We start from the raw sequence: 109,877 nt of genomic DNA, 5'->3' as shown, positions 1-109,877 counted from the left end.
ACAAATTGCGGAAGGCCGTCGGTGAGATGATCGAATGGAACGGCTCGGGGACCAATGTTTCGGAAGGCTTGTCATGGGGGATGCGGGTGCTCTCGCCGGAACCGCCTTACAGCGACGGCGCGCCGTTCAGGGCGTCAGGCACGACCAAAACGGTGCTGCTGCTCACCGACGGCGAGAATGTTGTCTATGGCGCGAAGGATACGCCACAGAAGTCGGACTATGGCTCCTACGGATTCCTGGCCTCGGGTCGGTTTGGATCCAGCGACCAGACCGCGGCTGCGCGCAATGTCGACGATTGGACAACCAATGTATGCAACACATTGAAGAAGCAGGACGTGCAGATCTTCACAGTGCTGCTGCAGGCCGACACCGCAGCCAACCGCAAGCTCTACGAGGCCTGCGCATCGTCGCCGTCGGATTATTACCCGACCAACGACGTCAGTCAGCTCGAAAGCGTCTTCCTGAAAATCGGAAGCTCGATTTCGCAGCTGCACTTGACGAACTGAACGACGTCGGCCGCTCTCCCGCCGCCGCTGCTCAACTCGTGTGTGCAGCCACTTTGCCCGTGGTTTCGGGGAAGAAATCGGGCGCCGCATGGCGCTTGCCGAACATCATGTCGTATTGCAGCAGACGGAAGTCGCGGATTGCCGGATCGATCTCTTTCTGACGCGACCAATCGGGGGTGGCGTCGCCCCCCGGTGCCAAAAGCAAATTGCGGTCGATAACGCGGTAGCGCTCTCGCAACTGTCCGAGGAAGCCGGTGTAATAGGGATGGCTGATGCCGGCTGTCTTCAGGATATGGTAGGGCAGGAAGGACGGGCTGACGGCGCCCAGATCCTCGGTCGGGCCGCTGCGATTCGACCAGACGATCAGCGGCGTCTGGTGGTGCAGCAGCATCTGGTCGGCCGCCTCCTTGCGCGGCGCAACATTGTCCTTCAGGAAGCCGGTCTCGACGTAGACCGGCCCAAGCGGCGGCAGATGGTCGCCGAAGAACGCGATGACGGTCGGCCGCTCGCGTTTCTTCGCCCATTCGATCAGCCGCTCGAGGCCGCGGTCCGCGTCGGAAGAGCCTTCGGCATAGCTCAACAGCGATTCACGCGCCCATTGGCTGATCGGCGCCTGCACCTTGTGGGTCGGATTGTTATAGCGATACGGCTCATACGGCCCGTGGTTCTGCAGGCTGACGGCGAAAAAGAACACCGGCTCGGCGCTGGTATCGGCTTCGTGGATGATCTCGTCGGTCATCGCAGCGTCCGACGCGAGCGGTCCGCGCTTCTGCATGGGCGGCAACGTCTCCTCGGACTTGAAGTCGTTGAAGCCGAAATCGGCATAGACGGCCCCCCGGTTCCAGAACCAGTTAGTGCCGGGATGGATGGCGCGCGCCCGGTAGCCCTGACTTTTCAGGAAGGTCGCCAGCGAGGGAGTCGGTGTCCGCACATATTGCTGGTAGGGAATGCTGCCCGCCGGCAGGAAGGCGTTGGAAAAGCCGGTCAGGGCCTCGAACTCGATGTTGGCCGTCATGCCGCCGAACTCGGGCGAGAACATGTAACCCGTGCGCAGTGCCCGCACATTGGGGATAGGGTCGGGTGTGATGGTGACGCCGGGTAGCTTGGTCGGATCCCAGAAGGATTCGCTCATGACGACGATGATGTCGGGCTTCTCGGCAGGTACCGAGGCGGTCACCTGCGGTTTGCCGATCGCTTCGATCGCCTTGTCGGAATAGCCGGGCGGCGCCGAGACATGCGCCATCGGAACGTTAAGCGCGAAGGCGAGCGCAAAACCGTTCGAGGCATAGTTTTCCTTCTGGTCCCACATGATCGGGATGATCTGCAGCCGGTCGCGCGTCCACGAGAAAGTGGCATAGTCCATGATGGAAACGAAGAAGGCGATCAGCGGTACTGTCAGCGTCAGCCGGGCAAGGCGGCCCTTGTGGCTGAGCGCCGGAACGCGGCGGCGCCATAGCCGCCAGCCATAGACGAGCAGCGACAGCCCGCCGACGATGCCGATCGCCAGGGCAATGGCGGTTCCCGGGCGATCGCGTACCAGAAGCGGCATCAGTGCCACGATCTGCCGGGAATAAAGGAAATCGGTCGGATAGAGCGGATCGCCGAGATACAGCGACTTCTGGTGGCCGACGAACGCCAGCGACAATGTCAGCGGCGCGACGATCATCAGGCTCTGATGACTGCGGCCGAGCACGGCGTCGAGGCCGATGAGGATCAGCGCAAAAATGATGATCGTGGTCCAGCCGGGTTTGAAAGGCTGCAGAAAGAAATCAATGGTGCCGGCAAAGTTGCCGCGCACGATCAGTTCGATGGCAAACACAAGGATGGCCGCAGCCAGCAAGCTGATAAGGCCATAGCGGATGACAGGCCATTTGCGCGCCGGCAGATAGCCGGTCGACGGATCGCCTTCAAGAAACTGGGGCGCCGCCTCGGCTGCGCTCTGCTTGGTCTTTGCCACTTCAATAGTTCCCCGGCCCGCAACAAAAGCGTCACTCGATTGTCATCGAACTGTCACGCAAAGCCTAGCGCCTGTGGCGGAAATAAGAAGAGCCAGCAAACAAATCGTGAGCGGTTTTCATCATGAGTGATCGCCAAAAAGCCTGCCGAAACAGGCACTCGGCCGATATTACGCGATCAAGGTTGGACTTGACTTGGCCGCACGCCTTGCGTCACAGGCAACGTGAACCAGCAGCTGGGAGCCGCCGATGGCCATCGCATTCACCTTTCCGGGGCAGGGCAGCCAGGCTGTCGGCATGGGCAAGGACCTCGCCGATACCTTTGTGGAATCGCGGCGGATCTTCGAGGAAGTTGACGACGCGCTCGGCGAAAACCTATCGAAGCTGATCTGGGAAGGCCCGGAAGAGACGCTGACGCTGACCGCCAACGCCCAGCCGGCGCTGATGGCGGTGTCGCTTGCCGCAATCCGGGCGCTGGAGGCGCGCGGCTTCTCCCTGAACGGCAAGGTCACCTATGTCGCCGGCCACTCGCTCGGCGAATATTCGGCACTTGCGGCCGCAGGTTTCGTTTCGGTCGCCGACGCCGCCCGGCTGTTGCGCATCCGCGGCAATGCCATGCAGGCGGCTGTGCCGGCCGGCGAGGGCGCCATGGCGGCGATCATCGGGCTGGAACAGGCCGACGTCGAAGCCGCTTGCGCAGAGGCCGCCCAGGGCGCCGCCAAAGATCCCGCACAAGCCTTGGTTTGCCAGATCGCCAATGACAATGGCGGCGGCCAGCTGGTGATCTCCGGCGCCAGGCCAGCGGTCGAACTGGCGGCGAGGCTATGCACGGAGAAGGGCGCCAAGCGGGCGCTGATGCTGCAGGTCTCGGCGCCCTTCCATTCGGCATTGATGAAGCCTGCGGCCGAGATCATGCGGGAGGCGCTGGCCGCCGTGACGAAGAGTGCGCCGGTCGTGCCGCTGGTCTCCAATGTTACGGTGACCCCGACGAGCGATCCCGACGAGATCGCCCGCCGACTCGTCGAACAGGTGATCGGGCGCGTGCGCTGGCGCGAAACGGTGGAGTGGTTCGGCAGCAACGGCGTTGTGACGCTTTACGAAGTGGGCGCCGGCAAGGTGCTGTCGGGGCTGGCCCGCCGCATCAACCGCGACATTGCCACCAGCAGCATCGGATCGGCGGCGGAGGTCGAGACGGCACTTGCCGCCTTGGGTGACCACGTAGCTTGAATTCATCAGTGCTTGCCGCTACATGAATACATGTATCGCAACAAGGTGCGGCATGCCCACATCGATCCGCCTTTCTCCTGAAGTCGAGCAGCGCCTGGATTTTCTCGCGGCCAAGACTGGTCGCAGCAAGGCCTACTATCTGCGCGAGCTCATTGAACGTGGTCTGGAGGACTTGGAGGATTACTACCTGGCTGCCGAAGTCGTTGAGCGGATCAGGCGTGGTGAAGAAGACGTCATGAGAGCCGAGGACTTCTGGCGTGGCCTGGACGCTTGAATACGCCCACTCGGCGCGAAAATTTGTCGAAAAACTGGATCCGCAGACACGTCACCGTATCCGTGATTTTATTGAAAACCGCATTGCCGTTCTCGACAACCCGCGTGAACTCGGCAAACCGCTGAAGGGCCCGCTCGCAACCTTTTGGAGATATCGCGTCGGGGAATATCGCATCATTTGCGATGTGCAGGATAACCGGCTCGTCATTCTGGTGGTAACCATAGGCCACCGCGGCAACGTTTACAGATAGCCGAACTCACCGGCCCGTATGATTGGCCAGTACGATTTGGGAAGAGGATAAAGCATGTTCGAATTGACCGGCCGCAAGGCGCTCGTCACCGGCGCATCGGGAGGTATCGGCGAGGCGATCGCCCGCGTGCTGCACGGCCAGGGCGCCATCGTCGGCCTGCATGGCACACGTATCGAGAAATTGGAGGCGCTGGCCGCCGAACTGGGCGACCGGGTCAAGCTTTTCCCGGCCAATCTTTCCAACCGCGACGACGTCAAGGCGCTCGGCCAGAAGGCGGAAGCTGACCTCGAAGGCGTCGACATCCTCGTCAACAATGCCGGCATCACCAAGGACGGGTTGTTCGTGCGCATGGCTGACGCCGACTGGGATAGCGTGCTCGAGGTCAACCTGACCGCCGTGTTCCGGCTGACCCGCGAGCTTACCCATCCGATGATGCGGCGCCGCCATGGCCGCATCATCAACATCACTTCAGTGGTTGGCGTCATGGGTAATCCCGGCCAGACCAACTATTGCGCCTCCAAAGCCGGTATGATCGGCTTTTCCAAATCGCTGGCGCAGGAGATCGCCACCCGCAATATCACCGTCAACTGCGTCGCCCCGGGCTTCATCGAATCGGCGATGACCGCCAAGCTCAACGACAAGCAGAAAGAGGCGATCATGGCGGCGATCCCGACCCGGCGCATGGGCACGGGCGCCGAAGTCGCCTCAGCCGTCGCCTACCTCGCTTCCAACGAGGCAGCCTACGTCACCGGCCAGACCATTCATGTGAATGGCGGCATGGCAATGATCTAACACTTGGGAAAACGCTTCATTCCGTCTTGGATGCACGGGATTTTTCGTGTAATGCCGCCCGCAACCCGGCGGTTCGGGCAAAAACCGGTCCTGTTCCGCTGCGTTTCCGGCAGGACCATCTTTCAGCTTGATTAGCGGCATTCTGCCCGCTAACGAAGACAGACAACCAAAAGACGAGGATGCCCAAATGAGTGACACCGCAGAGCGCGTCAAGAAGATCGTCATCGAGCACCTTGGCGTCGATGCCGACAAGGTGACGGAGCAGGCGAGCTTCATCGATGATCTGGGCGCGGACAGCCTCGACACGGTCGAACTTGTCATGGCGTTCGAAGAAGAGTTCGGTGTCGAAATCCCGGACGACGCCGCCGAGACCATCCTGACTGTTGGCGATGCGGTGAAATACATCGACAAGGCCTCCGCCTGACGCTATTTGCAGTCATCACCGGGGAGGACCTGCGATGAGGCGTGTCGTCGTCACGGGCCTTGGGCTGCTTTCGCCGTTCGGCATGGGCTTCGAGCACAGCTGGAAGGAGCTTCTGACCGGCCGCAGCGCAGCCAAGCGCATCACCGAATTCGAGGTGGAAGATCTTGCCTGCAAGGTCGCCCACGTCATTCCGCGCGGTGACGGCTCCAATGCCACTTTCAATCCTGAAGCCGTTCTCGAGCCGAAGGAACTGCGCAAGATCGGCGACTTCATTCTGTACGGGATCGCGGCCGCCGACGAGGCACTCAAGGATTCCGGCTGGCAGCCGAAGACGCATGAGGAACAGTGCGCCACCGGCGTGCTGATCGGTTCGGGCATCGGCGGCATCGAAGGCATCGCCGAGAATGCGATGATCCTCAAGGAACGCGGTCCGCGCCGCATCAGCCCATTCTTCATCCCTGGCCAGATCATCAACCTCGTCTCCGGTCAGGTCTCGATCCGGCATGGGCTGAAAGGCCCCAACCATGCCGTCGTCACCGCTTGCTCGACCGGTGCGCACGCCATCGGCGATGCCGCCCGGCTGATCATCTGGGGCGATGCCGACGTTATGGTCGCAGGCGGCGCCGAAGCGCCGGTGACGAGACTGTCGGTCGCCGGGTTCGCCGCTTGCCGCGCGCTCTCCACCGAGCGCAACGATGCGCCACAAACGGCCTCACGCCCCTATGATCGCGATCGCGACGGCTTCGTCATGGGCGAGGGCGCCGGTGTTGTCGTGCTCGAGGAGCTCGAACACGCCAAGGCCCGCGGCGCCAAGATCTATGCCGAGGTCACCGGCTACGGTCTGACCGGCGACGCCTATCACATCACCGCGCCTGCCGAGGACGGCGACGGCGCTTTCCGTTGCATGACCGCGGCGCTGAACCGGGCGAAGCTGACGCCGGCCGATGTCGACTACATCAACGCGCACGGCACCTCGACCATGGCCGATACGATCGAACTCGGCGCCGTCGAGCGGCTGGTCGGCAACGCCGCCTCGAAGATATCGATGTCGTCGACCAAATCGTCGATTGGCCACCTGCTGGGCGCGGCTGGTGCTGCCGAGGCGATCTTTTCGATCCTCGCCATTCGCGACAACATCGCGCCGCCGACCATCAATCTTGACAATCCGGAGCGCGAACCGGCGATCGACCTGGTGCCGCACAAGCCGCGGGCCCGGCAGATAGACGTGGCGCTGTCCAACTCCTTCGGCTTCGGTGGCACCAACGCCTCGCTCGTCTTCCAGCGCTACAATGGCTGACCGCTCTGCCGGTTTCCGTCTGCCGTCAATTTTGCCATATTCGCCCCTACTCTGCCCGAGGGGATTCGTCGCAAGATCAAATGGTAGGGCGCTATGAACACAAATCCGGCCGATAACGGGGAATTCGGGCAACGGCCAGCAACGCCCACGCCCGGCCCGATCGTGCCGAAGACGGCCAGCGAGGCGTTGCGGCCCGAGGCCGGCACGCCGCCGCCGAAGCGCTCGCGTGCCTCGCGCAGCCAGTTCGTCGTGTTCATGAACTTCGTCATCTCTTCGGTGATGCTGATGGTGCTGGCGGCAGGCGTTGCGCTGTATTTCGGCAAGCAGGAGTTCAACGAGCCCGGCCCGTCGGCCAATGGCGACACTTTCCTGGTCAAGCCGAATAGCGGCGTCCAGGAGATCGCCGACCAGCTTGAGCGGCGAGGGCTGATCAGCGACGCCCGCATTTTCCGCCTTGGCGTGCGCGCCTTCGGCAATGATTCCGCCCTGAAGGCCGGCGAATACGAGATCAAGCCGCAGGCGTCGATGCACGATATCATGGAACTGCTGAAGAGCGGCAAGTCGGTGATGTATTCGCTGACCATCCCCGAGGGGCTGACGGTCGAGCAGGCGCTGCAACGGATCGCCGAGCAGGACGCGCTGACCGGCGATATGCCGTCGACCACTCCACCTGAGGGCAGCCTCGCCACCGACACGCTGCGTTTCACCCGCGGCGCAACACGCCAGCAGATGGTCGACAAGCTTCTGGCCGACCAGAAGAAGCTGGTCGACGAGGTCTGGCAACGCCGAGCGCCGGATCTGCCGATCGCCAACGTTGAGGATTTTGTCACCCTGGCCTCTATCGTCGAGAAGGAGACCGGCAAGGGCGATGAACGCTCGCGCGTAGCCGCCGTCTTCCTCAACCGGCTGGCCAAGGGTATGCGGCTGCAGTCGGACCCGACCATCATCTACGGCCTGTTCGGCGGCAAGGGCAAACCCATCGACCGCCCGATCTATCAGTCGGACATCCAGAAGCCGACGCCCTACAACACCTATCTGATCAACGGGTTACCGCCGACGCCGATCGCCAATCCCGGCCGTGCGGCGCTGGAGGCTGTCGCCAATCCGTCGAAGACCAGCGATCTCTACTTCGTCGCCGACGGCAGCGGCGGGCACGTCTTTGCCTCGACGCTCGATGAGCATAACGAGAATGTCGCTCGCTACCGGGCACTGCTGAAAAAGCAGGCGCAGGACGCCGCCAAGGCCGGAGCAACCAATACCGGAGCCGACACGCCGGCGGGAGCCATCGTTGACGATGCAGGCCCCACCGCCGCCCAGTAGGGCCGGACGCCATCAGTTTGGCCCTGTGCATATCCGGGTGGATGTGCAAGGGCTGCCATGGCATTGAAATTCACATGGTCCTGTCCGGAGAAAATCGCTCCGGCTTGAGGGGCATTCGGCAAAGGGACGCACGGCTACATGAACTTGCAGAGCATGACCGGTTTTGCGCGCAGTGTCGCCGAACACGACGGCACTTCGATTGCCTGGGAAGCCAAGTCCGTCAACGGCAAAAGCGTCGAGGTCAGGCTGCGGCTGCCGCAAGGTTTCGACCGGTTGGAGCCGGCCGTCCGGCAGACGGTGCAGAAGCGTTTTGCGCGCGGCAATTTCCAGATGACGCTGACCATTGGCCGCGCCGCCGGCGCGCAAGCGCAACCCGTGGTCAACGAGGCTTTCCTGAAGGATCTGGCGGGCTTGGCCAAGCGGCTGCAGGAGCAGTTCGGAGTAGCCCCTGCGGCGGCCGACGGCCTGCTTGCGCTGCGCGGCGTCCTCGACATTCCCGAAACCATCGAAACCGAAGAGGCGCGCAGTGCGCTCGATACCGCAATACTGTCGGCGCTGGAAGCAGCACTGAACGGGCTGCACCAGGCGCGCCAGGGCGAAGGTGCGGCACTTCGTTCCCTGCTGTCCGGCCATATCGATGCCATCGAGGCGCTGACGCTGCGGGCCGAGGCCGATCCATCACGCGAACCGGCCACGATCCGCGAAAGGCTCGCCGAGCAGATCCGCCTGTTGATGGACGCGTCTGCCAACCTGGACGCCAGCCGGCTGCATATGGAAGCGGCGTTCCTGGCCACCAAGGCCGACATACGCGAGGAGATCGACCGGCTGAAGACACATGTGGCGTCAGGCCGGGCGCTGCTCGGCGGCGGCGGCGCCATCGGCCGCAAGCTCGATTTCCTGGCACAGGAATTCAACCGCGAATCGAATACGCTGTGTTCCAAGTCGAATGCTGCCGCGGTCACCGCCATCGGGCTGGAACTGAAGGCGGTCGTCGACCAGTTTCGCGAACAGGTCCAGAATCTGGAATGATCCCGATGCCAAGCCACATGACTGCCAAGCCCCATGACCGCTAGGGATGTGGGTTCCCGCATTCGGCGCCGCGGGCTGATGCTGGTCTTGTCGTCGCCGTCAGGCGCCGGCAAGTCGACGATTGCGCGCAATCTGCTGGAGAGCGATTCCAGCCTGGAATTGTCGGTCTCGGTCACCACGCGGCCACGCCGCGGCAGCGAGATCGAGGGCGTCCATTACCACTTCCGTACCATGCGCGAGTTCGAGCGGCTGCGCGATTCCGATGCGCTGCTCGAATGGGCGGAGGTGCACGGCAATTGCTACGCGACGCCGCGCGAGCCGGCTGAACAGGCGCTGGCCGAAGGCCGCGACATGCTGTTCGACATCGACTGGCAAGGCGCTCAGCAGCTCAAGGAGAAGATGCGCGCCGACATCGTCTCGATATTCATCCTGCCGCCATCGATGAAGGAATTGAAGGCGCGGCTGAAGCGTCGCGCCGAGGACCAGGAAGCAGTGATCGAGACGCGGCTCAAGAACGCCCGCAACGAGATCGAGCACTGGAAGGAATATGATTTCGTCATCGTCAACGACGATCTCGACCGCGCTTTCGCCGAGGTGCGCGGCATCGTCACCGCCGAACGGCTCAGACGCGATCGCCGGCCCGGCCTGTTCGATTTCGTCTCGGGGCTGCTCGACGAGAAGACGGATTGATCAACGCGCTATCCCCTCGACCAGGATCAGATTGCGGCTGAGCGCGGCGTCGCGCAGCTCCAATGCAGCGGCGTATTCGGCCGAGCGATACCAGCGCCGCGCCGTGTCCATGTCGGGGAATTCGACGATGATCAGCGGCCCGGGAGACCAGTCGCCTTCCAACATTTCCACCTTGCCACCGCGTACCAGATAGCGCCCGCCGTGCTGGGCGATGGGGGCAGCCGCGCGGATGCGATAAGCTTCGATCGCCTCTGCGTCGCGGATCGTGACGTCGGAAATGACATAGGCGGCCATTGCTTGTCTCCGGGCAGGTTTGTCCGGCTATCTATGCCGTGAGAGCGGAAATTCCACGCAGACGCGTCCCGACATCACACCGCGTTGGTCAGGCGAACGAACTCCTCGACGCTCAGCGTCTCGGCGCGCCTGGTCGGATCGATGCCGGCACGGGCAAGCAGCGCCTCGCCGCCGAGGCTTTTCACGCTCTGCCGCAGCATTTTCCGGCGCTGGCCAAACGCCGCTTCGGTGACGCGGCTGAGCCGTTTCACCTCTGCCGGCAAGGGGCTGGCGCGCGGCACCAGATGCACGACCGAGGACGTCACCTTGGGTGGCGGCGTGAACGCCTGCGGCGGCACGTCGAAGGCAATCCTCGCCTCCGTCCGCCAGCCTGCCAGCACGCCGAGCCGACCATAGGCATCGCTGCCGGGGCTGGCTGCAATGCGTTCGGCGACCTCGCGCTGGAACATCAGTGTCATCGATGTGTAGAAGGGCGGCCACTCGGTAACGGTCAGCCAGCGGATCAGCAATTCGGTGCCGATATTGTAGGGCAAGTTGGCAACGATTTTCGCCGGCCCGCCGCCTCCCGGCACTCCTTTTGCAAGCGCTGCAAAATCAGCTTTCAGCGCATCGCCGGCTACGATCTCTAGCCGGCCCGGATAGTGGTTCGCGATCTCGGCCAAGGCCGCCAGGCAGCGCTCATCGCGCTCGATGGCGACGACCCGCCGGGCGCCGTTGAGGAGCAGGGCCCGGGTCAGCCCGCCCGGACCGGGACCGACCTCGATAACCGTAACGTCGCTCAGGTCGCCGGCGGTTCGCGCAATCTTGCTTGTCAGGTTAAGGTCGAGCAGAAAATTCTGGCCCAGCGCCTTTTTCGCCTGCAGCCCATGGCGCTCGATCACCTCGCGCAGTGGCGGCAGGCCGTCTATGCTCATCGGGCTGGGCTCATCAGGCGGGCTCATCGGGTTAAGGCCATCGAATATGGCTGATTGGGCTCAGGGCCTACGGCCTTTTCCCGGTATCGGCAAGAACGCGAGCGAGTTTCAGCGCTGCAATCAGGCTGCCGGCACGGGCGATGCCCTTGCCGGCGATGTCGAAGGCGGTGCCGTGGTCGGGCGAGGTGCGGACGAAGGGCAGGCCGAGTGTGACGTTGACCGCCTCGTCAAACGCCAGCGCCTTGGCCGGGATCAGCGCCTGGTCGTGATACATACAGAGCGCCACGTCGTAGCCGGCGCGGGCGCGAGCATGAAACAGCGTGTCGGCCGGCAACGGCCCGAAGGCGTCGATCCCTTCCTGCCTCAGCCGGTCGACCGCCGGGCGCACGATCCGCTCGTCTTCGGTGCCCATGGTGCCGCCTTCGCCGGCATGCGGGTTGAGGCCGGCAATGGCGAGCCGCGGCTTGGCAATTCCGAAGCGGTTCGCAAGGTCGGCGGCGGTGATGCGGCCGGTGGCGACGATAAGGTCCGTGGTCAGCGCTTTCGGCACCTCGGCCAGCGCGATGTGGATGGTGACCGGCACGGTGCGCAGGTCCGGTCCGGCAAGCAGCATCACCGGTATCACTTCGGTGCCGGTGTGAAGCGATGCCAGATGCGCCAGATATTCGGTGTGGCCGGGAAAGCGAAAGCCGGCGTCGTAGAGCGGCTTCTTGGCAATGGGGCAGGTGACGACTGCGGCGGCGCGGCCGGCCAGGCAGTCGGCAACTGCGCGGTCGATCGCCTCGATGATGCCGGCGGCGTTGGCTGGATCCGGGCGGCCGGGACTGTCGACGAAACGGGCAGCAAGCGCCACCACCGGCAGCGCGCGCGAAAACACCCCCGGCGCTAACGCCGGCGTCGTCTCGGCAATCGCGATATCGGTGCCGAGCCTGTGCGCTCGCGCGGCAATCAGTGCCGGATCGGCAAGGAGATAAAATGACGGAACGCCAGCGCTTTCGCGGGCCTGCCAAGCAGCGATGGCGATGTCCGGCCCCACGCCGGACGGATCGCCGACGCTCAACGCCAGCGGAAGCTCTGCGTCAGCCACGGCGCGTCGACTTCAGCGCTCGATTATGCGGGCTTTCTTCCGCAACTCCTCGACATATTTCTTCGAGAGTTCGTCGGCGTTCTTGTCGCTCGAACCTTCACTCTGGAACACCATCTGCGCGGCTTTGTCGTCTGACACTTCGCGCGACGAGCAGATGCCGATGAATTCGACACCGCGGTCGGTTTCGCGCGTCGTGGTGGCGCCGCCGACCTTTGTAGCCTTTATCTGCTCGGCCCAGTCCGCCGGCAATTGCGGCGCCAGCACCCGGCCGAGATCGCGAACGGTGACATCGATCAGGCCCTTGGCGAATTCGCGCGTGGTGTTGCAGCCGTTGAAGCGGGCGCGCATAGCGTCGGCTTCGCGTTTGCGCTTGGCCAGCGTCGCGCTGCGCTCGGCCGCCGGCACCACGAAGATGACCTGCTGCAGCATGTACTCTGTGGCGCTCGGTTTGCTGCCGCCTTTTTCGAGCATGCGCTTGACGAGGTCCTGCTCGCTCATGGCGCCGCCGCCGTCGCTAGAACGGTGACGCGCGGTCAGCGCCTGGTTCCAGGCCATCTGCGCCCGGATAAAGTCCTTGAAATGCTCCTTGGTGACGCCGGATTGCGCCATCGCGCCGTCAAGCTGCTTGAGCGGCATCTTGTTGCTGGTGGCGAAACGCTGATAAGCGGCATCGACCTGCTCGTCGCTGATGCGGATGCCGAGCCGCCGGGCTTCGGCCAGGCGCAGCGTCTGGTCGATCATTTCCTGGCCGGCATCGCCCTTTCTGTGCTGCAGGCGCAGGAAAGCGGCCCGATGCTGGATGTCGCCGGTGGTGATCGGTATATTGTTGACGACGTATTTGATCTCGGTGGCGAAAACTGGCCGCGTTACCGCGGTGGTCGAGAACGCCACCAGCAGCGCGAACCCTGCCGAAAAGAGGTATTTCCTCATCGAAAGCATCCCAATTCCATCCCGATTCGGCCCAACCTATCCCAGTTCAGGCCGTCAAAATTCGTGCCTGCTCTATGCGGCGAAACAATGTCGTCCGCCAGCCGCCCCGTTGCCGACCGCTGCCCGTTATTGAATGGTGTCGATGGAGCGTTGCGACGAACCGAAATCGCCGAGCGTGCGGAACGACAGGTTGAAGCCGACGTTCTGCGATACTTCCTTGGTGTTCAGGTCACGTCTTTCCGAAAACGTCATCAAATAGGTAAAGCACGAATCACTATAGGCAAAGCCGACCCCGTCCTTGACCAGAACGCTCTGCTCCAGATCATATGTGCCGGTGCCAAAGACGCGCCAATTCTCGGCAAGATGTGTCGAGGCGCCGAGCGTAACCTCATGGCGATCGGTCGAGAAGCCATAGAGCGGCTGCGCCTGGATGAAGGCGTATTTGGCGCTCAGCGATACCGGCAGGCCTGAAAAGGCGGCCTTTACCTCAGCGCGGCGGATCTCGAAACTTTGCTCGTCGAAACGGCCGCTGACCGAGCCGGAAAACCCGCTGGGGCTATTGAAGCCGACAAGGCCGACATAGTCGGAGGTTGCAGTTTCAAGACCCGAATAGGCGCCGACATTGACCAGGTCCGGCGTGCCGAACGAGTTCTGGCCGCCGAGCTGGTAGGATTGGCCGAACACCGCATTGGTGCCCCAGCCATTGTCATATGCGCCGGAATAGCGCAGCCCGACATTGGCGCGTGTGCCGCCTTCCATGCGGTCATAGCCCGAGAATTTGTCGCGCTCGAACAGCGTCGTGGCGTCGAAGACGAAGCTCTGGGCGTCCTCGTTGGGGACCGCCAGCCCGCCGACATATTGCTCGTTCGGACGCATGAATACCTGCGCCATCGGTTCGAAGACATGGCTGGAACTGGTCATCGAAAACAGCACTGGCCAGCGCATCTCAAGGCCGGCGGTCGCCATGTAGCGGGCAAGCGATGAACGCATATCGTCCTCGACGCCGAGATTGGTCGCCATCTGGTTGATGGCGTCGAGCGAGGCCGAGGAGGCGTTGACGTAGCCGGCGTCGCCGCGCAGCGCCAGGAGCGGTGTCAGCAGCAGCCCGCCATCGGTGGTGAAGGTGCGCTTCCATTCGGCTTCCGCGGTAAGGCGGCCGGATTGACCGTCGATGCCGCGGACGTTGTTGACGGACGAAGGGATGCCCGAATTTGCAAGAGCCGTATCGAGCCTGTCGCGGTCAATGACCCGCGCGTTGACGTCGAACGACAGCTGCCCGCCGGCCACCGGCATGTCGGGGATATAAGCGTAGTCGAGCGAGGGCAGCACCCAGGGCTGCTTGGCGGCGCGTGCAGTCGGATCGCTGGCGAGCGTGTCTTCCTGAACCTCGAAGTGCATGGCGCGCACGTCGAAGTAATTGCGATCGTTGAGCCCCGTCAGGTACACCTCGGAGCGGTGCACGCTATCGTTGAAGCCATCGATGTCGTAGGTGCGCGCGAAATTCTTGTCGCTCTGCAGCAGGATGTCCCAGCCGAAGTCCCAGCGCGGGTTGATGGCGAACTGGCCCTGGGTGCCCATCATGCCGCGGAACCTGTTCGGGTCGCCTTCGGTACCCGAATTCACGTTGTGGCCATTGTCGTCGATGAAGGCGTCGGGATTCTCCTGCCGGATGCCCGCAATCTTCAGGCTGTACTGACCGTTGTTGAAGCGCTGCCTCCACTCGGCCTCACCGAGGAAACCTTGCTTGGTATAGCCGCTGCCAGTGACAGTGAGATCGTAGGTCGGCGAGAGCGCGAAATAATAGGGGACTTTAACACCGACGCCGAGATCGCTCTTGTAGGCGACGCCGGGGATCAGGAAGCCGCTCTTGCGCTTGACCGTTGGGTCGGCGATCTCGAAAGCCGGCAGATAGGCCAGCGGAAAGCCGAAGAACTCGAAATTCGAATTCTCGAAGCGAACCGTCTTCTTCTCGCCGTTCCAGATGATCTTCCTGGCCTTGATACGCCAGGTCGGCGCTTTGTCGGGCTTGTCCTCGCACGGCTCGCAGGCGGTGTAGACGCCATTGTGGAACGTCGTCAGCACGCCGCCCATGCGCTCCGCGCTTTCGGCGGCGAAATACGCCTTGTCTATGGTCTCGACCCGCAGCGCGTTGACGAAGCCGTCGGCGAAATCGTCAGTGATGTCGGCATGCTGCGAATAGATTTTGGTGCCGTCGCTATTGACGAGTTCGACATTGCCGCTGGCGACGAGGCGTTTGGTGTTGCGGTTGTATTCGACCCGCTGGGCGACGAGACGGTTGCCGCCGTAGTCGATCTGGACGCCGCCGACGGCCGTCACGGTCTGCTTGTCGTTGTCGTAGACCAGCGTATCGGCTGCCAGCAGCATCTGCGTGCCGCTCGGAACCTTCGTTGCCAGCTCACTGACGTCCTGGGCAAAAGCTGGAGCAACCGGGGCGGCGCTGGCAAGCAGGCATGCCAAGGCGCTCGCCGCAGAGAGGCGTGCCAAACCGGCGTGCCTATGGCTGCGCAAAACCGCCTCCCTCACTAGCCGTCTTCCTTGTATAGCAGGAATGTCACCCCGAAGAACATAGCCACGACAACCGGGACCCAAGCCGCTACGGCCGTGGGTACGAATCCCGCTACGCCGAATGCCTTGACCAGCACCGAAACGACATAAAGCAGAAAGCCGGCCACGATGCCACCCAGAATCATCGTTGCCGACTGCCCCATCCTCGCAAATCGCATTGATACCGTTGCCGCAATCAGCGTCATCGCGACAAGCAGGAAGGGCAGCGCAATCAGGGAATTGAACTGCATGGCGAAGGCGTTTGCCTTGAGGCCGAAGGAGCGGGCCACTTCGATCTTGCCGGGCAGATCGTAGAAGGGAATGGTCTCAGGGCGCGCCAACCGCTCTTGCACGAATTCCGGCTTGAGATTGGTCGGCAGCCGATCGCTGGGTAACGACTGGATGGTTCCGTCCCGGAACACCTTGACGTCCTGCAATTCCCAGTAGCCGTCCCGCAAAAAGGCGCGCGCCGCATCCTTGCGCTCGATGATGTCGCCTTGCGGGCTGAAGCTGAAGAAGACCGCGTCGGCCATCTCCAGGCCTTGATTGAGAATGGCGCGCGCGCCGATGATGGTGTCGCCGGCGTTGGTTTTCTGCCTGATCCAGGGCGCAGCATCGGCCGAGACGCTGTTCGACTTGCCCGAACGGAGCTGGGTCTCGATCTCCTCGGACCAGGAATAGGCGTGCGCGGCTACCGGATTGATGACGCCGACCGACAAGGCTCCAAACAGCAGCGCCCCGATGCAGCACGGCAGCAGGAATTGCCATGCGGAAACCCCGGCGGAACGGGCAATGACCAATTCGTATTTGCGGTTGAGCGACACCAACGTCGCCATCGCCGAGAACAGGCCGACGAACGGCACCGTCTGCAGCATGATCATCGGCATCCTGAGCCCCGAAATGGCGAACGCAGTTGCGTAGGTGAAGCCCGGCACGCCAGTCGTGCGGCCGGAAAGCTCGGTGAAATCGATCAGGAACACCAGCGCCAAGAGGCCGATGAAGAACCAGATGGTGATCGTCACATAGCGAAAGAAGAAGTACCGACCCAGAGTCCAGCCCATCAGCCGGCTCCCTGTCCGGATGCGCCACGCCCGGCAAAACGGAGCTTGATGGCGCTCCAGCCGTCACTGAAGCGGCCGGCAAGATTGGTTATCCAATCGGCCCAGGCAACCGGCAGTTCCATGGTCCGGTTGGAAACAATGAACCAGATGGCGATCGCCGATGCCACGATCGGGACGCCGTAGACCATATAGGCATATTGCGGCACCTTGTCGGCCTTGCCGGCGGCAAAGAACCCGAGCCAGCGCACGAACAGCGCGATCGCGATTGCCGTGATCAGCGGGTGCACACGCGCCTCGCGATGCGAGCGCGCATCTCCGGCAACGGCGAGCGCGATCAGCGCGAAGACGAGCGAATAGGACCACTCGGAAAAACGCTGGTTGAGCTCGGCCAGGTACCTGTTCGGCTTTTGCTGGTACATCTTGTCGTTCGGACTGGGATTGAGCAGATACTGGGTCGTCCGGTCCTTCGGCAAAAGCAGGATATCAGATGATGCCGACATGAAAGCGGACAAGTCGAAGGCGTAGGAGGTGAACCGGATCACCGAGAGGTCGCCGGTCATGGTTTTGCGATGGATGACGCCGTCATTCATCATCAGCACCTTCTCGTCGCCGCGTTCGATGATGCTGCCGGTCTTGGCGTAGTAGATGAGATTGACGCCTTCTTCGCGCGAATCGGCGACGAAGATGCCGCCGAGGCGGTTGTCGGGAAGCCGTTCGCCAACCTGCAGGAACAGGCCGTCGTCGATCTTGCGGAAGGTGCCTTCCTGGATGATCAACGACAACAGATCGGCACGCGATGACGCAATCAACTCGCGGTTCTTCTGGCGTGCGTAAGGGTCGACGCCATTGTCGACGGCGAAGGAAAAAACGCTGGCTGCAAGTGCCAGAAGCATGATCGGCCTGACGATGGTCCAGCGTGAAGCGCCGGCGGCATTGATGACGGCCAGCTCCGAATCAGAATTCATCACGCTGAGGATCTGGGCGACCGCGACCACCAGGGCGAACGGCACGACGATCGGAACGATCGTCGGGATGATCAGCGCTGCGACTTCGAAGAAGGTGAGGGCCGACTGACCGCTATCGGTGACGAGGTCGATGCGGGCGAGCACCTGAGTCGTCCAGACGATCGCCAGCGTCCAGACGAGCGCCAGCGCGAATACCGCGAAAGCACGGCGCATGATGTAACGTTCAACGACCTTCATGAAGGCTTTTCTCGGCGATTTCGAACGGCATCATGCCTTGGAACAAGGTAGTCGTCCGGCGCCGGCTGCACAACTGGCTCAGTTTGGCGGTTCGATCCGGGTTCTGTCCCGGATCGCAAATTCCGCTGGGCCGGAGTGTCGGCGGCAATGGATAAGAAAGGGCGAACATTGTTGGTTAACAACAGGTTGCGGCGGGAAGCGGGGCCGTGCCGCGACGAATCGTGGATGGTTCGATATCGCATATGGGAGCGATTTCGGCCAAAGTCTTGTCAAATGCGGCAAAACGACCAAATGTCGCGCCGGTCGCGACCGCCGCGGCGTGATAAGACGGGTCAGGATCTGTTGAGCCCCAGCATGGAAGCGGAAAAATTGCGCGGTCAAACCGGTCGGGAAGCGGTCTTTGACGGCGCGATCGTGGTCGGGGCCGGCGCGGCCGGCCTTGCCGCCGCCCACGCCTTGATGAAGGCCGGCGTACCGACGCTCGTCCTGGAAAAGGAGAGCCGGCTTGCCGAACCCTGGCATCGGCGGCACCAGCGGCTGCACCTCAATACGCATCGCGATCTCTCGACGCTGCCCGGCGTCGGCTATCCCGCAGGCACCCCGGCTTTTCCGCATAAATCGGCCGTCATTCGCCATCTGAACGATTTCAGCCAGGCGCATGGTCTGCCGGTCGCATTCGGCGTTGCCGTTGAAGAGATCACGTTCGATGGCGATCACTGGACCGTGCGGACGAACGCCGGACGTCGTCTGGCGCGTCATGTCGTCGTCGCCACCGGGCGCGACCGGCAGCCGTTTATTCCTGCGTGGAAAGGCATGAAGGATTTTGCAGGCCGGATTATCCATTCGGCCGATTTTGGCGAGGCGAAGGACTACGTCGGCAAAAGGGTGCTGGTCGTCGGAGCCGGCAATTCGGGGTTCGACGCACTCAACCATCTTGCGAATGCAGATGCCCAAAGCATCTGGCTGTCGGCCCGCAACGGCCCGTCGCTGCTGCCGAAACGCATCGGCAAGGTCGCCGTCCACAGGCTTTCACCGTTGATGGCGAGCTTGCCGGTGCGGCTGGCCGATGCGGTGATGGCGACAACCCAGCGCCTGGTTTTCGGCGACCTGACGAAATTTGGGCTTCCGCCGGCTCCCATAGGCGGTGCGAGCCGTCTGAGCGCCGACTACACCGCGATCGCAGCCGATGACGGCGCGGTTCGCGCCATAAAGGCAGGCACGATCGTGGTGGTGCCACCATTGCGGGAATTTACCCACGACGGCATCGTATTGAATGACGGCAGGTCGATCACGCCCGATATCGTCATTGCGGCGACCGGCTATCGCACCGGTCTGGAGCAGATGTTCGGCAAGCTCGGCGTTCTCGACGGCAAGGGCGTTCCGCTTTTCAACGGCGGCGATGCCGATCCGAAATTGCCCGGTCTGTGGTTTACCGGCATGCGGCCGAGCATTCGCGGTTGTTTCGCTAACGCCCGCATTCAGGCCAGAGCGATAGCGGCGCGGATTGTCAAGCAGCGATGATGAGCCGGACTATGCCGACTGTTCCGCCCGCAATAGACACGCCTTGTTGAAAGGTGCTCGAACCGAAAGGTCAATGGTCATGACGCCAGTCAGCATTCGCTACATGGTCGATGATGTCGCCGCCTCGATCGACTTCTACTGTGGACATCTGGGCTTCGCTGTTGAACAGGACGCGCGACCGGCTTTTGCTTCCGTGACACGCGGCGCTTTACGGCTCCTTCTAAGCGGCCCCGGCAGTTCGGGTGCACGGGCGATGCCGGATGGCCGGCAGCCGGTGCCGGGAGGTTGGAATCGCATCCTGTTGGTGGTGCCGGACCTGAAAGAAGAGGTTGCGCGCCTCAAGAGTGCTGGACTTGTCTTTCGCAACGATATCATAACGGGCGTCGGCGGTTCCCAGACGCTGCTCGAAGATCCATCGGGCAATGTTATCGAGCTGTTTCAACCCGCCGCTCACTGACGAACGTTTCTCGCAATAATCCAACTCACTTCCCCGAAAGCAGGACATGATGAATTCGAGACCCTCGATCGCCTTTGCCAAATTCGCCGCGCCCAAAAAAGGCAGCGTTTTCGTTCTGGTGACCGACGAGGGCGGCCTCAGCGATGCCGCCAGGGCTTGCGATCCGGCAAAGACCCTCGAGCGGGCTTTTCCGGTCGCCGACTTCACCGGCAAATTCGCCAGCCTGGTCGAAGTGCTGGCACCGGAAGGGACATCGATCGAGCGGCTGGTGGCGGTCGGTGCCGGCAAGGGCTCCAATCTCGATGATTACGCCTGGCTGAAGCTCGGCGGCACGATTGCCGCATCCTTTCGCAAGGCAACCGAAGTGGCCGTCGTGCTCGATCTTCCCGGTGCGGCCGTCAGCGGCAGGCAAGCCGTTCAGCTTGCAGCGGGCATCCTGCTGCGCAGCTATTCCTTCGACAAATACAAGACCAAAAAGAACAATGGTGACGACAGGCGCGAGCCAAAAAAGCCGGTCAAGGTGACTATTCACACCGCCGATCCGGCAGCTGCAAAGAAGGCCTTCGCCGATGAAGCGGCGGTGATCGACGGCGTCTTGCTGGCGCGCGATTTGGTCAATGAACCGGCCAATGTTTTGGGACCGGTGGAATTCGCCGCCCGCATCGCCGAACTGGAGGCGCTCGGCGTCACGGTCGAGATCCTGGCCGAGAAGGAGATGAAGAAGCTCGGCATGGGTTCGCTGCTGGGCGTAGCGCAGGGTTCGCCGCGTGGCGCCCGCATCGCGGTCATGCGGTGGGACGGCGGCAAGGCCAAGGAAAGCCCGGTCGCCTTCGTCGGCAAGGGCGTCACCTTCGACACCGGCGGCAATTCGATCAAGCCGGCGTCGGGCATGGAGGACATGAAGGGCGACATGGGCGGCGCTGCTGCCGTCACCGGCCTGATGCACGCGCTGGCCGCGCGCAAGGCGAAGGTCAATGTCGTCGGCATTGTCGGGCTGGTTGAAAATGCCGTCGACGGCCACGCTCAGCGACCCGGCGACATTGTCACCTCGATGTCGGGTCAGACTATCGAAGTGCTCAATACCGACGCCGAGGGCCGCCTGGTACTGGCCGATGCGCTCTGGTACTGCAACGACCGCTTCCAGCCGAAATTCATGATCAATCTGGCGACGCTGACCGGCGCCATCATGGTCGCGCTCGGCCAGCATTATGCCGGCCTGTTCTCCAACAATGACGAGTTGGCGGACCGGCTGACGGCGGCCGGACAGGCGACGCAGGAGCGGGTGTGGCGCATGCCGCTCGGTGCCGAATACGACAAGCTGATCGATTCCAAGAATGCTGACATGAAGAACATCGGCGGCCGCCATGGCGGCGCCATTATCGCCGCGCAGTTCCTGCAGCGCTTCGTCAAGGACACGCCCTGGGCGCATCTCGACATCGCCGGCACGGCGATGGGCGCGCCCTCCAACGAGATCAACCAGTCATGGGCTTCCGGCTTCGGCGTCAGGCTGCTCGACCGGCTGGTGCGCGATCATTACGAGCAATGAGCGGCTGGGGCGGGACTCCGACAATGTAGACTGAACGCATGGCCGAGATTCTGTTTTATCACCTGACCGAATCGACGCTGGAGGATGCGTTGCCCGGCCTCCTGGAGCGCAGTATCGATCGCGGCTGGCGTGCCGTGGTGCAGACCGGCACCGAGGAACGGCGCGACGCGCTGGACCAGCATCTGTGGACTTTCCGGGACGATTCATTCCTGGCCCACGCAACGGATCGCGAAGCCCATCCCGCCGAGCAGCCGGTGCTTCTGACCGTCGGCCCTGACAATCCGAACCAGGCGCAGATACGCTTCCTGGTCGATGGGGCGGTGCCGCCGGAGCTTGGCGGCTACCAGCGCGCCGTGTTCCTGTTCGACGGTCACGATGCAGCCCAGCTAGAGGCGGCACGCACGCACTGGAAGACAATGAAGGAGGCCGGCCACACCGTGACCTACTGGCAGCAAACGCCTGACCGGCGCTGGGAACGCAAGGCTTAGAGAATTTGCCGGCAAGGGAATCACTGGCGCCGCAAGAGTGCGACGACAAAAAGATGGACCGCCGGCTATTCAGAAGACCGGAGCAAGCCCGATGCCGCCCGATGAACGAACGCCAGGCATGCCGATAGATGCCGCACTTGTTCGCCGGCTGATTGCCGCGCAGTTCCCCAAATGGGCGGACCTGCCGGTAGAGACGGTCGAGCCTGGCGGCTGGGACAACCGCACGTTCCGGCTGGGCGACAGCATGTCGGTGCGGCTGCCGAGCGCTGCCGCCTATGTCGCCCAGGTCGAGAAGGAGCATCGCTGGCTGCCCCGCTTGGCGCCTCACCTGCCTCTGCCGATACCCGTGCCGCTGGCCAAAGGCGCGCCCGGGGAAGGCTATCCATGGCCTTGGTCCGTCTATCGCTGGCTTGGCGGCAGACCGGCGGCTGGTGGACTGATTGCCGATCTTACTGAGTTCGCCCGTTCGCTGGCCGGCTTTCTGGTTGCGCTCTACCGGATCGACGCTGCCGACGGGCCACCGGCAGGGCAGCATAATTTCCACCGCGGTGGCCGGCTTTCGGTCTACGACGCCGAGACCCGAGCCGCGCTCTCGGCGCTCGGCGGCCGCATCGACAAGGCCGCCGCCGAGGCCGTGTGGGCGACGGCCCTTGCCTCGCGATGGCAAGGGCCGCCGGTCTGGGTCCATGGCGACGTCGCCTCGGGCAATCTGCTCGTCGAAGATGGCAAGCTCTACGCGGTCGTCGATTTCGGTAGTTCGGCTATCGGCGATCCTGCCTGTGATCTGGTGATCGCGTGGACGGAATTTTACGGCGAGAGCCGTCAGGCGTTCCGCGACGCCATTGCCCTTGACGAGCACAGCTGGGCGCGCGCACGGGGCTGGGCGTTGTGGAAGGCGCTGATCGTCGCTTCGGGACATGACGGCAACCAGCGCGAGGCGGAAAAATCGTGGCGGGTCATCGATGAGGTGCTGGCGGATCACACAAAACAGTCGAAGCGGGAAGGCTAATTCAGTCTGAACGCGTCCCGCTCTAATAACGAAAGCATTACTGCCCGCCCATCTCCTTCCTGAACGTATCGAAATCGACCTGCATGCCGTTGAAGATGGTGCTCCAATGGCGGGTCAGCGCTGAAACGGCGACCGCCTCCTGGATCTCCTCGTCGGTGGCGCCGGCGCGCTTGGCGTCCTGCGTGTCCGACCAGATACAGTAGTTGCACGGGATTTGCGCCGCCACCGCCAGCGAGATCAGCGACTTGACCTTCGGCGGCAGCGCCGTCTTGTCGCTGAGCTGGATGGCCTTGACCTCGGCCCATGCACCGGGCAGACCGGCTTTCGGGAACTGCTTTACGAAACCGGGCACCCCGCCCATGGTCGACTGGATGTCCTTGACGGTCGCGTCATACTCATCGGCATAAGAAGGAGCTGCAGCCAGGGTCAGCACACAGGTGGCGGCGAGCAGGCAGGCGCGGCGGATGGAAGAATGCGTTGATGAAAGAGTACGATAGGCAGACATGACATTCTCCTCTGGCGTTTGTTGGCCTTACGGTGTAAGGTAACGTCGAAAATGAACCTTACATCGTAAGTTGTCAAGCGGCACCATGGACACATCGATCAAAAAAAAGCGACCGCGCGGCCGGCTGTCTCGCGAGATGATCGAGGATGCCGCTTTGAAGGTGATCGAGAGCGAGGGCCTCGCCGGGTTTTCGATGCGCAAGCTGGCGGCAGAACTCGGCTGCGAAGCCATGAGCATCTATCACCACTTTCCTTCGGTGGCGCATCTCTTCGAAGCCTTGGTGGATCGGCTGATCGGCTCCCTCGAAATGCCCGACGCGGACCTCCCTTGGCGACAAAGGTTACGCATTGCCGTGCAGGATTTCCGCCGCGTCGCGCGTGAGCACCCGGCCTTTGCCACGTTCCTTGTAACCTACCGGATGAATTCGCCGACGTGTCTCACTTGGCTGAACGGCATCCTTGGCCTGTTCGAGGCCGGCGGCTTCGGACCGGAACTGGGTGCGCGGCTGTTCCGCACCACTGGCTATTATCTGATGGGTGCCATCCTCGACGAGACTGCCGGCTATGCGAAGGGGCCTTCGGCCGTGACCATCGTCAGCGACGAGCAACTGGCGCAGGATTTTCCAAAAATAGCTGCGGCCGGGCGTTATTTCGGCACCGCCGAATTCGACCGGACGTTTGATCTGGGCCTTGACATGCTCCTGGACGAAATGGAGAACGCCCGCGACCGCGCCATCGCGCCGAACACCGGGTCTTGATGTCATGCGCTCCCTGTTCGCCCTGATACTGCTCATCGGTACCGGCATCGGCGTCGTCTATCCCTGGGCGATGACCAATTTCTCCGGCCGTGAGATCGGCACCTGGCGAGTTTACGACCAGGGCCGGTTCAAGCCGGTGACCGTGCCCCTGAGCGCACGCGACGGGCCGCTACGCCTGCTGGTCGACCTTACGGCAAGAGCCGAGCGCATCGTCTCGCAGCAGCGCACTGTGTTGACCCTCACTGCCGCCACCGGCGGCAGGACGGTGCTCGCCTCGACGCTGCAGTTCAACCATTCCGACAATCCGCGCCAGGTCAGCCCGCAACTGCCGGACAGGATCTTTCGCGACGAGGCTGGCCTGATCCCGACCGTTACCCCTGGTTCCTACATCTTCACCGTCGGTCCGGGCGACGCCGAAGGCATTCCGATGCGGGCCGTCGATCTCGTCCTGCGCTCGGGGGCCGGCGAGGTCGACCGCCGGGCGCGCCCGGTTGGTTTTTCCCTGATGGCGGCGGGCCTGGTCGGGCTGGTGCTGGCATTCCGTTTCGGCGGCCGCCGGCCGGAAAATCCGAACTCGCAGCCGCCACCGCCGCGCTGGGGCAGGGGCTCCAATTGAACTATCGCCATGCCTACCATGCCGGGAACTTCGCCGACGTCGTCAAGCATGTCGTGCTCAGCCGGCTGATTGAATATCTGAAACAGAAGGACAAGGCGTTTCGGGTCATCGACACCCATGCCGGGATCGGCCGTTACGATCTGTCCTCGACCGAAGCGCAAAAGACCGGCGAATGGCAAGGCGGCATCGGCCGGCTCGTCGATGCGGCCCTCGATGCGCCGGCGGCAGCACTGCTGGCGCCGTATCTTGAAGCCGTCCGCTCGCTCAATCCGGACGGCGGCGTGAAAAAATATCCGGGTTCGCCGTTGATCGCCCGGCACCTGATGCGCAAGCAGGACCGGCTGTCGGCGGTCGAACTGCACCCTAAGGATGCCGCCAGGCTGAAGGCGCTGTTCGACGGTGACTTCCAGACCCGGGTGATCGAGCTCGACGGGTGGCTGGCGCTCGGCGCGCATCTGCCGCCAAAGGAAAAGCGCGGCCTCGTGCTCATCGATCCGCCTTTCGAGGAAGAGGGCGAATTCGGTCGCTTGGTCGACGGGCTGCAAAGAGCCCATCGGCGCTGGCCAGGAGGGATTTACGCGCTGTGGTATCCGCTCAAGGACCGCAGGGCGGTCGCCGCCTTCCGCAAGGCGCTGAAGCAGACAGGCATTCCCAGGCTGCTCGACATCGGTTTTGAGATCAGGCCGGACGCCGTCGAGCCGAGCCTCGACGGCTGCGGCATGGTGGTGGTCAATCCGCCCTTCACGCTGGAAGGCGAGTTACGGACGCTGCTGCCGGCGCTGCACCGGCTGCTTGCACTTGAGCAGCCGTCGCACTGGACGCTGGATTGGCTGGCGGGAGAGTAGTTTGAGGCGTGGCCCTGCCGTTCCGTCAGCGCAACCATCGTCACCACAACCACGGTCGCTACAACCGCTTGACCGCGCGTCAGCGAATCCGCACAGTGCGCGCAGTCGACCTTGAGAGGCTGCCATGACTCGCTTCGCCCAATCCGCCCTTGCCGCACTGCTCGCCTTTTGCACGCCGCTGGCCGCGCCTCTTGGCGTCACCCAGGCAGTCCAGGCGGCCGACCTTGCAATCTATACCGACGAGGATAGCGGCGTCTGCGGCGAGGCCTGGGTGCTGAACAAGATCACCGACCGCTTCTCCTATCAGGTGCATCACGTGCCGCATCTGCCGGATGTGCAGATCGTCGACTTCCAGCGCATCCACCAGCATCGCTATCTGCCGGCCGACGACACCTGGCCGATCGGCCGCCGTTATTGCGGCGCCACCGTCAGCCTCTCCGACGGCGGCGCTCGCACCATCTGGTACCTGATCGAAGAAGGCCAGGGCTTTGCCTCGATCGGCGACAATGTCGAATTCTGCGTCTCGGGCTTCGACCGCTGGATGGTCTACAACGGCCGCTGCCGCGTCCTGCGCTGACCAGCGCTTTCCGATCCCGACGGATTGTTGCGTCACTTAGGTGGTCGAGAAAAGGAACACCTGACGGCCATCAGGATCACGGACGATCACGCGTCGGCCCATAGCCGTCGCCTTGACGTCCGCAATGATTCCAAAGCCGTTGGCCTTGGCGGCAGAAGCAGCTTCATCTGCGTTGGCGACTTCGAAGCCGATCATCGTTCCCGCTCCTTCCGGCGTCGTTGCTTCTGCCGGGTAGAGTTCGATCGCAAGCCCTTCACCTTGGAACGCGAAATGTATCGGACCGGAGCCATGCTGCTCTTGCCTGAAGACAATTCCAAAATTCGCGTAGAAAGCCGCGGCTGATCTGGGATCAGCCGAAAACCATGTGACAAATGCCAAGCTCGGCAAGGAGGACATTCATACCTCTCTGGTGTTGAGGGTCCAAGGTCGGACGAGGTTGCGAAAATCGGAGACTTCCATGCATGTCAACGCCAACCGACCACATCGATCATTTTGCGGGGGAAACAGCACCACATGGATTCGCTTGTTTATACTGTTGCTCTCGGCGCGGTCGTTGCAGGCTTCGTCCAGGGGCTTTCCGGGTTCGCTTTCAGCCTGGTTGCCATGTCGATTTGGGTTTGGACCGTGGAGCCCCAGCTTGCTGCCGCCATGGCGGTCTTTGGGGCGTTCACCGGCCAGATCATCGCCGCCGTCACCGTCCGCCGGGGCTTCGACCTCAAGCTTCTGCTGCCATTCCTGATCGGCGGGATCATCGGGATTCCGGTCGGTGTCGCCATCCTGCCTTTGCTGGATGTGCAGTTGTTCAAGTTGGTCTTCGGAGCGCTGCTGGTCGTTTGGTGTCCGTTGATGCTCTTTGCGCCTCGCCTCCCTCCCATCACGGTCGGGGGTCCTGTTGCAGACGGTGCAATAGGTCTGGTTGGCGGCATCATGGGTGGACTTGGCGGCTTCACCGGCCCGGTTCCAACGCTGTGGTGCGTGCTGCGCCAATGGGAAAAGGACAGGCAGCGTATTGTCATCCAGAATTTCAACCTTGTGACCCTCTCCATGACGATGGCCGCCTATCTTGCGGCCGGAAAGATCAAGCTCGAAATGCTGCCGATGTTTGCCGTCGTCGCGCCGGCGATGTTGATACCGACACTCCTTGGCGCGAGACTCTACATCGGCGTTAGCGAGGCGACTTTTCGAAAGATCGTCCTCACACTCTTGGCCGCATCAGGTGCGGCATTGTTGGCATCGTCCTTGCCGCAACTCATAATCCGGGTTTGAACGACACACAGAAATCCCGACTTCCGCCGTGCCATGCGCTATCGACCGATACGGCCCGCTCCCGATAGGTAGGCGCAGATCAGTTCGACGAGTTGCTTTTGCAGCTCCGGCGCGGCGAGCATGTTCCGGCGTGCCGCGTTGTGGATCACACCTTCGATCGCTGACGACAGCACGCGCGCCACGGCCTCCGTGTCGGCGCCTTTCCTTGGCTTGCGATAAGTGGCGACAGCAGTCGCATAGTGATTGAGGTATTGTGCCTGGAACGAAGCATGGGCGGCCCTGGAGCCGCGATCGCACGGCGCCTTGTCGAGCAGCACCTGATGTAGTGTCGGGTGAATGCTGTGCGCGGCGATCATGCCGCGCACCAGCTCCTGCGCGAATTTCCTGAGCGGCTTTTGGTCTTCCGCCGAATCGCGAATGACTGACAGCACATGATCGAAGTGACGGCGCCGGACAGCGGCGAGCAGGGAAAGCTTGTCGGGAAAATACTGGTAGAGCGTGCCGATGCTTACACCTGCTGTCTCGGCAACCTTGTTGGTGGTGAAGCCGGCCCACCCCAGCCCGCTCAGAACATGAGCCGCCGCCTCGATGATCGCCTCGACGGTTGCCCTGGAACGCGCCTGGCGCGGCTGTTTGCGCATGCGCGGATGCGGTTTTGCAATGCGGGTAGACACGTTCGCCCATTCTCCTGGAAATATAAACAACATACTCGCATTTCCGGAAAAGGACACCGACCATGAATACGCTCGCTCTGCTTCGCAGCCTGTTTGCCTATCAGGTCTGGGCCAATGAGGAACTGCTGGAAAAGCTCGCGAATCTCGACCCGCATGTTCACGGCAAGGAACGGCAGGCCGTGATACCGCTCGTCGATCACAGCCATGTGGTGTCGCGGATATTCTCGGCGCACCTGGTTGACGCAAGCCATGGCTACTCCGCCGACACCACCGAGGACACGCCGGCGTTCGACGAACTTCGCGCCGCAGTCGCAGCGACCGATCGCTGGTATCTCGATTATCTCGAAACCGTGTCGTCGCGGCAGCTGTCCGAGCCCGTCGCAGCATTGATGTCGCGACAGGAAATGTTGACCCACGTCGTACGGCACGGCGGCTATCATCGCGGTGAAGCGGGGCGCATCCTGGCGCAGATTTCGGTCATGCCGCCATGGGATACTTTCGCCGTCCATCTCCACAGGGCCGAGCCTTCGCGCCGGCTGCAGATGAGCCGTGAGCCGCTCGGCGCCTGAACGGCCGAGCGCGTTCGATCACGAGGTCGGCGCGACCGGATCTATCGAGCGATATCCTGTCCTTCAGAAATGCGAGCTGTCTGCTTACTTTCATCGCGTCGTGCAAGATAGTGCAGCGGCGTGCTCGTCGCGTTGCTTCCTACTTACCTGTAGTTTATCGTTTCGAACAAGACGAGGCGGGCGACCGCCTTCGCTCTTGACAATGTTCGCGCTGAGCGTCGGACGTTGAAGCGCAAAGCTGGTCGAAAAGGTCCTGAGCTTGACGAGAAGACCGGTCGAGATAGAGCGACCAGAATTTCTGTCGCAGGACTTCGCTGCGGGACACAAAGATTCGCAGCCGGTTTTTGCGCGGGTAAAATGGTCGCGCGCTCGCCGTAACCGAAACTTAAGCTGCAAAAATCATTCTAATGCTTCGCTGGCTAGCAAGCCGCGAGTCAGATATGCAATGTGCGCCGGGTCAATAACGGCCGTCGGCACAACGGAAGGGGCATGATATGGCTAAGCAGTCATCCAAAGCGCCGGCATCCAAGGCACCGGCAAAGTCACCGGCAAAGAAAGCACCGGCAAAAGCAGCCGCGGCAAAGGCCGCAACTGCTGTGAAGAAAGCAGCACCCGCGGCCAAAGCGAAGGCCGCTGCGCCTAAGGCAAAAGCAGCGCCGGCCAAAAAGCCGGCCGCCAAGGCCGCGGCAAAACCGGCCGTGAAGAAAGCAGCACCTGCCAAGGCGAAAGCAGCACCGGCCAAGGCCAAGGCTGCACCGGCCAAGAAGCCGGCTGCAAAGGCCGTGGCGAAGCCCGCTGCGAAGAAGGCAGCACCGGCAAAGGCCGCCGCTGCGAAATCTTCTGCAGCAGTGAAGAAAGCAGCGCCCGCGGCCAAGCCGAAGGCAGCGCCCGCAAAGACGAAGGCCAAGAAGTAGTCGCCGTTCTCCGATCGCCGGGGACAGTACTCAAGACAGCCATGGCGGGATGCCTAATAGGCGCCTCGCTTGCTGGCTGACGGTCGGGCAGGACGAGAAAGAGGCGGGAGGAAGACATCTTTTCGCAGCTCCCAGGACTTCGCCGTGCGGCGAAGTCCGGTGGGATTTTTGTGGCTGCCAAAACCAAACCTTCGGTGCAAGGCCTAGTTGGTAGTTGCTCGGATCTGGATTGTCCGACGTGCTCGCGTCTGCCGACGCACCTCCGATTCATCGCATCCGAACGCGAGACAATGGTTGTACGCTGGCGGCGGGGTTTTCCGCCTCTGGCCGTTGATGAACCCTGCATGATCGGTCAACGGTGCCCATGCACGAGCCCCTGTCGGAATCGATTTTCGGTGAGGGTCATGCACGAAGTCACAATGCTACCGCATCCTTTGCGCGTCCAATGGGGCATATGGAGCTGTAGCCGGCAAACAGGAATCGACAATGCCCAGACTGCTCTACGCGTCTACTTCTCCCTACAGTTCCAAGGTGCGCATGGCAGCACTTCATGCCGGCATCGCCGTCGATCTCGTGCCGATAAAGACCGAGGAAAGACCGGCCGCGCTGATCGGCGCCAATCCGCTCGGCAAGATCCCGGTGCTGGTGCTCGACGACGGCCGCTCGGTCCATGACAGCCGCGCCATCACCCAGCATCTCAACCGGATGTCGAAGAACGCATTGTTTCCGCGCAATCCCGACAAGCGCCTCGAGGCGGAGGTGCTGGAGGCATTGGCCGACGGCATCTGCGACTGCGCGCTGTCGATGGTCTACGAGCGGCGCACACGGCCGGAAGAGATGGTCTACCAGCCTTGGCTCGAGCGCCAGTGGACGAAGATTTCGGACGCGCTCGATCTGCTCAACGCGAACCCGCCGAAGCTGCCGAAGAAAATCACCCTCGGCCAGATCGCATTGCGCGCCTGCCTCGGCTATCTCTCGCTGCGCTTCGCTGGAAAATGGGAAAAGGGCCGCGGCCGGCTGACGCGCTGGGCGGCACGCTTCGACGAGAAATTCCCGGAGCTGAAGCCCGCCATCCCGGCTTGAGGGCGGGCGGCCTCAACCGGTGCCACAAAAAAAGCCGGGCGCGAGGCCCGGCTTTTTCGTGTCGTGGCTTGGACGACTTAGAACTTCATACCGACGCCGAAAGTGACGCGATTGTCGGTCGACTTGACCTTGCCGATACCGTCGAAGTCCTTCCTGCCGAAGTCCGTGTAACGATACTCGACACGGCCGAACACATTGTCGGTGATCTTGATGTCGGTACCGACGCCAGCTGTCCAGCCAAACTGCGTGTTGGTATCGCTTACGCCGGCAGCTTCAATCTTCTGGTTCTTCAGCGCGCCACCGGCGGTGCCGTAGAGCAGGATGTCCGGGGTGACAGCGTAGCCGAGGCGGGCACGCAGCGAGCCCTCGAAGCCACCCTTGGCCTCGATGCCGGCATCGTCGCCCTTGACGCCGTTGTAGCCGATATCGGCTTCGGCACCGTAGACGAAGTTCTCCTGCTGCCAGTTATAGCCGCCGAAGACGCCGCCGACAAAACCCTTGGTGTCGACGTCGACGCCAATGTCTTTGGCTTTGGCGTGGCCAGCGAAGCCGTAGCCGACGCTCACACCGGCATAGGGACCGGCCCAGGATGCGACCGGAAGTTCTGCGATCGGGGCAGGTGCCGGCGGCTCTTCCTGAACCACGTCCGCGGCATAGGCGGTTCCGCCGAGGGCGAACAGCCCAAACGCCACCGCGAGCGGTCGCGCAAATTTAAGATTGGCTTGCATTGTTCTTTACTCCTTAAGCCACAGGACACAGGCTTGTTGTTTATGAGCGCCCTCAACCCGTCCGGGGGATGAAACGGATCCGGCGTTCAACGGTTCCAAATGTCGTGTCGAAATGCGGCTGAAGCGAACCTGAACTTGGGTCATTCCCTGGCACGAATGAGGCAGAACCTTGACGTTGCATCTTCGCAACAGCGAATGTCAGCAGGTTCGCCGTGCTGCACTGCACACGGCTTGGTGTAAGGGCTCCAGAGCCCTATATTGCGGGCGGGCTGGCCCGAATTCCGGTCGAGCCAAAACGCCCACCGGGCACTTTGCCACAATCCTGCCCCAGGTGGAAATGGGATTTAACGCTTGGCGGGCCATAATTTGCCGGCGCGATCCCGGCAGGCCGGAATCGGCATCGGATTAAGGATTGACAGATGAGCAAGGTCGCCGCGACGGCACTGGTGACGGGCGGTGCGAAACGGATCGGCAGGGCGATCGTCGAAGATCTTGCCGCGCATGGTTTTGCCGTCGCCATTCACTGCAATCGCTCGCTGGCCGAGGCGGAGGCACTGGCGGCCGAAATCAACAGTGGTCATTTTGGTCGACATGGCCGGGCCGCAGTGATTGCTGCCGACCTGACCGAGATGGACGCCGTCAGCAACCTGGTCGGTCGCGCGGCGGCGGCGCTCGGGCCGGTGTCGCTGCTGGTCAACAACGCCTCGCTGTTCGAGCACGACAGCGTTGAGGATTTCGACTGGCCGGCCTGGGATCGCCATTTCGCCATGCACGTCAAGGCGCCGGCGCTGTTGGCACAGACTTTCGCCCGGGCCTTGCCGCAGAACAGTGAGGGGCTGATCGTCAACATGATCGATCAGCGCGTCTGGCGGCCGACGCCGCGTTATTTCTCCTATGCGCTGTCGAAGTCGACGTTGTGGGCGGCGACCGAGATGATGGCGCAGGCGCTGGGTCCCCGCATCCGTGTCAACGCCATTGGTCCTGGCCCGACCTTGAAGAACACGCGCCAGCACGACAGCGATTTCGATGCTCAGATTGCCGGGCTGATCCTGAAACGCGGCCCGGAATTGCCGGAATTCGGTGCCACTATCCGTTATCTCTGGGCGGCACGCTCGGTCACCGGCCAGATGATCGCGCTTGACGGCGGCCAGCATCTTGCATGGCAGACGCCCGATGTGACAGGCATGACGGAATGAGCCCCATGGACCAGAAACAAAAAACGCGCGGTGGCGCCGACGACCTGCCGCCCGAAATCGACCTCGAGGACGAGGCGGCCGAGGAGGTCGTCGAGCCTGCAGCCAGCGGTCCGGACGTTACCTTCACCGCCATCGACTGGACCCCGCATGCCGGCGACGCCGACGGCATGGTCGGCGCCGAGGTGATCCAGACGCTGGTAAAGCGGCTGCCCAATGCGCCCGGCGTCTACCGCATGATGAATGCCGCCGGCGACGTGCTCTATGTCGGCAAGGCACGCAGCCTGAAGAAGCGGGTCACCAGCTACGCGCAAGGCCGGTTCCACACCAGCCGTATCGGCCGCATGGTGCGCGAGACATCGACGATGGAGTTCGTCGTCACCCGCACCGAGATCGAAGCGCTGCTGCTTGAAGCCAACCTCATCAAGCGCTTGCGGCCACGCTTCAACGTGCTGATGCGCGACGACAAGTCGTTCCCCTATATCCTGTTGACCGGCGACCATGTCTCGCCCGGTATTTACAAGCACCGCGGCGCGCGCTCGCGCAAGGGCGACTATTTCGGCCCCTTCGCCTCGGCCGGCGCAGTTGGCCGTACCATCAACTCGCTGCAGCGCGCCTTCCTGCTCAGGAGCTGCACCGACTCCTTCTACGAGAACCGCACCCGGCCTTGCCTTTTGTTCCAGATCAAGCGCTGCGCCGGCCCGTGCACCGGCGAAATCTCGCACGGCGACTATGCAAGGCTTGTCGCCGAGGCGAAGGATTTTCTCTCCGGCCGCAGCCAGAAGGTGAAGACGGAGATCTCCGCCGCCATGCAGCAGGCTTCGGAGAACCTCGATTTCGAACGCGCCGCCATCTACCGCGATCGGCTGGCGGCGCTGTCGCATGTGCAGAGCCATCAAGGCATCAATCCGCAGACCGTCGACGAGGCCGATGTCTTCGCCATCCATCAGGAGGGCGGCCAGGTCTGCATCCAGGTGTTCTTCTTCCGCACCGGCCAGAACTGGGGCAACCGCGCCTATTTTCCCAAGGCCGATCCGGCGCTCGAAGCCGGCGAGGTGCTGGGATCGTTCCTGGCGCAGTTCTACGACGACAAGCCGACGCCGCGCACCATCCTGTTGTCGCATGGCGTCGAGGATCAGGAATTGCTGGCGGAGGCCCTCTCCACCCGCACCGGCCGCAAGGTGTCGATCTCCGTGCCGCAGCGCGGCGAGAAGAAGGACCTGACCGACAACGCGCTGCAGAACGCGCGCGAGGCGCTCGGCCGGCGGCTCGCCGAAACCTCGACCCAGGCGCGGCTGCTCACTGGCTTTGCCGAGACCTTCGGCCTGGAAAAGCCGCCGGTGCGCATCGAGGTCTATGACAACTCGCACATCATGGGCACCAACGCCGTCGGCGCCATGGTCGTCGCCGGGCCGGAAGGTTTTGTGAAGAACCAGTATCGAAAGTTCAACATCCGCTCGACCGAGATCACGCCGGGCGACGATTTCGGCATGATGCGCGAGGTGATGCAGCGGCGCTTCTCGCGGCTGTTGAAGGAACATGGTGACGCCCCGCAAACCGAGGGCGCGGACGAGGCGAGCCCTACCGAACCGGGCGACGATATCGAGGACGCGGGCGCCTTCCCCGCCTGGCCCGACGTCATCCTCATCGACGGCGGCCAGGGCCAGATGACGGCGGTGCGCAAGATTCTCGCCGATCTCGGCATCGAGGACCGCGTCGTGGCCATCGGCATCGCCAAGGGTCAGGACCGCGATGCCGGCCGCGAACGCTTCTTCGTCAAGGGCAAGGCCCCATTCTCGCTGCCTGTTCGCGATCCGGTGCTCTATTTCGTCCAGCGGCTGCGCGACGAGGTCCATCGCTTCGCCATCGGTTCGCACCGCGCCCGCCGCAAGAAGGAGATGGTCAAGAGCCCGCTCGACGAGATCAGCGGCATCGGCCCCGGCCGCAAGCGCGCGCTGCTGATGCATTTCGGTACGGCCAAGGCGGTCAGCCGTGCCGCCGTCGAGGACCTGGTCAAGGTCGACGGCATTTCGGAGCAGGTGGCGAAATTGGTCTACAATCATTTTCACGAGAGCTAAGACCTATTGCCGATATTTCGGCTGGCTAATCGATTCTGGCCTGTTGACCCCCCACATTCGCTTCTGATTTGACTAAGCAGGCAGAAAGAGTTCCCAAAACATGTCCCAGCGCGCGTTCAACCTGCCCAACATGCTCACCTACGCCCGCATCCTGGCGGTGCCGCTGGTGGTGCTGTGCTTCTTCCTGGAAGGCCATCTGAAATCGAGCGACTTCGCGCGCTGGTCGGCGCTCATCATTTTTCTGCTCGCCTCGATCACCGATTACTTCGACGGCTATCTGGCGCGCGCCTGGCAGCAGACCTCCAACATCGGCAAGATGCTCGACCCGATCGCCGACAAGCTGCTGGTCGCCACTTGCCTGCTGCTGCTTGCCGCCGACACCGACCGCCATGCCGGCATCGCCGGCTGGTCGCTATGGGCCGCGATCATCATCCTGTGCCGCGAGATCCTGGTCTCGGGCCTGCGCGAATATCTGGCGGCCTTGAAGGTCTCGGTTCCGGTGACGCAGCTCGCCAAATGGAAGACCACCATCCAGATGATCGCCATCGCCTTCCTGCTTGCAGGTCCCGCCGGCGACAAGATCTTCCCGCTGACCACCCAGACCGGGCTGGTGCTGCTGTGGATCGCAGCCCTGGTGACGCTCTACACCGGCTACGACTATTTCCGCGCCGGCCTCAAGCACATCATGGATGAATAAAATGTCGACGAAGCTCATCTATTTCGCCTGGGTGCGCGAGCGGATCGGCAGACCGGAGGAAGAGGTCGAACTGCCGGCCGGCATCGAAACGGTCGCCGACCTGTTGCGCTGGCTGAAATCGCGCGGCGAGGAGTACGAGAACGCGCTGCAATATCCTGACGTGATCCGCGTCGCCATCAACCAGGAACATGTCGAGCACCGCGAGAAGATCGCCGGCGCGCGCGAGATCGCGCTGTTCCCGCCGATGACCGGTGGCTGAACCATGTCCGCGGTGGTGCCGGTCGTGCGCATCCAGGCGGAGGATTTCGACGTCGCCGCCGAGATCGCCAGGCTGACCAGGGGTCGCAACGATATCGGCGCTGTGGTGACCTTCTCCGGCCTTTGCCGCGACGAGCAAGGCAGGCTCTCGGCGCTCGAGCTCGAACATTATCCCGGCATGGCGGAAGCCGAGATATCCCGCATCGCCGGCGAGGCAATCGAGCGCTGGCCGCTGCAGGGGCTCACCGCGATCCATCGCCACGGCAAGATCGCGCCCGGCGAAAACATCGTGCTGGTAGTGGCGGCTTCCGCCCACCGGCAGGCGGCGTTCGAGGCCGCGAATTTCCTGATGGACTATTTGAAATCACGGGCGCCGTTCTGGAAAAAGGAACACCATAGCGACGGTTCCGAGGGCGGCTGGGTCGACGCCAAGGATGCCGACGACAAGGCGGCGGGCCGCTGGAAGCAGCCGCCGTCGAAATAAATCCCTGCGACAGCCATCCATACCCGGCCAGCCATTCATTGACCGCAATCCTGCGAGACCCTTCGCCGGAAGGGGAGCAGGATCATGCTGGACAGGATCGCCGAGTTCTTCATCTTCGGACTGGTGCCGCTGGCCGTCGGCATCCTAGCCGTCCCGGATCATTCCGCGGCTGCCGAAAAGACCCTCAAGGGCGAGGTGATGTATCGCGAGCGCATCGCGCTGCCGCCCAATGCCGTGCTTTCCGTGCAGCTTGCCGACGTGTCGCTGGCCGACGCGCCGGCCGCAATCATCGGTGAGCGCAAGGTGGTGCCGGCCGGCCAGGTGCCGATCAAGTTCGAGATCAGCTTCGACCCGCAGGTGATCCGGCCTGATATGACCTACGCGCTGCAGGCGCGCATCACTGTCGACGACCGGCTGCTGTTCGTCACAGATGCGCGCCATCAGGTCGACCCGCTCAGCGACGCGCCACAGACCATCATGCTGAAAATGGCGGCGCCGAGCGATGCGCCGGCGGCAGCCTCGGTGTTCGGCCAAAGCTGGCTGGTCGAATATATCGACGGTGTCGGCGTGATTGCCGAGCCGCGGGCGACATTCCGCATCAGCGAAGCCGGCAAGGCCGGCGGCAGCGGCCCTTGCAACGTCTATTTCGCCACTGCCAAGGTAGACGGCTCGACGATCGCCGTCAGCGACATCGGCTCGACCTTCAAGGCCTGCGCGCCTCAGGTCATGGCCGAGGAAAAGGCGCTGTTCGAGGCGCTGGCCAAAGCAGCATCCTACCACGTCGACGCCGGCAAGCTTGTCATCGCCGACAGAGACGGCCGCGACATCCTGCGCTTCAACGCCGCGAGCTAGCGCATCACCCAAGCCGATTACTCTCTGCGGCAGCTGTATGCCGATCACATTGTGTTTCAGCGGGAATAGGCCGGGCAGGGGGCGCGTTAGTTCTTCATAAATGGCGGGTAAGGCAAAAGGGACGTTTGTCCCTTCGTTGAAGCCGCCAGAATGGGTGCGGCTCGTTCTGGCCTTAACTCAAAGGAGTCCAGACATGAAAACGCACACGCTTATCCTTGCCGCCACCGGTGCATCGCTCCTTGCCTTTACCGGCCTTGCCAAGGCGGACGACCATCTCGTCAATGCTCTTGACCACGGTCTCAAAGCGGACAGCCAACCGTTCCAGACCAACAAGGCCGGCCATAGCGGCGATCTCGCACCGGGGCAGGGCAGCCCGTTTTCAGGTGAAGAGACCAAGACCCCGTCCACCGACACGGAAGCGGCGAACGAACATGCGAACGTGAAGGAACGCGAGGCGAAATAGACTGGCAGAACCCGCCGCTAGGGGGCGGCGGGCGACATGTATCGGGCGACGATGCCGCATTTCATGCGATATTTCTCAATTCGTCGCGAGTTTGAATACCGCGCCATAGTGATAGGGCGGCACATCAACCAGCTCGGCGAGCTTGAACCCGCTCGCTTCCACCGACGCGGTGGTCTGTTCGGGTGACAGCCTCAGCTCGGTCTTTGGCCCGCGCGGCTCGCCCAGGACCGTGGTCTGCTCGCGCGGATACTGGTGCCAGTTGACGATGGCAAAACGACCGGCAGGGCCAAGCGTCGCGCGCACGGCGCGGGCAAGCCGCGGCCGATCCGGAACGCCGTGGAAAGCGTTGGCGATAAAGACGAAGTCGACGGTTTGAGGCACCAGCCTGGCAAGTTCATAGGCGTCGCCCGCCAAAAACTCGCAATTGCTCGCGCCTCCTTCGGCCAGCCGCCGCCTGGCGACTTCGAGCAGATCGGCATCGATGTCGATAGCGATTACATGACGGGCGACCCTGGCGATTGGCAGCGAGAACCAGCCGTCGCCGCAGCAGAGATCGACCACGTCCGTGCCGGGCTTCATGCCGACTGCCGCCAGGACACTGGCAGGCTCGGGCCACAGCGCTTCCCACCAGCCGCCGGTTGGCATTTCGGTGCCTTGGAAGAAACCGGGAATGGTGCTGGTCATGGCCTGGTCGGCTCCATTGTCGGGACCGCGTTTGATCCGCCCCTCCGAGCTTAACGCACCCGTGACCCGTCGAGGAGCCTGAAGCTGAAAATGTCCGCCACTGCATGTCGCGCAAAACTGTGCAGCGGTTTTGCGATAACGACATGCATCAAGACAAGAACCTGAAGCCCGTCGCATGAGACCGGTCGAACGCGACGCGCTTTAGCAAAAAAGGCCGGCGTTGCGCCGGCCTCTTTGATGGGGTTCGGGATGCCGGCTCAGCCGACGATCTCGGTGTCCGAGAACCAGTATTTGATCTCCTGCGCGGCGGTTTCCGGCGCATCGGAACCGTGCACGGAATTCTCGCCGATCGACAGCGCGTGCAGCTTGCGGATGGTGCCTTCGGCGGCGCTTGCCGGATTGGTTGCGCCCATCACTTCGCGGTTCTTGGCAATGGCGTTCTCGCCTTCCAGTACCTGCACGACTGTCGGGCCCGACGACATGGACTCGACCAGCTCGCCGAAGAACGGACGCTCCTTGTGGACGGCATAGAAACCTTCCGCCTCGCGGCGGCTCATCCACACCCGGCGCGAAGCGACGACGCGCAGGCCGGCATCTTCCAGTATCTTGGTGATAGCGCCGGTGAGATTGCGACGGGTCGCGTCGGGCTTGATCATGGAAAAGGTGCGTTCGAGCGCCATGGGATCGTCCTTGTGATGGAGAGTGGAATTGAGGGTGGCGGGCTCTATACAAGCCGCCCGCTGCCTTGCCAAGGGGAGGCCGGCCCGGCACGCATTTCTGCGCTGGGGCGGCGGACTTTCAAGTCGAACCATGCCGCCGCTCCATCTTTTTGCTGAGCATCGGATTTTCCAGAAACCGTACTCACTTTGGGTCCGATCGACTGGCCGCCCTATAGCGCGTCGTCGCCAGCCTGAGACTACGTCGTCATAACTGCATCTCGATCGTCAGGTTGGCCGTGTCGCCAGCCCCGAGGCCTTCGCGAACCCGCACCGCGGTCTTGATCGGCAAGAGCAGGCTGCCGGATTTCTTGTCGGGAAACAGCGATGTCCGCCATCTGGTCTGGCCGATGACGGCTTCCACGCCAAGCGAGCCCCAGGGCCTTGCCATCCCCACCGTCGCCGTCTTGATCCGGGCCCCACACTCCGGCGGCAGCGTCACGAAATGCCAGCCGCCCTTGCCCGGATAGACCCAGATCTCGGCCTGCATGTCGTAGCGAAACATTCTATGCCCTTCCTCAGGTCAAGGCCGTCACGACTGGCTTTGCCATGGTGTCTTGCTGGCAATGATGACGATCGGCGAAACCATCCATGACATCCACAGCCCTGCAGGGGGAGGAGTCATTCTTCAGCGCAAAGAGGATGGCAGCGCCGCCATTGCACTACCGCCTTATCACGATCGAAGCGCGCCGGACCTCCCAGCCTTCCCGTTCCAGTTCCGGCACGCTGTGGTTCTCGCTGGGGTAGCCGATGCAGAAGTAACCGATCAGTGTCCACTCCGGCTGCACGTCCAGGATCGTCGCCATCTCGGCCGGATCGAGGATCGAGACCCAGCCCATGCCTATTCCTTCGGCTCGCGCCGCCAGCCACATCGTGTGGACCGCCATGACAGCTGAATAGTCTATGGTGGCTGGCATAGTCAGGCGGCCAAGCCCATGCCCTTGCTCGGTTGCGCGGTCGGCGAAAACCGCAAGCTGGCAGGGCGCCTCATTCAGGCCGGCAAGCTTCAGGCGCGAATACAGGGCGGCGCGTTCACCGCAAAAGGTTTGGAGTGCCTCCGCGTTGCAGCGCTCGAAGCAGGCCCTGACGGCGGCGCGGCATGCTTCGCTCTCGGCGACGACGAAGCGCCAGGGCTGGCTCAGCCCGACGGACGGCGCGGCGCTGGCAAGCTCGAGCAGCCGCTCCAGCGCTCCATCGGGGAGCGGCGTCGGCTTGAACCGCCTGACGTCGCGCCGCCACAGGAAAAGGTTGGCGAGCGCAGCGCGAAAATCGGCCGGGAACTCTGGGTTTGCCGTCATGGCGCGCTGCCTTTGTTGTGATTGCCCGGTTCGCCGGATGTTCGTCTTGTTTGCTTCGATCCAGGCACTGATGAGGCGCTTCGAGCGACACTTCGTCTACCCGCATTGTCGCATTTCGCCGGCTGGCAACTTGCAGCTAAGGCCGGACGACATCCCTGCCGGCAACGCCGTTGGACCTCGATCGGCAAAACAAAACCCGCCTCGGCAGGCCGGGCGGGCGTCGGTGCGAATCATCACCATATCGAGATTAGTAGCATAGCTGCCGGCACAAAGCAAGAACAAAATGTGGCGCCTCCGATAAAAACTGCCGATTTCAACTCTCGAGCGGGGCGATCGCTGCCGCCGCGACGTTGCGGCCGAGGCCGCCATGCAGATCGAGGCATCGTTCGAACCATTGCGCCACGACGTCGCTGTCGTCGAGCAGCCGGTAGGGCGTGGCGATGCGCGCCCATTGCAGCGCGCCGAAAACGATGTAGTCGGCAAATAGCTCGACCGGCCGCCGATGAAGGGCTGATAGCCAAGCATCGAGCGCAGCGGCTCCAGCGAGGCGCGGAAGCCGGCGAGCCCGGCGTCGCGGGTGGCGTAAACCGCCTCCAGGGGCTTGCCGAAGCGCTGCTCGCGGTTCTGCCGGAAATAGGCGGCGTTCGCCTCGTCCTGCATAGCGTGCAGGTCCAGTATCGCAGCGGTGGTGACGTAGGGATGGATGGTCAGCTGCGACCAGCGTTCGATGAAGCGCGCCGTCGCCTTGCCGCCGTCGCCGGAAAACAACGTCGGCCGCTCGGGATAGGTCTCCTCGAGATAGAGCGCGATGGCGAAGGAATCGGCGACCACCGTCTCGCCGTCGCGGATCACCGGAACGAGCTTCGAGACGCCGCCTTCCACCTTCGGCACTTCAAGGAAACGGGTCGGCACGCTGGTGATGTCGAGCCCTTTGTGGGCCAGCGCCATCGCCGCCTTCCAGCAATGTGGGCTGAATGGGCGGGCGGCATCGCGTCCGACAAGGTCATAGAGCAGAATGGTCATTGGCGGCAGCGTCCTTGCAGTCTAACTATGCCCGAAACAGACCCGCGCAGGGGGTCTCGCAGGTCGAGAGAAAATGAAACAGCATTTCAGGATGTTTGCGGCCTACAATCAATGGGCCAACGGCCGCATCTACGATGCCGCCGCCGATCTCGACGAGGAAGAGTTCGACCGCAATGTCGGCGTCTTCTTCGGTTCTATGATGGGAACGCTCAACCACCTCCTGGCAGCCGACCGTATCTGGATGAAACGCTTCACCGGCGAGGGCGACGCGCCGGCAAGGCTCGACACGGTCCTGCACCGCGCCTTGCCAGGCTTGCGGCTGGCGCGCGAGGCCGAGGACAAACGGATCATCGACTGGGTCGACGGCCTGAGCGACAAGGCGCTGTCGGGCCGCTTCTCCTACATGACCGTCTCGGATATGCGCACCGTCTCGCAGCGGCTGGCGCCGGCGCTCGACCACTTCTTCAACCACCAGACCCACCACCGCGGCCAGGCGCATGCGATCCTGACCATTCTGGGCAAGCCAAGCCTCGGACTGGACCTGACGATGTTCCAGCGCAGCGAGGAGGGCAGGGCTTTCGCCTGAATCTGGGGCGGCTGGTGACGCGGACGGTGGATAGAGGACAATCTGCCGAGATTGCAAAACGCGCCGAAACATTTTATGTAGCGGACGGTCGTGAGGGCGGCCGCTTCAGCAGCATTCAGCAGCAACAGCGAGAATTGGCACGCATGCCCAATGAACCCTTGCGCCTCGTGGCGTTCTTCGCCGTGGTCCTGGCGCTTCTCAACTCCGGTTATTATTTCCACCAGGGCGACATTGTCGCGACCATCTATTTCATGATCGGCGCCATTCTTGTGACCGCGGTCACCCGGATGAGCATCAGACGGCAGCTGATTTAGGACCGATCTCCTTATCTGGCCGCCATCTCGACGGCTGGTTTCGCTTCGACTGCGATCGAATTGAAGCAAAGTCTTAGGACTTCGTTTGCGCTGTTGCTTCAAGGTAGCCGGCTGAAGCAGGAGCAAAAGCATGCAGATCGATTTGTCCCCGACGAGCTGGGGCAGGGTCGTGGCGGTTACCGTCGCGGGCACGGCAGTCTGCATTGCAGCCGCATTCCTCGTCGATTCCTTCAATTTCCCGTATTTGTCGCCGGAAGCGCTGTGGCGGGCGCAGCTCACAGACCTGCTGCTGCCGCTTGTCCTGGCCAGCTCGTTCTTCTTCTTCCTCATGTGGAAAATGCGCCAGCTGGCGATCGCGCAGAAGGTACTGGCCGTCGTCGCGGCGACCGACAGCCTGACGGCGGTATTCAACCGGGGTGCATTTTCCATGCTCGTCGAGGCCTATCTCGAACAGGCCCGCAGCCATTCCGTCGTAAATGCCGGAGCCTTGCTGATCGTCGATGCCGACCATTTCAAATCCGTCAACGACCGCCTCGGCCACGACTGCGGAGACCAGGCGCTCAAGCTGATCGCCAGGACAATCCAGGGCCAGCTGCGCGGCGCCGACATCGTCGGCCGGATCGGCGGCGAGGAATTTGCGGTTTTCCTTCCCGGCGCAGATCCTTCGCAGTCCTGGCTGGTGGCGGAGACAATTCGCCGGCGCGTCCGTGAGGCGGAGTTCTCGCCTGGCGGCCGGCCCTGTCCTCTCTCGGTCAGCATCGGCGGCGTCGCCTTCAGCGGGCCGACCACCTACGCCGAGATGTTCGTGGTGGCGGACAAGCACCTTTACAAGGCCAAATCGAACGGCCGCGATCAGGTCAGTTTCGAAACCGCGGCAGCGGGCGACCCGCCGGGCGGCGGCCCGATGACGGTCCATTGATGGTCGTTTCTGTCAGGCGGCGTAGCCGCCGAGGCCCCGGGCGACCGGCTTGACCGAGACCGCCGGCTGGGCGGCCGGCCAGAGGATGCCTGCCGTTACGGCAAAGGTGATCAGGGCGTCGCGTGCCGCTTCGGGCGAGATATCGCCGGCACGTGCCGCCTCGCAGGCCTTCACCGCGGCGCCATAGCTCAGCCGGCGGCGCGAAGGCGGGAACTCGGTCAGGAATTCGTGCATCTCGGAGAACGAAGCGATCGTACGCTTGTAGCCGGCGCCAACGGTTAGGGCGACCGGGGTGGAAAACGTCCTGTCGTGCATTCTGGCCTCTCGAATGGGCGGAGGTCACGGCGGACGCCGTTCTCCGGTCTGGGGGTCGGGCAGAAACGCGGATCACGGCGCGAGGTTCCATGTTGCCGGGATTGTTTTTTCGCCGGCTCCGGGAGCGGTCGCCGGGCGAGCAGCGCCGACGTCGAGGCGGGTGCCTATTTCCACATGCCGCGCATGCGGGCGCCGAGGTCGACACGTACCTGCGGCTGGCGGCGCGGATCGTCTCTGGCCTGGACGCTGGCCCATGCCACCTGCTCGAAGGCGCCGAGGATCGAGCGCGGGATGAAGCGCGTGCGCGAGGCATAGACATGGCGGTCGCCGCGCGCCGCCTGGCCATGGACGAAAAAGCGATGCGGCATGACCAGGTGCAGGCTGTCCTTGGCCCGCGTCATCGCCACGTAGAGCAGCCGCCGCTCCTCGTCGACATCCTCCTTGCTGCCGACGCCGAGATCGATCGGGATGCAGCCGTCGACGGTGTTGAGCACGAAGACGTTCTTCCACTCCTGGCCCTTGGCCGAATGGATCGTCGAAAGGATCAGATAATCCTCGTCGCGGTGTGGCGGGCCGGCCTCGTCGCTGGTCGCGTCCGGCGGATCGAGTGTCAGCTCGGTAAGGAAGCGCTCGCGCGACGCATAGCCGGAAGCGATCTGCTCGAGCTGCAGGAGATCGGCCCGGCGCGTCGTTGCATCCTCGTGGATGCGTTCCAGATGCGGCTCGTACCAGAGCCTGACCTGTTCGATGTCGGCCGGCCATTTTTGCGCGCCGGCGCGCAGGCCGCTATAGAGCGCGACAAAGCCCGGCCAGTCGTCGGCGGCACGCTGCGGCGGCCGATAGCGGGCAAGCCCCATCGTCTCGTCAAGCGAATTTGCCATGGTCTCGACGATCGCATTGGCGGCCGAAGGGCCGATGCCCGGCAGAAGTTGCAGCACGCGAAAGCCGGCGACGCGGTCGCGCGGGTTTTCGGCAAAGCGCAGCACGGCCAGCATATCCTTGACGTGGGCGGCATCGAGGAATTTCAGCCCGCCGAACTTGACGAAGGGGATGTTGCGGCGCGTCAGCTCGATCTCCAGCGGGCCGCTATGGTGCGAGGCGCGAAACAGCACCGCCTGTGCTTTGAGAACGGTGCCGGCCTCGCGTTCGGTGAGTATCGCCTGGCAGACATAGCTCGCCTGCTCGGTCTCGTCGCGCACGCTGACCAGCTTCGGCTTTTCCGCAGATTTGCGCTCGGTCCAGAGATTTTTGGTGAAACGTTCCGACGCTTCGCCGATTACCGCATTGGCGGCCGCCAGGATGGTCTCGGTCGAGCGGTAATTGCGCTCCAGCATGACGACTTCCGCCGGCTGCGCGAACTGCTTGGGAAAATCCAGGATATTGCGCACTTCCGCGGCGCGGAACGAATAGATCGACTGCGCGTCGTCGCCGACCACCGTCAGCCCCGATCCGTCGGGCTTGAGGGCCGTCAGGATCGAGGCCTGCAGCCGGTTGGTGTCCTGGTATTCATCGACCAGCACATGGTCGAAACGCGCACCCAGATGCGCGGCGATTTCCGGCTCGCCGGCCATCTGCGCCCAGTAGAGCAGCAGGTCGTCGTAATCGAGCACATTCTGCGCCTGCTTGGCCTCGACATATCGGGCGAACAATTGCTTCAGCTGTTCGGCCCAGCCGGCGCACCACGGGAACACCGAACCCAGCACCTCGCCGAGCGGCGCCTGTGCGTTGACGGCGCGCGAATAGATCGCCAGGCAGGTGCCCTTGGTCGGGAAGCGGGCTTCGGTCTTTGAAAACCCAAGCTCGTGGCGGGCGAGGTTCATCAGGTCGGCGGAATCCTCGCGATCGTGGATGGTGAAGGCCGGATCGAGACCGATCTCCAGCGCATAATCGCGCAGCAGCCTGGCGCCGATGCCGTGGAACGTGCCGGCCCAGCTCAGCGCATCGGTAATCACCGAGGCATCGCGCCCCAGCACCTCGCCGGCGATGCGCTCGACCCGCTTGGCCATTTCCGCTGCGGCACGGCGCGAAAATGTCATCAAAAGGATGCGGCGCGGGTCGGCACCCCTGACGATCAGATGCGCGACCCGGTGCGCCAGCGTGTTGGTCTTGCCGGAGCCGGCGCCGGCAATGACCAGCAACGGTCCGGCGATCTTGCCGTCGCCATGTTCGACGGCAAGCCGCTGCTCGGCGTTGAGCTTCGCCAGATAGGCCGGCTGGAAGGACGAATCACGGGCGGCGAGGTTCATCGCCCATCAAGCATCGTTTCTGCTTTGTTCGCAACGGTTTGCGGAGCCGGAATAGGCCCCGTGAGCGAAGAAGCCTTGCGGGCAGGCTTGTCGACTAACGCTCGGGCTCGACGCCCATCCTTGCCGATTGCCGCCGTAGCGCCTCGCGATCGTCCTGTGGCGGTGGCAACAGCAGCGGATCGAAATCGTCGGGCACCTCATCGATCACTTTCTTGGCGACGCGATAGGCGACATAGACGATTGCCCCGGCGATGAGCAGACGGATCATGCCTTCCTCCATTGATTGTGCAGCAACCGGAGACGCGGCATTTTGTTCCCGGGCCCCTTGGCGAATGCGGGAACGACACCGGCCGCGCAACCAAATCGCCGACGCCTCGTTGTCGGGCGAGAGGAGACTGCGATGAAAAAGCGCTCAATCCTGCTGCTTATGGCAGCTCTGACTGTTGCGGGTTGCGACAACAACATCCAGCCGACCAAGGCCCCTGGCGACACGGTCGATCAGAACCCGCAGGTCGACAAGAATCCGGTGCCGAAGTCGACGACCGGCGGCGATCAGCCCGGCACGCCGCCGAAACAATGACCGCCTCAAATGGCGTCGGCGCCGGTCAAGGAAGGTGGCCGGCGCCGCTTGGGAGGAAGCTGATGGCGCCGGCCAGGCGGAGATCAGGCCCGCCGCACATCCAAGGATAGCCGAGTCTTTCCGCAGCGTCATGGTCGATAGTGTACAGACGGCACGCCCCTGTGGACAAACCTGCCGGCCACAGCAGCGTTTGTTCATCACATAGTTCATTCTTCCCATGGAACAAACCAAGCTGCTGCGTGTTTGGATGTCGATCGGACGCTCCCAAGGCCGCCGTTCACGAAAGAGCCCGCTCTCCTTGTCCCCCCTCAGGATAGCGGGTTCTTTTTGCGTTTTGCGGGAAGTCGCGGCGCGCGGGGTCGACATCACCAGCTTTGTCGGTTTTCGCGGCTTATGCGGCGAACCGGGGCTCAAGCCCTTGCGAAGCATGGTTGTCCCGTGCAAAAGCCCGGCCATGCTGATCATCAACGACCTTTCGCTCCGCATGGCCGGACGCCTGCTTCTCGACCATGCCTCACTGACCTTGCCGGCCGGCAGCAAGGCTGGCCTTGTCGGCCGCAACGGCACCGGCAAGACGACCCTGTTCAAGGCGATCACCGGCGACCTCGCCTCCGAGACCGGCTCGATCAGCCTGCCCAAGAACACGCGCATCGGCCAGGTGGCGCAGGAAGCGCCGGGCACCGAGGAGCCGCTGATCGAGATCGTGCTCAAGGCCGACCTCGAACGGAGTGCGCTGCTCGAAGAGGAAAAGACGGCGGCCGACCCGCACCGCATCGCCGACATCCACATGCGGCTGGCCGATATCGATGCGCACTCGGCCGAGTCACGCGCGGCCACCATTCTCGCCGGCCTCGGCTTCGACGATGCCGCGCAGCGGCGCCCGGCCTCGTCCTTCTCCGGTGGCTGGCGCATGCGCGTCGCGCTGGCCGCCGTGTTGTTTGCCGAGCCCGATCTGCTGCTGCTCGACGAGCCGACCAATTATCTCGACCTCGAAGGCACGCTGTGGCTGGAAAACTACGTGTCGAAATATCCGCATACCGTGCTGCTGATTTCGCACGATCGCGACCTGCTCAACCGCGCCGTTAATTCGATCGTCCATCTCGACCAGAAGAAGCTGACCTTCTGGCGCGGCGGCTACGACCAGTTCGAGCGCCAATACACCGAGCAGCGCGAATTGCAGGAGAAGGGCCGCGTCAAGCAGGAAGCCGCGCGCAAGCACATGGAATCCTTCGTCGAGCGCTTCCGCGCCAAGGCATCGAAGGCGAGGCAGGCGCAGTCCCGCATCAAGGCGCTGGAGAAGATGAAGCCGATCGCCGCGATCGTGAACGACACGGTGCGGCCGTTCTCCTTTCCGGAGCCGGTGAAGGCGGTGGCCTCGCCGATCATTGCGCTGAACAACGTCAATGTCGGCTACACCGAGGGTGCGCCGATCCTGAAGAAGATGACGCTGCGCATCGATGCCGACGACCGCATCGCGCTGCTCGGCGCCAACGGCAACGGCAAGTCGACCTTCGCCAAGCTTTTGGCCGGCCGGCTGAAGCCGGAGACCGGCTCCATGACCGTGGCGCCTGGGCTGAAAGTGGCAATCTTCGCCCAGCACCAGCTCGACGACCTCAGGCCCGATGAAAACGCCTATGAACACGTCCGCCGGCTGATGCCGGACGCGCCGGAATCCAAGGTGCGCGGCCGCGTCGCCCAGTTCGGCCTGACCACCGAAAAGATGAATACCGCGGCCAAGGATCTGTCCGGCGGCGAGAAGGCGCGGCTCCTGATGGGCCTGTCGGCCTTCGAGGGGCCGAACCTTTTCATCCTCGACGAGCCGACCAACCATCTTGATATCGACAGCCGTGAATCGCTGATCCATGCGCTGAACGATTTTCCCGGCGCGGTCATCCTGATCTCGCACGACCGCCATCTGCTCGAAGCGACCGCCGATCGGCTTTGGCTGGTCAAGGACGGCGCGGTTAATCCGTATGACGGCGATCTCGAGGATTACAAGACACTGGTCACCGGCGTCTCCGGCGACCGCCGCGGCAAGCGCGAGGCGGAAAAGGCGTCGAAGGCCGACCGCCGCCGCGACGCAGCCGCGCGCCGCGCCGCCTTCGAGCCGCTGGCCAAGGAAATCCGCGCCACCGAAGCGCTGATGGACCGCCTCCGCAAGCGCATCGACCTGATCGAGGACGAACTCGCCAACCCGGCCGTCTACGAAAAGGACCCGTCGACCGCGACAAGGCTGGCCAAGGAGCGCTCACAACTTGCGCAACAGCTGGCCGGCCATGAGGAAAAATGGCTGTCGATGTCGGCGGAGTACGAGGAAGGCACGGCGGAGTAGGACGATGTCGACAAAACTTTGGATCGAAGCTGCCAAGGTTTTGGTTGTCAATTCCGAAGCGGTCGTAAAATGCCCTGAGTGTGGAGACGGCAATCTGCTGGTCGACGCCGGAGCCGGATCATCGCATGTCGAGCGCCACATACATTACCCGAAATGCGGCGCCTACAACGCCTTGCTCAAGCGCATTGATGGCGGGTAACTGGCCCTACACGCCGCCGCCATAAACGGCTAGTTTGCACCCATGAATCAGTATGCCAAGCTCAAAATCGGCCATTCGGCCTGCCCGCATGATTGCCCCTCGACCTGCGCGCTCGAGGTTGAGCTGCTCGACGACAAGCGCATCGGCCGTGTCCATGGCGCCAAGGCCAACAGCTATACGGCCGGCGTCATCTGCGCCAAGGTCGCCCGTTACGCCGATCGCGTCCATCATCCCGACCGCCTGATGAAGCCGCTGGTCCGTGCCGGCGGCAAGGGCGCGGGCGCCTGGAAGGAATCCAGCTGGGAGGCGGCGCTCGACCTCGTCGCCGAAAGGTTCATAGCCGCCGAGGCAAAATATGGCTCGGAGACGGTCTGGCCCTATTACTATGCCGGCACGATGGGTCTGGTGCAGCGCGACGGCATCGAGCGGCTCAGGCACGCCAAAAAATATTCCGGCTTCTTCGGTTCGATCTGCACCAATCTGGCCTGGACCGGCTGGATGATGGGCGCCGGCGCGCTGCGCGGCCCCGACCCGCGCGAAATGGCAAAGTCCGACTGCGTGGTGATCTGGGGCACCAACGCCGTGGTCACGCAGGTCAACGTCATGACCCACGCCATCAAGGCGCGCAAGGAACGCGGCGCCAAGATCGTCGTCATCGACGTCTACGAAAATGCAACGATGAAGCAGGCCGATCTCGGCCTGGTGCTGAAGCCCGGCACCGACGGCGCGCTGGCCTGCGCGGTGATGCACGTGCTGTTCCGTGACGGCATGGCCGACCGCGCCTATCTGGAACAATACACCGACGATCCGCACGGTCTGGAAGCGCATCTCAGCACAAAGACGCCGCAATGGGCGGCTGATATCACCGGGCTTTCTGTCGACGAAATCGAGGCCTTCGCCCGTCTCGTCGGCACGACGAAGAAGACCTACTTCCGCCTCGGCTACGGTTTTTCGCGGCAGCGCAACGGTTCGGTCAACATGCATGCCGCGGCCTCGATCGCCGCGGTTACCGGCTGCTGGCAATATGAGGGCGGCGGCGCCTTCCATTCCAACTCAGGCATCTTCAAGCTCAACCAGGAACTGCTCGAAGGCACACGGATGCGCGACCCCGCGATCCGTCATCTCGATCATTCGCGGATCGGCCCGGTGCTGACCGGGGCTGAGGATGCGCTCTATGGCGGCCCGCCGGTGACGGCGCTGCTGATCCAGAACACCAATCCGGTGAATGTCGCGCCGGAGCAGCGGCTGGTGAAGCAAGGTTTTCTGCGCGACGATCTGTTTTCCTGCGTGCACGAGCAGTTCATGACCGACACCGCCAAGCTCGCTGACGTGGTGCTGCCGGCGACGATGTTTCTCGAGCATGACGACGTCTACAAGGGCGGTGGCAACCAGCACATCACCCTCGGGCCGAAGCTGATCGATCCGCCGGAAGGTCCGCGCACCAACCATTTCGTCATCGAGGAGCTCGGCAAAAGGCTCGGTGTCGCCGATCGTCCTGGCTTCGGCATGACCGAGCAGCAGCATATCGACATCATCTTGGGCAAGCGCGGGCTGGGCAGCTTTTCGAGCCTGAAAGAGCAGAAATGGGTCGATTTGCAGCCGGATTTCGAGGCCGCACATTTCCTGGACGGCTTCGGCCATGCCGACAAGAAATTCCATTTCCGCGCCGACTGGACGGGCCAGGCCGCACCCAACCGGCCGCCGAAAAGCATGGGCCTGTTCGGACCGGTGGCGAGCCTGCCGGAATTCCCCGACCACGTCGACCTGATCGAGGTGGCTGATGAGAAGCATCCGTTCCGGCTGACCACCTCGCCGGCGCGCAATTTCCTCAATTCGACCTTTGCCGAAACGCCGGTATCGCAGGCAAAGGAGCGCCGGCCGGAGTTGCTCCTGCATCCCGATGATGCGGCGGCACTCGGCGTCGCCGACGGCGGCCGTGTCGAGGTCGGCAACCAGCGTGGCGAGGTGGTGCTGCACGCAAAGCTGTTCGACGGCATCAAGCGCGGCGTCGTCGTCGCCGAAGGCATTTGGCCGAACAGCGCCCATGAGCGCGGCGAGGGCATCAACGTGCTGACCGGCGCCGATGCGCCGGCGCCCTATGGCGGCGCCGCCTTCCACGACAACAAGGTCTGGCTGCGCCCGGCGGATTGAGCGTCGGAACGATATCTCCATCCGGCCGTTTTCGCGTGGCGGGTGGAGGCATTGTCATGGCAGAAGTGTTGCCGGCGCCGGATCCCATCGGAAGGACACTGTCGTCCGGCGAACTCGTAACCACGATGTCCCACTTTCATCGCGCCGAGATTGCGCGCATGGCTGGGTGGCGTGACCGCCTGGACCGGACGAGCAACTGGGCGATAACCGTTGTCGCAGCCATGCTGTCCGTTTCGCTTTCGACAGCCAGCGCTCACCATGGTGTGCTGCTGTTTGCCATGCTGCTTGTTCTGCTGCTGCTGTGGATAGAGGCCCGCCGATATCGCTTCTTCGACTTCTATCGGGCTCGCGTGCGCCAGTTCGAACGGCACTATTTCGCGCAGATATTCTCGCCGCAGCCGGACTTCGCGTCCGATTGGCTGTTGATCGTCGGCGAGAGCCTGCGCGCGCCGAAATTCCTGATTTCGCAACGCATGGCTTTGGCGCGCCGCCTGCGTCGCAATTACATCTACATGCTGCTGATCCTGCTGCTGGCCTGGATCCTCAAACTGTCGACCCCCAGTCTTCTGACCGAAGGTGTCCGCATCGGCTTCGTCGGGTCGATGCGTGAGGCCGTCGCCAGTGCTGCCTTGGGTCCAATTCCGGGCGCCGTCATCGTCGTGCTGGTCGCCGTCCTCTATGCGGGCCTGCTGGTGACAGCATTTCTGACAGAGAGCGACGACGGCGAACTCTCCTTCGGTGACGTCCACGTCTAGCAACGCAACGCCCTGTCTAGCAACGCAACGCCCTGTCGCGCGTTGTTGGACACGTGCATTGGGCGATGGGGGTTTCATGGCTTGGCAGGCTCCGACACGTTCCAGCCTGGCGCTGCTGGTTTGCGCTTTCGTCCCCGCGGGGGCGGCCTGGGCAGCGGAGACGCTCGTTGCCGGTACCCGGGCCTCCGGCATGGGTGGTTCGGGCGAAGGCGCTTTCGTCGCCGAGATCGTGCTTCTGCTGCTTGTCGGGCGCGGCTTGGGCGAAGTGCTGCAGCGTTATGGCCAGCCGGCAATCATGGGCCAACTGATCGGCGGCATCCTGCTCGGTCCTTCGCTGTTCGGCTGGCTGTGGCCGTCGGCCCAGCACCTGATCTTTCCCAGTGATCCTGCGCAAAAGGGCATGATCGACGCCGTCTCGCAGCTCGGCATCCTGATGCTGCTTTTGCTGACCGGCATGGAGACGGACCTGCGGCTGGTGCGCCGGGTTGGCGCGGCCTGTTTTTCCATTTCGGCTACCGGCGTCGTGGTGCCCTTCATCTTCGGTTTTGCGCTGGCGCAGTTCCTGCCGGACGCATTGCTGGCTGACCCCACGCAGCGCACCGTCGCCGGGCTGTTCCTGGGCACGGCGCTGTCGATCTCGTCGGTCAAGGTCGTCGCCATGGTGGTGCGCGAGATGAACTTCATGCGCCGCAACCTCGGACAGGTGATAATTTCCTCGGCGATCATCGAGGACACGATCGGCTGGCTGGTCATCGCCGTAACCTTCGGCATCGCCACCAATGGCAAGCTACAGTTCGCGCCGCTGGTGACCACCATCGCCGCGGTGGCACTGTTCATGGTGTTCTCCTTCACCATTGGCCGCCGTCTTGTCTTCACCTTGATCCGCTGGACCAACGATCAATTCCGCAGCGAGTTTGCGGTGATCACCATGATCCTCATCATCATGGGAGCGATGGCGCTGATCACAAATCTGATAGGCGTCCATACCGTGCTGGGGGCGTTCGTCGCCGGCATCCTGGTCGGGGAATCGCCCATCCTCTCCAGCCATATCGAAGGTCAGCTGCGCGGCGTCATCACCGCGCTGTTCATGCCGATCTTCTTCGGCATGGCGGGGCTTTCCGCCGATCTCACAGTGCTCGCCGATCCAACCCTTGCCATGCTGACGGGCGCTCTCGTGATCATCGCCAGCATCGGCAAGTTTGGCGGCGCGTTCATCGGCGCCAAGCTCGCCGCCATGTCGCTCAAGGAAGCAATCGCCGTCGGCAGTGCCATGAACGCACGCGGCTCGACCGAGGTGATCGTCGCCAGCATCGGCCTGTCGATGAACATCCTGTCGCACAATCTCTTCACCATGATCGTCACCATGGCCGTGATCACCACCTTGGCCATGCCGCCGATGCTGCGCTGGGCGCTCGGCCGGCTGCCGGTTGGGCACGACGAGCAGCAGCGTGTCGAGCGCGAGGCGTTGGACGAATACGGCTTCATTTCCAGGCTGGAGAGGCTGCTGGTGCTGGTCGACGACAGCAGGATCGGCAAGTTCACCGCATATCTCGCCGGACTGGTCGGCGGAGGCAGCGGCATGCCCACCACCTTGCTTCGCCTGCCCACCACCTTGCTTCAGCCGAAAGACGGCCGAGTTGACAGGCCGACCGACAGCAAGGGACAGGAGCGCGCCCTCCAGGAAATCAAAAAGGGTGCAAAAAAGAGCGCTCAGGCGGTGAAACGGATCGAAGATACGCTTGTCGACAAAGTCCATCTGACGGCCCGCACCGAATTGGATGCCACGGGTGAGACGATTGCCGAAGAGGCCCGCAAGGGATACGGCCTGTTGCTGGTCGGCCTGGACAATGTGCTGACCGCCGATGGCGCCTTCGCGCCGGCCCTCAACGACATTGCCGCAGGATTTGACGGCCCGCTTTGCCTGGTCCTGAACGGCGGCAATGCTGGCGAAAAGATGCCGACGCTGAGGGCCGGCACCAGTATTCTCGTCCCCGTCAACGGTACCCAGGTGGCGCGTCGCGCCGCCGACTTGGCGCTGGCGCTGGCCCGTCCAAACCGGGCGCGGATCAAGGTTCTCTACGTCTCGCAAAAGGCAGCCAAGGGCCGCAGGTCGACATCGGTGTCGCATAGCCGCGAAGAGGCCGTCCTGAAAGACATCGCTGATCTGGCGGGCCGCTACGGCCTGCATATCGACACAGCGTTCCATACCCGCGTCACACCCGACAAGGCGATCACCCGGGAGGCGGCCAAAGGAGCGGCGATCGTCGTGATGGGCGTCACCCAACGTCCGGGTGAGGACCTGTTCTTCGGTGAAACCGCCGGCGCTGTTTTAGCCGCCTGCAACTGCCCGGTCGTGCTTCTGGCCAGCGCGCGGCCCAAGCACGACGCCGCTGGCGCTGAGCTGGCAGCGTGAATTTCACCGCGCATTGATCGGTCGGCAGGAATGTCGATCGAGCCTCTGAAAGCGCTGATCAGCCAAGCGTAAAAGAACTCGAACCGAACGGCTCGGTTCCGTTAGCAGAGAGTACAGGAAAGGGTGAACGCCGGCTCAAAGAATGTTCGCGCGGCAAATCACCACTGACCGCATAACTAATTGAAAAGAAATCAGAAGATTGTGGCAGAAGGGACCTTATGCCGGATTTTCAAGCGGCCAATTTGGCGCACCCGTACAAAATTTTCGTGATTGGAAACGACAGGCTTGCCGACCCATCTCGGGGTGGTCCGAGCGACGCGAATTCCTCCCGAGGCACGCCACTTGACGGACAGACCAAAGAACTACCGGAGTACCGAAATGACCAAGCTCGCTCTTACCGCCGCCGCCATCCTCGTTGCCACCGGCACTGCTTTTGCCGGCAGCGACCATTATGGCTCGGACAACGTCAACCAGCCGGCCGCTGCTGCTGCCAACGTCGACAACACCTTCACCGGTTCGATCCGCAAGCCAGTTACTTCCGAGCATACCGGTGCCAAGACAACCTCCGAGTCGGTGGCGCCTGAATCCGGCCAAGGCATCTGGGGCCGCTGATTATCACGGCCCGCAACACAAAGAGCGGCGGGCTTGGCCCGCTACTCTTGCTGTCGCGTATCAACGGGCGTGTGCGCCGAATAGCATCCTGCGCCAATCGAATACTTTGATTTGCAGGTTTCATCTGTAGCCACAATCTCGGTTGCTGAAATCGTCCAGCAACGTGCACATCGGAAAAAAGCCGGGTGCGTATTCGTCGGCGCGGACAGCGCTCTCATCTCGAATGCGTCGAAAGCAATGACAACTCACGAATGACCAGTACATTGGAGTACCTGAAATGACCAAGACTGCTCTTACCGTCGCCACCATCGTCCTCGTCGCCACGGGCAGCGCCTTTGCAGGCAGTGATCACTATGGTTCGGACGGCGTCAACCAGCCGGCCGCGCCTGTTGGCAACGCGCCTGTCGGCACCATCGACAGCGGGTTTACCGGTTCCATCCGCAAGCCGCTGACGGCCGAGCACAACGCCGTCGACACCGAGGCGACGACCCGGTTCGGCACGGATCAACCCGTAGTGCCCCAATCTGGCCGGGGCAACTGGGGCCGTTAGTTCCTTAACCGGGAGCACAAAGAGCGGCGGGCCTGGCCCGCCGCTTTTGTTTGCGCGAAGCCGGGTTTGGTCGGAAGGTCGGCGATCCCCCGGCCTGTCAGGCAGTCGCTAGCGAAGATCCTTCGGCCAAATGCAGTGCGTCAGTCGGGCGCTGCCGAAGGTGAGACCGGTCCAATCGCCGTCGACGTCGAACCGAGCCAGGCCCGCGGTGGGGTATTTTTCCGCCAGCTTCTTCAGCGCCGCTTGGTCCGATCCAGCCCCGGCAAGCCCGCGCGCGAACTCCTCCAGCCCGGGATTGTGGCCAAGCACCAGCAGCGTTCCAGTCCCCGCCTTTACTTGCCGCACCTTGGCGAGGATGTCCGCCGCCGCCGCCTCGTAGAGCGCCTGGGATAATTTGGCCTGCACCTTCGCCGGCAATTCCGCCGAGACCAGCCGCCACGTGTCGCGGGTGCGCAGCGCCGGCGACACCAGCGCCAGCTCCGGCAGCCAGCCGCGCCGGGCCAGTTCGCGCCCGACCAGTGGTGCTGCCTTCAGCCCGCGCGCGGACAGCGGCCGGTCGAAGTCGATGAGGTTGGGATCGTCCCAACTCGACTTGGCGTGACGCAGGAGCAGCAGTTGCTTCATGGATTCAAAATAAGGCCGAAGCGTCGCGTGCGCCATGCACGACGCGGACGATCTCGACGCGCTGTTCGGCCAGGCGATAAAGCACGAGATAGTTGCCGATCGTCAACGCCCGCACCTCGGCAGCGATGTCGGGCCTCTTGGGACCGGATTCCGGGAATGTGCCCAATTGCACGATGCGCTCGGCAATAGCATCCAAAAAGCGGTCCGCGGCAAGCGGGTTGTCCCTTGCAATGCCAAACCAAATATCGATCAGGTCGTCTTCTGCCGCCGGGCTGTGGACAATGCGGATGTCAGCCATTCCGCCGGTTTTTGCCGGTGTTGCCCAACCGGCCGCGGGCTTTCTGTTTTATGTCCTCGATGTCGAACGGCGCAAACGGACCGCTCTCCAGCCCTTCCGTCCAGACTTTCCGCAACCGCTCCGCTTCGGCCTCGCGCAAGGGCTGGCGAAGCCGCCATTCGCGCAGTGCCTCGCGGATCACTTCGCTTGCCGAACCGTACTGCCCGCTGGCCACCGCGCGTTTGACCATGTCCAGCAGTTCCGGGGAAAGCGCTACGCTGACTTTTTCGACTGTCGCCATCAAGCCGTCTCCTCGCGAAAACGGTAGCAAAATTTGCTACCAAATTCAAGAACTGACCCTCACGGCGTTATCCGCGCCAGGTGCTCGAGATCGGTCTCTTCGCGCAGCGGGTCGGGCGCGATCACCACCGACGTGGCGTTGTCGGCATCGTCGGCGAAGCGCGAAAACACCGTGCGGCCGCCTTCCATCCGCGCCTTGCCTTCGGCGACAAGGCCCAACGCCAGCGGATAAAGTTGGTGCTCGGCCTTGAGCACGCGCGCGGCTAGCGTGTCCTCATTGTCGCCGACCATCACCGGCACGGCGGCCTGGGCGATGATCGGCCCGTCATCCATGTCGAGCGTGACGAAATGCACCGTGCAGCCATGGATGCGCATGCCCGCGCGGAGGGCCCGCGCATGCGTATCCAGCCCCTTGAAGGCAGGCAGCAGGGCAGGGTGGATATTGATCATGCGGCCCTGCCACTTCTCTACGAAGCGCGCGCCGAGGATGCGCATATAGCCGGCCAGCGCGACGATCTCGGCGCCGAACGACAAGAGGGCCGCATCGATCGCCTCGTCATGCGCTTGCTTGCTGGCATGGTCGGAGCGCGAAATCACTCTGGTGGCGATGCCGCGCGCCGCGGCGATGCCAAGGCCGGCGGCATTGGCGCGGTCGGAGATGACGCCGACGATCTCGGCCGGATAGGCTGGGTTGCTCGCCGCCGCAACCAGCGCCGTCATGTTGGAGCCGCGCCCCGAGATCAGTACGACCGTCCGTTTCCTCATAGGCCAATCGAGCCCCGATAGATGACGCCGGCATCGCGGCGCGGCACGATCTGGCCGATCGGCGTCACCGTCTCGCCGGCCTCCTGCAGAACGGCGGCGACCTGCGCCGCCTGGCCGGAGGCGACGACCAGGATCATGCCGATGCCGCAATTGAAGGTCCGCATCATCTCTTCCGGCGCGACGCCGCCGGTCTTGGCCAGCCATGAGAACACCGGCGGCACCTCGATGGCGCCGAGATCGAGCTCGGCCGAAAAATCCTTGGGCAGAACGCGCGGGATATTTTCGGGAAAGCCGCCGCCGGTGATATGGGCCAGCGCCTTGATGCCATGCGTGTTGCGAATCGCCTTGAGGATCGACTTGACGTAGATGCGCGTCGGCTCGAGCAGCGCCTCGGCCAGCGTCGCCTCGTCATTGAACGGCGCCGGATCGCCCCAGCCAAGGCCGCTTACCGCGACGATGCGGCGGACCAGCGAAAAGCCGTTCGAATGCAGGCCCGACGAGGCGAGGCCGAGCAGCACGTCGCCCTCGACGATGTCGTCGGTCGGCAACAGCTGGCCGCGTTCGGCGGCACCGACGGCAAAGCCGGCAAGGTCGTAATCCTTGTCGTGATACATGCCGGGCATTTCCGCCGTCTCGCCGCCGATCAGCGCGCAGCCGGCCTGCCGGCAGCCGGCAGCGATACCGCCGACGATCGAAGCACCCTGGTCGGGATCGAGCTTGCCGGTGGCGAAATAGTCGAGGAAGAACAGCGGCTCGGCGCCTTGCACGACGATGTCGTTGACGCACATGGCGACGAGATCGATGCCGATCGTGTCGTGCTTGCCGGCGTCGATGGCGATCTTCAGCTTGGTGCCGACGCCGTCATTGGCGGCCACCAGCACCGGATCGGTGAAGCCGGCGGCCTTGAGGTCGAACAAACCGCCGAAGCCGCCGATCTCGCCATCGGCGCCTGGCCGGCGGGTGGCGCGCACCAGCGGCTTGATCTTCTCGACCATGAGATTGCCGGCGTCGATGTCGACGCCCGCTTCGGCATAGGTGAGCCCGTTCTTGCGCTTGCTCATTTCCGGCGCCTGCTCATCTGTTGCGCTTGCCTGTCGCTGTTTTCACTCGCGTGCGGGCTCTTCGCATGAACGGTTTTGCCCCGCAAGGCAAGCGCGCGATTAATGGTGGCTTCAGTTGGATGCCGCGGGAACCGGGCGCGATACACTCCAACAATAAAAAGAAATCCCTGCCAGAATTGCGGCGAGGCCTCCGACGGTTGCAAGAGACCTGATCTCACCGTCGAAGGGCAGGGTCCCATACGAGAAGCCGGCGGCGATCAAAGCCGCCGCGGCAGCCCACAGACCTGGATTTGCAACGACTGATCTTGAGAAAACGAACGCGACGACAGCGGCGGTCAGCCAGAGGGGCCAAGAGACGACCACGCCCACGGCCAGCTCAAGAGCGAAGGCCCACAGGAGATCTTGCGTCGCCACCTTGCGGTGCGGGGCTCCGAAAAATGCGAAGACCAAAAGACTTTCTGTCAGTCCGGCCAGATAACAAAGCGTTACTCGCCAAGCGATTGTGATTCTCTGCGCCATCGTCATTCAGCAGTGGGGAAATAGGCTGTCGCTTCACGGGCTCTTCGCATGGGCAACAGCGTCTTGCAAGGACGGCAGCGGAATACCGGGCACTTACGTCTCTTCCAGGAAAGGCACTGCCGTTTCGTCCGTCCAGAGGCGACCGCCCTTGGGGAGGGTCTGCTGCTGTCCCATAAATCGTTCATCGTGCCCGCGTCCTCCCGGTGACTGGAAGAAGGCATATTGAACATGTCTTGGGTTCCAACGCGCCCCGGCTGGATGTCCCTCATGAACGTGCCGCCAGATCGAACCCCAACTGGGTTCCCAGATATCAATGAACTTGAGAAATAGGCCGAGCAAAACCTTTGTATTCACCGGTTCGGCTCCAGCTTTGTAGCTAAACTCCAGCGAAGCATTGTTCTGGCTGTCTTCCGACAGATATTTGGAAAAGGAACCGCAGTGGACTGATGTGGACGCCTCTATATTTGCCTGGCGCTGGTTCCACAGCGACACATTGTATCCCAGTTCAGGAACGGGCTGTCTCGGAGGCATGTCCGTCTTGTTCCGGCCCTTTAACAGCCAGCGATGGAGAACCTCGCATGACGAGGTGTTGACCGGCTTGGAGGCGATTGCTTTTTTGAGCGATCTGCCGCGCGGGGCCCACCTCGCGAACCTGTCGTCGGCTTCGTCCAAGGCCCGGAAATGCGCCTGGAACTGCGGGACCAGCTCTTCGGCGTCCTTTCTCCTCGCCCCCCAGTAGACATAGATGTTGATCGACATGGCGTCCCCTCGAATACGGGAGACGTACCAGCTTTCTTGACTGGCGTCGCCAAAGGAGAGCGCGCGCGCTTCGGGCTCGCTTCCATTTGGTTAGTTCAATGCTGGCTAATCTTCACGCCCCCTCTGCGTTGATCGCAAATTGCGCGGCGAAAGCCCGGATATAAGCCGGCCGTGCTTCCCCGCGCGCTACATAGGCAGCCAAGTTTTGATATTCGTCCAAAATGCCTGACATTCTCAGTCGCAGCAGCACTGACACCATCAATAAATCGCCTGCGCTGAACGTATCATCGAGCCAGTCGGCGACGCCCAAGTGGGCCGAGAGTTTGTCCAGCCGAGCGCGAACACGGTCCTTTACCAACGGCAAGCGCTCCTCGCTCCAAGGCTTGTCACGTTCGAATATTCTTGCCGTCGTTAATTCGAGGATCGGCGGCTCGACGGTGTTAAGTGCGGCAAACATCCACGTGATCGCATGCGCGCGGGCATTGCGATCCTTCGGCAGCAGGCCCGCATGCTGCTCAGCAAGATGAAAGACGATCGAGCCGGTCTCGAACAGCGAGAGAGAACCTTCCTCATAGGTGGGGATCTGGCCGAAGGGATGGATGGCCAGATGGTCAGGCGCCTTCATCTCTGCGAAGGAAACAAGACGAACCTCATACCGCTGCCCCACTTCTTCGAGCGCCCAGCGAACACGCGTATCGCGCGCCAGTCCCTTGCCGCCATCGGGCGATCGTTCAAATGCTGTGATAGTGATTGTCATCGCGTCCGTTTCCTTGCTGGGCGAATTCCTCGGCTTGCTATCGTGAGACGAATGAGCCTCCCCGAAATCGACATCGGTCTTGACCTATTTCATTGCTGGCGCCCTCCTGGGGAGATTGGCAGCTTCTGTGTCGCTTCTCACTTGCCGTAACCCTCCATCTCGATCATGTATCGGCAAACAAGAGCGACGGGACATGCGTTTGACCATCCCCAACATGATCACGATCATGCGCTTCGTGCTGGTGCCGGCCGTGGTGCTGGCCATGCTGCAGGACCGCTGGGACTGGGCCTTTGCGGGCTTCCTCATTGCCGGCATTTCCGACGGCGTCGACGGCTTCATCGCCCGCCATTTCAATCAGTTTTCCAGGCTCGGCGCCTATCTCGATCCGATGGCCGACAAGCTGCTGCTGGTCTCGGTTTTCGTGGTCCTGGGCTTCAGCGGCGAACTGCCGCTGTGGCTGGTCGTTACCATGGTGTCGCGCGACGCACTGATCGTCTGCGCCGTGCTTTTATCCACCGTCATGGCGCATCCGGTCGAGATGAAGCCGCTCCTGGTGTCGAAGGCCAACACCGCGATCCAGATCGTGCTGGCGGCAGTGGTGTTGGGCGAACTCGCCTTCGACATCCATCTCGATCCGCTGAGGCCGGCCCTCATATTGCTGTCCGGGGTCTTGACCGTGGCTTCGGCCGCGGCCTATCTCGTGGCTTGGCTGAGGCATATGAGCGGCTATGGCGAAGGCTCCACACCCGGCACCTGAACGCGGGGCACCTGAACGCCGGGCACCCGAACACCGGGCACCTGACGAACGGTCCATCGACGCCGAGGCCGAAGCCGCGGCAGCGGAGGCTGCGGCGTCGGCGTCGTTTCGCCGCCAGATCCGCTTCTGGCTGGTCAGCGCCATCATCCTCGCCGTCTTCCTCTATGTCTTCAGCGGCATCCTTCTGCCGTTCGTCGCCGGCATGGTGCTCGCCTATTTCCTCGACCCTGTCGCCGACCGGCTGGAGCGGCTCGGCCTCTCCAGGCTGATGGCGACGGTGGTCATCCTCATCGCCTTCATCGTCGTCCTGGTGCTGGCCGTCGTCATCCTGGTTCCGGTGCTCGCCTCGCAGATGGCTGATTTCGCCAGCAAGCTGCCGGACTATCTGACCCGGCTGCAGAGCCTGATCACCAGCTTCGACCCGAAATGGCTGGAAGAGAAATTCGGCGTCGACGCCAACGGCCTGCGCGAAGGCCTGAACTCGCTGCTGACCTCCGGCTTCGGCCTCCTGACCACCGTGTTCACCTCGATCTGGAGCTCCGGCGTGGCGCTGGTCTCGGTGGTCAGCCTGTTCGTGGTGACGCCGGTCGTCGCCTTCTACATGCTGCTCGACTGGGATCGCATGGTGACAATCGTCGACAGCTGGGTGCCGCGCGACTATGTCAAGACCGTCAGGACGATCGCCAGGGACATCAACACGGCGACCGCCGGCTTCGTGCGCGGCCAGGGCACGCTGTGCCTGGTGCTGGGCGCCATGTATGCCACCGGCCTGACACTGACGGGCCTGAATTTCGGCATCCTCATCGGTCTGTTCGCCGGACTGATCTCCTTCATCCCCTATGTCGGCTCGCTGACCGGCCTGGTGCTGGCCGTCGGCGTCGCCTTCGTCCAGTTCTGGCCGGACTGGACCATGATCGCAGCGGTGGCCGGTGTGTTCTTCGTCGGCCAGTTCATCGAGGGCAACATCCTGCAGCCAAGGCTGGTCGGCAAAAGCGTTGGCCTGCATCCGGTATGGCTGATGTTTGCGCTGTTTGCCTTCGGCGCGCTGTTCGGCTTCGTCGGTCTGCTGATCGCCGTTCCGGCTTCCGCCGCCGTTGCCGTTCTGGTGCGCTTCGCCATCGCCCGCTATCTCGAATCGCCGCTCTACAAGGGCCACGCCGACGAGCCGGTGCCGCCGCTGCAGGTGCGCCGCCGCGGGGGCGCGCGCGGTTGAGCCAGATGCCGGACAAGATCGATCCGCCGCGTCAATTGCCGCTCGATCTAGGCCACGGCACCGGCTATTCGCGCGACGAGCTCGTCGTCTCCAGCACCAACAGCCAGGCGGCGGCGCTTGTCGACCGCTGGCCGGACTGGCCGTCGCCGGTCGTTGTGCTGGCCGGGCCGGCCGGCTCGGGGAAAACCCATCTGGCCTCGATCTGGCGGACCCGCGCCGACGCGGTGAAAGTGGAGGCCGGCCGCATCGGCGACTGCATCGAAAATCTCGGCGCGCATCCGGCCCTGATCGACGATGTCGATGCCGGCCCGATCGATGAGCACGGCCTCTTCCACCTGATCAACGCGGTGCGCGGCGCCGGCTCGAGCTTGCTGTTGACGGCGCGGCGCTTCCCGTCCGCCTGGGGCGTCAGGCTGCCCGACCTGGCGTCGCGGCTGAAGGCGGCGGCGACCGTCGAGATCCACGAACCCGACGATCTTCTGCTGGCCGGCGTCATCACAAAGCTGTTCGCCGACCGCCAGGTCGAGGTCGAGCCGCATGTCGTGCAATATCTGGTGCGCCGCATCGAGCGCTCGCTGGCCACTGCCATGCGGGTGGTCGAACGGCTCGACCGCACCGCGCTCGAGCGCAAGACGCCGATCACCCGCGCGCTCGCCGCCGAGACCGTCAGCGCCATGGACGAAGGGCAGGGCGAGTTCGAGATTTGACGATTCCAGTGCCGCCACTGTCCCATTTCGGGAACAAAAGCTGGCATCTGTCTTGCAGCAAAGAGCTTGCCGGCTAATCCCGGTCCTGATTGCGTATCAAATCAGGTAGTAGGCTCGCCGGGAGATGGGTGGTTGGGGTTCTCGCCCGGCGAGCTTGCCTTTGGCAGCATCGAATCGATTGCGTCATTGCGCGGCTGGCCTCAGCTCTCTCCGCCTGCAATTACCGCTCGTTCCGTGCCAAAGCGCTTGCGATAGTCGCCGGGCACCAGGCCGGTTATCCTGGCGAATACCTTGCGGAACGAGCCGGGATCGTCATAGCCGACCTCCCAGGCGATCTGGTCGATCGATCGCATCGTGGTTTCCAGCATCTCGCGCGCCTTGCCGACGCGCAGGTGCTGGCAATATTCGGTCGGCCTGAGGCCGGTGGCGCGCCAGCGCGTCGCGATAGGCCCAGTGCGTTGTCGCGGCGCGACCGGACAACAGGCCGGTCTCGGCAAGCACGAAGGCGCCGGCGCAGAGCCGAGCCGAGGGTCGCGCCTGCCCCATGACGGTCCCTGAGCCAGCCGGCATAGGCCGCGGCTGCTTCCCGAGCGATCGGATCTCCCAAGGTTGGCGGGAGGATAACCATGGTTGGTTCATTGTCGGCGCCGGGGTCGCTGTCGAAGGTGCGGACTACGGTGTGGCCCGCGTCCTCCAATTGCCAATGACTGACGCGAAGCCTCGCCGCGTCCGGCGACCGCTCGACAGCCAGCCGGTTTGCCAGCATGAAAAGATCGGTAAGGCCGAGCACGGCCGCTTCCTGCACGCCGGGATACAAGACAAGGCCGATTTCGATCAGATCACGCGTAGCCGTCATTTGTCAGTTTTGCCACGTTGAATGTCCGTTTTGCCAATGCTCACCTTGGCCGCACTGTTATAATTTGTCCAGCTGAAGGGGCTAAAAGCTTCCCTGTTACCCCCCAACTTTTCCATCAAGGAGTAAGACGATGAGCACATTCACCACTCATGACGGCACCGAGATTTTCTACAAGGATTGGGGCAAGGGCCAGCCGATCGTGTTCCATCACGGCTGGCCGCTGAGCGCCGACGATTGGGACAACCAGATGCTGTTCTTCCTCGAAAAGGGCTACCGCGTCATCGCCCATGACCGCCGCGGCCACGGCCGCTCGTCGCAGACCGCGACCGGCAACGAGATGGACACCTACGCCGCCGATGTTGCGGCGCTGGCGGCGCATCTCGATCTCAGGGATGCGATCCACATCGGCCACTCGACCGGTGGCGGCGAGGTGGCGCGTTACGTCGCGCTTTATGGCGGCGGCGGCCGTGTTGCCAAGGCGGTGCTGATCGGCGCCGTGCCGCCGATCATGGTCAAGACCGACAGCAATCCGGGTGGCCTGCCGATCGAGGTCTTCGACGGCTTTCGCGCCGCTTTGGTCGCCAACCGCGCCCAGTTCTACAGGGATGTGCCGGCCGGCCCGTTTTACAGTTTCAATCGCGACGGCGCCAAGGTCTCGCCAGGGGCTATCGACAATTGGTGGCGCCAGGGCATGATGGGCGGAGCCAAGGCCCATTACGACTGCATCAAGGCGTTCTCGGAGACCGATTTCACTGACGACCTCAAGAAGATCGAGGTTCCCGTCCTGATCATGCATGGCGACGACGACCAGATCGTGCCTATCGCCGATTCCGCGCTGCTTGCGGCCAAGCTGGTGAAGCACGGCACGCTCAAGGTCTACAAGGGCCTTCCGCACGGCATGTGCACCACGCATCCGGAGATCATCAATCCGGATCTGCTGGCCTTCATCCAGGGCTGACGGCTTGCATGTCGGACGGGCAGCGCGGGCTCGTGCTGTCCGTCCGTCGCTTAAACATGGCCGGCCACGGCAGACACACTCGAGCGTGATCCGCTTGCGCTGCCGACGAGATTCGCTTGATGAATGGTCGGAGTGGAGAGATTCGAACTCCCGACCCTCTGGTCCCAAACCAGATGCGCTACCAGGCTGCGCTACACTCCGAACGGTCTGTTGCCTAGTGATTTCAGCCCGCCAAAGCAAGCGTAAAAAGCCATCGGCCTTGCTGCCGGCGGCATTGCGCAGTAATGACGGGCTAGTGCATGGCCAGAGAACAGTAATGTGGTCTCGGGGTCGTGTGCTTGCAACCAGCAATGAGGTGGTCATGTCAGCCCGCATTTTCAGCCCAGCCAAAACCGCGATGCAGTCCGGCAAGGCCAAGACCGGCTATTGGGTGCTGGAATTCGATCCGGAGCAGCGCAAGAAGATCGATCCGCTGATGGGCTACACCACGTCCGGCGACATGCGAAGCCAGATCAGGCTGACCTTCGACACAAGAGAGGACGCGGTCGCCTACGCTGAGAAGGAAGGGCTGGCTTTCCGCGTCGAGGAGCCGAAGGAAATCAAGCGCCGCCAGATTTCCTATGCGGAGAATTTCCGCTATGACCGCAGGACGCCCTGGACGCATTGATCCCATACCGGCCCTGCCGGCACAATCCGCCGGTCATGCGGCCGGCCAGCGGTCCCGTAGCTCAGCTGGATAGAGCACCGGCCTTCTAAGCCGATGGTCACAGGTTCGAATCCTGTCGGGATCGCCAATATTTTCAGGGTCCATTCCGGACAGGTTCACTCGCCAGTCGCACAGGATTTCCAACACATGACAGCGATGGGCGCGGCGGCACTGCTGATCCTGGTCCTGACCTATGCCGGCGTCGCCATCGGCAGGATACCCGGGCTGCGCCTCGACCGGGCAGGGATCGCGCTGCTCGGCGGTGCGGCGATGATCGCCATCGGCGCGCTCGACATGGAGGACGCCTACCGCGCCATCAGCTTCGACACCATCACGCTTCTGCTCGGCATGATGATCGTCGTGGCGCATCTTAAAGTGTCGGGCGCCTTTCGCGCGCTCGGCGGGTTCGCCATCGAGCATGCGCATGCGCCGTTCATGCTGCTGGTGATGGTGACGCTGTTGACCGGCCTCCTGTCCGCATTCCTGGTCAACGACGCCATCTGCCTGGTCATGGCGCCGATCGTCGTCCATGTCACCCGCGTCATCAACCGCAACCCGGTTCCCTATCTGATCGCCACCGCCACCGCCTCGAATTGCGGCAGCGTCGCCACCATCACCGGCAATCCGCAGAACATGGTCATCGGCGCGCTGTCGGGGATTTCCTATCCGGCCTTCTCGGCGGCGCTGGCGCCGGTCGCGGCGTTCGGCCTCATCGCCGTCATCGTCATCATCCGCATCGTCTACCGCGCCGAATTTTCGCGCAAGGCCGAGCTCAGCCCCGAAGTCTACCGCGGCCGCATGCTGCCGGGGCAGGTGGTGAAGGCGGTGGTCGTCTGTGTCGGTTTGGCGATCGCCTTCTTCGCCGGCGTTCCAGTCGCCAAGGCAGCGCTGATCGGCGGTGCCATTCTTCTTTTGACCCGCGCCATCAAACCTGAGCGCATCTATCGCGAGATCGATGGGCCGCTGCTGTTCATGTTCGCCGGGCTGTTCATCGTCGTCGCCGGGGCGGAGAAGACGCTGCTGACGCCCGACATCGTCGCCTCGGCAAAGGACCTCGGACTGAATGATGTCTGGCGGCTGTCCGGCTTCACCGCGGTGCTGTCCAACATCATGAGCAATGTCCCGGCCGTGCTGGCGCTGAAGCCGTTCGTGCCCGGACTGGAAAACCCCGAGCGGGCCTGGCTGGTCGTCGCCATGAGCTCGACGCTGGCCGGCAATTTCACGCTGCTCGGCTCGGTCGCCAATCTGATCGTTGCCGAGCACGCGCGAATCTCCGGCAAACCGCTGGGCTTCATCGCCTTCTTCAAGGTCGGCCTGCCGTTGACGCTGGTCACGCTGCTTGTAGGGACGGCATGGCTGGCAGCCTAAAAGCGCGTCGCATTAGACCGGCCTGATGCGGCGCGCTTCAGGCTCTTTTTTATGCATGTCGTTATCGCAAAACCGCTGCACTTTTGCGCGACATGCATCAGCCAGTCAGGGCGATGTCACTGTCAGATGGCCTTTCATGTTGGGATGGAAGCGGCAGAAATAATCGACCGATTCCGCCTTCTTCACCGTCAGGCTCGCCGCCTTCTTCGGCGGGATCATCACTTCCCAGGCGCCGTTGACGGTTGCCGTGTGGGCGAACACGTCCTTGTTCACCCACCTGATCGTGTCGCCGACCTTCGCCTCGATCTTTACCGGCGAAAACACAAGCTTCTCGATCGTCACCTCGATGGTGTCGGTCTTGGCCGGCTGGGCACCCATGGCCAATGCCAGCGCAACCCACAGATGCCGCCTCGACGCCATTGGCTCGATCCTCACTTCAGCATGCCGGCGACGTGTTCGGCGTGCTGTTCGTGGCCCTGGAATATTTTCAGGCCGGTTTCCAGCAGGCTCTTCAGTTCGGCATTGCTGGCGGACGGGATCAGTAGAGTTTCGAGCGCGCTATTGACCTGCTTGTGGTAGGCCACCTCGTTGGCGACATAGGCCTTGTCGAACGCCGCGCCCTTGAGCTTGGCAAGCTTGGCACGTTCCTCGGCCGCCGCCTTGGTCAGCGCCTTGCTGGTCGGATTGTCCTCAGGCGTGACCTTGAGCTTCTTGACCAGGTCGAGAGCCTGTTTGTTGACCGCCTCGTGATCTCGCACCATGTCCTTGGCGAAATCCACGACCTCCTTGTTCTTCGATTTCTTCAGCGCCTGCTTGGCCGCCTCGACGTCAAGCACGCCTGCTGTGTAGGCGATATGTGCGATCTGCGGATCGGTCGGTTTGTCGGCAGCTTGCGACAAGGGCGCTGCGCTAAGCAGGAAAAATGCGGCCAGTGCCGTGGTCGATCGAATGAACATGATGCTCTCCTTCGCCCCGACGCGGAACTGCATCGGGCTTCGTTTCAGTGATGCTCATTGGATGCAGGTCACGGGAAAACGTTCCCGCGAAAATCGGCGCGACCTATCCGGAAAGACCGAGCCGCTGCATCACGGCATTGGTCAGCCGTTCGCAGCGCCGGCCCGCGAAGGGAAAGGCGTCGAGCAGCACCGGGCCGATCTGGTCGTCCAGCGCCTTGCGCACCAGCGCGCGGGCGCGGTGCAGCCGGGTCTTGATGGTTTCTGGTCGCACGCCAAGCAGTTCGGCGGTTTCTTCGATGCTCAATCCCTCGATGACGCGCGCCACGAACACCATCCGGTAGACATCGGGAAGACTGTCGGTTGCCCGTTCGACAAGCTCAAGGATCTGCCGTTGCGCCATCGTCCGCTCCGGATCGTCGCTCGGGTTGAGGGGAAACCGGATGATTTCGGCTTGCGGGTTTTCAGGCATCGCTACCATTCGCCGCCTTTTGCGCAAGCGGCCGAGCGCTTCGTTGATGACGATACGCGATAGCCACGTGGCGAGCGAGGCATCGCCGCGAAAGGCCTCGAGATGGGCAAAGGCGCTGACATAGGCCTCCTGGACGATGTCCTCTGCCTCGCTGTCGTTACGCACGACGCCTCGGGCGATGCGGTAGAGCCTTTGGTTGTGCGTCTTGATGATGGTGCGGAATGCATCGCCATCACGTGCCAGCGCGCGGCCGACAAGCTGCATGTCGCCGGGAGCGGCGGGCGTTGCCGTCAACGCAGCAGGCATGGCCGATCTCCTGATAGGCTTCTCATCGCGACATTGGATGCATCGGCCGACAAAAGGTTCCCGACCGATCCCGCCGGCCAGCCTCAATCCGTGTCAAGGACTGGCAGAGGCTATTCTACCGCCTTCACCACACCGCCGCCTCTATTTTGTAGACGCCGGCCGATCGGTCGCCATGACATCGCTCAGGATCGCAATTTTTCCAGGCTGTTACGCCGATTTTCTGACTCAGTGTGAAAAGGTGCTGGCTCAGGCCTCAGCGGCCGCCGCCAGCCCGCGCGCCAGGTCGGCCTTCAAATCCCCTACATCCTCGAGCCCGATCTGCAGGCGCACCAGCGGCCCGTCATACGGGCCCTTGGCGATGGTGCGGTCGCCAAGGAATACCGGCACGGCAAGGCTCTCATAGCCGCCCCAGGAATAGCCGAGGCCGAAAAACTTCAACGCGTCGAGGAAGGCGTGCTGCTGCTTCTGTCCGCCGCCCGCGAGAACGATCGAGAAGATGCCGCTCGATCCGCAAAAATCGCGCTTCCACATGGCGTGGTCGGGATGACTGGGCAGCCCCGGATGCAGCACCTGCGCTACGCCCGGCTGACCCTCGAGCCAGCCGGCGAGGGCAAGCGCGCTCCTTTGATGATGCTCCAGCCGCACACCCATCGTGCGCAGGCCGCGCAGCACCTGGTAGACGTCGTCAGGCCCGGCGCAGCAGCCCATCGTGTTGAACGTCTCGAAAAGCTGCTTCCAGCAGTCCGCATTGGCCGACACGGTGCCGAGCAGCACGTCGGAATGGCCGGCCGGGTATTTCGTCGCCGCGTGGATCGAGATGTCGACGCCATGGTCGAGCGGGCGAAAGTAGAGCGGCGTCGCCCAGGTGTTGTCCATCATGACGATGGCGCCGGCGGCATGCGCTGCCTTGGCGATGGCCGGCATGTCCTGCACCTCGAAGGTGTTGGAGGCCGGCGATTCGGTGAACACCACCTTGGTGTTGGGCTTGATCAGCGCCGCGATGCCGGCGCCGATGCGCGGTTCGTAATACTCGATCTCGATGCCCAGCCGCTTCAGCATCGTGTCGGCGAAATTGCGGGTCGGATGATAGACGGAATCGACGATCAGCAGATGATCGCCGGCCGACAGGAAGGCGAGCAGCGGCAGCACCACGGCCGCCAGGCCGGACGGCACCGCGACCGTGCCGGCGGAGCCTTCCAGCGCATCGATGGCGCTGGTCAGCGCATCGGTGGTCGGGGTGCCGCGCGTGCCGTAGGTGTATTTCTGGCTGCGCGCCGCCATTGTCGCCGCATTGGGATAGAGCACGGTCGAGGCATGCACCACCGGCGGATTGACGAAGCCGAAATAGTCATGCGGGTTGTTGCCGGAATGGGCGAGCCGTGTGTTGACGCCCATCTCGCTGTCGTCTTTTGCCATTGCTTTTCGTCCCATGGGTTGGTCGTTAGCCATAGTGCGGCGGCATTGGCCGCGCAACCGCACCGCACTCGCCAGGCCAAGGTCTTGAATATGCCAATTCAGCAACGAGCCGTGGACCTGCGGGAAGGCTGCCAAGTGCGCTTGGCAACTCACGGTCGGACTTTGCCGGCTTTATTGGCGCGCTGGCCGATTTGCGAGCGCGTTTGTCTGCAATTTCAGGCATTTCAGGCAGTTGGTTTTCAAAGTCTTTCGGATTTGGTCATTTCCCTTGACCTCACAGGAATAATCGCCTTCGATGTTGTTCGTGAATGGGAGGCAGCGCGTCGGTTACGATGCGGGATTCCGGTAATGGGCCGGGATACATAGCTGCGTTCACACGGGAAAAAGTCAGGTTCGCCTGGAAAAAACAGAAAAGGGTCTGTGGGTCATGAAACACATTGCAATCGGCGTTTTGGGCGCCGCCGCGTTTGGATTCGCGGCTTCGGCGGCTTCGGCGGCCACGCTCGACGATGTCAAAGCGAAGGGCTTCATCCAATGCGGCGTCTCGACCGGTCTGGCCGGCTTCTCGGCGCCGGACGACAAGGGTGAGTGGCAAGGCATCGACGCGGACTTCTGTCGCGCTGTGGCAGCCGCCGTGTTCGGCGATGGCACCAAGGTGAAGTTTACGCCGCTCAGCGCCAAGGAGCGGTTTACCGCTCTGCAGTCGGGCGAGATCGACATCCTGTCGCGCAATACCACCTGGACCATCAATCGCGACACCGCACTCGGCCTGAACTTCATCGGCACGACTTATTACGACGGCCAGGGCTTCATGATCAACGCCAAGAAGCTACCGGGCGTGAACTCGGCGCTGCAGCTTTCGGGCGCGGCGGTCTGCGTGCAGAGCGGCACCACGACCGAGCTCAACCTTGCCGACTATTTCAAGTCGAACAAGATGGAGTACAATCCTGTCGTCTTCGAAAAGCTGGAAGAGGTTAACGCCGCCTATGACGCCGGCCGCTGCGACGTATACACCACCGACCAGTCGGGCCTCTATGGCATCCGCCTGACGCTCGGTGCGCCGGCCGACCACGTCGTGTTGCCCGAGATCATCTCCAAGGAACCGCTTGGGCCGGCCGTACGCCAGGGCGACGACCAATGGTACCACATCGTCAAGTGGACCTATTTCGCGTTGCTCGACGCCGAGGAACTCGGCATCACCAAGGCCAATGTCGACGAGATGAAGAACTCGGACAGTCCAGAGATCAAGCGCGTGCTCGGCCAGGAAGCCGACACCAAGATCGGCACCGATCTCGGCGTCTCTAACGACTGGGTCGTCAACATCGTCAAGGCCGTCGGCAATTACGGCGAGATGTTCGAGCGTAATGTCGGCTCGGGCAGCCCGCTGAAGATCGCGCGCGGCATCAACGCGCTGTGGACCAAGGGTGGCCTGCAGTACGCTCCGCCGATCCGCTGATCGAAAATGGATCCGGAAGGCAGATCGTCTGCCTTCCGGTCTCTCTTTCCAGGGGACTGTCGAATGGCATCGCAGGAAGTTCTTCGCGAGGAGCCAAGCCGCGGTTCCTTCATCAATGATCCTCGTGTCCGCGGAATATTCTTTCAAGCGCTGGTCCTCGTCCTGCTGGTAGCGGGGGTCTGGTGGGTTACCCACAACGTCATCGTCAATCTGACGCGCTTGCACATCGCTTCCGGCTTTGGCTTCCTCAGGGGCCGCGCCGGCTTCGACATCAGCGAAAGCGCGATCGCATATTCGTCGGATTCGACCTATTTCCGAGCCATCCTGGTTGGCTTCATCAACACCGTGATCGTTGCCGTCGTCGGCATCATCACCGCGACCATTATCGGTTTCATCGTCGGCATCGGCCGGCTTTCGCGCAACTGGCTGATCAGGAAGATCTGCACGGTCTATGTCGAGGTCTTCCGCAACATCCCGCCGCTGCTGGTCATCTTCTTCTGGTATTCCGGCGTGCTCGCCGTGCTGCCGCCGCCGCGCGAGAGCATTAATTTGCCGTTCGGCTCCTTTCTCAACCAGCGCGGCTTCTATTTTCCGCGCGCTGTCTGGGGCGAGGGCTCCTGGCTGATCCTGGTCGCCCTGCTCCTCGCCCTTGCCATGGCCTGGTTCGTCGCCCGCAAGGCGCGGCAGCGGCAGATGGCGACGGGTCAGCCGTTCCCGGTGCTGTGGACATCCATAGCGTTGATCGTCGGCCTGCCGCTGCTGGCCTACGCGCTGAGCGGCTTTCCTCTGACCTTCGAATTCCCGAAACAATCGACTTTCAACCTGGTCGGTGGCTTTCAGGTCAGACCGGAGTTCCTGTCACTCTATCTGGCGTTGTCCTGCTATACGGCCGCCTTCATCGCCGAGATCGTGCGCGCCGGCATCAGGGGCGTCAGCACGGGCCAGACCGAGGCGGCCGCGGCACTCGGGCTGCGCTCGGGATCGATCCTCAGGCTTGTCGTCGTGCCGCAGGCGATGCGCATCGTTATTCCGCCGCTGACCAGCCAGTATCTGAACTTGACCAAGAACTCTTCACTCGCCATCGCCATCGGCTATCCGGACCTGACGGCGACTGCCGGCACTGTCTTGAACCAGACCGGGCAGGCGGTTGAAGGCGTGGTGATCATGATGGCTGTCTATCTCGCGCTCAGCCTGATCACGTCGGCGATCATGAACGTCGTCAATGCCAGGATGGCGCTGGTGGAGAGGTAAGGCCATGCAGGAAGACGACATGTCCTGGGTGCGGACGGAGATGGCGCTGGCCCAACCGGCGCCGTCGAGCGAGCGTGGCCTCACCGCCTGGATCCGCAAGAACCTGATTGCCACCACGGGCGACACCATTCTCACCATCGTTGGCATCGCGCTGGTCGCTGTGATCCTGCCCCAAATCATCAATTGGGCCTTCATCAACGCCCAGTGGACCGGACCGGACCGCTCGGTCTGCGCCACCGTGGCGCAAGGCGGCATCCAGCCGGATGGCTGGACCGGTGCTTGCTGGGCATTCGTCAACGCCAAGTTCGGCCAGTTCATGTTCGGCACCTATCCTATCGAGGAGCGTTGGCGGCCGATCGTGGTGGCCATCCTGTTCGTGGCACTGCTGGTGCCGTTGCTCATTCCGCGCGTACCGCGCAAGGGGCTGAATGCCATTCTTCTCTTTTTTGTACTGCCGGTCGTCGCCTTCGTTCTGCTGGTCGGCGGCATGTTCGGCCTGCCGCATGTCGAGACGTCGCGTTGGGGTGGACTGCTGGTGACGCTCAGCCTGTCGTTCGTCGGCATTGCCGTGTCGCTGCCGATCGGCATCGTGCTGGCGCTCGGCCGGCGCTCGAACATGCCGATCGTCAAGCTGCTGTGCGTGATCTTCATCGAGACGGTACGCGGCATCCCGCTGATTACGGTGCTGTTCTTTGCCAGCGTGATGCTGCCGCTGTTCCTGCCGGCCGGCGTCAGCTTCGACAAGTTCCTGCGCGCGCTGATCGGCGTGTCGCTGTTTGCCGCCGCCTACATGGCCGAAGTGGTGCGCGGCGGCCTGCAGGCGATCCCCAAAGGCCAGTATGAGGGCGCCGATTCGCTCGGTCTCAGCTACTGGCAGAAGATGGGCCTGGTCGTCATGCCGCAGGCGCTGAAGCTGGTCATTCCCGGCATCGTCAACACCTTCATCGGCATGTTCAAGGACACCAGCCTGGTCATCGTCATCTCGATGTTCGACCTCCTCGGCATCGTCAAGCAGAACTTCTCCGACGCGAATTGGGCGACGCCACAGACGGCCAGATCCGGCCTGGTGTTCGCGGCGTTCATCTTCTGGCTGTTCTGCTTCGGCATGTCGCGCTATTCAATGTACACGGAACGCCGTCTCGACACCGGCCACAAACGCTAAAAAGGGGACCTTGTCATGGCCATAGAAAACGCAGTCAGCGCGGAAGAGATCAAGGTCAATGCCGCCAAGATGCACATTTCCACCACCGATGTCGCCATCGACATCATCGCCATGCACAAATGGTACGGCGAATTCCATGTGCTGAAGGACATCAATCTAAAGGTGATGCGCGGCGAGCGGATCGTCATCTGCGGCCCGTCGGGCTCCGGCAAATCGACGATGATCCGCTGCATCAACCGGCTGGAGGAACACCAGAAGGGCAAGATCATAGTCGACGGCAAGGAACTGACCAACGATCTGAAGAAGATCGACGAGGTGCGTCGCGAGGTCGGCATGGTGTTCCAGCACTTCAACCTGTTCCCGCATCTGACCATTCTGGAAAATTGCACGCTGGCGCCGATCTGGGTGCGCAAGATGCCGCGGAAACAGGCCGAGGAAATCGCCATGCATTTCCTCAAGCGCGTCAAGATCCCGGAACAGGCCAACAAATATCCCGGCCAGCTTTCCGGCGGGCAGCAACAGCGCGTGGCGATCGCCCGCTCGCTGTGCATGAACCCGCGCATCATGCTGTTCGATGAGCCGACCTCGGCTCTCGATCCGGAAATGATCAAGGAAGTGCTGGAGACGATGGTCGGGCTGGCCGAGGAAGGCATGACCATGCTCTGCGTCACCCACGAAATGGGCTTTGCGCGCAAAGTCGCCAATCGGGTGATCTTCATGGATCAGGGTCAGATCGTCGAGCAGAACACGCCGGCCGAGTTCTTCGACCACCCGCGCCATGAGCGCACGAAGCTGTTCCTGTCGCAGATCCTGCACTGATCCTTACTCCGGTTCGGGACAAGACCGGCGGATCACGCCTCTCTGTCTTGCTGGCTTCGCGCGTATTCGGCGAGCGCTGACCGTGCGCTACGCGAGAAGATAGCAAGCGTGCTTCAGGCCGTTCGAGTGGTCACGTTGCAACCTGGTAACTAGCGCCGGCACGGATCATAAGCGCGCCGGCTGCGTTCATTGCCATTGGGAGTTGTATAACGAGCCGCGTGGGCGCGTGCGGCGGTAGGTCACGGGTTCATCCTGATGCTCATCCAACCGATCGATTATTTCCTCGTCGTCTGGTTCGCGCTGGCGCTGGCTTCGACGCTTTACGTCGGCTTCGACCAATATCGCAACAATCCCGAGCCGGTGGTGATGAAATGGGGCTTCATCCTGGTCACCCTCTATATGGGTCCGCTCGGCTTGCTGCTCTACGTGCTCGCCGACAAGGAGCCCCGGCCGGGCGATCATGAACTCTTCACCCGGCCGCTCTGGAAGCAGGGCGTCGGCTCCACCATCCACTGCGTCGCCGGCGATGCCACCGGCATCATTCTTGCCGCCGCCGTCACGGCGGCGCTCGGCCTGCCGATGTGGATCGACCTGATCGTCGAATATCTCGCCGGCTTTGCCTTCGGCCTGTTCATCTTCCAGTCGCTGTTCATGAAATCGATGATGGGCGGCACCTATTGGGAAAACGTACGCAAGAGCTTCCTGCCCGAGTTCATCTCCATGAACTTCATGATGGCCGGCATGGCGCCGGTCATGAGCTTCCTGATGATGGGCCGCGACATGCGCGCGATGGAACCGACGGAGCTGCTGTTCTGGGGCGTGATGTCGATCGGCGTCATCGCCGGTTTTGCGCTTGCCTATCCGGCCAATGTCTGGCTGGTCGCCCGGGGGCTGAAGCATGGGCTGATGACGCAGCGTGCGCAGGCAGCCGGCATCGATGTCCGGGAGCAGCCTGCCACGAGGCAACATGCGCAGATACAAATGCAGCAGGCCGACGCCAGCGGCCATCGCGGGCAGCACCACGACATGGTTTCCCACAAAGGCAAAGGCGGCGGCCATCACATGGAGACGGATGCCACGACGCCGCAGGTCGCTGCCCTGGGTGCCGTCTCCCTGCTGGCGCTCGCCATCGGCATGGTCGCGCCGGCGAACTGGCTGAACCTGACGCTGTCGGCACGCGATGTCGGCGGGGTGATCATGCCGCGAGGCATGATCATGGATCGCGACACGCCAGCCGATACAATGCGCGACATGGCGGCTACCGATCCACGCCTCGTGGCCGCCTCTTATGGCCTGACGGCAAGGGGCGACCAGGAACTGCCGTTTCGGATGGAGAACGGCATCAAGGTGTTCGAGCTCAGGCCTTCAGTGGTCCGCTGGCAGATCCTGCCGGACGTCGCGGTCGACGCCTATGCCTATAACGGCCAGATTCCCGGTCCGCGAATTCATATTCGCCAGGGCGATCGGGTCAGGATCAACGTCACCAACGGCCTGCCTGAGGAAACGACGGTGCATTGGCATGGCTTGATCCTGCCGAACCAGATGGATGGGCCGGCCGAGATCACGCAGCCGCCGATCGAGCCCGGGCAATCCTATTCATACGAATTCACCGCGACCCAGCACGGAACCTATTTCTATCACCCCCATGCCAAGCCGGACCGGACCCAGGCGCTCGGCCTCTACGGTGCGCTGATCATCGATCCCGCCAATCCCGCCGACGAGGTCGCGGCCGACCATGATTACGTCATCGAGCTTCAGGAATGGCTGGTGCGGGAAGGGCTGACCTACCCGTCGATGCCGATGGATGGCGGCATGCCGAATTTCTTCACCATCAACGGCAAGGCCTATCCCTCGACCGAGACGATCCCGATGAAGGTCGGCGAGACGCTCAAGGTGCGGTTCATCGGCACCAACAACGGCTTCATCCATCCGATGCATATCCATGGCGGACCGTTCGAGGTCGTTGCCCGCGACGGCGAGACGGTCCCCGCTTCGGGTCGTTTCCTTGCCGACACGATCAACGTCGGGCCGGGTCAGCGCTACGACGTGATCTGGAAGGCGCAGCGTCCGGGCAAATGGCTGATCCATTGCCACATCCCGCATCACACCACGAACAACAATGTCGAGGAGAAGGGCGGCGGCGGACTGATGGTCGTGATCGATGTGACATGACCGGCGTCGCCTAGGCTCGTTCCAGCCGGTGCACCGGCCCGGACGCCATGCAGTGGCTGGGGCCAAATTTTCTCTCAAGCTGAGGTGATCTGCCAGACAGCGACGCCGGCAAGGGCGAGACCGGCGGCGCCCTCGATGGCCCGGGAGATGGTTTCGAACAGGCGTGGCTGGCGCGCGAAAAACTGTACAAGCCGTTCCCGAAACACGATCGACAACACGGCGACGCAGGACAGCGTCAGCGCCACGCCGACCATCATTGTGATGGCAAACAGGACGCCCGCTGCCGGAACACCCCTGGACATCGCGAAAGTCATCGCGAAAAGCGTAAGCGGACATGGGATCAGGCCTGCCATGACGCCGACAGCCTCGCCCTCGTGCCTGTGGTGATGGCTGTGGCTCAAAGCGCGCCAGAGCATCCAGATGCCAATGAGGCCGAGCAGCCCGCGACTGGTGTGCTCCAGAAGCGGAGCGCGGCCGACGCTGCCCAATGCTATTGAGACCAGTGGCAGCGAGAGAGCCGCAATCAGAACGGCAATCGTCACATGCGTGAACGATAGCGTGATAGATACGAGCAGACCACGCGAGACCTTCGCATCCGAACCGGCAAGATAAGTCGCCAGGACGGCCTTGCTGTGCCCCGGCGTCAGCGCATGGGCAGCCCCGAACACGACGCCCATCGGCAGGAAGGCCATGAACGCCAGCCAATTGCCTCCGGCCGCAAGCAGTTTGATCTGTTCGCCGAGCGTCAGATAGATCGTGCGCTGAAATTCGACGAGCGTCTGGAACATCGGACAAGACTAGCAGAAAATCGGCGAGCGTCAGTGCATGTGGCCGTGGTCATGCGTGTGCTCGTGAGGATGGTCGTTCTCTCCACGTTCCGTTGAAAACCGCACATTCGCCTCAGCCAGGGCCGGCATATGCTGGGATAGTTCGTCCTTCAGCGCTGCGGCGATCTTGTTCGCCGCCGACAGCGGCAGGGTTTCGTCCGCGGCAATTGCGATGTCGGCGTGCAATCTATGACCGATCCAGCGCGCCTTGGCATCGACAATGCGCGCGCCCGGAACATGCTCGGCGGCATGTCGGATTTCGTCTATCACACCGGGTTCGATTCCATCCAGCATGCGGGTCAGCACCGAGCGGGCCGATTGCCAGACGATACCGAAGATCGCAATCGTGATCAGCAGGCCGACGATCGGATCGGCCAAGGAAAAGCCGAACCAAACGCCGATGGCTCCGATGACCACGGCAAGGCTGGTAAGTCCATCTGTGCGGGCGTGGTAGCCGTCGGCAATCAGTGCCGCGCTGTTGATTTCGCGGCCGATGCGGATACGGAACACGGCAACCGCCTCGTTGCCGAGGAAGCCGACAATGCCCGCCGCCGTTAGCCAGCCGAGGTGTGTCACCACTTGTGGATTGATCAGCCTGTCGATGGCTTGGTAGGCAGCGACTACAGCGCTGAACAGGATGATGAGCACGATGATGATGCCGGCCAGATCCTCGACCCGGCCCAAGCCATACGTGAAGATCCGCGACGGCTTGCGCCGCGCCAGAACGAACGCAATCCAGAGCGGGATCGCCGTGGTCGCGTCGCCGATGTTATGGATCGTGTCGGCCAGCAATGCCACGCTCCCCGACAACGCAACCACGACCATCTGCAATGCCGCGGTGATGGCCAGGATCACGAACGACCATTTGATTGCCCAGATGCCCCGGTCGGTGGTGGCAATTGTCGCGTCGATGACGCCATGGCTGTGACCGTGCGGACCGTGATCGCCGTGATGATGTGCGGCGTGCGAGCCGAACCCGAGCCAGTCCAGAATGCGGGCTACGATGGCATTCATAGATATTTCGCCAGCTGCTTGAGTTCCGCCAGCGAGTTGCCGCCGGTTTCGACGCTGTCGGTCAGGCAATGCTCGATGTGATCGTTGATCAGCTCGCGCTTGGCGCTGCTGATGGCCCTTTCGACGGCATGAAGCTGCTGCGCCAGGTCAACGCAAGGGCGATGCGCCTCGATCATCGCCAGCACCGCCGCAAGGTGGCCTTGCGCGCGCTTCAGGCGCTTTATGATGGAAGGATGCGAGGCGTGGAGGTGATCTGACATGCCTCAGCGTATCCTCCCGGGGAGGATACGCGTCAAGCTCTAAGTCAGCTGTGCAACTTTCGGAGGGGCTTCACCTTGAGCATTGCTTGTTCTATGCGTTTCCCATGAAGAAGCTTGCCCGTTTTCTTGGCCTGCTGGTCGTTGCAGCAGTCCTTGCGGTGGCATTGGGCACACTGCTGCCGCGCCCGCTCTGGCCGGCGGCCGTTGCCGATCCGATCGGCACAAGCCGCCGTATCCTGGTGCTGCAAAATCCGATCCACACCGACATCGCCATCCCGGTCGACGACGTTGTGCGCCGGCGCTTCCATTTCCTGGTCGATGCCGGCATTCCCGCCGACATGACGGAGGTCCGCTACATCGTCTTCGGCTGGGGCGGCCGCGCCTTCTATCTCGAGACGCCGACCTGGTCGGAACTGAAGGCAGTGCCGGTGATGAAGGCGCTGACCGTCGATGCCTCGGTGATGCACGTCGACATTTCAGGCGAAATCGCCGAGCCGCATCCCGACGTCGCCGGCTTCGACATCGGCGAGGAGCGGTTTACGGCGCTGCTCGATTACATTGCGGGAAGCTTCCGGCAGGGACCGAACGGGGCCATGCCGATCGAGAATGCGGCGTATTCCCGTTTCGATCGTTTCTTCGAAGGCAATGGCCGTTTCAACGCGCTGGTCGGCTGCAACACCTGGGCGGCGGCGGCACTGCGCATCGCCGGGCTGCGCACCGGCTGGTGGAACCCGCTGCCGGCATCGCTCGGCCTGTCGATGCGGCTTTACAATTGACAAGGCGCCGATGACTTAGGACCGCCGAACGTCCTACGCCCGCCAGCCGTAGAGCCAGTCGAGATCGGCGGCGAGCTTTTCGGGTGAGCGCATCGCCAGGAACAGGTTGCGGGCCATCGCCACCGGCCCGGCCGCATGCCAGGCGACGCGATTGACGGCGCCGCGACGGGCGACCTGGGCGACGCGCGGCCGCCGCGCCTGTTCCCAGGCGACAAGCGCGCTGCTGAGATCGGCGGGCGAGGTGGCAACGAAACCGGCAAGGGTTACCGCGTCTTCGATCGCCATCGCCGCGCCCTGTGCGGCAAACGGCGTCATCGCGTGCGCCGCATCGCCGGTCAGCGCGATGCCTTCCGGCGTCGTCCACCGCCGCTGCTCGACTATGTGGATCGGCCATGCCGTCCACGGCGCGGCCTCGTTCGCCAGGCGGACCAGCGCCGGCGCGGCGCTACGCATGGCGCTGGCGAGGATGGCGGGGTCGGCATGCCCTGACCAGCCCTCGGCGATGCGCTTGCCCTTGGTGAAGGCCGCGAGGTTGAAGACAGTGCCACGGCTGACCGGATAGGCGACCATATGGAAGCCTGGATGGAGGAATGCGGTAACGCAATCGGGCGCACCGATCGCCCTGAAGGCTTGTCCGGCAAGGCTGTCCGCGGCCACCGTGGCGCGCCAGGCAAGCTCGCCCGAGAATCGGCTTCTGCCGAATTCGGCCGCCTTGCGGGCCAGTTTTTCTCGCACCGACGACCAGACGCCATCGGCTCCGACCAGCAACGATGCTTCGGTTTCGATGGTCGTGCCGGCAATCTCGACTGTTGCGGTGATGCCATTCGGTCCGGTTGCGACGCCGCCGACGCGGGCACCGGTGACAAGCTCGACCTCGGGCCGCTCGGCTATCCGCTGCATCAGCGCTGACTGCAGATCCGCGCGGTGGGCAACGAGATAGGGCGCTCCCCAGCGCGTTTCGGCCGCCTGGCCAAGCGGTACGCGCGCCAGCTTGCGCAGCGTGGCGGCATCCTTGAGCACGACCGCCTCCGGGCGCACCGACGTCGGCAGCAGCCGATCGAGTACGCCGAGCTGCCGTAGGATGCGCGTCGCGTTGGGCGAAAGCTGGATACCGGCGCCGGCAGCCTCGAGGTGCTGCGCCTGTTCGAACAGTTTTACCCGATAGCCGCGCTCGGCGAAGGCCAGTGCCGCGGTCAGCCCGGCGACGCCCGCCCCGGCGATGACCACCTGCCGGGACTGCGTTTCCTGCATCAGGCTTGTCGCGGAAGAATCAGGCGGCCTGGTCGATATAGAGGCAGCCCGGCGGCTGCGTTTCCAATGCCTTCAGTTTCGGCGAATAGCGATAGAGCGTCGAGCAATAGGGGCAGACCTTTTCATTGTCGTCGCCCATGTCGAGAAATACATGCGGATGGTCGAAAGGCGGATTGGCGCCGGTGCACATGAATTCCTTGACGCCGATGTCGATTGCCGGGTAGCCCGCATCGTTCTGGAAATGGGGAATGGAACCGCCTGCCATCGTCGTCTCCTGATCTCGTCGATTGCATCTGGATCATAACCCGTCTCTTTGCAAGATCGATGAAATGAAACTGTCGCAAAAGCCTGTCAGAGGATAAGTTAAGCCGGTTAAGGCTGTGCTCGTCGAACGGTGTGGGAAGAGCGGAAACCATGAACGAACTGAAGCCGGTGCAGAACGAATTCATCACCGTCGAGGCGGCGAGCCGCGAAGGCGGCAATCCCGACCGCTTCGTCAACCGCGAGTTTTCCTGGCTGCAATTCAACCGGCGCGTGCTCGAAGAGTCGCTGAACGCCAACCATCCGCTGCTCGAGCGTGTTCGCTTCCTGTCGATATCGGCCGCCAACCTCGACGAGTTCTTCATGGTCCGCGTCGCCGGTCTTGCCGGCCAGGTGCGCGAAGGCATCGTGCTGAAGAGCCCGGATGGGCGCACTCCCGAGCAGCAGCTCGAACAATTGCTGCGCGAGGTCGAGCGCCTGCAGGAGGACCAGCAGAACAGCCTTTCGGCGCTGATGCTGCTGCTCGACAAACAAGGCATCGAAAGCATCACCCGCGATGCGCTGACCAAGGACGAGAAGACCTGGCTCGAGGACCATTTCCAGGAGCAGGTATTTCCGGTCCTGACGCCGCTGTCGATCGACCCGGCGCATCCGTTTCCGTTCATTCCCAATCTCGGTTTCTCGATGGCGCTGCAATTGCGCCATCGCAAGAACGGCGAGGAAATGAGCGCGCTTCTGCGCCTGCCGGTGGCGCTGAGGCGCTTCATCCGTTTGCCGGATCGCAAGCATCATGTCCGCTTCATTCCACTCGAAGAGGCGGTCAGTCTCTATATCGGCAAGCTGTTCCCCGGCTATGAGGTCAAGGGCTCCGGCACATTCCGCATCATCCGCGACAGCGATATCGAGGTCGAGGAAGAATCAGAGGATCTGGTGCGGCTGTTCGAGACGGCGCTGAAGCGGCGACGCCGCGGCTCGGTCATCCGGATCGAGTTCGACCGGCTGATGCCGCCCGAATTGCGCGACTTCGTCGCCGGCGAGCTTGGCGTTTCGGCAAGCCGGATCAGCGTGCTCACCGGTCCGCTGGCGCTCAGCCAGATCTCGGAGATCGTCGCCGTCGCCCGCGACGATCTGAAGTTCACGCCCTACAATCCGCGCTTCCCCGAGCGCATCCGCGAGCATGGCGGCGATTGTTTTGCCGCGATCCGCGAGAAGGACATCATCGTCCACCACCCCTACGAATCCTTCGACGTCGTGGTGCAGTTCCTGCGCCAGGCAATGGCCGATCCGGAAGTGGTGGCGATCAAGCAGACGCTCTATCGCACCTCCAACGACAGCCCGATCGTACGCGCTTTGGTCGACGCCGCCGAGGCCGGCAAGTCGGTGACCGCGCTAGTCGAGCTCAAGGCGCGTTTCGACGAGGAAGCCAACATCCGCTGGGCGCGCGACCTCGAGCGCGCCGGCGTTCAGGTCGTCTTCGGCTTTCTCGAACTGAAGACCCACGCAAAGATGTCGCTGGTGGTGCGCCGCGAGGATGGCAGGCTGCGCAATTACGTGCATCTGGGCACCGGCAACTACCACCCGGTCACGGCACGCATCTACACCGACCTGTCCTTCTTCACCACCGATCCGACGATCGCGCGCGATGTCGCCCAGCTGTTCAACTTCATCACCGGCTATGCCGAGCCGGCCGAGCAGATGCGGCTGGCCATCTCGCCGTTTACGCTGCGCGACCGCATCCTCCAGCACATTTCGGATGAGATCAGCCACGCGCTGGAGGGCAGGCCGGCCCGCATCTGGATGAAGATGAACGCCTTGGTCGACCCGATCGTCATCGATGCGCTCTACGATGCCAGCCGCGCCGGCGTCGAGATCGATCTCGTCGTGCGCGGCATCTGCTGCCTGAGACCGCAGGTGCCCGGCCTATCGGAGAACATTAGGGTGAAGTCGATCGTCGGCCGTTTCCTCGAGCACAGCCGCATCTATTGCTTCGGCAACGGCCACGGCCTGCCCTCGGACGGGGCGATCGTCTATATCTCCTCGGCCGATCTGATGCCGCGCAATCTCGACCGCCGCGTCGAGACCATGGTGCCGATCACCAATCCAACTGTGCATGAGCAGGTGCTCGGCCAGATCATGCTCGGCAACATCATGGACAACCAGCAAAGTTTCGACGTACTGGCTGACGGAACCTCCCGGCGCGTTGTGCTGGAGGAGGGCGAGGAACCGTTCAACGCGCAGGAATATTTCATGACCAATCCGAGCCTGTCCGGACGGGGCGATGCGTTGAAGTCGCATGCGCCCAAGCGCATCGCGCAGTTCAAGCGCCGGAAGAAACAGAACGCAGCGACGGGCTGATGATTTCAGCGTCCCAGGGCCGGCTTCAGGACCGCCGACCGCTGTCCATCATCGATATCGGATCGAACTCGATCCGTCTTGTCATCTATGAGGGGCTGGCGCGTTCGCCGACCTTGCTGTTCAACGAAAAGATGCTGGCCGGCCTCGGCCGCGGCATCGTTTCGACCGGAAAGCTCGATCCCGAGGCGGTGACGCGCTCGATGGAAGAGTTCCGCCGCTTCCGCGCGCTCTCCGACCAGGCCGGCGCCGAGCGCATATATGTGCTGGCGACCGCCGCCGCTCGCGAGGCCGTCAACGGCCCCGACTTCATCCACCGCGCCGAGGATGTGCTCAAGACCGAGATCCAGGTGCTGAGCGGCCGCGAGGAAGCCCATTATTCGGCGCTCGGCGTCATTTCCGGTTTCCATCCGGCCAACGGCATTGCCGGCGACCTTGGCGGCGGCAGCCTCGAGCTGATCGATATTGACGGTGAGACGATCGGTGACGGCATCACGCTGCCGTTGGGCGGCTTGCGCCTGCAGGACATGGCGAAGAACTCGCTGACCCAGGCGGCAAGGATCACGCGCGAGCAACTGGCGCGGGCGAAATTGCTGAAGGGCGGGCAGGGCAGGGCGTTCTACACGGTCGGCGGCACCTGGCGAAACCTCGCCCGGCTGCACATGGAAATGACCAACTACCCGCTCGGCGTCATGCACCATTACGAGATCGGCATCGAAAGCGCCGCGAACTTCCTCCGGCAGGTCGCCAAAGCCGAGATCGACAAGATCAAAGGCATCGAGGGCATCTCCAAGAACCGCCGCTCGCTGCTGCCCTATGGCGCCATCGTGCTGCAGGAGATCATGGCGGCGATGCAGCCGTCGAAGATCATCGTCTCGGCGCTGGGCGTGCGCGAGGGCTTTCTCTACTCGCTGCTCGACGAGGCCGAGCAGAAGGCCGATCCGCTGATCTCGGCGGCGGAAGAGCTTGCCCGCCTGCGCTCGCGCTCGGTCGACCACGCGCATGAGCTTGTCGAGTGGACCGGCAAGGCCTTCTCTGCCTTCGGCATCGACGAAACCAGGGACGAGGCGCGCTACCGCCACGCCGCCTGCCTGCTCGCCGATATCGGCTGGCGTGCCCATCCCGAATATCGCGGCAAGCAATCGCTCAACATCATCGCCCACGCCTCGTTCATCGGCGTCGACCATCCCGGCCGCGCCTTCCTGGCGCTTGTCAGCCTGTTTCGCCACGAGGGCGTGTTCAATGAAGCCGCGCCGGAAATCCGCGGACTGGCGACGCCGCGCTATCTCGAGCGCGCCCGCGTCTTGGCGGCGTTGCTGCGCGTCGTCTATTTGCTGAGCGCGGCAATGCCCGGCGTCATGCCGCGGCTGAAATGGGAAAACCGCGGCAATGGCGTGCTGGCGCTGGTGCTGCCGGCAGCACTGGCCGATCTTTACGGCGAGCGGCCCGCCGGCCGGCTGGCACAACTGGCAAGGGTCACCAATCGCCGGCTGGTGCTGGCGGTCGAGGGCGGGCCTAGCATGTCGGTGAAGTAGTGTCTCAGCCAGGCAATCGCTTCAGGTCTGCGCCGCCCCTCATCTGCCTGCCGGCATCTTCTCCCCGTATAGTGACGGGGAGAAGGGCACCTTCGCAAAGGATTTCGCTCACCTCCAGCGTTGCAGTAACGGTGCCGAGATCTCGGCCAGCTTCCTTCTCCCCGTCACTATACGGGGAGAAGTGCCCGGCAGGGCGATGAGGGGCAGCGCCGACTTCGACAATTGGACGGTCGAGAAAGCTGGATCTAGACTGAAGCAATTCCTCTGGATCCCACCGCAGCCATCCGGCCGTCGGCCGACCATGCACCCGCGCCAGCCATCGCCAGCGCCAGAAAACCGCCTGATATCGCGATGTCCTTCATCAGCATCTGCGAATGCATGAAGGTCAGCGTCGGATCGCCGCCGCCCTGGCCATAGTGGCCGATGAACGCTGTCGCGACGCAAAAGGCGGCGAGCAGCAGCGCCACGATCGGCGTCTTGAAGCCGACGAGGATGAGCAGCCCGGCGATCAGTTCGAACAGCCCGGTGCCCCAGGCAGCCAGCGTCGGCAGCGGCAGGCCAAGGCCGGCGAAATAGCCGGTCGTGCCGGCAATGTCGGTCAGCGCGTGGAAGCCGGACGGCACGAACAGTGCGGCGAACAGCAGTCGGGAAAGCAAAAGCAGCGCATTGCGGGGCATGGTAACCTCCGTTGTCGGCCGGGTGGCCAAGAGCCCGATCCTAGCAGAATTCCGGTCAGCGGACCGACAGGCACAAACGACAACGAAAAAGGGGCGCGGAAAATTCCGCGCCCCTTTTGTTCAGGAAATGCTGGACTGCTTCAGCCGCGCTTGGCGTCGATCGAATACGCGCCTGGGCCCGAGGAGGCGAGCACGAGGAAGCCGCCGGCAATGCCGAGGTTCTTCATGAAATTGATCATCTGCATCTGATCGGCCCAGCCGGTGTGGGCGACCAGGGCGGTGGCGACGGTGAAAATCGCCATTACCCAGCCGACGATCCGGGTCTGGAAGCCGACGAGGATGGCCAGGCCGCCAAGCAGTTCGATAAGGCCGACGACAATGGCGGTCACCATCGGCAGCGGCAGGCCAAGGCTGCCGAAATAGCCGGCGGTGCCGGCAATCGCCGTCAGCTTGCCGAAACCGGAAAGCAGGAAGATGACAGAAAGCAGGATGCGGCCGAGCAGGATCGTGCCCGAGGCGCCGGCGGCGGTACCGGAACCGGCAAACGACGTGTTGGTGGACGTGTTGGTGGACATGCGTAACTCTCCAGAAGGGTTTGGCCAAACGGCTTGGGATACCCGTCTAGTTAGCGCAGGCCGACTGTTCACCAAAGATGCCAGATTGGTTACGGATTGTTCACCAAGGTAACGTTTTCGCGATCAACATGGGTGTTGAGATCCAGGCATATCAACGCTCTAGCCTGGATGCGTCATGTCCTCCGGCCGCACCAGCCGCTCATAATCGGCTTCGCTGACCAACCCGGTGGCCAGCGCTTCCTCGCGCAGCGTTGTGCCGTTCTTGTGCGCCGCCTTGGCGATCTTGGCGGCGTTGTCGTAGCCGATCGTCGGCGCAAGCGCCGTCACCAGCATCAGCGAACGGTCGAGCGCTGCCTTGATGTTGTCTTCGCGGGCCTCGATGCCGACGACGCAATTGTCGGTGAACGACACGGAAGCGTCGGCCAGCAGCTGTACCGATTGCAGGAAACAATAGGCCATCAGCGGATTGTATACGTTGAGCTCGAAATGGCCCTGACTGCCGGCGAAGCTGATCGCCGCATTGTTGCCGAACACCTGCACGCAAACCTGCGTCATCGCCTCGCATTGGGTCGGATTGACCTTGCCCGGCATGATCGAGGAGCCCGGTTCGTTTTCCGGCAGCGACAATTCGCCGAGGCCCGAACGCGGGCCGGAGCCGAGCAGGCGGATGTCGTTGGCGATCTTGAACAGCGCCGCCGCGCAGGCATTGATGGCGCCGTGCGAGAAGACCATGGAATCATGGGCGGCCAGCGCCTCGAACTTGTTCGGCGCGGTGACGAAATCGATGCCGGTGATCGCGGCGATGCGCGCCGCCACCTTTTCGGCAAAACCGACCGGCGCATTGAGGCCGGTGCCGACCGCGGTGCCGCCCTGCGCCAGCTCCTGCAGGCCGGGCAGGGTCATTTCGATGCGCTTGACCGACGAGGCGACCTGCGCCGCGTAGCCGGAGAATTCCTGGCCAAGCGTCAGCGGCGTCGCGTCCTGGGTGTGGGTGCGGCCGATCTTGACGATGTGGGCGAAAGCCCTGGTCTTGGCCTCGAGTGCCGTATGCAAATGTCTTAGCGCCGGTAGCAGGTCGTGAGTGATGCGCTCGGCGCAGGCGATGTGCATGGCCGTCGGATAGGTGTCGTTCGACGACTGGCTCATGTTGACGTGGTCGTTGGGATGCACCGGCTTCTTCGATCCCATGACGCCGCCTAAAAGCTCGATCGCCCGGTTGGAAATCACCTCATTGGCGTTCATGTTGGACTGGGTGCCTGAGCCGGTCTGCCAGACGACCAGCGGGAAATGCTCGTTCAGCTTGCCGTCGATGACCTCCTGCGAGGCCTCGATAATGGCCTTGCCAATCGCCGGATCGAGCCGCTTCAGCTCCATATTGGCCTCCGCTGCCGCCCGCTTGACGATGCCCAGCGCCCGAACGATCGAGGCCGGCTGTTTCTCCCAGCCGATCTTGAAATTGGCCAGCGAACGCTGCGCCTGCGCGCCCCAATAGCGGTCGGCGGCGACCTCGATGGGACCGAACGTGTCGGTTTCGGTTCTGGTCTCTGGCGCGCTCACGAAGTCTCTCCGGTTTGCAATTTGCAAACGGCGTATCGCGTTGCACAAATGCCTTCAAGCGGAGATTGCGGGTGACGGGAATGCAAATCGGTTGAAGGTGCTGGCAATCTCCCCACTTGAGGGGGGAGATGTCGCCGAAGGCGACAGAGGGGGGCGGTAGGTCTTGACGCAACTCCCATAGCGGACGGAACAGGCTGGTGTTCCACGCGAGACGACCCCCTCTGGCCTGCCGGCCATCTCCCCCTCGAGGGGGGAGATCGCAACCTTACCCCGCCGTGTATCCTCCATCCACGGCGAAGATTCCGCCGCTGGTCTATGCCGCTTCGTCGCTGGCGAGATAGACCGCGATGCCGGCAAGGTCGCTGGTCCAGCCGATGCGGCCGAGCGGATAGCTGCGCTCGACATAGGCCTTGAGCTCGGCTTGCGCGGCCTCAGGCAGGTTTTCGATCGACCTGCGCCGCATCGCTGTGTCGACCGTGCCGGGCGCGATCGCGTTGACCCTTATGCCGCGCGGCCCGAGCTCGAAGGCGAGCGACTTGGTCAGCGAATTGAGCGCGCCCTTCGACAGCGAATAGAGGCTGGACGGCCGCTTCGGGATCATCTTGTGCGCGAAATAGGACGAGATGTTGATCACCGAAGCCGCACCCGGCGCGAGATGCGGCAACAGCCGTTGGGTGAGAAAGAATACCGCCGTGACGTTGAGCGCGAATGACTGCTGGAACTGGTCCTCGCTGACGGTCTCGAACGGCACAAGGAACGCTACGCCGGCATTGTTGACGAGGATATCGACAGGTGGGCCGCGCCTGGCATGCTCGACCACGGCATCGATGCCGGCGCTGGCCGACAGGTCGGCCGACAGCGTGTCGACATTATCCCCGAGCTGCTTGCGGGCGGCGTCGAGTTTTTTGCCGTCGCGGCCGACGATCAGCACGTCCGCGCCTTCGCGCAAGAAAGCCTCGGCGATTGCCAGCCCGATCCCGTCCGAGCCGCCGGTGACCAGTGCCCGTTTGCCGCCTAGTCTCATCCAACACTCCCGCGCATTGCCGTCTTGTCTGATAAGGAGAACAGCGCCGTTGCCAATTGTGGTCAAGCCGCCGGCCTATCCTACAATATGAACTTTCGGCTGATGCGCCTAGCTATTCGGCAGCGGCTGCACCGCGCCGAACAGCCAGCCGCGTAGCGACGAAATCCTTGACCTGATGAATGGCCTGTTCACGCGTGACGCTGCCTGGCTGCAGGCCAAGCCGCAACCACAGCCCGTCGATCAGGGCGGTGACGCCGAAAGCGATCTCGTCAGCATCGCGTGCCGGCGCCAGACCGCGCAGGCCAGACAGCAGGTTGGAGCGCATGCGCGCATGGATCACCTTCTGGATGCGGGCAAGCCTTTCGTCGCGCGGCACCTCCGCGCAAAGCGAAAGCCAGGCGTGGCAGAGGGACGGCTGGAAGAGATGCGGCTCGAAATTGCCTTCGATGATGGCCTCTATCCGTTGCATTGGCGTGCGCGCCTGTCTCAGCCGCTCGACCACCGCATGCCGCAGCACCAGGTTCGATTCGCGCATGGCATGCTCGAACAGCTCCCGCTTGCTGTTGAAATAGTGCAGCACGATGCCCTTCGACGCACCGGCCTGTGCCGCCACTTTTTCTATGGTCGCGCCAGCTATGCCTTCGCGCTGAAGCACGGCAAAGGCGGCTTGCCGCAGCTCCTTGCGGCGTATGTCGCTGAGACGCTTGAGTTTCACGGGCCAGGATCCATGCATCGAAAACCGACGTTGACATTTTTGTCCGCCGAGATCAATGATTGACCGTTGGGACAATTTAAAAACCGAATGGTCAACGTCGTTGGTGAAATGAGGAGAACCGAAATGCTTCGTAGCCTTGGAATAGGCGCTTCGCTCTGCGTCCTGCTGGCGATCCGGCCGGCCTTTGCGGCTGAACCTGAGCAATGCGAGGTCGTGCGCATGGCCGAGCCTGGATGGAACGACCTTGCCTTCACCACCGGCGTCACCAGCGTCCTGCTCGATGCGCTCGGCTACAAGCCGGCAAGCTCGCTTCTGGGCATCAACGTCATCTATGAATCATTGAAGAACAATGACTTGGACGTGTTCCTTGGCTATTGGGATCCGGCGATGATCACCTACTACGAGCCCTATAAGAAGGACGGCTCGGTAGACGATGTGCGCGTCAATCTCGTCGGCGCCAAATACACCTTTGCCGTGCCGATTTACGTTTGGGAAGCCGGCGTCAAGGATTTTGCCGACCTGCAAAAGTTCGCCGACAAGTTCGGCAGGAAGATGTACGGCATCGAGCCGGGCTCCAACCAGCTGATGATGGACGCCATCGCCGATAAGTCGCTCGGCCTCGATGGCTGGCAGGTCGTCGAATCAAGTGAAGCCGGCATGCTTTCCGAGGTCGGCTACGAGATCAAGGAAAAGCGCTTCATCGTCTTCCAGGGCTGGGCGCCGCATCCAATGAACACGATGTACAACTTCAAATATCTGAGCGGCGGCGACAAGTTCTACGGTCCGAACTTCGGCGCCGCGACGGTGACGACGCAGGTGCGCAAGGGCTATCTGCAGCAATGCCCGAATGTCGGGCAGTTGCTGAAGAACCTCGCCTTCGATATCGATTTCGAAAATCTCGGCATGGGCTATCTCATCAATGACGGCATGAAGCCGGAGGAAGCCGGCCTGAAGGCCCTCAAGGAGAATCCGGATAGGCTCGGCGCCTGGCTTGCCGGTGTCACCACATTCGATGGCAAGCCCGCGCTCGACGCAGTCAAGCAGCAGCTCGGCCTGTGATATCGGCCGATCAGGCGGGCTGGAACGGCCGCAAGCGCAAGGTCGGTGCCGGCCGCACTGAAACGGCCTGCGTCGAAATCGCCGGGCAGGAGCCCGCGCTGGTGCTGGTGCACGGCTTCTCCGACACGAGCCGCAGCTTCTCCTTGCTGGCGCCGCATCTCGCCGGGCGCCGGCTTGTCATTCCAGACCTGCGCGGGCATGGCGCCTCGCCGGCCGGGACACGCGGCTTCGCCCCGGCGGATTTCGCGGAAGATGTGGCGAGTTTGATCGAGCGATTGCGGCTCGAGCGGCCGGTTCTGGTCGGGCATTCCCTGGGCAGTATGGTGGCGATCGAGGCAGCCGCGCGCTACGCCGAGATGATCGGCGGCCTGGTGCTGATGGCCGGAACGCTGCGGCCGCAGATCGGTGAGGATCACCCGATGACCATTGGTGTGCGGGCACTTCGAGACCCGATATCGCCGGCCGATCCGTTCTATGACTATTGGCATGCCTGCGAGGCCGAGGTTCCAGCGGAATTCCTGACCATGATTGCGGAGGAGGCGTCAGCCATGCCGGCGGCACTCTGGCGCGCAATCCTGGAGCAGGTTCGGCGCATCGATCTGACCGACAAGGCGCGCATGCTGCGCCTGCCGGCGCTTGTCATTGCTGGCGGGCGCGACCTTCTCTTCGACGAAACGCACCAACGGCGGCTCCTCGAAGAAATCCCTAGCGCCGCGTTCGTAAGCGCGGTGCGATGCGGACACAACCCGCACTGGGAGGATCCGGCATTGGTCGCGGCAGCCATCGGCCGGTATTTCAAGGTCGGTACCAAAGCTGGACCCCAGCCGACAGCCGAAGCGACCGGTAGTCCGGGCTGAGAGCAGTCATGAATCTTTCCGAATACGTGGCGTTGGATGCCGTCGCCCTGGCCGGGCATGTTCGCTCTGGCGAATTATCAGCCGTCGAGGTCGTCGAGGCGGCTATCGAAGCGATCGAAAGCATCAATCCCGCCCTCAACGCCGTGACGCTGATCGATGCGGACCGGGCGCTTTCCGTTGCGGCAAGCTGCAACCGGCAGGCGGCACTCGCCGGCATTCCTTTTCTGGTCAAGGACACCGGCGTCAATGTACGGGAGTGGCCGACGACGCACTCGTCGCTCTACTTCAAGGATGCCGCGCCGAAGCCCGACAGCGAGATCGTCCGGCGCTGGCGGGCCGCCGGTCTGATCTTGCTGGGCAAGACAAACACGCCTGAATTTGCCAACGACTTCGTCACCGAACCCAGCTTTCGCGGCCCGACCTCGAACCCCTGGGATCCTTCGCTGACGGCGGGCGGCTCAAGCGGCGGAGCTGCTGCCGCGGTGGCGAGCGGCATGGTGCCGGTCGCCCACGGTTCCGATATCGGCGGATCGATCCGGGTGCCGGCTGCCTGTTGCGGCGTGTTCGGCATGAAGCCGTCGCGCGGGCTCACGCCTGTCGGGCCTGGTCGAGGTCAGGTCGGCGCCGGGCTCTACGCCGAGAACGTGCTGTCCCGCACCGTTCGCGACAGCGCCGCCATGCTGGACATGACTGCCGGTCCAGAACAAGGAGCGCCTTACTCCGTGTCCAAATCGGTGCCGTCCTACCTGGACTGGCTGTCTTCGCCCGGTGCGCGTCTGCGCGTCGCGTGCCTGGCGCACCGGCCGGACGGCACGCCCGTCGCGTCCGAGATCGGGGCAAAATTCCAGGAAGCCATGATCCTCCTCGAGGACAGGGGGCACGAGGTCACAGAGGCGCGTTTCCCGCGGGAAGCCAGCGCCGAAGCGGACTGGAGCATCTTCTGGATGTCGGAGGTCGCGCGGCTGGTTGACGATCGCGCCGACGAGATCGGGCGGATGCCGGGGGCCGGCGAAATCGAAAGCCTGACTCGTCACGCGCTCGACCGTTTTCGGCGATCCTCGGCCGCCGACTATCTCAGGGCGCAGGACCATGTGCACAGCGCTTCGCTGGCGATGGCGATGGCGTTCGATGGGTTCGACCTGATCATGACACCGACGACGGCCGAGCTTACGCCCCGGCTTGGCGCCATCCATGGCGATGGTGCTCTCTTCGATTACGAGGCTTGGGCGAGGCGGGCCTATGGCTTTGCGCCTTTCACAGAAATCTTCAACGTCACCGGCCAACCGGCCGCCAGCCTGCCGCTTTTCCAGTCGAAAGACGGCCTGCCGATTGGCATCCAGCTCATTGGCCGCAAGAACGAGGATCACCGGCTGCTGCGCGTTTGCCTTGACCTGGAGCAGGCAACCGCATGGACCACGCGTTACCAGGTGATCCATGCCAGGCATTTTCAGGTGTGAACCAGACAGGGGGGTTCAGTGCACATAGGTGGCTTTCAACGGCATTGGTCACGCCGGCGTTGGCTGTCCGAGCAGCGACCGCGCCGTCGGCGCCAGGCGCAGAACCTCCACGGGCCTGGCGAATTCCCACTGCGCGGCCTGCTCCAATTCCTGCCATCTCGGGAAGGCAGCCAAGGCTGCCTCATGGCGGGCATGCGCTTCGGCGCTGGCGAAACCGGTGATGCTGATGAAGACGTTTTCGCTGGCCCGCACCGGCAACCGCGGAAAGCTGTTTTCGGCATGTTCGGTAACGAAGGCGCCAAGCGGCCGTGCGCCAAATGCGGCGAGCACCGGAAGGGCCGCGGTATGGAAGTCGTTGGCGAAACGGGCTTCCAGGCCCGGTCGCAAATGATGAATCCTGATGACAACAATTGCCTGCAAATCGCTGCTTGCGCTCGGTTTTTCGAGGTCCGCCTGGGGCAATCGTTTCGATCCCGAGAGGTCTAGGTTCGCGCCCGGCCAGGCCGGCTTCAGCAGCAGCACGTCGTCGGATGAGATCATCGTGGCGTTGGCGGCGTCGCGCCACGCAGCCCAGACCGGCCCGTCGTAGAAGGCGGTCAGAGCGTTTTTCCGCGCTTCCATACCGTCGAAGCCGCGCAGCCAGACGAACATATCCGGCCGGTCGAGATCGCGGAACTGGCCGATGATGGTCATCCCCGCGGTTTCCTGGCCCTCGATCAGGTGACCGTCGAAGATGCCGATCAGCGTCTCGCGCCTGCCGGGTTTCAGCGTGTATTGCCTGAGTTCGACAACGGGCGAGGCGAGCATATCGGATTTAGATTCGACGTTCAAAGGCAGGTTCATTGCGCGATCTCCAAAACAGGACAGTCATCCTGTTTTACAAAACAGACCGGTTGTCCTGTTTTGTCAATCTGCTATCGTGTGAAGATGTCAGCAGAGATATCCGCTCGCCCAAGGTCGCGGGCTCAAAAACGCACCAACGACCCCGAAGGCATGCGCAAAAAGGTGCTCGATGTCGCCGAGGAGGCGTTTCAGGCACGCGGCTATCATGCGTCCAGCATGGGCGACCTGATGGCGACGGCGGGCGTCACCGGCGGCGCGCTGCACCACCATTTCGCGACCAAGAAGGCGCTGGCGCTCGCAGTGATCGAGGAGCGGGTCGCCGCCGCCGTAGAAGAGACATGGATCGCGCCGGTGCGGATGGCTCCCTCAGCGCGCGAGGGCGTGCGCTCCGTGTTCGCGGCCGTCGCGGCGGAGCTGGAGCAGCAGGGTTTCGTGCGCGGCTGCCCGCTCAACAACCTGGCGCATGAACTGTCGCTTGCCGATCCGGATTTCCGCATTGCCCTTGCCAGCATTTTTTCTACCTGGCGTCAGGCGATCGCCGACAAGATCAGGGCCGACCAGCAGGCGGGCCGGGAACAGGGCATCGATCCGCAGCGCTTCGCAGCGTTGGCTGTCGCCAGCTATTCCGGCGCCATGTCGATGGCCAAGACCGCGCAGGACGCAAGCGTGCTGCGCGATTGCCTGATGGCATTGGAACAGGGAGTCACGAGGCGACGTCGCAGGATACTGCACAGAGCGCTTTAACGCTGGCAGGACAGAGGCCGCAGTCGCTGATATCGCGACCGAGGCGGGAGGCCGAGCTCTTAATTCGGCAGCGGCTTGATCAGCTCGTAGCCGACCACGCTTTCGGCGCTAGTGCCCTCGTCATAGCGCCTGGCCACAACTGCCTGCAGGTCGGGTGCGTAAAGCGCGGTGAACTCGTCCCGCGTCTCGCCGGCCTCGCTCCTGATCGTCTGCTTGACCGCGAGTACGGAGTATTTGCAGTCACCCAGGCTGAACGTCTCCTTGCCCTTGACGTTGATCTCCAGCGTCTCGGTGCCCTTCGGCGGCTTGTTCGGTGCAAGACGGGCAAACACGATCTTGCTCTTGGCACCCGCCTTCAGCGGGAACACCTTCCTGAGATCGGAAAACGGGATCATCGCCAGCTGCCCCGTGCTGCTGTCGCGAAACACCTCGATCAGCCCGCCGAACAGGTACTGCGACTGCGGCGATTGCGACTGGTATTTGTTGGCAACCGCCACCATTCCGCCCGCCGCCGGGCGAAATTCGCTGTGGATGCCGGGCCTTTCGAGAATGAAGCCGGCCTTGGCCGATTTGGCGTCGATGCACCCGGCGCTATGCGCTGCGCTCGTCACCGCCAGAATCGCCATTGTCATGCCGATGGATGTAGCTTTCATGGCGTCCTCCTTTGCCCGCGCAAGTTGAATGCCGAAAGCAATGCCAGACCTGGGAGAACGTGTCGACATACTTTACGAGCAACTGGACTGCCGGTCCCCGTCGTGCTGAATTTTAGCGCATGATGCATCGCATTCCCGCCCGGCCGGTTTCCCGGCGCAGGTTCCTGATGCAGGCAGCGGGCCTTGCCGCGGCCGGCGCCGTTTCGCACCCGGCCTTCGGCCAGACCGGCCAGCGCATCCCGCCGATCGACGCCACCTTCTTGTTTATCGCCGATGTCCATGCCTGCCGCACGGCGAACGGATTGAGCCCGCATTGCGAGCAGGAGGGCAAGACCGACGCTGCCTTGCTGCGCAACGTCGCCGCACTCAACGGCGTCGGCGACAGGCAATGGCCGGCTGAAATCGATGGCGTTGCCACCGGCCTGCGCTCGACGGGCAACATCGGCACGCCGCTCGGCCTGGTCGTTGGCGGCGACATCACCGATGATGGCGGCGGCCAGATCACCCAGCCCAGCGAGGGCACGCAACTGCTTCAGTTCAGCCAGCGCTACCAGCAAGGCGTCGGCCCCGACCGCGTGCACATGCCGGTCTATGTCGGCCTCGGCAACCACGACCTCGACCAGAACGGCCCGCGCTCGCATGTCGACTGGTACCGCCGCGAAATGCGCGACTACGTCGAGGTCAACCACCGCCCCGGCGTGTTCTTCAAGCCGCCTGCGCCGGCGACCGACTACGATGTCGGGACCGATTGCTATTCATGGGATTGGGGCGGCCTGCATCTTGTCCAGACGCACCGTTTCGCCGGCGATACCGGCCATGGCGCCACCAGCAGCCTGCCATGGCTGAAGCAGGACCTGGCAACCTATGCCGGCGACGGCCGCCCGGTCATCCTGTTCCAGCATTATGGCTGGGATACTTTTTCGATCGAAAGATGGGACGCCGCCGAGAAAACCTTCGACGACGGCGGCAAGGGTCCGCCCCACTGGTGGAGCGAAGCCGACAGGCAGGCGCTGCTGGCTGTGCTGAAGGGTTACAACGTCGTCGGCATCTTCCATGGCCACCAGCACGCGACGCCGATGATCTACCACCGTGACGGGGTCGACTTGTTCAAGCCGAAGGCCGCCTTCATGGGCGGCTTTGCGTTGGCGCGGGTGACGGGAAACAGCATGGATGTGGTGCTGGGCGAAGCCGCCGGAGATCATGGCGAGGTCACCTTCACCAATGCATACAGCAAAAGCCTGACTTTCTGACGGGCAGGAGAGGGCCAAAAAAGGCGGCCGAGCCGCCTCTTCCTGGTTCACGAAGGGCCGGCGTCAAAGCGCCTTCTTCACCTTGTCCTTCACGTCGCCGTAAGCCTTCTGCATCTTGCCGGTGGCCTTGTCGACGTCGCCTTCGGCCTCGGTGCGCCTGTTGCCGGTGGCCTTGCCGGCGGTCTGCTTGACCGAGCCCTTGGCTTGCTTGGCAACGCCGGCAACCTGATCCTTGTTCACCATCTCGCATCTCCTGGACCGTTCGCCTGGAGAAACGGTCGCGGATCGCTTAGGTTCCGGGTTCTGCCCGTCGATTGGGATAGCTTCCGGCCGCGAAGCCGACAGGATAGGGTGCACCAGAACGCCCGAACAGACAGGGCCGGAGGGACAATGGCTGAATTCACGCTCTTCATCGGCAACAAGTGTTTTTCGTCGTGGTCACTGCGGCCGTGGCTGGCGATGAAGCATCTGGAGATCCCGTTCGAGGAAGGTCTTGTGCGCCTGCGCACGCCCGAGACCGCGGCCAATCTGGCCAGGATATCGCCGACCGGCCAGGTGCCGGTGCTGAACCATCGGCTGCCGAATGGCGAGGTCCGGATCGTCTGGGAAACCCTTGCCATCCTTGAATATCTTGCTGAGCTGTTTCCCGAGAAAAAGCTCTGGCCGGCCGACATCGGCGCCCGCGCGCTGGCCCGCTCGGCGGCGACAGAGATGCATTCCGGCTTTCGCGAGGTCCGCTATGGCTGGCCGATGAATTTGCGCCGGCCGAAAGGCTACAAGCCGCTCGACGCCGAAGGTGAGACGCAACGGGCGCGCATCGAAGGGCTATGGCGCGAATGCCGCGAAAAACACGGCAAAGGCGGCCCGTTCCTGTTTGGCCGTTTCACCGCGGCCGATGCCATGTACGCGCCGGTCGTCACCCGCTTCGACACCTACGGTGGCACGCTGGCAACCGACACCCGCGCCTATGTCGACGCCGTGCTTTCGATGCCGGCGATGCGGCACTGGTATGCCGAGGCGGCGAAAGAGCCTTGGCCGGAGCCCGGCCCAGACGAGTAGAACCAAGCAAAGCCGGTCTTCCACTTCGCGGCCCGCGGCCTATCTGAAGATCGGGCAGGGGCCTTGGAGATTTCACAATGACAGCTGTTTCTTCCGCACTGGCCGGCAAGGTCGCGCTTGTCACCGGCGCCTCCTCGGGCATCGGCGAGGCAACGGCTGTGGCGCTGGCCGCCGCCGGGGCCAAGGTTGCGATTGCCGCACGCCGCGCCGATCGTCTCGAAGCGCTGGCCGCGCGTATCGAAAAGGCCGGCGGCACGGCGCTCCGCATCGAGGCCGACGTCACCAGCAATGACGATGTCACCGCCATGGTCGACAAGGTTGTCGCCGAATGGAGCCGTCTCGACATCCTCGTCAACAATGCCGGAGTGATGCTTCTGTCGCCGGCCGCCGAGGCGATGCTCGACGACTGGCGCCGCATGGTCGAGCTCAACCTGCTGGCGCTGATGGGCGTCACCAAAGCGGCGCTGCCGCATCTGAGGGCCGCCAAGGGTCACATCGTCAATGTCTCGTCGGTCGCCGGCCGTGTCGCCAATCCGGGCGCCAGCGGCTACGCGGCAACCAAGTTCGGTGTCGTCGGCTTTTCCGAATCGCTGCGCCGCGAAGTCTACGCCGACAAGGTTCGTGTCACCGTCATCGAGCCCGGCCTGGTGCGCACAGAGCTCGGCGACCACATCACCAATCCGGCGTTCAAGGCTGATCTGGATAAGCGGCTTGCCGCCATGGAGGCGCTGACCGCCGAGGACATCGCCGCGGCCATTTTCTACGCCGTGAGCCAGCCGGCACATGTCAACGTCAACGAGATCGTCATCCGCCCGACCGACCAGGAACGGTGAACGGCGTCAGATATTTCGCTACGCTTCGAATCCCGCTCGCAGGAAATCGCCACACTCCTCGACCAGCCGCGACGGGTCCCTCGCGAGATAGACGCCGAAATCCGCCATCGGCGCCGGCGGCAGGTTGAAGCGTCCGTTGAGGCTTTGGCAGTCGGGCGGTAGTCCTTCCTGCAGCAGAAGCCCGATGCCGAGCCCAGCCCTCAGCGCCGAGATCAGTGTCGCGAAGGTCGACACGCGGCAGCCGATCTTCCAGCCGATCCCGGCCTCGGCGAGCGAAGCCAGCATCCTGTCCTGCCAGGAGCAGGCGCCTTCGAAGATGATCAGCGGAAGCTCGACCTCGTCATCGATCTCGATCATGCGGCTTGCCGCCCAGACCAGCTGTCGTGACAGATGGCCTCGCGGCGCCATTGTGAAGCGTGCCGGATCGGCCATGACGATGTCGCATCTTCCTTCGCCCAGCGACTTGCTGAGATGGCTGCTGCTGGCCGATGTCAGCTCGATCTCGACGGAAGGATGCCGGCGGCGGAAGTCGGCAATGATCAACGGCAGCCGTGTCACCGCCAAATCCTCGACGATGCCCAGCCGGACACGGCCGACCAGCCTGCGGCCTTCTATCTCGCGCCTGGCATCGTCGCCGATCGCGATGGCCTTGCGGGCGAAGGCGAGCAGGATCTCGCCGGCCTCGGTCAGCGTCACGCCGCGCGGCGAACGGCGCAGCAGCTCGGCGCCGACTGCACCCTCGAGGCGCTGAAGCTGCATGCTCACCGCCGCCTGGGTGCGGGCAAGCCGATCGGCCGCTCGGCTCACCGTTCCCGTATCGGCCACGGTGACGAAGGCGCGCAGCAGTCTGACGTCGATATCTCCAGTCATAAGAATTCCTGATAGCTGTGTCAGCACTATCAGGCTATCCGAAAGCCCGATCTGAATTCAAGGTCTGCTCGCACGAACGAAAACAGGAGCAGCCACCTTGTCCTACAGAAGAAGATTTGAGGAGTTCGGTGTCGCTTGGCCCTCGCTCGAGCGGCCCGCTTTGCCGTTCTCGCCGACGGTTCGGGTCGCAGACATCGTCTATGTCTCCGGTCAGATTCCCGAGATCGGGCAGGAGATCGCCGCGATCGGCCAGGTCGGCAGGGAGATCGATCTGTCTGCCGCGCGGAACGCCGCCCGGCTCTGCGCGGCCAACATCGTCTATTGGCTCGACAAGGAACTGGACGGCAATCTCGACCGTGTCGTGAAATTCGCCAAGCTGACCGTCTATATGAATGCGGCGGCCGGCTTTTCGGCCTATTCGGAGGTCGGCAACGGAGCATCCGAATTTCTGCTCCATGTTTTCGGCGAGCGTGGCGAGCACGCCCGCTGCTCGCTCGGCATGGCCGGCTTGCCGGCCAATGTTCCGGTCGAAGCCGACGCTATCGTGCATGTTCGCTGATGCACGCCCAAAGCATGGCCTCGGGCCTGATCCCGAGGCTGCGCAGTGAAACAAAAACCAGGAGGAGACTTGGCTTGATTAGCGCAAATCTTGAGGGGCGGAAGGCGCTTGTCCTCGGCGGAGGCAAGGGCCTCGGTTTCGGCGTTGCCGAAGCGCTCGTGGCGAAAGGCGCCGAGATCATCCTGGTCGGACGAGAGGAGGCGACCCTGGATGCGGCGCGACGCGCAATCGAGGCCGCCGGCCACGTCTGCTCGACCTTCAGCGCCGACCTCTCCGACAACGACAGCATCTCCCGGCTGATCCTTGCCGTCGAGGACGAGCATCAGCGGATCGACATCGTCCTGCTCAACGGCGGCGGCCCGCCGCCCTTCGCGGCCAGCGTCTTCGATGCGAGTGTCTGGGAGAAGCAGTTCACCAGCATGGTGCTGAGCCAGATGCGCATCGCCATTTCTTTCCTGCCAGGCATGCGGGCGCGGCGCTGGGGGCGCATCATCGCCGTTTCCTCCACGTCCGTCCGCGAGCCGATCCCCGGGCTTACCGCTTCGAACGCGCTGCGTGCGTCGCTCGCCGGCTGGGCCAAGACGCTGGCCGGCGAAGTGGCGGCGGACGGCGTCACGGTCAACCTGTTGCTGCCGGGCCGTTTTGCGACGGACCGGACGAAACAGTTCGACGCCATGGACGCCGCCGACAGGGGTGTCGACGCTGCTGTGATCGCCGCCGAGAGTCAGGCCGAAATCCCGGCAAAGCGCTACGGCACGCCCGCCGAATTCGGCGCCGTTGCCGCATTCCTGGCCAGCGCCGCCGCCGCCTATGTCACCGGCGTGGCGTTGCCGGTGGATGGCGGGCTCAGCCGGGCCATGCTGTGAGGAGCAGGGCAGCGGCGCGAATGGTCGCATCACAGGAACGCCCCTCGTGCCTTTTATCTGCGCGGGGGGCGTCCTGTTTGTCGTCCGCCTTTTCTCAAGATCGCTCTTTCGAGAACGGCTTTCGACACCGAAGAAAATGCTCCGGCGCCAAAATGGTTCCCGGCTAAGTGGCTTCGGCTCGCCCGGCTTTCGCTCTCCAATATGCCTGCACGGGCAGTCGCGGCGCCCTCGGCGAGTGTGACAAATCGGTAGTGTCTCAGTTTGAATTTTCAGAATTGGGCGGAAGGCTGCCCGACATGTCAAAGGGCATCACTCGTCTGGCAGCCGCTCCGGCCGCACTGGCGCCTCCTTGGATACCCAAACTTGGCTTGGAATAGAATGACCGATCCATTCGCGCCAATGCGAGGCAAGCCACTTGGGCGATATTGCCACTGCCCCTTCTGCCTTCGCTTCTTTTGGCACGTAAACGAGCACGTGACCTGCGCCATAGCCGCTGCACCGTACAAGACCCAGACCTGATGCCTCAGACGTTTCAAACAGCATGTACTCTCGGATTTCCTCTACTGGAGTTCGAGCGCGGAAGCGGAACACCGCGCCACGGTAGAGGAGATCGTTTTCCCCCAGTGAACTAAGGGTGGTCCAAGTCAGCATCCTGCCCCTAGACTTCGCCGGTGTTCTTCTTGTATGGGCCCGCGCGACCCGGCTTCGGCGCAACGGCGTCCATCTTCTCGCAAAGATCGGCCATTGACCAGAGCGCCTCGGACTGCCGCCATGGCTAGCGACGTCTTATGCGTCTTATAAATGTGAATGAAGTTGATGCGGACTGCATTGCCGATCACGTCGGCCGGGCGCTTCTGGCCTTTAGGTCCGGTCGGCATTGTTCAAGTCCGCCAACTCGGCTTCTGCCTCAGCTAGCTCCGCTTTATATTCGGCGATCTTCTCAGGCGTTGGTTCCCATATTTCCCGGTCACCCATTGTCAGAGCGCGGATCGTAGCAGTTGCCGCAGTTACCCGCGCTTCCGCCGCCTGTCGCAGGAGCGAATTCACAAGGTCGTTCGTTTCGTCTGGTTGCTCACTCATACGGCGAGCGTATAGGACAGAGCGTCGCAACGCGACAAGAGAGGCGTCAAATTTCAAACTGCGACACCACCGACAAATCAAAAAAATTGACACAACGCGCAAAGAAGTCTATAAGAATTTTGTCGATATTTGTTTGACCGACTTTTGTTATCCGCGTGCCTAGGCGCGCCTTTGGCGAACTTCCCCCATCAAAGTCGAGACAAACGTTGTTGTGCATCCGCATGACGGCGAACGAATATTTGCCATGGAAAGGGTTCGTTATGAGCACAGGCACAGTTAAATGGTTCAACGCCACCAAGGGTTTTGGTTTTATTCAGCCTGACGACGGTTCTGCCGACGTTTTCGTCCACATCTCAGCCGTCGAGCGCGCCGGAATGCGCGACATCGTCGAGGGCCAGAAGCTTGGCTACGAGATGGTCCGCGACAACAAGTCGGGCAAGATGTCCGCCGACCAGTTGAAGGCGGCCTAAAACGGAATTCAGCCTCACCGGTGACCACGGATGTACTGGCACCGGTGAATGGCAAATTCCAGCGCACGATCGCGGGGATGTTAAGTCCCGCTCATGCGCATGAGAAGAACGTTTCTTTGCGCGTCTCTCGGGATGCGCAGGCGCTCTTATGGAAGGTCAGGCGGTGCCTGGCCTTTTTCATTTTTGCGCTTCGACCGCCGAAAGAGCGCTGCTCGACGGCCCGGACGTGCTAAGGACGTTCCAGCAATTTGAAACCGGCTGCCGTATTGCTTTGTGCGGGATCCTGGCCGAAAGACCAGTCTCGCCACTTTTCGGCGGCGTGCTCCGACCCGGGAGAAAGACCTTGACCGCAACTTCAAAAAAACCCCGCGACCAGGCCGAATCCATTTTCAGCAAGACGCGGACCCAGTCGATGTCGCTCGACCGCATCAATTCCGAACGGGATGCCGTCAGCCAGGCCCGCGAAGCCAAGACCGCGCGGCTGCGCGAATTGCGCCTGGAGAAGGAAGCCGACGACATGGCGGCGGCGGTTGCGCTCGCAGCCTCGCCAAAACGCGCAGGCAAACGCTGATGGCCACCAAACGCGTGCCTCAAAAGGCGATCGCCGCCGATTCGACCATCGCCGATGTCGTGGGTGAACTAGACAAGCCGGTCGAATATGTCCGGCGCGTGCTCGAAAAGCTTGAGCGCTGCCGGCGTGTCCACGGCGATGCTCAGGTGCGGCTCGGCGTGCGCGGCCGCGCCGAATGCCCCAATTATCTGATCGAATATGTCCGGGAAAACGCCAAGACGCACGAGCGCGTGACCTATCCGGATGCTGCCTACAGCGGCAGCACGCATCGCGAACTGGCGCCCCGGCACATCGAGGAAGCCAGGAACTGGTCGCCCGAAGAAATGAACATCACGGCCGTTTCGGCGCTCATCGGCCGCCTTCGCAATCCGAATGCGCCATCATCGCGTTTCTCTGACGAGGATTGATATGGCAATCAAGTTTTCCGCCAAGGGCCAGCCGGCAGCGCCTGCTGCCGCCGTGAAGCCGGCCAAGCCGGCCGCCGCGCCAAAAACCGGCGAAGCCGCCGAAGCGGGCACCGATCTGTTCAGGTCGCCGGCGGAAGCACCGCCGCGCAAGCCCAAGAAGAAATAGCGCCCTTGCAGCAAAATGCCGACCGGAAATCTGCGCCAAGGCTGCTTGCCCTGGCGGTCGCAGAGGAGTTTTCGTCGCCACAAGAGGGCGCCGGTCCGATTGCCTTCGATTGCCAGACCTGTGGCGCTTGCTGCGCCTACTCGTCCAGATGGCCGCGCTTCTCCACCGAGGATGACGCGCAGCTCGACCTTATCCCGCAAAAATACGTGGCTGCCGACGAAGCCGGTATGCGCTGCGACGGCGCGCGCTGTTCGGCACTGTGCGGCGAGGTCGGCAAGTCAACGGCCTGCGGCATCTACGACATCCGCCCCGACGTCTGCCGCGCCTGCATGCCGGGCGATGACGACTGCCTGATGGCGCGTCGGGCTCACGGTCTGCCGACGCTGTAATGACGGCCCTCGGGCTGGCGTCTCAGTTTGAATTTCGTCAATCAGATGCGCGAAAGTCGCTGCGGTAGAGGCCGGGCGATCGTCCGGTCAATCGTTTGAATGCCTGCGAGAACGACGGCACCGATTCATATCCGACGGCGCGCCCGATCTCGCCAATGTTCTGGTTCGTTTCCCGCAGAGCCCTGGCGGCAAGGTTCATCCGCCACCGGGTCACATAGGACAGCGGCGGCTGTCCTACCAGTTGAGCGAAGCGACGCGCGAAGGTGGCCCGGGACTGTGCCGCGCCGCTGGCAAGGGAAGCGATGGTCCAGGGATTGCCCGGCCGCTCGTGGATCAGGCGCAAAGCCTGTGCAATGCCTTTGTCGCGCAAGGCGCCAAACCATCCCCCTGTTCCGAGAGGCTGATGTTCGATCCAGGCACGCAACAAGAAGATCAACGTGCTGTCGAGAAGGCGTGGGGCGACAATGTCGTGGCCGCCGAGATCGCCTTTCGCTTCGACCTGCAGAAGTTCCAGGGCAAGCCGCAGCGGCTCGCTGGTGCCAATCTGATTTCGGGTCAAATGGATCAGCGGAGGAAGCAGCGAAACCATCGGGTATGGCCCGACGCCGTCGATTGAATATCTCGCACAAAGAAGAGTTGTCGCGCCGCTCTCGCTTTTCGGTTCCGCTCCGCTCCGATTCGCGGAAAGGACGGCGGATATCGATGCCGTCGGTGCATCCGCCGGATTGCAAAGGGCATGCCCGATACCGCTCGCGACAAGGATGACATCTCCCTCGCCTAAGCGGATCGGCTCCCTTTCACCGGCTAGCCGCAACCAGCATTCGCCGTCCTGTATGACGTGGATGGCGGCATTCCTTGTCGGATCGACTGAAATGCCCCAGGGCCGATGCAGGGTCGCGCTGCCGATCATGGCGCTGCCAAATCTCAGCGAAGCAAGAACTTCGGACAAGGCGTCCATGAGAACCATCCTCCGACAATGAACCAGATGACGATATTAGACGATTGGATAAGAATCTAGGCGAATAGCGTATCGACCATCTCACAAGCGTGGCTGATCATGTTGGCAATATCGGCCTGCGGACGCCCCTGTCCACACCGGGCAGAAGCAGGCACCTCACGGAGCAAAAACATGCGTGACGAACCATCAAATCCAGTTCCAGCCAAGATCCATAATTCGCTCGAGACCAACAAAACGATCGTCCTGGACTTCATCGACAAAGCAGTAAACCAGGGCAACATCGAAGCTGCTTCGACGCATTTTGGCGAACGCTACATCCAACACAATCCGAACATTGCGGATGGTGCGGACGGCTTCAAAGCCTATCTGCAGCAGCTCAAACAGTCATTTCCCCTCGTAAGGGGAGAGGTGAAGCGGATTTTTGCCGAAGGGGATTTCGTCATCGTGCACATGCACGCAAAACGCGAACCGGAGGAGGAGGGCCTGGCCATTGTCGACATTTTCAGGCTGAAGGACAGCAAGCTGGTCGAACACTGGGAAGTTCGGCAGCCTATTGCCGATAGCAAGCTGCACGCCAACAGCATGATCTGAATGCGCATAGGCTCTCAGGTTGGCTTGTGCCCGCACGTTTCGGTGATTACGCTGCCGGCGGCAGGGCCAGCACCGGGAGACCATCCGTGAGCATCGAATTTCTGTTGACGTCGCTGATTGTCGTGGCTTCGCCCGGCACCGGCGTTCTCTATACGCTGAGCGCCGGGCTTTCGCGTGGTGCGCGCGCCAGCATCATTGCCGCTTTCGGCTGCACGCTCGGCATCATTCCGCACATGGCGGCCGCCATCACCGGCCTCGCGGCTCTGCTGCATACCAGTGCCGTCGCCTTCGAGACGCTGAAATATCTCGGCGTCGCCTATCTTCTCTACATGGCCTGGAACACGCTGAAGGAGAAGGGCGGCCTGAGCGTCGACGAAAATGTGGCGCCGCGCTCGGCCGGCAAGGTGATCACTTCGGGCATCCTCATCAACATCCTCAATCCGAAGCTGTCGATCTTCTTCTTTGCCTTCCTGCCGCAATTCGTCAGCACCACCGAACCGCATGCGCTGTCGCAGATGCTGGAGCTCAGCAGCGTCTTCATGCTGCTCACCTTCGTGGTCTTTGTCGGCTACGGCGTTTTCGCGGCGTCAATCCGCAGCCATGTCGTGTCGCGGCCAAAGGTGCTGACCTGGATGCGCCGTACCTTCGCCGGAGCCTTTGTCATGCTCGGCGCCAAACTGGCGCTGGCGGACCGGTAGACAGGAAGGTCGCGGGCATTCAAATCTATCCCTTCACATAGCCCATGGCCTCGACAATCTGCCCGTCCGCCACGCGCATCAGGTTGACGCCGCGCAGCGAATTGCCGTCGCCCATCCAGTAGCGCCAGCGGATCGTCGCCCGATCGCCGGCGACGAAAGTTTCTTCAATGTCGAAGCGCGTGCCGGGTCCGGTTGCGATCGCCGACCACAGTTCGACGCAGGCGCCCTTGCCGATGCGGCGGGCGCCGTCCGGGGCCGGCGTGGTGTTTTCGATCACGCAATCTTCCGCCACCAGATCGTCGAGCGCCGACGGGTCGTGGCGCTGGAAGACGTCGTTGTAGCGCCGCATGATCTCGGCCGTTTCGGCGGAGCGTTTGGCGGCGGCGATGTCGATGACGAGTTCCTGTGTCATTGGATATTCCTTCCCTTCAGTGATCGGTAGCGGTTTCGATGAGGCGGGCCTTGAGCGTGATCACTGCGACGCCGGCCAGCGCCCGCGACACGAGGCAGCTCTCCTTGGCCGTCTGCGCCAGCCGCTCGAACTCCCCCGCCGCCAGCCCGGCGACGCTTGCCTCGGTTTCCAGCTCGATACGGGTCATCAGCGTCGGTCCAGCCGCGGTGGCGCCGAGATGCGCTTTCGCGATCGTGTGGATGCGTGCGGGAGTGTAACCTTCGCGGCCGAGGACGGCGCTCAGCGCCATCGAGAAGCAGCCGGCATGCGCCGCCGCAATCAATTCCTCGGGGTTGGTGCCGGGACCGTTCTCGAAACGCGACGGGAACGAGTAGGCGCCTTCGAAGACGCCGCTGCCGAGCTTCAGCCGGCCCGAACCTTCCTTCAACGATCCCTGCCATTGGGCCTCTGCTTCACGAATGGTCATAATGGTCATTGTGCCTCTCCTTTGATTTGAGGGGTCGATCAGATTTTGGGGCGGACCAGTCAGGCGCTGTCGACGACCACTTTCCCGAAGACGTCGCCTTGCTGGAAATAGCGATAGGCGTCGTTGGCCTTGTCGAAGGCGAACACCTTGTCGATGACAGGCTTAAGCCGATGCACCGAGATGGCGCGCAGCATGGCTTCGAGGTTGGTGCGATTGCCGACGAACAGGCGGCTGATGGTGGCGAGGCTGCGCTGGTAGACCGGGCCGGGGATCTGCACCGTCCCGCCTTTCGCATCCTGTATGGTGAGAAGCACGATGCGCCCGTAAAGCGCGCAGGCGATCATCGACTGCGCGAAGGTCGGCGGGCCGCCGGTCTCGACGACGAGGTCGATGCCGCCGGTCTGCTCTCGTACCGCAGCACCCCATTCCGGCATGTCGGCGGTCGAGACGACGAGGTCGGCGCCCAGCGCCTGCAGCCGGTCCAGCTTCTCGTTGCGCGAGCTGACTGCCACGACACGGCAGCCGAGCAGCTTGGCGAATTGCAGCGCAAATAGCGCGACGCCACCTGAACCGATGACAAGAACCCATTGGCCGGGCTTCGGCATTTCGGCCGCCGTCACGGCATTCCAGGCGGTCAGGCCGGCGCAGGTTAGTGTCGCCGCTTGATGCCAGTCGAGATGATCGGGAAGCCGCACCGCCCATTGCTCGTCGAGCACGGCGTATTCGGCCAGCATCCCGTCCAGCGTGCAGCCAAGCTGGTCGATCAGACCGGCATTGATGCGGCCATCGATCCAGCGCGCAAAATAACTGCCGGTGACGCGGTCGCCGACGGCAAAGCGGGTGACGGCCTCGCCGACGGCAACGACTTCGCCGGCGCCGTCGCTCAGCGGGATAACGCCTTGGCGCGGCGCCAGCGGGTAGGTGCCGTTGAGGATCATCGTATCGCGGCGGTTGAGCGCGGTGGCGCGGACACGCACGACGATCTCGTGCGGCTTCGGCGTCGGCTGCGCCTCGTCGCGCATCACCAGGCACTTGGTCCCGCAGGTTCCTTCAAGACGATAGCTGCGCATTTGCCTCTCATATGTAGACTGATCTACATATTATGTAGACCGATTGTCATATTCGAGGCAAGGTCTATAATGCTCACTCCTGACAGAGGTTGACATGGCGAACGACACCCGTACCCGCATACTCGAGACCACGGGGCGCCTGCTTCGGCAGCGCGGCTATCACGGCACTTCGCTCAACGACATATTGAGCGCCTCAGGCGCGCCGAGAGGCTCGCTCTATTTTCATTTTCCGGGCGGCAAGGACCAGCTGGTCATCGAGGTGACGCGCGACAGCGTCGAGGACGTCTCGAAAAGGCTGGGCGAGGCCCTTGCAGCCGAAAAGGACCCGGCGGTGGCCGTCCACCACATCTACCAGTCGGTCGCGCGCATGCTGGAAGACAATCGGTTCACGCTCGGTTGCCCGATCGCGCCCGTGGTGTTGGACTCGCCGATCGACATGCCGGAACTGGCCGAGTTGTGCCGCTCCGCCTTCGAGCAATGGATAGGCTTGCTCAGGGCGGCCTTCGTCGGGGCAGGGGTGCCCGAGCGCCGCGCGCATGCGCTGGCACTGCTGGTCGAATCATCGCTGGAAGGGCTGATGGTGATCGCACGCGCCACCCACGACCGCGCCCCGGTGCTGGCGGTAGCCGATGAGGTCGCGGCGCTGATTGAGGGCGCTTTGCCGGCCAAGAGTGCCACTGCCGCGGTGCATTGATATCGCCGCTTGAGCCGGGGCAGCCCGCTATGAAGCAAACAAAAAGGGCGGCATCGCTGCCGCCCTTTCCGAAAGCTTGCGAGATTGGCTGGATTAGAAATCCATGCCACCCATGCCGCCCATGCCGCCGCCGCCCATGCCGCCAGGCATGCCGCCGCCAGCCGACTCCTTCTTCGGAGCCTCCGCGATCATGGCTTCGGTGGTGACCAGCAGGCCGGCGACCGAGGCCGCGTCCTGCAGGGCTGTGCGCACAACCTTGACCGGATCGACGATACCCATGGCGATCATGTCGCCATATTCGCCGGTCTGGGCGTTGTAACCGAAGGTCGCGCCCTTGTTCTCAAGGATCTTGCCGGCAACGATCGATGCTTCCGCACCGGCGTTGGCCGCGATCTGACGGGCCGGAGCCTGCAGCGCGCGACGCACGATGCTGATGCCCGCGGTCTGGTCGGAGTTGGCGCCGGTTGCCTTGATGCTCAGCGAAGCGCGCAGCAGTGCGACGCCGCCGCCGGGAACGATGCCTTCTTCGACGGCCGCGCGGGTCGCGTTGAGGGCGTCATCGACGCGGTCCTTCTTTTCCTTGACTTCCACTTCGGTCGCACCGCCGACGCGGATGACGGCAACGCCGCCCGCCAGCTTGGCGAGACGTTCCTGCAGCTTCTCCTTGTCGTAGTCCGAGGTGGTCTCCTCGATCTGCTGCTTGATCTGGGCGACGCGGCCCTGGATCTCGGCCTTCTTGCCGGCGCCGTCGACGATGGTGGTGTTCTCCTTGGAGATCGACACCTTCTTGGCGCGGCCGAGCATGTTGAGGCCGACATTCTCGAGCTTGATGCCGAGGTCTTCGGAAATGACCTGGCCACCGGTGAGGATGGCGATGTCTTCCAGCATGGCCTTGCGGCGATCACCGAAGCCCGGCGCCTTGACGGCAGCGATCTTCAGGCCGCCACGCAGCTTGTTGACGACCAGCGTGGCCAGGGCCTCGCCTTCGACGTCCTCGGAGATGATGACCAGCGGCTTCGAAGTCTGCACGACAGCCTCGAGGATCGGCAGCATGGCTTGCAGGTTGGAGAGCTTCTTCTCGTGGAGCAGGATGTAGGCGTCTTCCAGATCCGCAACCATCTTTTCGGCGTTGGTGACGAAGTAGGGCGAGAGATAGCCGCGGTCGAACTGCATGCCTTCGACGACTTCGAGCTCGGTCTCGGCGGTCTTGGCTTCCTCGACCGTGATGACGCCCTCATTGCCGACCTTCTGCATCGCTTCCGCGATCATCGAGCCGACCGAAACGTCGCCATTGCCGGCGATGGTGC

123 protein-coding genes, 2 tRNA genes and 2 pseudogenes (1 of these 127 running past the window's edge) are annotated in these 109,877 nt (G+C 62.9%); 73 read left to right on the top strand and 54 right to left on the bottom strand.

The genetic code is table 11. The features are described 5' to 3' along the window. Positions 1-506, top strand: partial view of a pilus assembly protein TadG-related protein gene (locus NKH59_RS08090; protein WP_353021460.1) — the end only. It extends 1,039 nt beyond the left edge of the window; only the last 506 of its 1,545 coding nucleotides appear in the window; the start codon falls outside the window, past its left edge; the stop codon is at positions 504-506. Positions 507-537: 31 nt separating this feature from the next. Here NKH59_RS08090 and NKH59_RS08085 read toward each other — a convergent pair whose 3' ends face one another. Then, on the bottom strand, positions 538-2,463 hold the full coding sequence (locus NKH59_RS08085; RefSeq protein WP_352471090.1) for an LTA synthase family protein: 1,926 nt from the start codon (positions 2,461-2,463) through the stop codon (positions 538-540). A gap of 247 nt (positions 2,464-2,710) precedes the next feature. Here NKH59_RS08085 and fabD point away from each other — a divergent pair, with 247 nt between their 5' ends. From fabD to gmk, 9 genes are all read left to right on the top strand, one after another. Continuing rightward, complete coding sequence (gene fabD, locus NKH59_RS08080; protein ID WP_352471091.1) at positions 2,711-3,688, top strand: ACP S-malonyltransferase; 978 nt, start codon at positions 2,711-2,713, stop codon at positions 3,686-3,688. A gap of 52 nt (positions 3,689-3,740) precedes the next feature. Further along, positions 3,741-3,962 carry a type II toxin-antitoxin system RelB family antitoxin gene (relB, locus tag NKH59_RS08075; RefSeq protein ID WP_352467166.1) on the top strand — a complete coding sequence of 74 codons (222 nt, stop codon included), beginning with the start codon at positions 3,741-3,743 and terminating at the stop codon, positions 3,960-3,962. After that, positions 3,946-4,212 (top strand): type II toxin-antitoxin system RelE family toxin, encoded by a 267-nt coding sequence (locus NKH59_RS08070; RefSeq protein WP_353021458.1) that lies wholly within the window; start codon positions 3,946-3,948, stop codon positions 4,210-4,212. The genes relB and NKH59_RS08070 overlap by 17 nt, the downstream gene beginning before the upstream one ends. 54 nt (positions 4,213-4,266) lie before the next feature. Beyond that, positions 4,267-5,004, top strand: coding sequence for a 3-oxoacyl-[acyl-carrier-protein] reductase (gene fabG, locus NKH59_RS08065; protein WP_352471093.1), 738 nt, complete (start codon positions 4,267-4,269; stop codon positions 5,002-5,004). 187 nt (positions 5,005-5,191) lie between these two features. Next, positions 5,192-5,428, top strand: coding sequence for an acyl carrier protein (locus tag NKH59_RS08060; protein ID WP_006203723.1), 237 nt, complete (start codon positions 5,192-5,194; stop codon positions 5,426-5,428). A 34-nt stretch (positions 5,429-5,462) separates the two neighbouring features. Continuing rightward, the gene (gene fabF / locus NKH59_RS08055) at positions 5,463-6,725 is read left to right on the top strand and encodes a beta-ketoacyl-ACP synthase II (RefSeq protein WP_353021456.1); all 1,263 of its coding nucleotides are present in this window, start codon (positions 5,463-5,465) and stop codon (positions 6,723-6,725) included. Positions 6,726-6,818: 93 nt separating this feature from the next. Then, positions 6,819-8,045 carry an endolytic transglycosylase MltG gene (mltG, locus tag NKH59_RS08050; RefSeq protein ID WP_352471094.1) on the top strand — a complete coding sequence of 409 codons (1,227 nt, stop codon included), beginning with the start codon at positions 6,819-6,821 and terminating at the stop codon, positions 8,043-8,045. 138 nt (positions 8,046-8,183) lie between these two features. After that, positions 8,184-9,074 carry a YicC/YloC family endoribonuclease gene (locus NKH59_RS08045; RefSeq protein WP_352471095.1) on the top strand — a complete coding sequence of 297 codons (891 nt, stop codon included), beginning with the start codon at positions 8,184-8,186 and terminating at the stop codon, positions 9,072-9,074. Between the two features lie 33 nt (positions 9,075-9,107). Then, complete coding sequence (gmk, locus tag NKH59_RS08040; protein WP_023677701.1) at positions 9,108-9,764, top strand: guanylate kinase; 657 nt, start codon at positions 9,108-9,110, stop codon at positions 9,762-9,764. Here the strand turns inward: gmk and NKH59_RS08035 are convergent, their stop codons facing one another. The 7 genes from NKH59_RS08035 to lptF all read right to left on the bottom strand — a co-directional run bounded on the left by NKH59_RS08035 (position 9,765) and on the right by lptF (position 17,817). After that, a complete protein-coding gene (locus NKH59_RS08035; RefSeq protein ID WP_352471096.1) occupies positions 9,765-10,058 on the bottom strand; it encodes a DUF1330 domain-containing protein in 294 nt (97 codons plus the stop codon). It lies immediately after the preceding gene. 74 nt (positions 10,059-10,132) lie between these two features. Further along, positions 10,133-10,972: a 16S rRNA (adenine(1518)-N(6)/adenine(1519)-N(6))-dimethyltransferase RsmA gene (rsmA, locus tag NKH59_RS08030; RefSeq protein ID WP_352471097.1), complete on the bottom strand. Its 840-nt coding sequence runs from the start codon at positions 10,970-10,972 to the stop codon at positions 10,133-10,135. 67 nt (positions 10,973-11,039) lie between these two features. Next, positions 11,040-12,059, bottom strand: coding sequence for a 4-hydroxythreonine-4-phosphate dehydrogenase PdxA (pdxA, locus tag NKH59_RS08025; protein ID WP_352471098.1), 1,020 nt, complete (start codon positions 12,057-12,059; stop codon positions 11,040-11,042). 12 nt (positions 12,060-12,071) lie between these two features. Continuing rightward, positions 12,072-12,998, bottom strand: a complete 927-nt coding sequence (locus NKH59_RS08020; protein WP_352453231.1) for a peptidylprolyl isomerase — start codon at positions 12,996-12,998, stop codon at positions 12,072-12,074. A 117-nt stretch (positions 12,999-13,115) separates the two neighbouring features. Beyond that, positions 13,116-15,533, bottom strand: a complete 2,418-nt coding sequence (locus NKH59_RS08015) for an LPS-assembly protein LptD (RefSeq protein ID WP_023677696.1) — start codon at positions 15,531-15,533, stop codon at positions 13,116-13,118. Next, positions 15,533-16,618, bottom strand: coding sequence for an LPS export ABC transporter permease LptG (gene lptG / locus NKH59_RS08010; protein WP_023677695.1), 1,086 nt, complete (start codon positions 16,616-16,618; stop codon positions 15,533-15,535). Before lptG ends, NKH59_RS08015 begins: the two co-directional genes overlap by 1 nt. Next, positions 16,615-17,817, bottom strand: coding sequence for an LPS export ABC transporter permease LptF (gene lptF, locus NKH59_RS08005; RefSeq protein ID WP_352471099.1), 1,203 nt, complete (start codon positions 17,815-17,817; stop codon positions 16,615-16,617). Before lptF ends, lptG begins: the two co-directional genes overlap by 4 nt. A 354-nt stretch (positions 17,818-18,171) precedes the next feature. On the opposite strand from lptF, the gene NKH59_RS08000 reads away from it, so the two are divergent. From NKH59_RS08000 to NKH59_RS07980, 5 genes are all read left to right on the top strand, one after another. Beyond that, positions 18,172-19,338 carry a flavin-containing monooxygenase gene (locus NKH59_RS08000; protein ID WP_352471100.1) on the top strand — a complete coding sequence of 389 codons (1,167 nt, stop codon included), beginning with the start codon at positions 18,172-18,174 and terminating at the stop codon, positions 19,336-19,338. Positions 19,339-19,411: 73 nt separating this feature from the next. Continuing rightward, the gene (locus tag NKH59_RS07995) at positions 19,412-19,795 is read left to right on the top strand and encodes a VOC family protein (protein WP_352471101.1); all 384 of its coding nucleotides are present in this window, start codon (positions 19,412-19,414) and stop codon (positions 19,793-19,795) included. A gap of 49 nt (positions 19,796-19,844) precedes the next feature. Beyond that, a complete protein-coding gene (locus NKH59_RS07990) occupies positions 19,845-21,341 on the top strand; it encodes a leucyl aminopeptidase (protein WP_352471102.1) in 1,497 nt (498 codons plus the stop codon). A gap of 38 nt (positions 21,342-21,379) precedes the next feature. Further along, positions 21,380-21,829, top strand: a complete 450-nt coding sequence (locus tag NKH59_RS07985) for a DNA polymerase III subunit chi (RefSeq protein WP_023719810.1) — start codon at positions 21,380-21,382, stop codon at positions 21,827-21,829. A 91-nt stretch (positions 21,830-21,920) separates the two neighbouring features. Further along, positions 21,921-22,838: an aminoglycoside phosphotransferase family protein gene (locus tag NKH59_RS07980; RefSeq protein WP_353021454.1), complete on the top strand. Its 918-nt coding sequence runs from the start codon at positions 21,921-21,923 to the stop codon at positions 22,836-22,838. Positions 22,839-22,875: 37 nt separating this feature from the next. Here the strand turns inward: NKH59_RS07980 and NKH59_RS07975 are convergent, their stop codons facing one another. Beyond that, positions 22,876-23,343, bottom strand: a complete 468-nt coding sequence (locus NKH59_RS07975; RefSeq protein WP_352454415.1) for a carboxymuconolactone decarboxylase family protein — start codon at positions 23,341-23,343, stop codon at positions 22,876-22,878. An 85-nt stretch (positions 23,344-23,428) separates the two neighbouring features. Here NKH59_RS07975 and NKH59_RS07970 point away from each other — a divergent pair, with 85 nt between their 5' ends. The 4 genes from NKH59_RS07970 to NKH59_RS07955 all read left to right on the top strand — a co-directional run bounded on the left by NKH59_RS07970 (position 23,429) and on the right by NKH59_RS07955 (position 26,138). Then, positions 23,429-24,100 carry a TetR/AcrR family transcriptional regulator gene (locus NKH59_RS07970; RefSeq protein ID WP_352472591.1) on the top strand — a complete coding sequence of 224 codons (672 nt, stop codon included), beginning with the start codon at positions 23,429-23,431 and terminating at the stop codon, positions 24,098-24,100. A 4-nt stretch (positions 24,101-24,104) separates the two neighbouring features. After that, positions 24,105-24,716: a hypothetical protein gene (locus NKH59_RS07965; RefSeq protein ID WP_352472592.1), complete on the top strand. Its 612-nt coding sequence runs from the start codon at positions 24,105-24,107 to the stop codon at positions 24,714-24,716. After that, positions 24,713-25,561: a 23S rRNA (adenine(2030)-N(6))-methyltransferase RlmJ gene (locus NKH59_RS07960; RefSeq protein WP_352472593.1), complete on the top strand. Its 849-nt coding sequence runs from the start codon at positions 24,713-24,715 to the stop codon at positions 25,559-25,561. Before NKH59_RS07965 ends, NKH59_RS07960 begins: the two co-directional genes overlap by 4 nt. A gap of 124 nt (positions 25,562-25,685) precedes the next feature. Then, a complete protein-coding gene (locus tag NKH59_RS07955; RefSeq protein WP_023677684.1) occupies positions 25,686-26,138 on the top strand; it encodes a hypothetical protein in 453 nt (150 codons plus the stop codon). 36 nt (positions 26,139-26,174) lie between these two features. On the opposite strand, the gene NKH59_RS07950 is transcribed toward NKH59_RS07955, so the two are convergent. After that, on the bottom strand, positions 26,175-26,534 hold the full coding sequence (locus NKH59_RS07950) for a VOC family protein (protein WP_352472594.1): 360 nt from the start codon (positions 26,532-26,534) through the stop codon (positions 26,175-26,177). Positions 26,535-26,651: 117 nt separating this feature from the next. On the opposite strand from NKH59_RS07950, the gene NKH59_RS07945 reads away from it, so the two are divergent. Continuing rightward, positions 26,652-27,404, top strand: a complete 753-nt coding sequence (locus NKH59_RS07945; protein WP_352472595.1) for a sulfite exporter TauE/SafE family protein — start codon at positions 26,652-26,654, stop codon at positions 27,402-27,404. 38 nt (positions 27,405-27,442) lie between these two features. Here NKH59_RS07945 and NKH59_RS07940 read toward each other — a convergent pair whose 3' ends face one another. Then, a complete protein-coding gene (locus NKH59_RS07940) occupies positions 27,443-28,078 on the bottom strand; it encodes a TetR/AcrR family transcriptional regulator (protein WP_502904851.1) in 636 nt (211 codons plus the stop codon). Between the two features lie 62 nt (positions 28,079-28,140). On the opposite strand from NKH59_RS07940, the gene NKH59_RS07935 reads away from it, so the two are divergent. The 3 genes from NKH59_RS07935 to NKH59_RS07925 all read left to right on the top strand — a co-directional run bounded on the left by NKH59_RS07935 (position 28,141) and on the right by NKH59_RS07925 (position 30,644). Next, entirely contained in the window at positions 28,141-28,647 is a 507-nt protein-coding gene (locus tag NKH59_RS07935) for a DinB family protein (RefSeq protein ID WP_352472596.1), read from the top strand. A gap of 494 nt (positions 28,648-29,141) precedes the next feature. Next, on the top strand, positions 29,142-29,561 hold the full coding sequence (locus NKH59_RS07930; protein ID WP_352472597.1) for a hypothetical protein: 420 nt from the start codon (positions 29,142-29,144) through the stop codon (positions 29,559-29,561). 486 nt (positions 29,562-30,047) lie between these two features. Then, positions 30,048-30,644, top strand: a complete 597-nt coding sequence (locus tag NKH59_RS07925) for a glutathione S-transferase family protein (RefSeq protein ID WP_352472598.1) — start codon at positions 30,048-30,050, stop codon at positions 30,642-30,644. A 77-nt stretch (positions 30,645-30,721) separates the two neighbouring features. On the opposite strand, the gene NKH59_RS07920 is transcribed toward NKH59_RS07925, so the two are convergent. Beyond that, positions 30,722-31,372 carry an outer membrane protein gene (locus NKH59_RS07920; protein ID WP_292662341.1) on the bottom strand — a complete coding sequence of 217 codons (651 nt, stop codon included), beginning with the start codon at positions 31,370-31,372 and terminating at the stop codon, positions 30,722-30,724. A gap of 419 nt (positions 31,373-31,791) precedes the next feature. On the opposite strand from NKH59_RS07920, the gene NKH59_RS07915 reads away from it, so the two are divergent. The 7 genes from NKH59_RS07915 (at position 31,792) to NKH59_RS07885 (ending at position 37,397) form a co-directional block, all read left to right on the top strand. Next, a complete protein-coding gene (locus tag NKH59_RS07915; RefSeq protein ID WP_352472599.1) occupies positions 31,792-32,568 on the top strand; it encodes an SDR family oxidoreductase in 777 nt (258 codons plus the stop codon). Next, positions 32,565-34,643, top strand: coding sequence for an excinuclease ABC subunit UvrC (gene uvrC, locus NKH59_RS07910; protein ID WP_352472600.1), 2,079 nt, complete (start codon positions 32,565-32,567; stop codon positions 34,641-34,643). Before NKH59_RS07915 ends, uvrC begins: the two co-directional genes overlap by 4 nt. Positions 34,644-34,743: 100 nt before the next feature. Further along, a complete protein-coding gene (pgsA, locus tag NKH59_RS07905) occupies positions 34,744-35,340 on the top strand; it encodes a CDP-diacylglycerol--glycerol-3-phosphate 3-phosphatidyltransferase (protein WP_023719790.1) in 597 nt (198 codons plus the stop codon). 1 nt (position 35,341) lies between these two features. Further along, the gene (gene moaD / locus NKH59_RS07900; protein WP_023677674.1) at positions 35,342-35,599 is read left to right on the top strand and encodes a molybdopterin converting factor subunit 1; all 258 of its coding nucleotides are present in this window, start codon (positions 35,342-35,344) and stop codon (positions 35,597-35,599) included. 3 nt (positions 35,600-35,602) lie between these two features. Next, a complete protein-coding gene (locus NKH59_RS07895) occupies positions 35,603-36,082 on the top strand; it encodes a molybdenum cofactor biosynthesis protein MoaE (RefSeq protein WP_352472601.1) in 480 nt (159 codons plus the stop codon). Between the two features lie 84 nt (positions 36,083-36,166). Then, a complete protein-coding gene (locus tag NKH59_RS07890) occupies positions 36,167-36,934 on the top strand; it encodes a YbaY family lipoprotein (RefSeq protein WP_352472602.1) in 768 nt (255 codons plus the stop codon). Positions 36,935-37,127: 193 nt separating this feature from the next. Then, positions 37,128-37,397, top strand: a complete 270-nt coding sequence (locus NKH59_RS07885; RefSeq protein WP_023677671.1) for a hypothetical protein — start codon at positions 37,128-37,130, stop codon at positions 37,395-37,397. A 75-nt stretch (positions 37,398-37,472) separates the two neighbouring features. Here NKH59_RS07885 and NKH59_RS07880 read toward each other — a convergent pair whose 3' ends face one another. The 5 genes and pseudogenes from NKH59_RS07880 to NKH59_RS07860 all read right to left on the bottom strand — a co-directional run bounded on the left by NKH59_RS07880 (position 37,473) and on the right by NKH59_RS07860 (position 41,118). Next, positions 37,473-38,081 (bottom strand): class I SAM-dependent methyltransferase, encoded by a 609-nt coding sequence (locus NKH59_RS07880; RefSeq protein WP_352472603.1) that lies wholly within the window; start codon positions 38,079-38,081, stop codon positions 37,473-37,475. Positions 38,082-38,338: 257 nt separating this feature from the next. After that, positions 38,339-38,761, bottom strand: a complete 423-nt coding sequence (gene ndk, locus NKH59_RS07875) for a nucleoside-diphosphate kinase (protein ID WP_023677669.1) — start codon at positions 38,759-38,761, stop codon at positions 38,339-38,341. Between the two features lie 244 nt (positions 38,762-39,005). Then, positions 39,006-39,302 (bottom strand): DUF1905 domain-containing protein, encoded by a 297-nt coding sequence (locus tag NKH59_RS07870; protein WP_352472604.1) that lies wholly within the window; start codon positions 39,300-39,302, stop codon positions 39,006-39,008. A gap of 157 nt (positions 39,303-39,459) precedes the next feature. After that, a complete protein-coding gene (gene bluB / locus NKH59_RS07865; protein ID WP_352472605.1) occupies positions 39,460-40,095 on the bottom strand; it encodes a 5,6-dimethylbenzimidazole synthase in 636 nt (211 codons plus the stop codon). Positions 40,096-40,408: 313 nt separating this feature from the next. After that, positions 40,409-41,118: pseudogene (locus tag NKH59_RS07860) on the bottom strand (glutathione S-transferase family protein). 73 nt (positions 41,119-41,191) lie between these two features. Between NKH59_RS07860 and NKH59_RS07855 the strand changes: the two are divergent. From NKH59_RS07855 to NKH59_RS07845, 3 genes are all read left to right on the top strand, one after another. Beyond that, entirely contained in the window at positions 41,192-41,704 is a 513-nt protein-coding gene (locus NKH59_RS07855; RefSeq protein WP_352472607.1) for a DinB family protein, read from the top strand. A 14-nt stretch (positions 41,705-41,718) separates the two neighbouring features. After that, positions 41,719-42,018, top strand: a complete 300-nt coding sequence (locus NKH59_RS07850; RefSeq protein ID WP_352472608.1) for a hypothetical protein — start codon at positions 41,719-41,721, stop codon at positions 42,016-42,018. 130 nt (positions 42,019-42,148) lie between these two features. Continuing rightward, positions 42,149-42,937 (top strand): GGDEF domain-containing protein, encoded by a 789-nt coding sequence (locus tag NKH59_RS07845; RefSeq protein WP_352472609.1) that lies wholly within the window; start codon positions 42,149-42,151, stop codon positions 42,935-42,937. A gap of 12 nt (positions 42,938-42,949) precedes the next feature. Here the strand turns inward: NKH59_RS07845 and NKH59_RS07840 are convergent, their stop codons facing one another. The 3 genes from NKH59_RS07840 to NKH59_RS07830 all read right to left on the bottom strand — a co-directional run bounded on the left by NKH59_RS07840 (position 42,950) and on the right by NKH59_RS07830 (position 45,766). Continuing rightward, positions 42,950-43,252: a DUF982 domain-containing protein gene (locus NKH59_RS07840; RefSeq protein ID WP_352472610.1), complete on the bottom strand. Its 303-nt coding sequence runs from the start codon at positions 43,250-43,252 to the stop codon at positions 42,950-42,952. A 164-nt stretch (positions 43,253-43,416) separates the two neighbouring features. Then, positions 43,417-45,498 carry an ATP-dependent helicase gene (locus NKH59_RS07835; protein WP_352472611.1) on the bottom strand — a complete coding sequence of 694 codons (2,082 nt, stop codon included), beginning with the start codon at positions 45,496-45,498 and terminating at the stop codon, positions 43,417-43,419. A gap of 94 nt (positions 45,499-45,592) precedes the next feature. Then, a complete protein-coding gene (locus NKH59_RS07830; RefSeq protein ID WP_023677660.1) occupies positions 45,593-45,766 on the bottom strand; it encodes a hypothetical protein in 174 nt (57 codons plus the stop codon). 132 nt (positions 45,767-45,898) lie between these two features. On the opposite strand from NKH59_RS07830, the gene NKH59_RS07825 reads away from it, so the two are divergent. From NKH59_RS07825 to NKH59_RS07790, 8 genes are all read left to right on the top strand, one after another. Next, complete coding sequence (locus NKH59_RS07825; protein ID WP_023677659.1) at positions 45,899-46,078, top strand: hypothetical protein; 180 nt, start codon at positions 45,899-45,901, stop codon at positions 46,076-46,078. A 454-nt stretch (positions 46,079-46,532) separates the two neighbouring features. Beyond that, positions 46,533-48,410, top strand: a complete 1,878-nt coding sequence (locus NKH59_RS07820; RefSeq protein WP_352617706.1) for an ABC-F family ATP-binding cassette domain-containing protein — start codon at positions 46,533-46,535, stop codon at positions 48,408-48,410. Between the two features lie 4 nt (positions 48,411-48,414). Further along, on the top strand, positions 48,415-48,609 hold the full coding sequence (locus tag NKH59_RS07815) for a hypothetical protein (protein WP_352472613.1): 195 nt from the start codon (positions 48,415-48,417) through the stop codon (positions 48,607-48,609). Positions 48,610-48,651: 42 nt separating this feature from the next. Continuing rightward, positions 48,652-50,760 carry a molybdopterin-containing oxidoreductase family protein gene (locus NKH59_RS07810; RefSeq protein ID WP_353021451.1) on the top strand — a complete coding sequence of 703 codons (2,109 nt, stop codon included), beginning with the start codon at positions 48,652-48,654 and terminating at the stop codon, positions 50,758-50,760. Between the two features lie 56 nt (positions 50,761-50,816). Further along, positions 50,817-51,515, top strand: a complete 699-nt coding sequence (locus NKH59_RS07805) for a DUF2270 domain-containing protein (protein WP_352472615.1) — start codon at positions 50,817-50,819, stop codon at positions 51,513-51,515. Between the two features lie 190 nt (positions 51,516-51,705). Then, entirely contained in the window at positions 51,706-53,928 is a 2,223-nt protein-coding gene (locus tag NKH59_RS07800; RefSeq protein ID WP_502899638.1) for a cation:proton antiporter domain-containing protein, read from the top strand. 378 nt (positions 53,929-54,306) lie between these two features. Then, a complete protein-coding gene (locus NKH59_RS07795; protein WP_352472617.1) occupies positions 54,307-54,540 on the top strand; it encodes a DUF680 domain-containing protein in 234 nt (77 codons plus the stop codon). 277 nt (positions 54,541-54,817) lie between these two features. Next, positions 54,818-55,090 (top strand): DUF680 domain-containing protein, encoded by a 273-nt coding sequence (locus tag NKH59_RS07790; RefSeq protein WP_352472618.1) that lies wholly within the window; start codon positions 54,818-54,820, stop codon positions 55,088-55,090. 108 nt (positions 55,091-55,198) lie between these two features. On the opposite strand, the gene NKH59_RS07785 is transcribed toward NKH59_RS07790, so the two are convergent. The 8 genes from NKH59_RS07785 to NKH59_RS07750 all read right to left on the bottom strand — a co-directional run bounded on the left by NKH59_RS07785 (position 55,199) and on the right by NKH59_RS07750 (position 60,152). Next, positions 55,199-55,714, bottom strand: coding sequence for a SixA phosphatase family protein (locus NKH59_RS07785; protein WP_352472619.1), 516 nt, complete (start codon positions 55,712-55,714; stop codon positions 55,199-55,201). Positions 55,715-55,718: 4 nt separating this feature from the next. Continuing rightward, positions 55,719-56,012 carry a type II toxin-antitoxin system RelE/ParE family toxin gene (locus tag NKH59_RS07780; RefSeq protein ID WP_352472620.1) on the bottom strand — a complete coding sequence of 98 codons (294 nt, stop codon included), beginning with the start codon at positions 56,010-56,012 and terminating at the stop codon, positions 55,719-55,721. After that, positions 56,005-56,292 (bottom strand): type II toxin-antitoxin system ParD family antitoxin, encoded by a 288-nt coding sequence (locus NKH59_RS07775; protein WP_352472621.1) that lies wholly within the window; start codon positions 56,290-56,292, stop codon positions 56,005-56,007. The genes NKH59_RS07780 and NKH59_RS07775 overlap by 8 nt, the downstream gene beginning before the upstream one ends. Positions 56,293-56,351: 59 nt before the next feature. After that, positions 56,352-57,056, bottom strand: a complete 705-nt coding sequence (gene purN, locus NKH59_RS07770; RefSeq protein ID WP_352501881.1) for a phosphoribosylglycinamide formyltransferase — start codon at positions 57,054-57,056, stop codon at positions 56,352-56,354. Next, on the bottom strand, positions 57,053-58,117 hold the full coding sequence (gene purM, locus NKH59_RS07765; RefSeq protein ID WP_352472623.1) for a phosphoribosylformylglycinamidine cyclo-ligase: 1,065 nt from the start codon (positions 58,115-58,117) through the stop codon (positions 57,053-57,055). Before purM ends, purN begins: the two co-directional genes overlap by 4 nt. Before the next feature lie 111 nt (positions 58,118-58,228). Then, a complete protein-coding gene (locus NKH59_RS07760; RefSeq protein ID WP_352472624.1) occupies positions 58,229-58,636 on the bottom strand; it encodes a hypothetical protein in 408 nt (135 codons plus the stop codon). Positions 58,637-58,729: 93 nt separating this feature from the next. After that, the gene (locus tag NKH59_RS07755; protein WP_352472625.1) at positions 58,730-59,395 is read right to left on the bottom strand and encodes an Imm52 family immunity protein; all 666 of its coding nucleotides are present in this window, start codon (positions 59,393-59,395) and stop codon (positions 58,730-58,732) included. A gap of 112 nt (positions 59,396-59,507) precedes the next feature. Next, entirely contained in the window at positions 59,508-60,152 is a 645-nt protein-coding gene (locus tag NKH59_RS07750; RefSeq protein WP_352472626.1) for a glutathione S-transferase family protein, read from the bottom strand. 199 nt (positions 60,153-60,351) lie between these two features. Here NKH59_RS07750 and NKH59_RS07745 point away from each other — a divergent pair, with 199 nt between their 5' ends. The 3 genes from NKH59_RS07745 to hdaA are packed head-to-tail and all read left to right on the top strand — an operon-like array spanning position 60,352 to position 62,829. Then, positions 60,352-60,909, top strand: coding sequence for a CDP-alcohol phosphatidyltransferase family protein (locus tag NKH59_RS07745; RefSeq protein WP_352472672.1), 558 nt, complete (start codon positions 60,352-60,354; stop codon positions 60,907-60,909). Beyond that, the gene (locus NKH59_RS07740; RefSeq protein ID WP_352472627.1) at positions 60,881-62,122 is read left to right on the top strand and encodes an AI-2E family transporter; all 1,242 of its coding nucleotides are present in this window, start codon (positions 60,881-60,883) and stop codon (positions 62,120-62,122) included. Before NKH59_RS07745 ends, NKH59_RS07740 begins: the two co-directional genes overlap by 29 nt. 5 nt (positions 62,123-62,127) lie before the next feature. Continuing rightward, positions 62,128-62,829, top strand: a complete 702-nt coding sequence (gene hdaA, locus NKH59_RS07735; protein WP_352472673.1) for a DnaA regulatory inactivator HdaA — start codon at positions 62,128-62,130, stop codon at positions 62,827-62,829. Positions 62,830-63,029: 200 nt separating this feature from the next. Here hdaA and NKH59_RS07730 read toward each other — a convergent pair. Next, positions 63,030-63,685, bottom strand: a pseudogene (locus NKH59_RS07730) (helix-turn-helix domain-containing protein). Between the two features lie 130 nt (positions 63,686-63,815). Between NKH59_RS07730 and NKH59_RS07725 the strand changes: the two are divergent. After that, positions 63,816-64,643 (top strand): alpha/beta fold hydrolase, encoded by an 828-nt coding sequence (locus NKH59_RS07725; protein ID WP_352472629.1) that lies wholly within the window; start codon positions 63,816-63,818, stop codon positions 64,641-64,643. 124 nt (positions 64,644-64,767) lie between these two features. On the opposite strand, the gene NKH59_RS07720 is transcribed toward NKH59_RS07725, so the two are convergent. Then, positions 64,768-64,844, bottom strand: a tRNA-Pro gene (locus NKH59_RS07720). A 160-nt stretch (positions 64,845-65,004) separates the two neighbouring features. Between NKH59_RS07720 and NKH59_RS07715 the strand changes: the two genes are divergently transcribed. From NKH59_RS07715 to NKH59_RS07705, 3 genes are all read left to right on the top strand, one after another. Next, a complete protein-coding gene (locus NKH59_RS07715; RefSeq protein WP_352472630.1) occupies positions 65,005-65,310 on the top strand; it encodes an ETC complex I subunit in 306 nt (101 codons plus the stop codon). Positions 65,311-65,360: 50 nt separating this feature from the next. Next, a tRNA-Arg gene (locus NKH59_RS07710) sits at positions 65,361-65,437 on the top strand. A 59-nt stretch (positions 65,438-65,496) separates the two neighbouring features. Next, on the top strand, positions 65,497-66,717 hold the full coding sequence (locus NKH59_RS07705) for an anion transporter (protein WP_352472631.1): 1,221 nt from the start codon (positions 65,497-65,499) through the stop codon (positions 66,715-66,717). Positions 66,718-66,822: 105 nt separating this feature from the next. Here the strand turns inward: NKH59_RS07705 and NKH59_RS07700 are convergent, their stop codons facing one another. From NKH59_RS07700 to NKH59_RS07685, 4 genes are all read right to left on the bottom strand, one after another. Next, positions 66,823-67,137, bottom strand: coding sequence for a cupredoxin domain-containing protein (locus tag NKH59_RS07700; protein ID WP_352472632.1), 315 nt, complete (start codon positions 67,135-67,137; stop codon positions 66,823-66,825). Positions 67,138-67,148: 11 nt separating this feature from the next. After that, positions 67,149-67,673 (bottom strand): DUF4142 domain-containing protein, encoded by a 525-nt coding sequence (locus tag NKH59_RS07695; RefSeq protein WP_352472633.1) that lies wholly within the window; start codon positions 67,671-67,673, stop codon positions 67,149-67,151. 103 nt (positions 67,674-67,776) lie between these two features. After that, complete coding sequence (locus tag NKH59_RS07690; protein WP_352472634.1) at positions 67,777-68,448, bottom strand: RNA polymerase sigma factor; 672 nt, start codon at positions 68,446-68,448, stop codon at positions 67,777-67,779. Between the two features lie 246 nt (positions 68,449-68,694). After that, positions 68,695-69,864 (bottom strand): cystathionine beta-lyase, encoded by a 1,170-nt coding sequence (locus NKH59_RS07685; protein WP_352472635.1) that lies wholly within the window; start codon positions 69,862-69,864, stop codon positions 68,695-68,697. A gap of 427 nt (positions 69,865-70,291) precedes the next feature. Here NKH59_RS07685 and NKH59_RS07680 point away from each other — a divergent pair, with 427 nt between their 5' ends. The 5 genes from NKH59_RS07680 (at position 70,292) to NKH59_RS07660 (ending at position 76,724) form a co-directional block, all read left to right on the top strand. Further along, a complete protein-coding gene (locus NKH59_RS07680) occupies positions 70,292-71,320 on the top strand; it encodes an amino acid ABC transporter substrate-binding protein (protein ID WP_254820740.1) in 1,029 nt (342 codons plus the stop codon). Positions 71,321-71,383: 63 nt separating this feature from the next. Beyond that, the gene (locus NKH59_RS07675) at positions 71,384-72,571 is read left to right on the top strand and encodes an amino acid ABC transporter permease (RefSeq protein ID WP_352472636.1); all 1,188 of its coding nucleotides are present in this window, start codon (positions 71,384-71,386) and stop codon (positions 72,569-72,571) included. Between the two features lie 4 nt (positions 72,572-72,575). Further along, positions 72,576-73,733 (top strand): amino acid ABC transporter permease, encoded by a 1,158-nt coding sequence (locus NKH59_RS07670; RefSeq protein ID WP_353021446.1) that lies wholly within the window; start codon positions 72,576-72,578, stop codon positions 73,731-73,733. A gap of 69 nt (positions 73,734-73,802) precedes the next feature. After that, a complete protein-coding gene (locus NKH59_RS07665; RefSeq protein WP_031212005.1) occupies positions 73,803-74,552 on the top strand; it encodes an amino acid ABC transporter ATP-binding protein in 750 nt (249 codons plus the stop codon). 255 nt (positions 74,553-74,807) lie between these two features. Then, a complete protein-coding gene (locus tag NKH59_RS07660) occupies positions 74,808-76,724 on the top strand; it encodes a multicopper oxidase domain-containing protein (RefSeq protein WP_352501894.1) in 1,917 nt (638 codons plus the stop codon). Between the two features lie 74 nt (positions 76,725-76,798). On the opposite strand, the gene NKH59_RS07655 is transcribed toward NKH59_RS07660, so the two are convergent. Genes NKH59_RS07655 through NKH59_RS07645 form a run of 3 tightly spaced genes read right to left on the bottom strand, consistent with a single transcriptional unit; the run spans position 76,799 to position 78,825 of the window. Beyond that, positions 76,799-77,512 (bottom strand): HoxN/HupN/NixA family nickel/cobalt transporter, encoded by a 714-nt coding sequence (locus NKH59_RS07655; protein WP_352472639.1) that lies wholly within the window; start codon positions 77,510-77,512, stop codon positions 76,799-76,801. 30 nt (positions 77,513-77,542) lie between these two features. Further along, positions 77,543-78,565 carry a cation diffusion facilitator family transporter gene (locus tag NKH59_RS07650; RefSeq protein WP_352472640.1) on the bottom strand — a complete coding sequence of 341 codons (1,023 nt, stop codon included), beginning with the start codon at positions 78,563-78,565 and terminating at the stop codon, positions 77,543-77,545. Next, positions 78,562-78,825, bottom strand: coding sequence for a metal-sensing transcriptional repressor (locus NKH59_RS07645; protein WP_023719742.1), 264 nt, complete (start codon positions 78,823-78,825; stop codon positions 78,562-78,564). The genes NKH59_RS07650 and NKH59_RS07645 overlap by 4 nt, the downstream gene beginning before the upstream one ends. A gap of 104 nt (positions 78,826-78,929) precedes the next feature. Here NKH59_RS07645 and NKH59_RS07640 point away from each other — a divergent pair, with 104 nt between their 5' ends. Beyond that, the gene (locus NKH59_RS07640) at positions 78,930-79,601 is read left to right on the top strand and encodes a TIGR02117 family protein (RefSeq protein ID WP_352472641.1); all 672 of its coding nucleotides are present in this window, start codon (positions 78,930-78,932) and stop codon (positions 79,599-79,601) included. Positions 79,602-79,634: 33 nt separating this feature from the next. Here the strand turns inward: NKH59_RS07640 and NKH59_RS07635 are convergent, their stop codons facing one another. Next, a complete protein-coding gene (locus NKH59_RS07635; RefSeq protein ID WP_352472642.1) occupies positions 79,635-80,852 on the bottom strand; it encodes an FAD-dependent monooxygenase in 1,218 nt (405 codons plus the stop codon). 19 nt (positions 80,853-80,871) lie between these two features. Continuing rightward, entirely contained in the window at positions 80,872-81,117 is a 246-nt protein-coding gene (locus NKH59_RS07630) for a zinc-finger domain-containing protein (RefSeq protein WP_254820632.1), read from the bottom strand. Positions 81,118-81,266: 149 nt separating this feature from the next. Here NKH59_RS07630 and NKH59_RS07625 point away from each other — a divergent pair, with 149 nt between their 5' ends. After that, complete coding sequence (locus tag NKH59_RS07625) at positions 81,267-83,468, top strand: RNA degradosome polyphosphate kinase (RefSeq protein ID WP_352472643.1); 2,202 nt, start codon at positions 81,267-81,269, stop codon at positions 83,466-83,468. Beyond that, entirely contained in the window at positions 83,468-85,000 is a 1,533-nt protein-coding gene (gene ppx / locus NKH59_RS07620; RefSeq protein WP_352472644.1) for an exopolyphosphatase, read from the top strand. Before NKH59_RS07625 ends, ppx begins: the two co-directional genes overlap by 1 nt. A 245-nt stretch (positions 85,001-85,245) precedes the next feature. Here ppx and NKH59_RS07615 read toward each other — a convergent pair whose 3' ends face one another. The 5 genes from NKH59_RS07615 to betI form a co-directional block, all read right to left on the bottom strand. Next, complete coding sequence (locus NKH59_RS07615; protein ID WP_352472645.1) at positions 85,246-85,677, bottom strand: DoxX family protein; 432 nt, start codon at positions 85,675-85,677, stop codon at positions 85,246-85,248. A gap of 140 nt (positions 85,678-85,817) precedes the next feature. After that, complete coding sequence (locus NKH59_RS07610; protein ID WP_352472646.1) at positions 85,818-86,252, bottom strand: DoxX family protein; 435 nt, start codon at positions 86,250-86,252, stop codon at positions 85,818-85,820. A 159-nt stretch (positions 86,253-86,411) separates the two neighbouring features. Further along, positions 86,412-87,809 (bottom strand): class II fumarate hydratase, encoded by a 1,398-nt coding sequence (fumC, locus tag NKH59_RS07605; protein ID WP_352472647.1) that lies wholly within the window; start codon positions 87,807-87,809, stop codon positions 86,412-86,414. Between the two features lie 313 nt (positions 87,810-88,122). After that, a complete protein-coding gene (locus NKH59_RS07600) occupies positions 88,123-88,833 on the bottom strand; it encodes an SDR family NAD(P)-dependent oxidoreductase (RefSeq protein ID WP_353021442.1) in 711 nt (236 codons plus the stop codon). Positions 88,834-88,945: 112 nt separating this feature from the next. Further along, positions 88,946-89,548: a choline-binding transcriptional repressor BetI gene (gene betI / locus NKH59_RS07595; RefSeq protein ID WP_352472649.1), complete on the bottom strand. Its 603-nt coding sequence runs from the start codon at positions 89,546-89,548 to the stop codon at positions 88,946-88,948. A gap of 123 nt (positions 89,549-89,671) precedes the next feature. Here betI and choX point away from each other — a divergent pair, with 123 nt between their 5' ends. From choX to NKH59_RS07580, 3 genes are read left to right on the top strand one after another with little or no spacing between them, the layout of a single operon-like run. Then, positions 89,672-90,607: a choline ABC transporter substrate-binding protein gene (gene choX / locus NKH59_RS07590; protein WP_352472650.1), complete on the top strand. Its 936-nt coding sequence runs from the start codon at positions 89,672-89,674 to the stop codon at positions 90,605-90,607. Next, positions 90,604-91,464 carry an alpha/beta fold hydrolase gene (locus NKH59_RS07585; protein ID WP_352472651.1) on the top strand — a complete coding sequence of 287 codons (861 nt, stop codon included), beginning with the start codon at positions 90,604-90,606 and terminating at the stop codon, positions 91,462-91,464. Before choX ends, NKH59_RS07585 begins: the two co-directional genes overlap by 4 nt. 8 nt (positions 91,465-91,472) lie before the next feature. Continuing rightward, a complete protein-coding gene (locus NKH59_RS07580) occupies positions 91,473-92,921 on the top strand; it encodes an amidase (RefSeq protein ID WP_352472652.1) in 1,449 nt (482 codons plus the stop codon). Positions 92,922-92,969: 48 nt separating this feature from the next. Here the strand turns inward: NKH59_RS07580 and NKH59_RS07575 are convergent, their stop codons facing one another. Then, positions 92,970-93,764: an NIPSNAP family protein gene (locus NKH59_RS07575; protein ID WP_352472653.1), complete on the bottom strand. Its 795-nt coding sequence runs from the start codon at positions 93,762-93,764 to the stop codon at positions 92,970-92,972. A gap of 150 nt (positions 93,765-93,914) precedes the next feature. Here NKH59_RS07575 and NKH59_RS07570 point away from each other — a divergent pair, with 150 nt between their 5' ends. Further along, a complete protein-coding gene (locus NKH59_RS07570; RefSeq protein WP_352472654.1) occupies positions 93,915-94,508 on the top strand; it encodes a TetR/AcrR family transcriptional regulator in 594 nt (197 codons plus the stop codon). A 59-nt stretch (positions 94,509-94,567) separates the two neighbouring features. On the opposite strand, the gene NKH59_RS07565 is transcribed toward NKH59_RS07570, so the two are convergent. Next, positions 94,568-95,161, bottom strand: a complete 594-nt coding sequence (locus NKH59_RS07565; RefSeq protein WP_353021439.1) for a hypothetical protein — start codon at positions 95,159-95,161, stop codon at positions 94,568-94,570. Between the two features lie 119 nt (positions 95,162-95,280). On the opposite strand from NKH59_RS07565, the gene NKH59_RS07560 reads away from it, so the two are divergent. Then, the gene (locus NKH59_RS07560; RefSeq protein WP_352472656.1) at positions 95,281-96,411 is read left to right on the top strand and encodes a metallophosphoesterase; all 1,131 of its coding nucleotides are present in this window, start codon (positions 95,281-95,283) and stop codon (positions 96,409-96,411) included. 63 nt (positions 96,412-96,474) lie between these two features. Here NKH59_RS07560 and NKH59_RS07555 read toward each other — a convergent pair whose 3' ends face one another. Then, positions 96,475-96,654, bottom strand: coding sequence for a CsbD family protein (locus NKH59_RS07555; RefSeq protein WP_254820647.1), 180 nt, complete (start codon positions 96,652-96,654; stop codon positions 96,475-96,477). Positions 96,655-96,801: 147 nt separating this feature from the next. Between NKH59_RS07555 and NKH59_RS07550 the strand changes: the two genes are divergently transcribed. Together NKH59_RS07550 and NKH59_RS07545 are read left to right on the top strand one after the other, a co-directional pair. Then, the gene (locus NKH59_RS07550; RefSeq protein ID WP_352472657.1) at positions 96,802-97,470 is read left to right on the top strand and encodes a glutathione S-transferase family protein; all 669 of its coding nucleotides are present in this window, start codon (positions 96,802-96,804) and stop codon (positions 97,468-97,470) included. Positions 97,471-97,547: 77 nt separating this feature from the next. Next, entirely contained in the window at positions 97,548-98,303 is a 756-nt protein-coding gene (locus NKH59_RS07545; RefSeq protein ID WP_352472658.1) for an SDR family NAD(P)-dependent oxidoreductase, read from the top strand. An 18-nt stretch (positions 98,304-98,321) separates the two neighbouring features. Here the strand turns inward: NKH59_RS07545 and NKH59_RS07540 are convergent, their stop codons facing one another. Then, positions 98,322-99,173 (bottom strand): LysR family transcriptional regulator, encoded by an 852-nt coding sequence (locus tag NKH59_RS07540; RefSeq protein ID WP_352472659.1) that lies wholly within the window; start codon positions 99,171-99,173, stop codon positions 98,322-98,324. Positions 99,174-99,270: 97 nt separating this feature from the next. On the opposite strand from NKH59_RS07540, the gene NKH59_RS07535 reads away from it, so the two are divergent. Further along, complete coding sequence (locus tag NKH59_RS07535; protein WP_352472660.1) at positions 99,271-99,732, top strand: RidA family protein; 462 nt, start codon at positions 99,271-99,273, stop codon at positions 99,730-99,732. A gap of 74 nt (positions 99,733-99,806) precedes the next feature. Next, positions 99,807-100,598, top strand: a complete 792-nt coding sequence (locus tag NKH59_RS07530; RefSeq protein ID WP_353021438.1) for an SDR family oxidoreductase — start codon at positions 99,807-99,809, stop codon at positions 100,596-100,598. 309 nt (positions 100,599-100,907) lie between these two features. Here NKH59_RS07530 and imm45 read toward each other — a convergent pair whose 3' ends face one another. After that, the gene (imm45, locus tag NKH59_RS07525) at positions 100,908-101,249 is read right to left on the bottom strand and encodes an Imm45 family immunity protein (RefSeq protein WP_353021436.1); all 342 of its coding nucleotides are present in this window, start codon (positions 101,247-101,249) and stop codon (positions 100,908-100,910) included. Between the two features lie 689 nt (positions 101,250-101,938). Here imm45 and NKH59_RS07520 point away from each other — a divergent pair. The 5 genes from NKH59_RS07520 to NKH59_RS07500 all read left to right on the top strand — a co-directional run bounded on the left by NKH59_RS07520 (position 101,939) and on the right by NKH59_RS07500 (position 103,681). Beyond that, positions 101,939-102,148, top strand: a complete 210-nt coding sequence (locus NKH59_RS07520; protein WP_010915421.1) for a cold-shock protein — start codon at positions 101,939-101,941, stop codon at positions 102,146-102,148. Positions 102,149-102,491: 343 nt separating this feature from the next. Then, positions 102,492-102,719, top strand: a complete 228-nt coding sequence (locus tag NKH59_RS07515; protein ID WP_023677608.1) for a hypothetical protein — start codon at positions 102,492-102,494, stop codon at positions 102,717-102,719. After that, positions 102,719-103,126 (top strand): hypothetical protein, encoded by a 408-nt coding sequence (locus tag NKH59_RS07510; RefSeq protein ID WP_352472663.1) that lies wholly within the window; start codon positions 102,719-102,721, stop codon positions 103,124-103,126. Before NKH59_RS07515 ends, NKH59_RS07510 begins: the two co-directional genes overlap by 1 nt. Before the next feature lies 1 nt (position 103,127). Then, a complete protein-coding gene (locus NKH59_RS07505; protein ID WP_023722752.1) occupies positions 103,128-103,292 on the top strand; it encodes a hypothetical protein in 165 nt (54 codons plus the stop codon). A 50-nt stretch (positions 103,293-103,342) separates the two neighbouring features. Next, complete coding sequence (locus NKH59_RS07500) at positions 103,343-103,681, top strand: YkgJ family cysteine cluster protein (protein WP_352472674.1); 339 nt, start codon at positions 103,343-103,345, stop codon at positions 103,679-103,681. A 37-nt stretch (positions 103,682-103,718) separates the two neighbouring features. On the opposite strand, the gene NKH59_RS07495 is transcribed toward NKH59_RS07500, so the two are convergent. Then, positions 103,719-104,639: an AraC family transcriptional regulator gene (locus tag NKH59_RS07495; protein WP_353021434.1), complete on the bottom strand. Its 921-nt coding sequence runs from the start codon at positions 104,637-104,639 to the stop codon at positions 103,719-103,721. A 171-nt stretch (positions 104,640-104,810) separates the two neighbouring features. Here NKH59_RS07495 and NKH59_RS07490 point away from each other — a divergent pair, with 171 nt between their 5' ends. Next, complete coding sequence (locus NKH59_RS07490) at positions 104,811-105,230, top strand: nuclear transport factor 2 family protein (protein WP_352472665.1); 420 nt, start codon at positions 104,811-104,813, stop codon at positions 105,228-105,230. 86 nt (positions 105,231-105,316) lie between these two features. After that, the gene (locus tag NKH59_RS07485; protein WP_352472666.1) at positions 105,317-105,928 is read left to right on the top strand and encodes a LysE family translocator; all 612 of its coding nucleotides are present in this window, start codon (positions 105,317-105,319) and stop codon (positions 105,926-105,928) included. Between the two features lie 25 nt (positions 105,929-105,953). Here NKH59_RS07485 and NKH59_RS07480 read toward each other — a convergent pair whose 3' ends face one another. From NKH59_RS07480 to NKH59_RS07470, 3 genes are read right to left on the bottom strand one after another with little or no spacing between them, the layout of a single operon-like run. After that, positions 105,954-106,340: a nuclear transport factor 2 family protein gene (locus NKH59_RS07480; RefSeq protein ID WP_352472667.1), complete on the bottom strand. Its 387-nt coding sequence runs from the start codon at positions 106,338-106,340 to the stop codon at positions 105,954-105,956. A gap of 16 nt (positions 106,341-106,356) precedes the next feature. Then, positions 106,357-106,806: an OsmC family protein gene (locus NKH59_RS07475; RefSeq protein WP_352472675.1), complete on the bottom strand. Its 450-nt coding sequence runs from the start codon at positions 106,804-106,806 to the stop codon at positions 106,357-106,359. 59 nt (positions 106,807-106,865) lie between these two features. Beyond that, positions 106,866-107,876, bottom strand: coding sequence for a zinc-dependent alcohol dehydrogenase family protein (locus tag NKH59_RS07470; RefSeq protein ID WP_352472668.1), 1,011 nt, complete (start codon positions 107,874-107,876; stop codon positions 106,866-106,868). Between the two features lie 94 nt (positions 107,877-107,970). Here NKH59_RS07470 and NKH59_RS07465 point away from each other — a divergent pair, with 94 nt between their 5' ends. Next, positions 107,971-108,570: a TetR/AcrR family transcriptional regulator gene (locus NKH59_RS07465; protein WP_352472669.1), complete on the top strand. Its 600-nt coding sequence runs from the start codon at positions 107,971-107,973 to the stop codon at positions 108,568-108,570. Positions 108,571-108,663: 93 nt separating this feature from the next. Here the strand turns inward: NKH59_RS07465 and groL are convergent. After that, positions 108,664-109,877: chaperonin GroEL (groL, locus tag NKH59_RS07460; protein ID WP_353021431.1), on the bottom strand; the 1,214-nt coding region annotated here is incomplete at its 5' end.

The sequence above is a fragment of the Mesorhizobium sp. M0998 genome (genome assembly GCF_040318885.1).
Taxonomy (GTDB): Bacteria; Pseudomonadota; Alphaproteobacteria; order Rhizobiales; family Rhizobiaceae; genus Mesorhizobium.
Note: the sequence above shows the minus strand (reverse complement) of the source record. Positions and strands in the feature narration are given on the sequence as shown.

Coding starts and splice junctions, on each gene's coding strand:
- fabD (WP_352471091.1), top strand. CDS start 2,711: ATGGCCATCGCATTCACCTTTCCGGGGCAGGGCAGCCAGGCTGTCGGC.
- relB (WP_352467166.1), top strand. CDS start 3,741: ATGCCCACATCGATCCGCCTTTCTCCTGAAGTCGAGCAGCGCCTGGAT.
- fabG (WP_352471093.1), top strand. CDS start 4,267: ATGTTCGAATTGACCGGCCGCAAGGCGCTCGTCACCGGCGCATCGGGA.
- NKH59_RS08060 (WP_006203723.1), top strand. CDS start 5,192: ATGAGTGACACCGCAGAGCGCGTCAAGAAGATCGTCATCGAGCACCTT.
- fabF (WP_353021456.1), top strand. CDS start 5,463: ATGAGGCGTGTCGTCGTCACGGGCCTTGGGCTGCTTTCGCCGTTCGGC.
- mltG (WP_352471094.1), top strand. CDS start 6,819: ATGAACACAAATCCGGCCGATAACGGGGAATTCGGGCAACGGCCAGCA.
- NKH59_RS08045 (WP_352471095.1), top strand. CDS start 8,184: ATGAACTTGCAGAGCATGACCGGTTTTGCGCGCAGTGTCGCCGAACAC.
- gmk (WP_023677701.1), top strand. CDS start 9,108: ATGACCGCTAGGGATGTGGGTTCCCGCATTCGGCGCCGCGGGCTGATG.
- NKH59_RS08035 (WP_352471096.1), bottom strand. CDS start 10,058: ATGGCCGCCTATGTCATTTCCGACGTCACGATCCGCGACGCAGAGGCG.
- rsmA (WP_352471097.1), bottom strand. CDS start 10,972: ATGAGCATAGACGGCCTGCCGCCACTGCGCGAGGTGATCGAGCGCCAT.
- NKH59_RS08020 (WP_352453231.1), bottom strand. CDS start 12,998: ATGCTTTCGATGAGGAAATACCTCTTTTCGGCAGGGTTCGCGCTGCTG.
- lptF (WP_352471099.1), bottom strand. CDS start 17,817: ATGAAGGTCGTTGAACGTTACATCATGCGCCGTGCTTTCGCGGTATTC.
- NKH59_RS08000 (WP_352471100.1), top strand. CDS start 18,172: ATGGAAGCGGAAAAATTGCGCGGTCAAACCGGTCGGGAAGCGGTCTTT.
- NKH59_RS07995 (WP_352471101.1), top strand. CDS start 19,412: ATGGTCATGACGCCAGTCAGCATTCGCTACATGGTCGATGATGTCGCC.
- NKH59_RS07990 (WP_352471102.1), top strand. CDS start 19,845: ATGAATTCGAGACCCTCGATCGCCTTTGCCAAATTCGCCGCGCCCAAA.
- NKH59_RS07985 (WP_023719810.1), top strand. CDS start 21,380: ATGGCCGAGATTCTGTTTTATCACCTGACCGAATCGACGCTGGAGGAT.
- NKH59_RS07980 (WP_353021454.1), top strand. CDS start 21,921: ATGCCGCCCGATGAACGAACGCCAGGCATGCCGATAGATGCCGCACTT.
- NKH59_RS07975 (WP_352454415.1), bottom strand. CDS start 23,343: ATGTCTGCCTATCGTACTCTTTCATCAACGCATTCTTCCATCCGCCGC.
- NKH59_RS07970 (WP_352472591.1), top strand. CDS start 23,429: ATGGACACATCGATCAAAAAAAAGCGACCGCGCGGCCGGCTGTCTCGC.
- NKH59_RS07965 (WP_352472592.1), top strand. CDS start 24,105: ATGCGCTCCCTGTTCGCCCTGATACTGCTCATCGGTACCGGCATCGGC.
- NKH59_RS07955 (WP_023677684.1), top strand. CDS start 25,686: ATGACTCGCTTCGCCCAATCCGCCCTTGCCGCACTGCTCGCCTTTTGC.
- NKH59_RS07950 (WP_352472594.1), bottom strand. CDS start 26,534: ATGTCCTCCTTGCCGAGCTTGGCATTTGTCACATGGTTTTCGGCTGAT.
- NKH59_RS07945 (WP_352472595.1), top strand. CDS start 26,652: ATGGATTCGCTTGTTTATACTGTTGCTCTCGGCGCGGTCGTTGCAGGC.
- NKH59_RS07935 (WP_352472596.1), top strand. CDS start 28,141: ATGAATACGCTCGCTCTGCTTCGCAGCCTGTTTGCCTATCAGGTCTGG.
- NKH59_RS07930 (WP_352472597.1), top strand. CDS start 29,142: ATGGCTAAGCAGTCATCCAAAGCGCCGGCATCCAAGGCACCGGCAAAG.
- NKH59_RS07925 (WP_352472598.1), top strand. CDS start 30,048: ATGCCCAGACTGCTCTACGCGTCTACTTCTCCCTACAGTTCCAAGGTG.
- NKH59_RS07920 (WP_292662341.1), bottom strand. CDS start 31,372: ATGCAAGCCAATCTTAAATTTGCGCGACCGCTCGCGGTGGCGTTTGGG.
- NKH59_RS07915 (WP_352472599.1), top strand. CDS start 31,792: ATGAGCAAGGTCGCCGCGACGGCACTGGTGACGGGCGGTGCGAAACGG.
- uvrC (WP_352472600.1), top strand. CDS start 32,565: ATGAGCCCCATGGACCAGAAACAAAAAACGCGCGGTGGCGCCGACGAC.
- pgsA (WP_023719790.1), top strand. CDS start 34,744: ATGTCCCAGCGCGCGTTCAACCTGCCCAACATGCTCACCTACGCCCGC.
- moaD (WP_023677674.1), top strand. CDS start 35,342: ATGTCGACGAAGCTCATCTATTTCGCCTGGGTGCGCGAGCGGATCGGC.
- NKH59_RS07895 (WP_352472601.1), top strand. CDS start 35,603: ATGTCCGCGGTGGTGCCGGTCGTGCGCATCCAGGCGGAGGATTTCGAC.
- NKH59_RS07890 (WP_352472602.1), top strand. CDS start 36,167: ATGCTGGACAGGATCGCCGAGTTCTTCATCTTCGGACTGGTGCCGCTG.
- NKH59_RS07885 (WP_023677671.1), top strand. CDS start 37,128: ATGAAAACGCACACGCTTATCCTTGCCGCCACCGGTGCATCGCTCCTT.
- NKH59_RS07880 (WP_352472603.1), bottom strand. CDS start 38,081: ATGACCAGCACCATTCCCGGTTTCTTCCAAGGCACCGAAATGCCAACC.
- ndk (WP_023677669.1), bottom strand. CDS start 38,761: ATGGCGCTCGAACGCACCTTTTCCATGATCAAGCCCGACGCGACCCGT.
- NKH59_RS07870 (WP_352472604.1), bottom strand. CDS start 39,302: ATGTTTCGCTACGACATGCAGGCCGAGATCTGGGTCTATCCGGGCAAG.
- bluB (WP_352472605.1), bottom strand. CDS start 40,095: ATGACGGCAAACCCAGAGTTCCCGGCCGATTTTCGCGCTGCGCTCGCC.
- NKH59_RS07855 (WP_352472607.1), top strand. CDS start 41,192: ATGAAACAGCATTTCAGGATGTTTGCGGCCTACAATCAATGGGCCAAC.
- NKH59_RS07845 (WP_352472609.1), top strand. CDS start 42,149: ATGCAGATCGATTTGTCCCCGACGAGCTGGGGCAGGGTCGTGGCGGTT.
- NKH59_RS07840 (WP_352472610.1), bottom strand. CDS start 43,252: ATGCACGACAGGACGTTTTCCACCCCGGTCGCCCTAACCGTTGGCGCC.
- NKH59_RS07835 (WP_352472611.1), bottom strand. CDS start 45,498: ATGAACCTCGCCGCCCGTGATTCGTCCTTCCAGCCGGCCTATCTGGCG.
- NKH59_RS07830 (WP_023677660.1), bottom strand. CDS start 45,766: ATGATCCGTCTGCTCATCGCCGGGGCAATCGTCTATGTCGCCTATCGC.
- NKH59_RS07825 (WP_023677659.1), top strand. CDS start 45,899: ATGAAAAAGCGCTCAATCCTGCTGCTTATGGCAGCTCTGACTGTTGCG.
- NKH59_RS07820 (WP_352617706.1), top strand. CDS start 46,533: ATGCTGATCATCAACGACCTTTCGCTCCGCATGGCCGGACGCCTGCTT.
- NKH59_RS07815 (WP_352472613.1), top strand. CDS start 48,415: ATGTCGACAAAACTTTGGATCGAAGCTGCCAAGGTTTTGGTTGTCAAT.
- NKH59_RS07810 (WP_353021451.1), top strand. CDS start 48,652: ATGAATCAGTATGCCAAGCTCAAAATCGGCCATTCGGCCTGCCCGCAT.
- NKH59_RS07805 (WP_352472615.1), top strand. CDS start 50,817: ATGGCAGAAGTGTTGCCGGCGCCGGATCCCATCGGAAGGACACTGTCG.
- NKH59_RS07800 (WP_502899638.1), top strand. CDS start 51,706: ATGGGTGGTTCGGGCGAAGGCGCTTTCGTCGCCGAGATCGTGCTTCTG.
- NKH59_RS07795 (WP_352472617.1), top strand. CDS start 54,307: ATGACCAAGCTCGCTCTTACCGCCGCCGCCATCCTCGTTGCCACCGGC.
- NKH59_RS07790 (WP_352472618.1), top strand. CDS start 54,818: ATGACCAAGACTGCTCTTACCGTCGCCACCATCGTCCTCGTCGCCACG.
- NKH59_RS07785 (WP_352472619.1), bottom strand. CDS start 55,714: ATGAAGCAACTGCTGCTCCTGCGTCACGCCAAGTCGAGTTGGGACGAT.
- NKH59_RS07780 (WP_352472620.1), bottom strand. CDS start 56,012: ATGGCTGACATCCGCATTGTCCACAGCCCGGCGGCAGAAGACGACCTG.
- NKH59_RS07775 (WP_352472621.1), bottom strand. CDS start 56,292: ATGGCGACAGTCGAAAAAGTCAGCGTAGCGCTTTCCCCGGAACTGCTG.
- purN (WP_352501881.1), bottom strand. CDS start 57,056: ATGAGGAAACGGACGGTCGTACTGATCTCGGGGCGCGGCTCCAACATG.
- purM (WP_352472623.1), bottom strand. CDS start 58,117: ATGAGCAAGCGCAAGAACGGGCTCACCTATGCCGAAGCGGGCGTCGAC.
- NKH59_RS07760 (WP_352472624.1), bottom strand. CDS start 58,636: ATGGCGCAGAGAATCACAATCGCTTGGCGAGTAACGCTTTGTTATCTG.
- NKH59_RS07755 (WP_352472625.1), bottom strand. CDS start 59,395: ATGTCGATCAACATCTATGTCTACTGGGGGGCGAGGAGAAAGGACGCC.
- NKH59_RS07750 (WP_352472626.1), bottom strand. CDS start 60,152: ATGACAATCACTATCACAGCATTTGAACGATCGCCCGATGGCGGCAAG.
- NKH59_RS07740 (WP_352472627.1), top strand. CDS start 60,881: ATGGCGAAGGCTCCACACCCGGCACCTGAACGCGGGGCACCTGAACGC.
- hdaA (WP_352472673.1), top strand. CDS start 62,128: ATGCCGGACAAGATCGATCCGCCGCGTCAATTGCCGCTCGATCTAGGC.
- NKH59_RS07725 (WP_352472629.1), top strand. CDS start 63,816: ATGAGCACATTCACCACTCATGACGGCACCGAGATTTTCTACAAGGAT.
- NKH59_RS07715 (WP_352472630.1), top strand. CDS start 65,005: ATGTCAGCCCGCATTTTCAGCCCAGCCAAAACCGCGATGCAGTCCGGC.
- NKH59_RS07705 (WP_352472631.1), top strand. CDS start 65,497: ATGACAGCGATGGGCGCGGCGGCACTGCTGATCCTGGTCCTGACCTAT.
- NKH59_RS07700 (WP_352472632.1), bottom strand. CDS start 67,137: ATGGCGTCGAGGCGGCATCTGTGGGTTGCGCTGGCATTGGCCATGGGT.
- NKH59_RS07695 (WP_352472633.1), bottom strand. CDS start 67,673: ATGTTCATTCGATCGACCACGGCACTGGCCGCATTTTTCCTGCTTAGC.
- NKH59_RS07690 (WP_352472634.1), bottom strand. CDS start 68,448: ATGCCTGCTGCGTTGACGGCAACGCCCGCCGCTCCCGGCGACATGCAG.
- NKH59_RS07685 (WP_352472635.1), bottom strand. CDS start 69,864: ATGGCAAAAGACGACAGCGAGATGGGCGTCAACACACGGCTCGCCCAT.
- NKH59_RS07680 (WP_254820740.1), top strand. CDS start 70,292: ATGAAACACATTGCAATCGGCGTTTTGGGCGCCGCCGCGTTTGGATTC.
- NKH59_RS07675 (WP_352472636.1), top strand. CDS start 71,384: ATGGCATCGCAGGAAGTTCTTCGCGAGGAGCCAAGCCGCGGTTCCTTC.
- NKH59_RS07670 (WP_353021446.1), top strand. CDS start 72,576: ATGCAGGAAGACGACATGTCCTGGGTGCGGACGGAGATGGCGCTGGCC.
- NKH59_RS07665 (WP_031212005.1), top strand. CDS start 73,803: ATGCACATTTCCACCACCGATGTCGCCATCGACATCATCGCCATGCAC.
- NKH59_RS07660 (WP_352501894.1), top strand. CDS start 74,808: ATGCTCATCCAACCGATCGATTATTTCCTCGTCGTCTGGTTCGCGCTG.
- NKH59_RS07655 (WP_352472639.1), bottom strand. CDS start 77,512: ATGTTCCAGACGCTCGTCGAATTTCAGCGCACGATCTATCTGACGCTC.
- NKH59_RS07650 (WP_352472640.1), bottom strand. CDS start 78,565: ATGAATGCCATCGTAGCCCGCATTCTGGACTGGCTCGGGTTCGGCTCG.
- NKH59_RS07645 (WP_023719742.1), bottom strand. CDS start 78,825: ATGTCAGATCACCTCCACGCCTCGCATCCTTCCATCATAAAGCGCCTG.
- NKH59_RS07640 (WP_352472641.1), top strand. CDS start 78,930: ATGAAGAAGCTTGCCCGTTTTCTTGGCCTGCTGGTCGTTGCAGCAGTC.
- NKH59_RS07635 (WP_352472642.1), bottom strand. CDS start 80,852: ATGCAGGAAACGCAGTCCCGGCAGGTGGTCATCGCCGGGGCGGGCGTC.
- NKH59_RS07630 (WP_254820632.1), bottom strand. CDS start 81,117: ATGGCAGGCGGTTCCATTCCCCATTTCCAGAACGATGCGGGCTACCCG.
- NKH59_RS07625 (WP_352472643.1), top strand. CDS start 81,267: ATGAACGAACTGAAGCCGGTGCAGAACGAATTCATCACCGTCGAGGCG.
- ppx (WP_352472644.1), top strand. CDS start 83,468: ATGATTTCAGCGTCCCAGGGCCGGCTTCAGGACCGCCGACCGCTGTCC.
- NKH59_RS07615 (WP_352472645.1), bottom strand. CDS start 85,677: ATGCCCCGCAATGCGCTGCTTTTGCTTTCCCGACTGCTGTTCGCCGCA.
- NKH59_RS07610 (WP_352472646.1), bottom strand. CDS start 86,252: ATGTCCACCAACACGTCCACCAACACGTCGTTTGCCGGTTCCGGTACC.
- NKH59_RS07600 (WP_353021442.1), bottom strand. CDS start 88,833: ATGAGACTAGGCGGCAAACGGGCACTGGTCACCGGCGGCTCGGACGGG.
- choX (WP_352472650.1), top strand. CDS start 89,672: ATGCTTCGTAGCCTTGGAATAGGCGCTTCGCTCTGCGTCCTGCTGGCG.
- NKH59_RS07580 (WP_352472652.1), top strand. CDS start 91,473: ATGAATCTTTCCGAATACGTGGCGTTGGATGCCGTCGCCCTGGCCGGG.
- NKH59_RS07575 (WP_352472653.1), bottom strand. CDS start 93,764: ATGAACCTGCCTTTGAACGTCGAATCTAAATCCGATATGCTCGCCTCG.
- NKH59_RS07570 (WP_352472654.1), top strand. CDS start 93,915: ATGCGCAAAAAGGTGCTCGATGTCGCCGAGGAGGCGTTTCAGGCACGC.
- NKH59_RS07565 (WP_353021439.1), bottom strand. CDS start 95,161: ATGAAAGCTACATCCATCGGCATGACAATGGCGATTCTGGCGGTGACG.
- NKH59_RS07560 (WP_352472656.1), top strand. CDS start 95,281: ATGATGCATCGCATTCCCGCCCGGCCGGTTTCCCGGCGCAGGTTCCTG.
- NKH59_RS07555 (WP_254820647.1), bottom strand. CDS start 96,654: ATGGTGAACAAGGATCAGGTTGCCGGCGTTGCCAAGCAAGCCAAGGGC.
- NKH59_RS07550 (WP_352472657.1), top strand. CDS start 96,802: ATGGCTGAATTCACGCTCTTCATCGGCAACAAGTGTTTTTCGTCGTGG.
- NKH59_RS07545 (WP_352472658.1), top strand. CDS start 97,548: ATGACAGCTGTTTCTTCCGCACTGGCCGGCAAGGTCGCGCTTGTCACC.
- NKH59_RS07540 (WP_352472659.1), bottom strand. CDS start 99,173: ATGACTGGAGATATCGACGTCAGACTGCTGCGCGCCTTCGTCACCGTG.
- imm45 (WP_353021436.1), bottom strand. CDS start 101,249: ATGCTGACTTGGACCACCCTTAGTTCACTGGGGGAAAACGATCTCCTC.
- NKH59_RS07520 (WP_010915421.1), top strand. CDS start 101,939: ATGAGCACAGGCACAGTTAAATGGTTCAACGCCACCAAGGGTTTTGGT.
- NKH59_RS07510 (WP_352472663.1), top strand. CDS start 102,719: ATGGCCACCAAACGCGTGCCTCAAAAGGCGATCGCCGCCGATTCGACC.
- NKH59_RS07505 (WP_023722752.1), top strand. CDS start 103,128: ATGGCAATCAAGTTTTCCGCCAAGGGCCAGCCGGCAGCGCCTGCTGCC.
- NKH59_RS07495 (WP_353021434.1), bottom strand. CDS start 104,639: ATGGACGCCTTGTCCGAAGTTCTTGCTTCGCTGAGATTTGGCAGCGCC.
- NKH59_RS07490 (WP_352472665.1), top strand. CDS start 104,811: ATGCGTGACGAACCATCAAATCCAGTTCCAGCCAAGATCCATAATTCG.
- NKH59_RS07480 (WP_352472667.1), bottom strand. CDS start 106,340: ATGACACAGGAACTCGTCATCGACATCGCCGCCGCCAAACGCTCCGCC.
- NKH59_RS07475 (WP_352472675.1), bottom strand. CDS start 106,806: ATGACCATTCGTGAAGCAGAGGCCCAATGGCAGGGATCGTTGAAGGAA.
- NKH59_RS07470 (WP_352472668.1), bottom strand. CDS start 107,876: ATGCGCAGCTATCGTCTTGAAGGAACCTGCGGGACCAAGTGCCTGGTG.
- NKH59_RS07465 (WP_352472669.1), top strand. CDS start 107,971: ATGGCGAACGACACCCGTACCCGCATACTCGAGACCACGGGGCGCCTG.